At 36.2% G+C, this 115,343-nt stretch carries 90 protein-coding genes, 7 tRNA genes and 3 rRNA genes (1 of these 100 cut by a window edge); 45 read left to right on the forward strand and 55 right to left on the reverse strand.

What is annotated here, in order from left to right; translation table 11 throughout:
- Positions 1-57 precede the first annotated feature (57 nt).
- The 3 genes from obgE (at position 58) to CJF12_RS08945 (ending at position 3,245) form a co-directional block, all read left to right on the forward strand.
- Positions 58-1,041 (forward strand): GTPase ObgE, encoded by a 984-nt coding sequence (gene obgE, locus CJF12_RS08935; protein ID WP_034682320.1) that lies wholly within the window; start codon positions 58-60, stop codon positions 1,039-1,041.
- Between the two features lie 93 nt (positions 1,042-1,134).
- Entirely contained in the window at positions 1,135-1,743 is a 609-nt protein-coding gene (locus tag CJF12_RS08940) for a porin family protein (protein WP_034682321.1), read from the forward strand.
- Positions 1,744-1,976: 233 nt separating this feature from the next.
- A complete protein-coding gene (locus CJF12_RS08945; RefSeq protein ID WP_034682322.1) occupies positions 1,977-3,245 on the forward strand; it encodes a DEAD/DEAH box helicase in 1,269 nt (422 codons plus the stop codon).
- 65 nt (positions 3,246-3,310) lie between these two features.
- Here CJF12_RS08945 and CJF12_RS08950 read toward each other — a convergent pair whose 3' ends face one another.
- From CJF12_RS08950 to CJF12_RS08980, 7 genes are all read right to left on the reverse strand, one after another.
- Positions 3,311-4,072 (reverse strand): TatD family hydrolase, encoded by a 762-nt coding sequence (locus CJF12_RS08950; RefSeq protein WP_034682323.1) that lies wholly within the window; start codon positions 4,070-4,072, stop codon positions 3,311-3,313.
- Positions 4,073-4,076: 4 nt separating this feature from the next.
- Entirely contained in the window at positions 4,077-4,598 is a 522-nt protein-coding gene (locus CJF12_RS08955; RefSeq protein ID WP_034682325.1) for a DUF4269 domain-containing protein, read from the reverse strand.
- A gap of 5 nt (positions 4,599-4,603) precedes the next feature.
- Positions 4,604-5,554, reverse strand: a complete 951-nt coding sequence (locus CJF12_RS08960) for a GSCFA domain-containing protein (protein WP_034682326.1) — start codon at positions 5,552-5,554, stop codon at positions 4,604-4,606.
- A 63-nt stretch (positions 5,555-5,617) separates the two neighbouring features.
- Positions 5,618-6,589: a polyprenyl synthetase family protein gene (locus CJF12_RS08965; protein ID WP_034682327.1), complete on the reverse strand. Its 972-nt coding sequence runs from the start codon at positions 6,587-6,589 to the stop codon at positions 5,618-5,620.
- 103 nt (positions 6,590-6,692) lie between these two features.
- A complete protein-coding gene (locus tag CJF12_RS08970) occupies positions 6,693-7,835 on the reverse strand; it encodes an inorganic phosphate transporter (RefSeq protein WP_034682330.1) in 1,143 nt (380 codons plus the stop codon).
- A 16-nt stretch (positions 7,836-7,851) separates the two neighbouring features.
- On the reverse strand, positions 7,852-8,490 hold the full coding sequence (locus CJF12_RS08975) for a DUF47 domain-containing protein (RefSeq protein WP_034682332.1): 639 nt from the start codon (positions 8,488-8,490) through the stop codon (positions 7,852-7,854).
- A 155-nt stretch (positions 8,491-8,645) separates the two neighbouring features.
- Positions 8,646-10,334 (reverse strand): DEAD/DEAH box helicase, encoded by a 1,689-nt coding sequence (locus CJF12_RS08980; protein WP_034682334.1) that lies wholly within the window; start codon positions 10,332-10,334, stop codon positions 8,646-8,648.
- A 224-nt stretch (positions 10,335-10,558) separates the two neighbouring features.
- Between CJF12_RS08980 and CJF12_RS08985 the strand changes: the two genes are divergently transcribed.
- From CJF12_RS08985 to CJF12_RS09015, 7 genes are all read left to right on the forward strand, one after another.
- Positions 10,559-11,869, forward strand: a complete 1,311-nt coding sequence (locus CJF12_RS08985) for a TolC family protein (protein WP_051887204.1) — start codon at positions 10,559-10,561, stop codon at positions 11,867-11,869.
- A 2-nt stretch (positions 11,870-11,871) separates the two neighbouring features.
- Positions 11,872-13,131, forward strand: coding sequence for an efflux RND transporter periplasmic adaptor subunit (locus CJF12_RS08990; protein WP_034682335.1), 1,260 nt, complete (start codon positions 11,872-11,874; stop codon positions 13,129-13,131).
- Positions 13,132-13,153: 22 nt separating this feature from the next.
- Positions 13,154-13,903, forward strand: a complete 750-nt coding sequence (locus CJF12_RS08995; protein ID WP_034682336.1) for an ABC transporter ATP-binding protein — start codon at positions 13,154-13,156, stop codon at positions 13,901-13,903.
- Positions 13,904-13,926: 23 nt separating this feature from the next.
- The gene (locus CJF12_RS09000; protein ID WP_034682338.1) at positions 13,927-15,156 is read left to right on the forward strand and encodes an ABC transporter permease; all 1,230 of its coding nucleotides are present in this window, start codon (positions 13,927-13,929) and stop codon (positions 15,154-15,156) included.
- Between the two features lie 132 nt (positions 15,157-15,288).
- Entirely contained in the window at positions 15,289-15,954 is a 666-nt protein-coding gene (locus CJF12_RS09005) for a DUF2461 domain-containing protein (RefSeq protein ID WP_034682340.1), read from the forward strand.
- A gap of 223 nt (positions 15,955-16,177) precedes the next feature.
- Positions 16,178-16,972, forward strand: a complete 795-nt coding sequence (locus tag CJF12_RS09010) for an FkbM family methyltransferase (RefSeq protein ID WP_034682342.1) — start codon at positions 16,178-16,180, stop codon at positions 16,970-16,972.
- Positions 16,973-16,981: 9 nt separating this feature from the next.
- Positions 16,982-18,460, forward strand: coding sequence for a lipopolysaccharide biosynthesis protein (locus CJF12_RS09015; RefSeq protein ID WP_034682343.1), 1,479 nt, complete (start codon positions 16,982-16,984; stop codon positions 18,458-18,460).
- Here CJF12_RS09015 and CJF12_RS09020 read toward each other — a convergent pair.
- The 4 genes from CJF12_RS09020 to CJF12_RS09035 form a co-directional block, all read right to left on the reverse strand.
- Entirely contained in the window at positions 18,453-19,499 is a 1,047-nt protein-coding gene (locus CJF12_RS09020; protein ID WP_034682345.1) for a hypothetical protein, read from the reverse strand. The two genes, CJF12_RS09015 and CJF12_RS09020, sit on opposite strands and share 8 nt — an antisense overlap.
- Positions 19,500-19,573: 74 nt before the next feature.
- The gene (locus CJF12_RS09025) at positions 19,574-20,428 is read right to left on the reverse strand and encodes a glycosyltransferase (RefSeq protein WP_034682347.1); all 855 of its coding nucleotides are present in this window, start codon (positions 20,426-20,428) and stop codon (positions 19,574-19,576) included.
- A 77-nt stretch (positions 20,429-20,505) separates the two neighbouring features.
- The gene (gene aspA, locus CJF12_RS09030; protein WP_034682348.1) at positions 20,506-21,906 is read right to left on the reverse strand and encodes an aspartate ammonia-lyase; all 1,401 of its coding nucleotides are present in this window, start codon (positions 21,904-21,906) and stop codon (positions 20,506-20,508) included.
- A 71-nt stretch (positions 21,907-21,977) separates the two neighbouring features.
- A complete protein-coding gene (locus CJF12_RS09035; RefSeq protein WP_034682349.1) occupies positions 21,978-23,003 on the reverse strand; it encodes an N-acetylmuramoyl-L-alanine amidase in 1,026 nt (341 codons plus the stop codon).
- A 136-nt stretch (positions 23,004-23,139) separates the two neighbouring features.
- On the opposite strand from CJF12_RS09035, the gene CJF12_RS09040 reads away from it, so the two are divergent.
- From CJF12_RS09040 to CJF12_RS09055, 4 genes are all read left to right on the forward strand, one after another.
- Positions 23,140-23,224: transfer RNA gene (locus CJF12_RS09040), tRNA-Ser, on the forward strand.
- A 25-nt stretch (positions 23,225-23,249) separates the two neighbouring features.
- Positions 23,250-23,324 (forward strand) — tRNA-Pro (locus tag CJF12_RS09045).
- A gap of 44 nt (positions 23,325-23,368) precedes the next feature.
- Positions 23,369-23,442: transfer RNA gene (locus CJF12_RS09050), tRNA-Arg, on the forward strand.
- 81 nt (positions 23,443-23,523) lie between these two features.
- Positions 23,524-23,763, forward strand: a complete 240-nt coding sequence (locus CJF12_RS09055) for a GIY-YIG nuclease family protein (protein ID WP_262485054.1) — start codon at positions 23,524-23,526, stop codon at positions 23,761-23,763.
- 90 nt (positions 23,764-23,853) lie between these two features.
- Here the strand turns inward: CJF12_RS09055 and CJF12_RS09060 are convergent, their stop codons facing one another.
- Entirely contained in the window at positions 23,854-24,651 is a 798-nt protein-coding gene (locus tag CJF12_RS09060; RefSeq protein ID WP_051887205.1) for an alpha/beta hydrolase, read from the reverse strand.
- Positions 24,652-24,759: 108 nt separating this feature from the next.
- Here CJF12_RS09060 and CJF12_RS09065 point away from each other — a divergent pair, with 108 nt between their 5' ends.
- The 4 genes from CJF12_RS09065 (at position 24,760) to CJF12_RS09080 (ending at position 26,240) form a co-directional block, all read left to right on the forward strand.
- Entirely contained in the window at positions 24,760-25,179 is a 420-nt protein-coding gene (locus tag CJF12_RS09065) for a winged helix-turn-helix transcriptional regulator (protein WP_051887206.1), read from the forward strand.
- Positions 25,180-25,830: 651 nt separating this feature from the next.
- Positions 25,831-25,905, forward strand: a tRNA-Pro gene (locus CJF12_RS09070).
- Positions 25,906-25,924: 19 nt separating this feature from the next.
- Positions 25,925-25,998 (forward strand) — tRNA-Arg (locus CJF12_RS09075).
- Between the two features lie 50 nt (positions 25,999-26,048).
- Positions 26,049-26,240, forward strand: a complete 192-nt coding sequence (locus tag CJF12_RS09080; RefSeq protein ID WP_034682380.1) for a GIY-YIG nuclease family protein — start codon at positions 26,049-26,051, stop codon at positions 26,238-26,240.
- 54 nt (positions 26,241-26,294) lie between these two features.
- On the opposite strand, the gene CJF12_RS09085 is transcribed toward CJF12_RS09080, so the two are convergent.
- The 7 genes from CJF12_RS09085 to CJF12_RS09115 form a co-directional block, all read right to left on the reverse strand.
- Complete coding sequence (locus CJF12_RS09085; RefSeq protein ID WP_034682352.1) at positions 26,295-27,383, reverse strand: fatty acid desaturase family protein; 1,089 nt, start codon at positions 27,381-27,383, stop codon at positions 26,295-26,297.
- A 237-nt stretch (positions 27,384-27,620) separates the two neighbouring features.
- A complete protein-coding gene (locus CJF12_RS09090) occupies positions 27,621-28,253 on the reverse strand; it encodes an MgtC/SapB family protein (RefSeq protein ID WP_034682353.1) in 633 nt (210 codons plus the stop codon).
- 78 nt (positions 28,254-28,331) lie between these two features.
- Positions 28,332-29,174, reverse strand: coding sequence for an SH3 domain-containing protein (locus CJF12_RS09095; RefSeq protein WP_034682381.1), 843 nt, complete (start codon positions 29,172-29,174; stop codon positions 28,332-28,334).
- Positions 29,175-29,188: 14 nt separating this feature from the next.
- Entirely contained in the window at positions 29,189-30,016 is an 828-nt protein-coding gene (prmA, locus tag CJF12_RS09100) for a 50S ribosomal protein L11 methyltransferase (RefSeq protein WP_034682354.1), read from the reverse strand.
- Between the two features lie 250 nt (positions 30,017-30,266).
- Positions 30,267-30,980, reverse strand: coding sequence for a 3-ketoacyl-ACP reductase (locus CJF12_RS09105; protein ID WP_034682355.1), 714 nt, complete (start codon positions 30,978-30,980; stop codon positions 30,267-30,269).
- A 179-nt stretch (positions 30,981-31,159) separates the two neighbouring features.
- Entirely contained in the window at positions 31,160-31,906 is a 747-nt protein-coding gene (locus CJF12_RS09110) for a glycerophosphodiester phosphodiesterase family protein (protein ID WP_034682357.1), read from the reverse strand.
- Positions 31,907-31,970: 64 nt separating this feature from the next.
- On the reverse strand, positions 31,971-35,060 hold the full coding sequence (locus CJF12_RS09115; protein WP_034682360.1) for a TonB-dependent receptor: 3,090 nt from the start codon (positions 35,058-35,060) through the stop codon (positions 31,971-31,973).
- Positions 35,061-35,303: 243 nt separating this feature from the next.
- On the opposite strand from CJF12_RS09115, the gene ligA reads away from it, so the two are divergent.
- Together ligA and CJF12_RS09125 are read left to right on the forward strand one after the other, a co-directional pair.
- Positions 35,304-37,307 (forward strand): NAD-dependent DNA ligase LigA, encoded by a 2,004-nt coding sequence (ligA, locus tag CJF12_RS09120; RefSeq protein WP_034682361.1) that lies wholly within the window; start codon positions 35,304-35,306, stop codon positions 37,305-37,307.
- A 166-nt stretch (positions 37,308-37,473) separates the two neighbouring features.
- A complete protein-coding gene (locus CJF12_RS09125) occupies positions 37,474-38,121 on the forward strand; it encodes an MgtC/SapB family protein (RefSeq protein WP_034682363.1) in 648 nt (215 codons plus the stop codon).
- Between the two features lie 31 nt (positions 38,122-38,152).
- Here CJF12_RS09125 and CJF12_RS09130 read toward each other — a convergent pair whose 3' ends face one another.
- Complete coding sequence (locus tag CJF12_RS09130; RefSeq protein WP_034682364.1) at positions 38,153-38,635, reverse strand: copper resistance protein NlpE; 483 nt, start codon at positions 38,633-38,635, stop codon at positions 38,153-38,155.
- 155 nt (positions 38,636-38,790) lie between these two features.
- On the opposite strand from CJF12_RS09130, the gene CJF12_RS09135 reads away from it, so the two are divergent.
- Together CJF12_RS09135 and CJF12_RS09140 are read left to right on the forward strand one after the other, a co-directional pair.
- Positions 38,791-40,929, forward strand: a complete 2,139-nt coding sequence (locus tag CJF12_RS09135) for a S46 family peptidase (protein ID WP_034682366.1) — start codon at positions 38,791-38,793, stop codon at positions 40,927-40,929.
- A gap of 160 nt (positions 40,930-41,089) precedes the next feature.
- Positions 41,090-41,884, forward strand: a complete 795-nt coding sequence (locus tag CJF12_RS09140; protein ID WP_034682368.1) for an MBL fold metallo-hydrolase — start codon at positions 41,090-41,092, stop codon at positions 41,882-41,884.
- A 266-nt stretch (positions 41,885-42,150) separates the two neighbouring features.
- Here CJF12_RS09140 and rrf read toward each other — a convergent pair.
- From rrf to CJF12_RS09190, 10 genes are all read right to left on the reverse strand, one after another.
- Positions 42,151-42,258: ribosomal RNA gene (rrf, locus tag CJF12_RS09145) — 5S ribosomal RNA — on the reverse strand.
- 147 nt (positions 42,259-42,405) lie between these two features.
- A 23S ribosomal RNA gene (locus tag CJF12_RS09150) occupies positions 42,406-45,169 on the reverse strand.
- A gap of 207 nt (positions 45,170-45,376) precedes the next feature.
- Positions 45,377-45,450: transfer RNA gene (locus CJF12_RS09155), tRNA-Ala, on the reverse strand.
- A 91-nt stretch (positions 45,451-45,541) separates the two neighbouring features.
- A tRNA-Ile gene (locus tag CJF12_RS09160) sits at positions 45,542-45,615 on the reverse strand.
- Between the two features lie 210 nt (positions 45,616-45,825).
- A 16S ribosomal RNA gene (locus CJF12_RS09165) occupies positions 45,826-47,342 on the reverse strand.
- The 16S, 23S and 5S rRNA genes sit together here with 2 tRNA genes alongside, the layout of an rRNA operon.
- 705 nt (positions 47,343-48,047) lie before the next feature.
- Positions 48,048-48,965, reverse strand: a complete 918-nt coding sequence (locus tag CJF12_RS09170) for a metallophosphoesterase family protein (RefSeq protein WP_034688344.1) — start codon at positions 48,963-48,965, stop codon at positions 48,048-48,050.
- Positions 48,966-49,017: 52 nt separating this feature from the next.
- A complete protein-coding gene (locus CJF12_RS09175) occupies positions 49,018-50,790 on the reverse strand; it encodes a RagB/SusD family nutrient uptake outer membrane protein (RefSeq protein ID WP_051887414.1) in 1,773 nt (590 codons plus the stop codon).
- A 15-nt stretch (positions 50,791-50,805) separates the two neighbouring features.
- Positions 50,806-51,564: an IS5 family transposase gene (locus tag CJF12_RS09180; RefSeq protein WP_034681491.1), complete on the reverse strand. Its 759-nt coding sequence runs from the start codon at positions 51,562-51,564 to the stop codon at positions 50,806-50,808.
- Between the two features lie 128 nt (positions 51,565-51,692).
- Entirely contained in the window at positions 51,693-54,686 is a 2,994-nt protein-coding gene (locus CJF12_RS09185; protein WP_034685875.1) for a SusC/RagA family TonB-linked outer membrane protein, read from the reverse strand.
- A gap of 600 nt (positions 54,687-55,286) precedes the next feature.
- Positions 55,287-58,160: a M16 family metallopeptidase gene (locus CJF12_RS09190; protein ID WP_051887331.1), complete on the reverse strand. Its 2,874-nt coding sequence runs from the start codon at positions 58,158-58,160 to the stop codon at positions 55,287-55,289.
- A 485-nt stretch (positions 58,161-58,645) separates the two neighbouring features.
- On the opposite strand from CJF12_RS09190, the gene CJF12_RS09200 reads away from it, so the two are divergent.
- The 10 genes from CJF12_RS09200 to CJF12_RS09255 all read left to right on the forward strand — a co-directional run bounded on the left by CJF12_RS09200 (position 58,646) and on the right by CJF12_RS09255 (position 72,313).
- Positions 58,646-59,971: a sigma-54-dependent transcriptional regulator gene (locus CJF12_RS09200; protein WP_034685870.1), complete on the forward strand. Its 1,326-nt coding sequence runs from the start codon at positions 58,646-58,648 to the stop codon at positions 59,969-59,971.
- A gap of 445 nt (positions 59,972-60,416) precedes the next feature.
- On the forward strand, positions 60,417-62,111 hold the full coding sequence (gene kdpA / locus CJF12_RS09210) for a potassium-transporting ATPase subunit KdpA (RefSeq protein ID WP_034685868.1): 1,695 nt from the start codon (positions 60,417-60,419) through the stop codon (positions 62,109-62,111).
- A 172-nt stretch (positions 62,112-62,283) separates the two neighbouring features.
- Positions 62,284-64,323, forward strand: coding sequence for a potassium-transporting ATPase subunit KdpB (gene kdpB / locus CJF12_RS09215; RefSeq protein WP_034685866.1), 2,040 nt, complete (start codon positions 62,284-62,286; stop codon positions 64,321-64,323).
- Between the two features lie 10 nt (positions 64,324-64,333).
- Positions 64,334-64,891 carry a K(+)-transporting ATPase subunit C gene (gene kdpC / locus CJF12_RS09220; protein WP_034685865.1) on the forward strand — a complete coding sequence of 186 codons (558 nt, stop codon included), beginning with the start codon at positions 64,334-64,336 and terminating at the stop codon, positions 64,889-64,891.
- A 199-nt stretch (positions 64,892-65,090) separates the two neighbouring features.
- Entirely contained in the window at positions 65,091-66,176 is a 1,086-nt protein-coding gene (locus CJF12_RS09225) for a porin (protein ID WP_084675667.1), read from the forward strand.
- 292 nt (positions 66,177-66,468) lie between these two features.
- Positions 66,469-67,578: a histidine kinase gene (locus CJF12_RS09235; protein WP_034685864.1), complete on the forward strand. Its 1,110-nt coding sequence runs from the start codon at positions 66,469-66,471 to the stop codon at positions 67,576-67,578.
- Between the two features lie 5 nt (positions 67,579-67,583).
- A complete protein-coding gene (locus CJF12_RS09240) occupies positions 67,584-69,299 on the forward strand; it encodes a HAMP domain-containing sensor histidine kinase (protein WP_034685863.1) in 1,716 nt (571 codons plus the stop codon).
- Positions 69,300-69,639: 340 nt separating this feature from the next.
- The gene (locus tag CJF12_RS09245; RefSeq protein WP_034685861.1) at positions 69,640-70,953 is read left to right on the forward strand and encodes a DUF389 domain-containing protein; all 1,314 of its coding nucleotides are present in this window, start codon (positions 69,640-69,642) and stop codon (positions 70,951-70,953) included.
- Between the two features lie 94 nt (positions 70,954-71,047).
- A complete protein-coding gene (locus tag CJF12_RS09250) occupies positions 71,048-71,605 on the forward strand; it encodes a YdeI/OmpD-associated family protein (protein WP_034685880.1) in 558 nt (185 codons plus the stop codon).
- A gap of 378 nt (positions 71,606-71,983) precedes the next feature.
- Positions 71,984-72,313 (forward strand): hypothetical protein, encoded by a 330-nt coding sequence (locus CJF12_RS09255; protein WP_034685859.1) that lies wholly within the window; start codon positions 71,984-71,986, stop codon positions 72,311-72,313.
- A 92-nt stretch (positions 72,314-72,405) separates the two neighbouring features.
- Here the strand turns inward: CJF12_RS09255 and CJF12_RS09260 are convergent, their stop codons facing one another.
- The 3 genes from CJF12_RS09260 to CJF12_RS09270 form a co-directional block, all read right to left on the reverse strand.
- Positions 72,406-72,969, reverse strand: a complete 564-nt coding sequence (locus CJF12_RS09260) for a cysteine hydrolase family protein (RefSeq protein WP_034685857.1) — start codon at positions 72,967-72,969, stop codon at positions 72,406-72,408.
- Between the two features lie 10 nt (positions 72,970-72,979).
- Positions 72,980-74,242: an MFS transporter gene (locus tag CJF12_RS09265; protein ID WP_034685855.1), complete on the reverse strand. Its 1,263-nt coding sequence runs from the start codon at positions 74,240-74,242 to the stop codon at positions 72,980-72,982.
- A gap of 86 nt (positions 74,243-74,328) precedes the next feature.
- A complete protein-coding gene (locus CJF12_RS09270; protein ID WP_051887330.1) occupies positions 74,329-74,955 on the reverse strand; it encodes a TetR/AcrR family transcriptional regulator in 627 nt (208 codons plus the stop codon).
- Positions 74,956-75,242: 287 nt separating this feature from the next.
- On the opposite strand from CJF12_RS09270, the gene CJF12_RS09275 reads away from it, so the two are divergent.
- The 4 genes from CJF12_RS09275 (at position 75,243) to CJF12_RS09290 (ending at position 78,137) form a co-directional block, all read left to right on the forward strand.
- Positions 75,243-75,983, forward strand: a complete 741-nt coding sequence (locus tag CJF12_RS09275) for a hypothetical protein (protein WP_131329556.1) — start codon at positions 75,243-75,245, stop codon at positions 75,981-75,983.
- A gap of 479 nt (positions 75,984-76,462) precedes the next feature.
- Positions 76,463-76,885, forward strand: a complete 423-nt coding sequence (locus tag CJF12_RS09280) for a hypothetical protein (protein WP_034685851.1) — start codon at positions 76,463-76,465, stop codon at positions 76,883-76,885.
- Complete coding sequence (locus tag CJF12_RS09285) at positions 76,882-77,667, forward strand: hypothetical protein (RefSeq protein WP_034685849.1); 786 nt, start codon at positions 76,882-76,884, stop codon at positions 77,665-77,667. The genes CJF12_RS09280 and CJF12_RS09285 overlap by 4 nt, the downstream gene beginning before the upstream one ends.
- On the forward strand, positions 77,655-78,137 hold the full coding sequence (locus CJF12_RS09290) for a hypothetical protein (RefSeq protein ID WP_034685848.1): 483 nt from the start codon (positions 77,655-77,657) through the stop codon (positions 78,135-78,137). The genes CJF12_RS09285 and CJF12_RS09290 overlap by 13 nt, the downstream gene beginning before the upstream one ends.
- A gap of 360 nt (positions 78,138-78,497) precedes the next feature.
- On the opposite strand, the gene polA is transcribed toward CJF12_RS09290, so the two are convergent.
- The 18 genes from polA to tssO form a co-directional block, all read right to left on the reverse strand.
- Complete coding sequence (polA, locus tag CJF12_RS09295; protein WP_034685847.1) at positions 78,498-81,323, reverse strand: DNA polymerase I; 2,826 nt, start codon at positions 81,321-81,323, stop codon at positions 78,498-78,500.
- Positions 81,324-81,479: 156 nt separating this feature from the next.
- Positions 81,480-81,926: a hypothetical protein gene (locus CJF12_RS09300; protein WP_034685845.1), complete on the reverse strand. Its 447-nt coding sequence runs from the start codon at positions 81,924-81,926 to the stop codon at positions 81,480-81,482.
- Between the two features lie 4 nt (positions 81,927-81,930).
- A complete protein-coding gene (locus CJF12_RS09305) occupies positions 81,931-83,604 on the reverse strand; it encodes a polymorphic toxin-type HINT domain-containing protein (RefSeq protein WP_228379105.1) in 1,674 nt (557 codons plus the stop codon).
- A 4-nt stretch (positions 83,605-83,608) separates the two neighbouring features.
- Positions 83,609-84,406 (reverse strand): hypothetical protein, encoded by a 798-nt coding sequence (locus tag CJF12_RS09310; protein ID WP_034685842.1) that lies wholly within the window; start codon positions 84,404-84,406, stop codon positions 83,609-83,611.
- A gap of 6 nt (positions 84,407-84,412) precedes the next feature.
- Positions 84,413-86,599 (reverse strand): type VI secretion system Vgr family protein, encoded by a 2,187-nt coding sequence (locus CJF12_RS09315; RefSeq protein ID WP_034685840.1) that lies wholly within the window; start codon positions 86,597-86,599, stop codon positions 84,413-84,415.
- Positions 86,600-86,824: 225 nt separating this feature from the next.
- On the reverse strand, positions 86,825-87,229 hold the full coding sequence (tssD, locus tag CJF12_RS09320) for a type VI secretion system tube protein TssD (protein WP_034685828.1): 405 nt from the start codon (positions 87,227-87,229) through the stop codon (positions 86,825-86,827).
- 288 nt (positions 87,230-87,517) lie between these two features.
- Positions 87,518-88,789, reverse strand: coding sequence for a PAAR-like protein (locus CJF12_RS09325; RefSeq protein ID WP_034685837.1), 1,272 nt, complete (start codon positions 88,787-88,789; stop codon positions 87,518-87,520).
- A complete protein-coding gene (locus CJF12_RS09330; RefSeq protein WP_034685835.1) occupies positions 88,786-89,760 on the reverse strand; it encodes a hypothetical protein in 975 nt (324 codons plus the stop codon). Before CJF12_RS09330 ends, CJF12_RS09325 begins: the two co-directional genes overlap by 4 nt.
- A gap of 23 nt (positions 89,761-89,783) precedes the next feature.
- Complete coding sequence (locus CJF12_RS09340) at positions 89,784-90,839, reverse strand: LysM peptidoglycan-binding domain-containing protein (protein ID WP_034685832.1); 1,056 nt, start codon at positions 90,837-90,839, stop codon at positions 89,784-89,786.
- Between the two features lie 4 nt (positions 90,840-90,843).
- Positions 90,844-93,042, reverse strand: a complete 2,199-nt coding sequence (locus CJF12_RS09345) for a type VI secretion system Vgr family protein (protein ID WP_034685831.1) — start codon at positions 93,040-93,042, stop codon at positions 90,844-90,846.
- Positions 93,043-93,198: 156 nt separating this feature from the next.
- The gene (gene tssD / locus CJF12_RS09350) at positions 93,199-93,603 is read right to left on the reverse strand and encodes a type VI secretion system tube protein TssD (protein ID WP_034685828.1); all 405 of its coding nucleotides are present in this window, start codon (positions 93,601-93,603) and stop codon (positions 93,199-93,201) included.
- A gap of 291 nt (positions 93,604-93,894) precedes the next feature.
- Entirely contained in the window at positions 93,895-94,767 is an 873-nt protein-coding gene (locus CJF12_RS09355; protein ID WP_034685826.1) for a lytic transglycosylase domain-containing protein, read from the reverse strand.
- Positions 94,768-94,831: 64 nt separating this feature from the next.
- Positions 94,832-97,330, reverse strand: a complete 2,499-nt coding sequence (locus CJF12_RS09360) for an ATP-dependent Clp protease ATP-binding subunit (protein ID WP_034685825.1) — start codon at positions 97,328-97,330, stop codon at positions 94,832-94,834.
- A 388-nt stretch (positions 97,331-97,718) separates the two neighbouring features.
- Complete coding sequence (gene tssD, locus CJF12_RS09365) at positions 97,719-98,123, reverse strand: type VI secretion system tube protein TssD (RefSeq protein WP_185097166.1); 405 nt, start codon at positions 98,121-98,123, stop codon at positions 97,719-97,721.
- Between the two features lie 310 nt (positions 98,124-98,433).
- A complete protein-coding gene (gene tssR, locus CJF12_RS09370) occupies positions 98,434-100,833 on the reverse strand; it encodes a type VI secretion system protein TssR domain-containing protein (protein ID WP_034685823.1) in 2,400 nt (799 codons plus the stop codon).
- Between the two features lie 48 nt (positions 100,834-100,881).
- Positions 100,882-101,793, reverse strand: coding sequence for a PKD domain-containing protein (locus tag CJF12_RS09375; RefSeq protein ID WP_034685820.1), 912 nt, complete (start codon positions 101,791-101,793; stop codon positions 100,882-100,884).
- 47 nt (positions 101,794-101,840) lie between these two features.
- Entirely contained in the window at positions 101,841-102,362 is a 522-nt protein-coding gene (locus CJF12_RS09380) for a type VI secretion system transmembrane protein TssO (protein WP_034685818.1), read from the reverse strand.
- Between the two features lie 4 nt (positions 102,363-102,366).
- Positions 102,367-102,897: a type VI secretion system TssO gene (gene tssO / locus CJF12_RS09385; RefSeq protein WP_034685815.1), complete on the reverse strand. Its 531-nt coding sequence runs from the start codon at positions 102,895-102,897 to the stop codon at positions 102,367-102,369.
- Between the two features lie 181 nt (positions 102,898-103,078).
- Here tssO and CJF12_RS09390 point away from each other — a divergent pair, with 181 nt between their 5' ends.
- The 3 genes from CJF12_RS09390 to CJF12_RS09400 all read left to right on the forward strand — a co-directional run bounded on the left by CJF12_RS09390 (position 103,079) and on the right by CJF12_RS09400 (position 106,106).
- A complete protein-coding gene (locus CJF12_RS09390; RefSeq protein ID WP_034685812.1) occupies positions 103,079-103,750 on the forward strand; it encodes a response regulator transcription factor in 672 nt (223 codons plus the stop codon).
- A gap of 139 nt (positions 103,751-103,889) precedes the next feature.
- Entirely contained in the window at positions 103,890-104,180 is a 291-nt protein-coding gene (locus CJF12_RS09395; protein WP_002984212.1) for an HU family DNA-binding protein, read from the forward strand.
- Between the two features lie 366 nt (positions 104,181-104,546).
- Positions 104,547-106,106 (forward strand): Rne/Rng family ribonuclease, encoded by a 1,560-nt coding sequence (locus CJF12_RS09400; RefSeq protein WP_034685810.1) that lies wholly within the window; start codon positions 104,547-104,549, stop codon positions 106,104-106,106.
- Between the two features lie 130 nt (positions 106,107-106,236).
- Here CJF12_RS09400 and CJF12_RS09405 read toward each other — a convergent pair whose 3' ends face one another.
- Positions 106,237-107,574: an IS1182 family transposase gene (locus tag CJF12_RS09405; protein WP_095591034.1), complete on the reverse strand. Its 1,338-nt coding sequence runs from the start codon at positions 107,572-107,574 to the stop codon at positions 106,237-106,239.
- 143 nt (positions 107,575-107,717) lie between these two features.
- On the opposite strand from CJF12_RS09405, the gene CJF12_RS09410 reads away from it, so the two are divergent.
- From CJF12_RS09410 to CJF12_RS09430, 5 genes are all read left to right on the forward strand, one after another.
- Complete coding sequence (locus tag CJF12_RS09410; RefSeq protein WP_034686769.1) at positions 107,718-108,188, forward strand: OsmC family protein; 471 nt, start codon at positions 107,718-107,720, stop codon at positions 108,186-108,188.
- A gap of 129 nt (positions 108,189-108,317) precedes the next feature.
- Positions 108,318-108,947 (forward strand): NUDIX hydrolase, encoded by a 630-nt coding sequence (locus CJF12_RS09415; protein WP_034686768.1) that lies wholly within the window; start codon positions 108,318-108,320, stop codon positions 108,945-108,947.
- Between the two features lie 27 nt (positions 108,948-108,974).
- Positions 108,975-109,781, forward strand: a complete 807-nt coding sequence (locus CJF12_RS09420) for a lysophospholipid acyltransferase family protein (protein WP_034686767.1) — start codon at positions 108,975-108,977, stop codon at positions 109,779-109,781.
- A gap of 17 nt (positions 109,782-109,798) precedes the next feature.
- Complete coding sequence (locus CJF12_RS09425) at positions 109,799-110,236, forward strand: hypothetical protein (protein ID WP_034686765.1); 438 nt, start codon at positions 109,799-109,801, stop codon at positions 110,234-110,236.
- Positions 110,237-110,242: 6 nt separating this feature from the next.
- Positions 110,243-111,580, forward strand: coding sequence for a UDP-N-acetylmuramate--L-alanine ligase (locus CJF12_RS09430; protein WP_034686764.1), 1,338 nt, complete (start codon positions 110,243-110,245; stop codon positions 111,578-111,580).
- A gap of 122 nt (positions 111,581-111,702) precedes the next feature.
- On the opposite strand, the gene CJF12_RS09435 is transcribed toward CJF12_RS09430, so the two are convergent.
- The 3 genes from CJF12_RS09435 to CJF12_RS09445 all read right to left on the reverse strand — a co-directional run bounded on the left by CJF12_RS09435 (position 111,703) and on the right by CJF12_RS09445 (position 114,396).
- Positions 111,703-113,040 carry an IS1182 family transposase gene (locus tag CJF12_RS09435; protein ID WP_095591116.1) on the reverse strand — a complete coding sequence of 446 codons (1,338 nt, stop codon included), beginning with the start codon at positions 113,038-113,040 and terminating at the stop codon, positions 111,703-111,705.
- Positions 113,041-113,136: 96 nt separating this feature from the next.
- Positions 113,137-113,589: a lipocalin-like domain-containing protein gene (locus tag CJF12_RS09440; RefSeq protein WP_034688392.1), complete on the reverse strand. Its 453-nt coding sequence runs from the start codon at positions 113,587-113,589 to the stop codon at positions 113,137-113,139.
- A 48-nt stretch (positions 113,590-113,637) separates the two neighbouring features.
- Entirely contained in the window at positions 113,638-114,396 is a 759-nt protein-coding gene (locus tag CJF12_RS09445; RefSeq protein WP_095591055.1) for an IS5 family transposase, read from the reverse strand.
- A gap of 391 nt (positions 114,397-114,787) precedes the next feature.
- On the opposite strand from CJF12_RS09445, the gene CJF12_RS09450 reads away from it, so the two are divergent.
- Positions 114,788-115,343, forward strand: partial view of a C-type lectin domain-containing protein gene (locus tag CJF12_RS09450; RefSeq protein ID WP_095591117.1) — the 5' portion only. 200 nt of this gene lie beyond the right edge of the window; 556 of the gene's 756 nt are visible here — the first part of the coding sequence; it begins with the start codon at positions 114,788-114,790; its stop codon lies off the right edge, out of view.

Consider the following 115,343-nt stretch of genomic DNA (forward strand, 5'->3'; position numbering starts at 1 on the left):
CGGGGGACGGGATGAGAGTTTCCTATCCCGTAACTCGCAACTCGTAACAAATAATATATGTCTAATTTTGTAGATTACGTTAAGATTCATTGTAAAAGCGGCCATGGTGGAGCAGGTTCTGCGCATCTTCGTCGTGAAAAATATATTCCCAAAGGAGGACCTGATGGTGGAGACGGAGGTCGCGGAGGTCACGTGATCATGAAAGGAAATGCCCAGGAATGGACTCTACTTCCTCTTCGTTATACACGTCATGTAAAAGCTGAACGTGGAGAAAACGGAGGAAAAAACCAGCTGACTGGAGCTTATGGTGCTGATGTTTATATAGAAGTTCCAATCGGAACAATCGCTAAAAATGAAGAAGGAGAGATCATTGGTGAAATCTTAGAAGATGGTCAGGAAATCATTCTGATGGAAGGAGGAAAAGGAGGTATGGGAAATGAGCATTTCAAATCTTCTACTAATCAGACCCCTCGCTATGCACAACCGGGAATGGATGGCCAGGAAGGTTTTGTTGTTTTTGAACTTAAAATCTTGGCTGACGTAGGATTGGTAGGATTCCCCAATGCTGGGAAATCTACTCTTTTAGCATCAGTTTCTGCTGCTAAGCCTAAGATTGCCAACTATGCATTTACAACACTGACTCCCAACTTAGGAATTGTAGACTACAGAAATTACAAATCTTTTGTAATGGCTGATATTCCGGGGATCATAGAAGGAGCAGCAGAAGGAAAAGGTTTAGGCCATAGATTCTTAAGACATATTGAACGAAATTCAATCTTATTATTCCTGATTCCTGCAGATTCTGAAGATCATTTTCAGGAATTTAAAATCCTTGAAAATGAATTGAAGGAATACAATACTGAATTACTGGATAAAGATTTTATTATTTCTATTTCAAAAGCAGACCTTCTGGATGATGAACTTAAAAGAGAAATTGCAGCCGAGTTTCCTGAAAACAGACAACCTTTATTTTTCTCCGGAGTTACAGGAGAAGGGCTTATGGAACTGAAAGATGCGATCTGGAAAAAACTTCACGGTTAGAAATTTCTAATCATTTATAAAAAATTAATAGAGTATGCTTTTGTATACTCTATTATTATATATAAAAACAATAACTATAAAATTTTTAAATTAATGAAAAAATCTCTTTTATTCGTTGTATTATTAAGTATTTCAGCAATCTCAAAAGCACAGGTAAACTTCGGAGTAAAAGCCGGATATAACCTTTCAACTATGAAATTTGCTGACGAAAAACTGGATTCAAAATCCTTTTTCTATCTGGGAGGTCTTGTGGAGCATCCCCTATCTCCGAAAGTTTCTTTACAGGGAGAATTGTTGTATACTCAGATTGGAGGTAAAGTAGGCGTAGATCTGGTTCAGCTGGTAGGCAACGAGGTTGTTAATATGGGAATTACTTACTATAATTACAAATTTTCTCAACTTCAAGTTCCTATTTCTGTAAAATATAGTCTTATTCCTCAATTATCTGCTTCTGTTGGGATGAACTTCGCATTCAATATTTCTTCAAAGGTAAAGACGACATTTCTTGATGAGAACACTCATGATTTTGAAGGTTTGAGAACCCTTAATTTATATCCGTTTTTGGGAGCAGAATACAAAATTAACAAGAATTTCTTTGTGGATGCCAGATACAATTTCAATTTCTTCAGAATGTCCCAAAGTAATGGATGGCCTGTTAAGGCTGGCTTTTTACAAGCCGGTATAGGTTATCAATTTAAATAAGTTCATCAAGAATACGCTATAAAAAAGCACACATTCCAAGCTCTATTTGCATAGGTATAGGTTAAATATTTCACTTAAATTAATTTAACCTATCTTTGCATTATATTTCGCGGCATTCTCAGCCCTTTCGTAATTAAGTTTACTTAAAAATTCTGTTAATCAATTTTAGCAGATTCGCTAAAAATGATGAAGTATACTACTTCGACCGCATTATTTTTAATACGCAATATATTTTGTTATTTACAGACTTAAAAATTATCAAGCCCATTTTAGATGCGCTTCAACAGGAAGGTTATGAAAAACCAACTCCTATACAAGGAAAAGCTATTCCATCTATTCTTGAAAAAAAGGATTTATTAGGAACTGCACAGACCGGAACAGGTAAGACTGCTGCTTTCGCTATTCCTATTCTACAGAATCTGGCAGAGCGCCAGGGCCCAAAAAGCAATCATATCAAAGCTTTAATTCTTACTCCAACGAGAGAATTAGCAATACAGATCGAAGAAAGCTTTAATGCCTACGGAAGAAACCTGCCCTTAAGAAAGCTGGTTATTTTTGGAGGAGTAAAGCAAGGATCACAAGAAGCTGCTCTAAAAAAGGGAGTAGATATTTTAGTGGCAACCCCGGGAAGACTTCTTGATTTTATTGCACAAGGCATTATAAGCCTTAAAAATCTTGAAATTTTTGTTCTTGATGAAGCGGACAGAATGTTGGATATGGGCTTTGTACATGATGTTAAAAGAATTATTAAGCTTTTGCCGCCAAGACGTCAAACTTTATTTTTCTCTGCTACCATGCCGCCTGAAATTCAGAAGCTGGCCAATTCAATATTAAACAACCCTGTACAGGTAGAAGTAACTCCGGTTTCTTCGACAGCAGAAACTATTAAACAATCTGTTTATTTCGTTCAGAAAGAAGATAAATTAGGATTGCTTACCCATATTTTAAAAGATCATATTTCTGAATCGGTTTTAGTTTTTTCCAGAACCAAACACGGTGCGGATAAGATTGCTAGAACATTACAGAAAAGTAATATTTCTGCAGAGGCTATTCACGGAAATAAATCTCAAAATGCACGTCAAAATGCTTTGAATAATTTCAAATCAGGAAAAACGAGAGTTTTGGTTGCAACGGATATCGCAGCAAGAGGAATTGATATTGATGAACTGAAATATGTAATCAACTATGAGCTTTCTGATGTTTCAGAAACTTACGTTCACCGAATCGGAAGAACCGGAAGAGCCGGTGCTGAAGGAACTTCAATCTCTTTTGTCGATAGCCTAGATCTTTTGAATCTGAAAAATACAGAGAAGCTTATCGGATTAAAAATCCCTGTAGTTAAAGATCATCCGTTCCACACTGATAATCTGGTCGCTCAGAAAAGAGATTCCAACAATAAACCGATGACCGGTAATGCTAGCTCAGGCAGACCAAAACCAACTCAAAAGAAAGATGTAGGTTTTAAAAAGCCAAAAAATAAAAGCTTTTTCAGAAAGAAATAATATATAAATAAAAAACCTTCTCAAAATTGAGAAGGTTTTTTATTTATATACCTTTGGAGATCAACCTACTTGAACATTGCTTTTGCATTTTCATTAGTAATTCTGTCAATCTCAGCAAAATCTTTGTTATAAATATTGACCAATTTCCCTACCACAAGGTCCAAATAAGAGCTTTCATTTCTTTTTCCTCGATGTGGAACAGGAGCCAAATATGGAGAATCTGTTTCAAGAACAATTTTATCTAATGGGATTTCCTGTAAAAACTGGTCTATTTTTCCGTTTTTAAAAGTTACTACTCCACCGATTCCCAATATAAAATTTAAATCAATCGCATGTTTCGCCTGTTCCAGGTTTCCGGAAAAGCAATGAAATATCCCTCTAAGCTTAGGGTGTTTTTTACGTTCCAGTACTTCAAATGTTTCATCGAAACTTTCTCTGGTATGGATCACAATTGGCAGATCTTTTTCTATTGCCCAATCAATCTGCTGTTCAAAAGCTTTAACCTGAATATCTAAAGTTGTTTTATCCCAATATAAATCGATCCCAATTTCTCCGATAGCCGGAAATGATCTTTGATCAAGATAATTCTTAACAATTTCGAGCTCTTTCTCCCAACTTTCAGGTTTTACATAGCATGGATGTAATCCCATCATTGAAAAGATCTGTTTTGGATATTCTTTTTCCAGTTGAAGCATCTTCTCATGAGATTCAGAGTCAATAGCAGGTAGATAAAACTCAGTAATTCCCTTATCTATTGCTCTTTGAATAGCTTCCTTTCTATCTTCATCAAATTCTTCTGCGTATAAGTGCGTATGTGTATCAATCATTGTTTTAAAATTTTAATAGATCTTCATAGGGATTTTCCAATTCCATCAACAAACCAAAAGCTGGTTCTGTTTTTATCCCTTTCTTTTTTAATTCTATGATCTGTTGTTTAAATTCGTTTCCTCTTTCCTGTAATATTTTATATTCAGCAATCATATGCCTGTAGGCATTCTGGGCTGTCACCGGCTTATTCTGTCCAAAAATTTCGATAGCAAACTCTTCCAGCATAAAGTTTAATATAATGCATTTTTCACCCCTTATTTCAACATTTTCAATCATAACATCAGTGTCATCAGGAATCAGCTTATTTACAACTATTGTTTCCAGGAAATTTCTCTCATTTGAAACTTCACAGATGATATCCAGATCACTTCCTTCAATATCTAGTTCAATGGGAATCGTTCCGGCAAGGATTGGGGAAAAGGATTTCAACTTTTCAAAAATTTGATATCGGGTAAGCAGCTCAAAAGCTCTTTTCTGTTTTTGATTTCCACTTTCCAAATACTGAATGTCTGTAAAGTCTATCATAACAGCTAGAATATTCTATGTTTTACCTTTTGCTGCTGCTTTTCAATCTTTTGTTTCAGTTTTTCTTTAAAATCCAGGTATTTTGGATCTTTTTCATCCTCTGTCCTATGCTGCAGCGCTTTATTAATTTTAAAATTTTCCTTAATAAACTCTTGGGTATTTTCAGAAAAATAAGCAGATCCAAATTTGTCAAAAATATACTGAACAGCCTGAGAATTGGGATGTATCATATCTTCTTTATAAAAACGATAATCTCTCAGGTCATCCATTAACATTTCATAAACCGGCAGATAATGGCAATTTTCAATAATAGAAACAGCTTCATGAACGGCTGTAATCAATTTAGATTTACTGAGTTGATTTTCTACCATTCCATCTTTTGTATGGCGAACAGGGGAAACTGTAAATAAAATCTGAACGTCTTCTTTACAAATATCTTTAAGACTTAAAACAGTATTATAAATAGAATCTGTTATTTCATGATGTGTTAAAAGCCTTTTCTCAAAATATTTTTGTGGAATCTTATGACAATTAGCCACCAGTTTTTTCTTCGGCTTAAACTCATAGATAAAGGAAGTTCCGTAGGTAATAATGACCCAGTTGGTATCTTGAAGAAACAAATTCCCCTCCTCTATTTTCGTATTGATCTTTTCAAGCGTCTGATGAATATATCTCGTGTCAAAACTCGTGTGATGATCCAGTGAGATAAATTCTTCATTAAACGTTATTAAATCCTCTTCTGTATAAAAATCCGAATCATGTAGCCTTTGTATAGCAGTATTGATCGAAAACGGATTAAAAACTGTTCCAAACGGATTATTAATCGTCTGAAGCTGGCCTTGTCCTAACAAATCGGACATCTCTGAGGCAAAGCAGGAACCTATTGAAAATATTCTATCTTCAATTTCGATCTTTTTTTCTGACGCTTTGAGGTCAACTTCAGTTCTGAATTTCATTTTTTTAAGGGATCAGGGCTTAGGTTTTAGGATAGTCCTAAGCCCTAAACCCTATGATCTTATTTAGCTCTCTCTTCTCAAAAGGTAGTTCGCCAGTTCTATGAAAGGCTTTTTCTTTTCTTCGGGAATGTTTATTTTTTTAAGATAGCTTTGGCCTATTTCGTTATGTTTTTCAATTAAACGCAACGCTTTTTCATCTACTTTGGTTCTTCTGAATATTTTCTCAACTCCATATACTTTATCAATATTATCCGTTTTCTTAGAATACCAGTGGTCAAGTTCTCTTCTTTCTTCATCTGTTGCGTGCTCTCTGGCCATCAAATAAAGAACCGTCTTTTTGTTTTCGTAAATATCTCCGGCATGTTTTTTACCAAACTGAGCCTGGTCACCGAACACATCCAAATAGTCATCCATAATCTGGAATGCTATTCCGATATGTTTTCCAAAATTAAAGATCGATTTAGCGTCTTTAAAGTTGGCTTTTGCAATCAATGCTCCAATTTCAAATGAAGAAGCGCTTAATACTCCGGTTTTATACGTGATCATTCTGATATAATCATCGAAAGTTACATCTTCCTGTGTTTCAAAGTTGATATCATATTGCTGACCTTCACATAGCAAAAGCCCTGTGTGGGTAAAAATCCTGATACATGCTTTGAAAATTTCAGGTTCAAGATCTTCAAAGAATTTATATGCTTTAAGCAGTAATCCATCTCCTGAAAGAATTCCTACATTAATTCCATGTAACGTATGGATGGTTGGTTTATTTCTACGTAAAGGAGCTTCATCCATGATATCATCATGAATCAATGTAAAATTATGGAAGAATTCGATCGCTAACGCAGGTTTGATTGCCTGTTTAAGATCTCCACCGAACAAATCGCAGGCCATCAAAACCATAATAGGGCGCAGGCGTTTTCCACCGTGCGAGATGATGTAGTTCATCGGTTCATAAAGTTCCGCTGGCTTATCTTTAAAAGTATATCTGGTAATGGCATCAGCAACGAGCTGTTGGTATTTGTCTAAAAATTCCATAAAATCCTATAATTTCAACAAAAATACAATTTTTCGAGTCTTTATAAAACAAAAAACTTTGCCCATTTGGACAAAGTTTTAGTATTGTTATTAAATTTCTATTTTAAGAAAAGCATACAACCAAAAGGTAAGTAATTCCTGCCACAATTGCAGAGATCGGAATCGTTAACACCCAAGCCCAAAGTAAGCTTACTGTTATTCCCCATCTCACTGCGGAAACTCTCTTCGTCAAACCAACCCCTATAATAGATCCTGTAATGGTATGAGTAGTAGATACTGGAATACCAAAGTGGTCTGTAATGAATAAGGTAATTGCACCTGCTGTTTCAGCACTTACCCCTTCTAGCGGAGTTACCTTTGTAATTTTAGTTCCCATTGTCTTGATGATCTTCCAACCTCCACTCATGGTACCTAAACCGATCGCTAAGAAAGATACTAAAGGAACCCATAAATAATGTTGTGCAAAATAATCAAAACGACCTGCAGAAGGAATATTAAGATAAACCGGATCACGCAGAACCTCCACATGGTAGTAGATCAATGCTGCACCGATAATACCCATTACTTTTTGTGCATCGTTCAAACCATGTCCTAAACTAAATAAAGCTGAGGATACAAGTTGTAATCTTTTAAAAGATTTATCTGCTTTATGTGGGTTTGATTTTTTATAAAGGTGAACAATAATTAATGTAATGATAATCGAGATCACCATCCCTATAATTGGCGCCATGAAAATAAATAGGAAAATAGGAATCACCTTATCAAATTTCACCACACTTTGTGTCGTAACCTGATGAAAAGCAAGCTTAAAGGTTTCAAACGTTCCTAAGTTAGGCTGTTCTGCGACCACATTATGATAGTCCATCATAAAAGCATGCATCAATGCAGCTCCTAAGAATCCACCAATCAGCGTATGTGATGACGAAGAAGGGATACCAAACCACCAGGTCAAAAGATTCCAGGCGATAGCCGCTATAAGCCCTGAAAATATTACTTCTAATGTAATAAAGTTCTCATTGACCGTTTTAGCTATGGTATTACCAATTTTAAATTCTCCAATAATGTACGCAGCAATAAAAAATGCAGCAAAGTTCCAGAGTGCAGCCCAAAGTACAGCCTGAAACGGAGTTAAAACTTTTGTAGAAACAATTGTTGCAATTGAGTTGGCCGCATCATGAAAACCATTAATATAATCGAAGATTAAAGCTAAAGCAATAATAACCGTAAGTAAAATCGGAAATTCCATTTTTTTGTTATATTGTTTACGCGTATTTAATCATGATGTTCTCAATCGTATTGGCAACATCTTCTGCTTTATCGGTTACTATTTCAAGGTAATTAAGTACGGATGAAACTTTGATAATATTGATTGCATCATTCGTCTCAAACAATTCTACCATAGAATTGGAAAGCAAATCATCAGCAATATTTTCAATTGAGTTCACTTTAATACAAGCTTCTTTTACCTGATCCATGTTTTTAAAACCTTTCAGGTTCTTCATAGCATTCTGAATCTCCAGACATGCTTTGTGGATCAATAGTGAGAAATCTGCATAAGCCTTCATCAAAGGCGATTTGTATAAGAAAATATATTTTGTAGATGCGTAGATATAATCTGCGATATCATCTAATCCTGTAGCTAAAGTGTGGATATCTTCACGATCAAATGGAGTAATGAAGTTTTTTCCAAGTTCTACAAAGATTTCGTGAGTAAGCTCATCATTCTTATGCTCATAATCACTCATTTTCTTCAACATAGTATCATCATTCACATCAAAATCCTTGATTCCGTTGTTGAATTCCTCAGACATTGCAACCAGGTTTTCAGTTACCTTTTCAAAAAGTACGAAGAAAATTTTATCTTTTGGCTGAAAAGCGTGGAAAATATTACCAATTCCCATTTTTAAGTATTTATATAATTTCGTCTGCAAATTTCCTAAAAAAGCACCTTACCTGAAAAGATCTAACGTTAAGTTTTGTTAACATTGGTTTAAGTACTGATTATCAAACAAAAAAACCGGCATTAATGCCGGTTTTATATGATTTGAAATGAGTTTTAATTAGCCTCTTCAGCTCTCATATCTTTTCCTTTAAACTTCATTGAAGAAATATTACTTAAAAGGTCTCCCTTAAATGATTTTTCTACTTCAAAGAATGAAAATTTCTCTAAAATTTCGATATCTCCAATTTCAGCTCTTTTTTTGCTTTTTCCAGCAGTCGCTTTATTGATAATTTCTAAAACATCGAGTTTTTTTAATTGGTCTTTTTTACCCAGGTTGAAGAAGAATCTTACCATATTCTCGTTCTTCTTTCTAGGCTTTCCACCACGCTCTCTTCCTCTGTCTCCTCCTCTATCGCGGTCTCTTCCTCTGTCTCTGTCACGACCTCTGTCTCTTCTGGAATAGTCATCATCTCTGTTGTTGAATTTCTGCTCAACAAGATCATGCTTATCTTTGTAGAATAATGCAAGGTCTTTCAACTGGAACTGTAACAACTTGTGAACTAATTCTTCTTTAGTGAAGTTACTTAGATCAGGAATTAAGCTGTCATCAAATTCAAATAAATCTTCGTGTTCTGTAAATAATTTTTCAAAAACACCACCAACCTGAGCTTTAATGATTTCATCTCCCGTTGGGATTATCTTTTCATTAATTTCAATTTTGGTTGCAGATTTTATTTGTTTTAGTTTTCTGCTTTCTTCAGGCTTGATTAAAGACATTGAGATTCCGTCTTTTCCTGCTCTACCTGTTCTACCACTTCTGTGAACAAATACTTCAGGATCATCAGGTAATGAATAGTGGATAACGTGCGTAAGAGAGTTTACATCTAAACCTCTTGCAGCCACATCCGTCGCTACCAAAATATCGATATTCTTCAATCTGAATTTCTTCATTACAGTATCTCTCTGCGCTTGAGAAAGATCTCCGTGAAGAGCATCAGCCGCATATCCGTTCTGCATTAAGAAATCTGCTACTTCCTGAGTTTCCATTCTCGTTCTACAGAAAATAATGGAATATTGATTAGGGTTAGCATCAATTAGTCTCTTAAGAGCTTCTTTTTTGTTACGGTATCCTACAACATAGTATTCATGTTTAATGTTCTTTTTAACTTCGTTAATAGAACCTACCGAAATACGATGTGGATTGGTAAGATAATTTTTAGAAATTCTTTCCACTTCTTTACTCATCGTTGCCGAGAATAAGAATGTTTGTTTTGTTTCAGGAGTTTCACTTAAAATTGTTTCCAATTCGTCTTTGAAACCCATTGAAAGCATTTCATCGGCTTCGTCTAAAACCAACCAATGAATAGCAGAAAAGTCAAGAGCTTTTCTATTAATTAAATCAATTACTCTTCCCGGAGTTCCCACAATAATCTGTGGTTTGTCCTTTAAAGAACGAATCTGATCCATAATACTGCTACCACCGTAAACTGCTGTAGTTTTGATGTTTTGCATGTATTTAGAGTAATTTTTTATGTCTTTAGAAATCTGAAGACATAATTCTCGTGTCGGACAAAGCACCAATAATTGGATTTTGCGACTCGTATCGTCAATCATATCCAAAATCGGAAGCGAAAACGCTGCAGTTTTGCCTGTCCCAGTCTGCGCAAGTGCGATCAAGTCGCGTATATCTGAAAGAATAAAAGGGATAGTCTGTTTTTGGATTTCTGTCGGGCTTTCATAACCCATTTCGCCAATTGCCTTAAGGATGTCAGGACTTAAATTGGTCTCCGTAAATAAATTCATTAAATATTTTAAAATTTTTGCAAAGATACAATTAATATTTGACTTTATTTTGAATAAAGTATTAAATAACGAATCTTAATTTCAGAATACTTTAATATTTTTTAATTTTAAAAAATTAAACGCAAAAAATCAACCATTAAGTTAAAAAACTATTAAACATTATTTTTTTTATTAAATTGGATTGATTTTTTCTTGAGTATTAATGAATTTTCAAAAATAAAACCATGAAACATAAATTTTTCTTTTTGATATTCTTTTTCAAAACGCTCATTATTTTTGCACAAACATTTACTTACCCCACTAGTTGGACCTTGGAAAATTGTATTGAATATGCAAAAGAAAATAACATTTCTATCAATTCCATGCGACTTTCCAAGACTTCTGCCCAACAGGATTTATTACAGGCAAAAGACGCAAAATATCCCAATCTGAGCGGATCCGTTTCTCAAGGACTTTTTGCAGCCAATGGTTTGAATGGTCTTCATTTTAATAGTACTCCTTCTCAAAATATTAGCGCCAATTCTTCTATGATATTGTATCACGCCAACTACATTAAAAACAACGAGGTTTCGAAAGATTTTCTGGTACAAATGGCAGACCTTTCCGTAAAAGAAGCTGAAAATAACATTACCCTAAATATCACGCAGGCTTATCTGAACATTTTAATGTCACAGGAAAACATTATTTCTTTCCAAAATGTCTTAAAAACTACCCAAACACAACTAAAGCAAGGAAGCCAATTCTATACAGCCGGAAATATTTCCAAATTGAATTATTTACAGATCCAGGCTCAGGTGGCCCAGGATGAATACAATCTGGTTTCTGCTCAGAATAATCTCAGAACCAATATTGTTAATTTAAAACAACTCCTGCAGCTCCCATCAGCCTACGACTTCCAAATTGTAAAACCGGACAGTATTGTGGTTGATGAGAATTTAAAACCTTTACAGGATGTTCAGAGTTCGGCACAAAATCATCGACCTGAAGTGAAATATGGCGAACTCAATCTGGAAAACTCCAATACTAATTTAAAAATGACCCGCGCTTCCATACAACCTACCTTAAGCCTCGTTGGAAGTGTTTCTACCAATTATTCTAATGGAAACGGTAATTATTTTAATCAGCTGGGAAATAATTTTTACCTGCCTATAGGATTAAGCCTGGGAATTCCCATCTACAATAACAGAATTTATAAAACTGAAATAGAAAAGTCAAAAATCGCTATTCAGCAGGCCGACCTGGATTTACAAAATACAAAAACAATACTCAATCAGCAGATCGAACAGTCTTACATTAATTTACAAAACTCGATTGCTCAATATGAATCTGCGTTAAAGCAAATGAATATCAGTAAAGAAAGCTATGATATTGTAAATGCCCAGATGAAAATAGGAAGTATCGATTATGTACAGCTTCAGCAACAGAGATTATTATATATTCAAGCAATTCAAAATTATCTGCAGGCGAAATATTCTGCGGTACTCAATAAACACATTTATGAATTTTACGAAGGCAACCCTATAACTATGAAATAACTATGAAAGCAAAAAATAAAAAATGGCTCATATGGCTTATCGGTGGTATTATTGTTGTCGGAGGGATCTGGTATTTCTTTCTCAAAGAAGAGGAAGTTAAAATACGACTGGAAACCGTAAAGCCTGAAATGGGTGAAATTTCAAATTCCATCACTGCTACCGGAACGATTCAACCCGTAGATACTGTAGCAGTAGGAACACAGGTTTCCGGAATTATTAAAAACCTTTATGTTGATTTTAACTCACAGGTAAAGAAAGGGCAGCTTCTGGCTACTCTAGACCCAGAGTTACTCCATGACCAGGTATTACAGATTAATGCTAATTTACAAAATGCTAAAAGCAATTTAGCGTATAATGCCACCAACTTCCACAGACAATCCCAACTTTATGAAGTTGGAGCTATAAGCAAAGCTGATTACGACAACTTTCTGAATCAATATGATGCTGCAAAAGCACAGGTAAATTCTGTTAATGCCCAGCTTGCTGCAGCCAATAAGAATCTTTCACTGACGAATATTTATTCTCCAATCGACGGAACCGTCCTCAACAGAAATGTAAGTGAAGGGCAAACTGTTGCTTCCAGCTTCAGCACGCCTACTCTTTTCAGTATTGCCAAAGACCTTACGAAAATGCAGGTTCGCGCTTCTGTTGATGAAGCCGATATAGGAAACGTGAAAGTCGGACAAAAAGCAACCTTTACAGTGGATGCCTTTCCCGATGAGATTTTCAATGGTCAGGTTTCAGATGTACGTCTGCATCCTACTGTTTCTTCGAATGTGGTTAACTACACTACCATAATCAATGCTGATAACTCGAGCTTGAAATTAAAGCCCGGAATGACAGCCAATATTACGATCTATACGAATGTTTTGGAAAATGTAATGAAAATCCCGGTAGCAGCAACCAGTTTCTGGCCTGACAGTCTCGTCATGAAAAACTACAAAATCAACTCTCCTTTTGCAAATGGCAAAAAAGGAGGAAACAGAAAAAGGAAAAGCCCACTTCCAAACGCAAATAAAAATGAAGCCGGGGTCTGGATTATCGGAAAAGACAGCATCATTTCCCGAAAAAAGATTAAAACAGGAATGGATAATGATACTGAAATGCAAGTTGTCTCAGGATTAAGCCTTAATGACAATATCATTACAGGATATAAAAGCCTGAGCAAAAAAGCCTCAGGAAGCACCGCAAAAAGCCCATTCTTACCTCAAAGATCAAGAGGTGGCAACAGCGGTAAAGGTGGAGGTAGCGGACCAAGATAAATTTTTAATAAAAAGCAATACCATGGCTGAAAAAATTCTGGAGATCATCGATCTGAAACGAGATTTTAAAATGGGCGAAGAAACCGTACACGCTTTAAAAGGAGTCACTTTTTCTGTAGAACGGGGTGAATTCGTAACCATTATGGGAAGCAGTGGATCAGGAAAGTCAACACTGCTCAATATTCTAGGATGTCTTGATAAACCCACCAGTGGTGATTATATCCTCGATGGTGTTAATATCAAAAATTTGAGCCGGGACGAACTCGCTGTATTAAGAAATCAGAAAATCGGATTTGTTTTTCAGTCTTATAACCTTTTACCGCGCACCACTGCTAAAGAAAATGTAGAATTACCTCTTCTCTATAATTCAAAGGTTTCTACAGAAGAACGTCATAACCGAGCTATTAAAGCACTTGCTGCCGTAAAACTGGAAAGCAGAATTGACCACCTTCCTAATCAGATGTCTGGAGGTCAGCAACAGAGGGTTGCTATTGCCAGAGCGCTTGTCAATGAACCGGTCATGGTCTTAGCCGACGAAGCAACAGGAAACCTCGATACACGGACTTCGTATGAAATTATGGCGCTAATGCAGGACTTACATCAACAAGGAAGAACTATCGTTTTTGTTACCCATGAACCAGACATCGCCACTTTCAGTAGCAGAACCGTGACCCTGAGGGATGGCAAAGTAATTAAAGATGTTAATAACGAACATATAAAATCTGCTAAAGAAGCTTTGGAATTTCTTCCGGTCAATGATGATTATAAATAATATGAACCTCAAAAAGAAATGAAATGAATGTCTCCAATCTTTTCCGAATTGCCTGGCGAGCACTTTTAAGAAACAAGCTTCGTGCATTCCTTACTATGCTTGGAATAATCATAGGAGTGGCCTCTGTTATCGCTATGACTGCCATAGGTGAAGGTTCAAAGAAAAGCATCAGTGATCAGCTTTCATCCATGGGCTCCAATATGATTACAATTCGCCCGTCCAGTAATATCAATGTTTCCGGAGGAGCCAGAATCGGTGCTTCAGGATTGCAGACTTTAAAGCCCCAGGATGCCGAGGCAATCTCAAAAGGTGCTCCTGATGTTTCTTATGTTTCCCCTGCCGTTCAAACCAACGGACAATCTATCAATGGACCCAACAACTGGCCTACTCAGCTTCAGGGTGTCAATGTAGATTATTTCAGTATCCGGGACTGGGCTGTTACGGACGGAAGCCTGTTTACTACAAAAGATGTCACTTCTTCCAATAAAGTATGTCTCCTCGGCCAGACTGTTATCACCAATTTATTTCCCAACGGAGAAGAGCCTGTTGGCAGCATCATCCGCTTCAACAAAGTACCCATGAAGGTAATTGGTGTTTTAGCTCCCAAGGGATCTAATGCTTTTGGACAAGATCAGGATGATGTTATTATCGCTCCTTTTAACACCGTTCAAAGAAGGTTTTTAGGTATTACCTATGTACAGACGATTTACGCTTCATCCACTAATGAAAATACTTCACAAAAAGCGACAGATGAAGTTTCCGAAATATTAAGAAAACAGCATAAACTCTCTGCTGACGGAAATAATGACGATTTTTCCGTTAGAACTCAGGCTGAACTGATCTCTACAATGAGTTCTACAAGCCAACTGCTTACGGTATTATTATCAGCTATTGCAGGAATTTCATTAGTAGTTGGAGGAATCGGCATCATGAATATCATGTACGTTTCAGTTACAGAGAGAACAAAGGAAATCGGCTTAAGAATGTCTATTGGGGCGAGAGGGAAAGATATTTTATATCAGTTTCTCATTGAAGCTATCCTTATCAGTATTACAGGAGGAATCATAGGTGTAATTTTAGGCGTACTGACTTCTAAGCTGGTTACTCAGTTTTTATCATGGCCTACTTACATTACCGAATCCTCAATCATTATTTCATTTATTGTCTGTGCTATAACAGGGGTGTTTTTCGGGTATTATCCTGCCCTTAAGGCTTCAAAACTTGATCCTATTGAAGCTTTGAGATACGAATAGTCTTCGTTTATCTGTCATTAATACTTATATCTTCAATCTAAAATAAGGAATGTCTTTTTGATTCATGATCCAAAAGCTTATGTGTGATGAATATGTGAATAGATTTAATTAAATTTGATTAAAAATAAAAAAATGTCGGCTACCATCTCTACAAAAACATTTGATTTTCTAAAGAAATTATCCAAAAATAACAACCGCGACTGGTTTAACGAAAATAAAAATCTTTATACAGAATCACAGGAAAATGTTATTGAGTTTCTGGAAGATTTAATTGAAGAAATGGCAGATTTCGATAATGACATTGCCAAAATCGATGCTAAAAAAGCCCTATTTCGCATTTATAGAGATACCCGGTTTTCAAAAGATAAAATTCCTTACAAAACTAATTTCGGAGCTTCCCTGGGAATAGGCAAAGGAAGCCAGAAGGGAGGTTATTATCTTCATATGGAGCCTGGAAAATCATTTTTAGCCGGCGGAATCTATATGCCTGAATCTTCCACTTTAAAAGAAGTACGTAAAGAAATTTCATTATACGGAGATGAGTTCATTAAAATCTTGAACAATAAAGAATTTAAAAAACACTTTCCAGAATTGGTACAAAATGATAAATTGAAAAAAATCCCGCAGGGCTTTGAGAAAGAGGACCCAATGGGAGAATATTTAAAGTTGAAAAGCTTTATTGTCATGTACCAGATGAAGGATGAAGCTGTACTTGACAAAAATGCAATAAAAGAATTTACAAAGATTTTCAAACTCATGAAACCATTGAATGACTTTTTGAATACTCCTTTTCAATAAGAAAAGCTCTATAAAATTTCTAGACCTATATCTTTCTTCACTATCCCCCCGTTTCTGAAATGTAAACACAGGATGACAAAAAGAGGTAAAAAGCTTTGTAAAGTTGAGTTTGTAATAATGCTATACAGTAAGCATCTACTGACAATCAAGTGATTCCATTGAAACAAAATTAACATGAGTTTAACATTTTTGTTTATCTTTGCTCCCTGTCAAATAATCAAGGATGTCTTTATACCAAAGAATTGCAGAAAACCTACAATACATAAGTCCGAGTTTTTATAAAAGTAGATATTTTAAAAGTTTAAATAACCTTTCAAAGGATAATTTTTCGGCGCGTAATGTAGAGCCGGAATTAGTCTGGATTAAAGAATATTTACCGGAACATGCTGTAATTCTTGATATTGGCGCTAACGTAGGAACTTTTTTATACCAGTTGGAAAGAAAGCTAAGTCATGATCATATTTACGCTTTCGAACCCAACAAAAAACTGTATGCTCGTTTAAAAAGACTGTTCCCATCTATGAAGGTCCTTTCTATGGCACTTTCTGATGAAAATACAACAGCGGAATTTAAAGTTCCTGTTATTAACGGAAAGATGGTAGCTTCAAGAGGCACCCTAAATACTTCTTATAAAGAAAAAGGGGAAGAAAAAAGCTATACAGAAAAAGTAACCGTTGTTAAACTGGATGACTGGGCGGCCCAAGAGCAGATTTCAGCCCTCGACTTTATTAAAATAGATGTCGAAGGAAATGAAATGAAAACGCTTTTAGGAGGCAAAAAAACGATTACAAATTTCCGGCCTACTCTTATGGTGGAAATGGAACAGAGACATCATGAGAAACCGATTTGGGATGAAATTTCAGAGGTTGAAAGCTGGGGATATGAAGCACAGTATTTAAACCGCTCCCACTTTAAGCTTGAAAAGTTGACTGAAAAGATTTTAGTCAAAAATACAAGTGACGAAAAAAACAAAACCGAATACATCAACAATATTATTTTTATACCAAAAACCCTTTAAAATAAATTTATGAGTGTAGTAGCAAGACAAGGATTCAAATATTCCATTATCGGTTATATTGGCTTCTTGTTGGGTACCATTTCGGCTATCTTTATCTTTCCGAATGATTTTGAATTTTACGGAAAGCTACGCTACATTCTGCCCACGGCAGAAATGCTTGTTCCTTTCGTGGTTTTGGGAATTTCATACTCCAATGTTAAATTCTTTCACAGGGTAGAAAAAGACGGAAAAAAACAGAATATGCTTTCGCTTTCTCTGTTAACTATTCTGATCAATTTTGCGATATTCAGCATTGTTTTCTTTATTTTACCTTTTGTATATCCAAAATTCACTAAGCTGGAGGCATGGAAAACAAAAGAAATCATTCTCCCTCTTGTTTTAATCTTATCATTCTGTACGGTTTTCAATAAATACACCTCCAACTATAAAAGAATTGTCGTATCCAATATATTTGACAATCTATTCCCTAAAATAGCTAATCTCGGAGCTTTCTGTCTGTTTTTCTATTTTGCTTTATCCCAAAAAATTGCATTTGCTTTTTTCTTCGGAATGTTTTCTTTAATGCTTTTCGGATATATTTACTACACTAATAAGCTGGAAAAAATACAGTTCGACTTCAGTACAGAATACTTTAAGAAAAATAATTTCTGGAAAGAATTTGCCAACTATAGCTTCTTCGGCTTCCTGGGAACGTTTGGCAATTATTTGGCGATTAACAGCTTTATGATCGGCGAATTTATGGGGATGGAGGAAAACGGGATTTACGCTGTTCTTTATGCGCTTATTTCACTTATTTCTATACCTCAGCTAGGACTATTCAATATTTCAGCACCCATCATCAGCAAGACACTTGCAGAAGGTGATATGGAAGAGCTTGACAGATTCCACAAGAAGACTTCATTGTCGCTATATTTTTTAGGAGCCGTTTTATTCTCATGTATTATGGTTGGGTTTCCATTTTTAACCCAATTTATGCCTAAAAACGGAACAATGCTAAGAGAATACGAACCTGTAGTCTGGATCTGGGGATCTGCGGTCCTTATTGACCTGGCCACAGGATTCAATGGAAACATTATTTCTCTTTCGAAATATTACAGGTTCAATATCCTGGTAATGCTTTTACTGGCTGGACTAACTATCGGCCTGAATTACTATTTTATTAAGAATACTGATCTGAAACTGATCGGGATTGCATTATCGACCGCTATTTCATTAACAACTTACAATGTTATAAAAATTGTCTTCAATTACCTGATGTTTAAAGTATCACCCTTGACTATAGAAATGATTTTCGTTTCTATTATCTGTACTTTAGCCATCACTGTAGCTATTGTATTGCCAACTTTCAATAATAATTTCATTAATCTACTTTACAAACCGGCTGTCGTCCTGATATTAATTTATATTGGAAATTATTTCACCAAGATATTCCCGGTAGAAGACTACCTGAATATGAAATTCATTAAAAGTATTTTTAAATTTAAATAGTGATAAGACTGTTTAATACCTTTTCTAAGTTTTCCCGTATCATCTCTCTGCTATAGAATTTTTGGAAATCAAATTCATGGTTTTGAAGCTGCTGAAACTGCTCAATGACATTTTCTTTCTCTGAGAGAATAAAGCTTAATTGTGAAGGATAATTTTCAGGAAAAACAGCAATCTTTCCATATTTAATCGCATCTCCTACGTTTCCCGTCATTTTAGTTTTCCCGTACACTTCCTTCTGACTGAAGAATGTTGTTATATCTTGAATCGGACACCATAGTATGTTTGCCTTTTGCATCCAGACTTCATAATCATCAGCAGAAACTCTCTCTTTAAAGTATTTCAGTCTGATGTTTTCAGGTACTTGTCCGGATAGCGCTTCAAGTGTTCTAAGTTCTTTTCCTTCTGCCTTTCCTAAAAATACAAAAGTATACGGTTCAGGACTTTTCAGATTTTCAATGGTTTTAAAAATATGCTTATAATTTCTCCTTTTCTGTGAAACTCCTCCTGGAATAACCACTACCATCTCTTTATTATCCGGCTTAACGAAGTTTTCGGTATAAAAAAGAGGCAGAAACTTATACTTTTCTGAAGACAATTCAACATCCAGTACTAAAAGATTTTTAGTATGTCTATATACTTTTGGAGAATAAAACAATCCTTCTTTCAACCATAATTTAAGCCTGTAAATCAGATCTTCTTTAAAAATACTTTTGATCAGATTCAATTTTGATGATTGAGGAAAATTGAGGTTATGAGTAATAACGGCCGTGTTATACTTCTGAACAATGCTTAGAAAGGTATTAAAATAGCGATGAACCGTTCCGATAATGACGACCTCATATGGTTTAGTTTTCAACTGGTCAGAAATCATCGAACTATCGGATAAAAAAACAGCTTCTCCATCTACTTTAACCTGGTCTTTTATTTTTTTTGAAAAATAATAATCTACTTCAAATTCATGCGAGCCTTTCATAACATTCATGAAAGCTTGCGCAATTTCAGCATGAGTATCTATTTCTATGTAAGCTATTTTTTTCAAAATGTCCTGAGCTGTGAGTATAATTTCTTGTTTTTACTGACTTTAAGTACTTCAGACCGATTAGGCTAAATTATTTATATTTTCAGCCATTTATTTTTTAGTGTTTTCCAACGCTGATTATTAATTACTTTCTGTTCTTCTTTGGTCAGTTTGAGTTCTAATTTTTCAGATCTGCAGTTTTCGTATGTTTTAATAATCCGGAAGAAAAACGTAATGGATTTGCTTTTCATGGCTTCTTTACATGATGCTATATATGCGAGAAACCTGTTTAATCCTAAAAAATAAAAATATCTACCATAATAGTCTGATTCTTTTACTGTGTAATCAGCTCCTTTTACTTTAATTAATTTTACTTTAAGTTCCGGTAAAACAATTTCTTCCCAGCCTAAATTCTGAAGCAGTATGGAATCAATATTATCCCAGCCCAATGTTTCCCGAAGTCCTCCCATCTCCAGAAAACATGCTTTTCTGTAAGCCTTCATCGGACCTCTGACGTGTTTCTTATTTGAGTTACCTTCGTACACCCAAACCCCATCTTTTTCCACATACAACAAACCTCCTACTAAACCATATTCCGGGTTTTCGCTAAAAGCAGTTTGTATTGTTTCAAGGTAATTAGGGGATAATATAATATCAGCATCAAATTTACAGATAATATCAAAATCATCCAGTTTCTGAGTCTGCAATCCTTTTTTAAAAGCATTAACCACTTTAGAGCCCGGTTGATGAGCAGATTTTTGAAGAGCTATGGTCTCAAATCTGGAATCCAGATCAGTATATCTTTTGATCACATCAGCTGTCCCATCTACAGAGCCATCATTGGCTACCACTACTTTAAAATCCTTATAACTTTGCTGCTGTAAAGAATCTAAAGTAAACGGAAGGTTATTTTCTTCGTTATGAGCCGGTATTACAATTAAAAATTTCACGAACGTAATTTATAATGATAAGTGATGATGCTTGAAATCTGAAATGAATACCATCATCACTTATCATTGATATTATATTATTTATTATGCGGTTTCAGCATATTTTTAGGATCCAGAATTTCGTCTAATTTTTCCTGAGAAAGGATGCCTTTTTCAAGTACTAAATTATAAACACTCTGTCCTGTTTCTAAAGCCTCTTTGGCAATCTGAGTTGATTGTTTGTATCCGATATAAGGATTAAGAGCAGTGACAATACCAATACTGTGCTTCACCATATTTAAGCACATCTCTTTATTCGCAGTAATTCCCACAACACATTTATCACGAAGCGTATCTAATGCATTACAAAGGAAATTGATATTTTCCATAATCGCATGGGAAAGAACAGGCTCCATTACATTAAGCTGCAATTGACCTGCCTCTGCAGCAAAAGTTACAGTAAGGTCATTTCCTATGATTTTAAAGCAAACCTGATTAACCACTTCCGGAATTACAGGATTCACTTTTCCCGGCATAATAGATGATCCCGGCTGCATAGGTGGAAGATTGATTTCAAAAAGACCGGCTCTTGGACCGGAAGAAAGCAACCTTAAATCATTACAAATTTTCGACAACTTTACTGCAAGACGCTTCATTGCTGAAGAATAAATAACGTAAGAACCCGTATCCGGAGTTGCTTCTACTAAATCAGGTGCAGAAACAATAGGAAAACCGGTAATCTGAGCAAGATTTTTAGCGCAAAGTGTAGCATAGCCTACAGGAGCATTCAAACCAGTTCCGATTGCTGTCGCTCCCATATTAACCTCAACAAAAAGGTCAGCATTATTATTTAATTTAGAAATATCTTCTTCGAGATTAGCTGCAAAAGCTTCGAACTCCTGCCCTAAAGTCATAGGAACCGCATCCTGAAGCTGAGTTCGTCCCATTTTGATGACATCCTGAAACTCCTTCCCTTTTGCACGGAAAGCAGCCACTATTTTCTTAAGTCTTTCAACCAATCCGATATTCATTTGTAACAGCCCCATCTTAATAGCTGTAGGATACGCATCATTCGTCGATTGAGAAAGGTTGATATGGTCATTCGGTGAGCAGAATTCATACTCCCCTTTCTTTTTACCTAATTTTTCCAGCACCCTGTTAGCGATAACTTCATTCGCATTCATATTAATCGAAGTTCCGGCTCCTCCCTGTATCATATCGACAGGGAACTGATCATGAAGCTGACCATCGATAATTTCATCACAAGTTTCTGTAATTTTGAAATATAGATTTTCATCCAGTAGTCCTAATTCATAATTAGTTTTTGCTGCTGCTTTTTTTACAAAAGCCAATCCCTTGATAAAGTCAGGATAAGAAGAAAGAAGTTGTCCCGAAATTTTGAAGTTGTTGATCGCTCTTTGAGTCTGAACTCCATAATAAGCATCTGCCGGCACATTGAGTTCTCCCAGCAAATCGCTTTCTTGTCTGAAATTTTCCATTACAGATTTTTTAGTTTTTTTATCGTTTAAATATAGCAAAAAACGCATCGTTAACAGATGCGCTTTAAATTTTATTTTGCAGAGTATTTCTGATTCAAAGCTTGCAATATGGCCCATGTTTCCGCATCCATAATTCCATCATAATTTTGCGGACGGAAATGATACTGAAAAGCTTCAATAGTTTTTTTCGTTGCATCATCCCATTTTCCGCTAGCCTCTATTCCATACCCAAATTTTTGGAGTGCCGTCTGAACTAAATAGATAAATGATGGTTCACTATACCTGTTCATCAGATCCGTTTGCGCCAGTTCAAAGATACTTTGTTTTGCCGCTTCATCATACCACATTCCTATCTGATATTCGTCATATAATCTTTTCCATGGAAACATAGGTCCCGGATCCTGTTTTCTCGTAGGAGCAATGTCAGCATGAGCCAAAACATTCGTTGGCTGAATCTGATACCTTGTAATGATATCTTTAGCTAAAGCTGCTACCTTTCTTACCTGATCATTATCAAAAGAAGCGAACGTTCTTTTTCCTGTAGCATCCGTTGTATAACCTGTATTTACAATTTCAATCCCGATTGAAGTATCGTTTAGGTTCTTATCGTTTCTCCAAGAGCTTATTCCTGCATGATAGGCACGTTTATTTTCATCTACCAATTGATAAATTTCATTATCTCCCGTATTATTAACAAGGTAATGGGCACTCACCGCCTGCTGCGTAAGAACAGTAATTGATTTATCATCCTGTAATGCTGTATAATGAAGTATTAAATATTTCTGTCTGAAGTTTTGTGCTACCGCCGGAAAAAAGGTTTTTACCACTTTATATCCTGCTGGTTTTGCAGAGACAATAGAACCATAGCTGGCTGTATTATCATTCTTCGTAACATCAGCAATATTGGTTGTAAAAAATTCTACTCCATGATCATTTGTAATTTGTGGTTTTGGCCTCTCTGTAACCGGAGTTTTAACTACAGTTTTTGGCTGTGTCACGGGAGTTTTCGGCTTATATACTGTTTTCTTAATATTCTTCTGAGGAGCACAAGAAAAAACAAAAGCGCTTAATCCGATGATATATAATGTTTTACGCATTAGTCTAATTTTTTAATCATTTATTAGGTCAAAAATACGTAAAATTTTCTTGAAATTTATTTGGTAAATAAAGAAATCTATTCTATATTTGCACTCGCAATAACGGAATAACGATCATTAAAAAATAAAGATAAAAGGAGGGTTGCCAGAGTGGTTAATGGAGCAGTTTGCTAAACTGTCGACGCGAAAGTGTCGCAAGGGTTCGAATCCCTTACCCTCCGCATTTCTTTTTCTTAAAAACATACTCGGGGCGTAGCGTAGTCCGGTCATCGCGCCTGGTTTGGGACCAGGAGGTCGCAGGTTCGAATCCTGCCGCCCCGACTTTTTTAATGCGCTTATTAACTAAGCGAGAATCAACTTTTAATGGGTGCGTAGCTCAGCTGGATAGAGCATCTGCCTTCTAAGCAGACGGTCAAAGGTTCGAATCCTTTCGCGCTCACAGAAAACTCACAATTTATTGTGAGTTTTTTTGTTTTATATTAAACCTATGTGTTATTGTTACATTCTTTTTTCTAAATCTTTGAACAAATATTATATTGGTCATTCTTGTGAAGAGCTACAGGAAAGATTAAGAAAGCATTTATCAAATCATAAAGGTTTTACAGCAAAGGTAAAAGATTGGAATATTGTCTATTATGAAATTTTTAATTCTAAGTCTGAAGCATACAAAAGAGAGCGAGAATTAAAAGCATGGAAAAGTAGATCTAAAATCCAAAAACTTATTAATGAATCACAAAGGATAGAGCATCCCGATTTTTAATCGGGACGGTCAAAGGTTCGAATCCTTTCGCGCTCACAAAAAACTCACAATTTTTATTGTGAGTTTTTTTGTTTTATATAGCCTCGTCTATTAGTTACTATCAACCAGACCTTTTAGCATTTCAGATAATTTAGCGGGTTCAGTGAGCATCGCATCGTGTCCTGTAGCAATTTCTAAATATTTCCAATTTAGCGATTTATCCACTTTCACTTTATCAGCCATTTCTTTCATAATCGGCAATTGTGGGTCGGTACAAGCAATATAAACCAATGGCAAACCGTTGCCATAAACATTTTTCAATCGTAATGTTTGAGCGAAAGTACCAAAAGGTTGCGGCGTTACTCGAGCTTCCACCCATTGCACTTGTTTCGCATTGGTTACACCAAATAAAGACACTGCAAGAGGTTCAAAATTTTCTTTTTTGCGGATATTTTCCATTTGAACTTTTCGCACCGGATCAGGCTGCATCGAGATCGGACTTTGACCATTTTCTACCAACATCGCATCTAAGAAAATCAATTTATGTAAACGCTCAGGAATTCGATCTGCCACACCTGCTATCACAGCTCCGGCATAGCTATGTCCCACCAAATACACATCGTGCAAGTCTTCCATTTCTATCAAATTTACAATATCTTTAATATGGGTATCGATATTCACCTTTTCATTGATCAGATGCTTTCTTTCACCTAATCCCGTTAAGGTTGGGCTGTAGACTTTATAATCTTTCTTTTCTAAATTATTTTCCACATCTTGCCAGCACCATCCGCCGTGCCAAGCACCATGAACGAGTACGAAAGTAGATTTGTGATGTACGTTTTGAGCATGAACGATAACGAAACTGCTCATCATGAAAAGCAGCAGAAATAAGCTTTTTAATTGTTTCATTTTTTATAATTTTACTATGTTTTTATTTACAGTACAAAAATAAAATCATCAGAAAGGGTAAACAATAACTCATCCTAAAATGAGTCGTTCAACAAGATAAACGCAAAAATGGCAACACCTAGAAAAGAACTTTCCACCAATACCGAAAACTTGCAAACGCTTGCAGAAGCGTGTGATGTGAATGATGTACTCACACAAATATCGCTCCGTTGGAAAATGCAAATCCTCTACTGCATTGCTGAAGATATATCACAATTTAGCACCCTCAAAAAAGCTTTCCCTACCCTATCAGACCAAGTTTTGAGTAAAAGATTGAAAGAGTTGAAAGAAGAATTTCTAGTCGTAGCGGAACCGATTGAAGATACAGTACCGCCACAAATAAGATACATTCCCACTGAAAAAGCAACACAGTTGCTAAAGATCATCCTCGACCTCCATCATTGGGGACTGAACTGGAAAATGACGGGAAATAATTACTGCACTATGAATTTAGAAGAATTGGCACAATCGGAAAATGACAGAAAATAAATCGCTCTGGAACGTTCCCAGTTTTCATTGAGTTTTTTCTTTTTATCGCTATCTTCCAGACTTCTCCCTCCGCCCATTTCTCTGTAATATCTTGGGTACGTTCACCCAATTTCCGGAAGGTAAGTCCAAATGCACTTACCAGCCTCACGGCCTCGTGTCCTCGTGTCCTTCATTGCCTAAAAGGCCATTTAACATAAGATAGCCCTCTCTAAGCTCATCCTCAAGCCCCTTTAGATGATCAATGATTATTTTTTTGGTCCCGCAATGAAAATCTTCCAAATTTCCTTTTAAGATCATTGATATCCAGGATTTCTTGCGGTAGAATAGAAATTCTAAGTCTGAAGCATACGAACGAGAGCGAGAAATAGATGTACTTTATTCTAAATTCTTATTGACTATTCCCTACTAAAAATGATTGAAAAACATTAATACAGATCATTTAAAATTTTTAATTTTCAATCTCAATAATTTAATTTCTCCTGAGCTCAATAAATATTCTCCATAATTTAACATAATGATTAAAAGCCAGATAGCCAATAACTTCTTCAATTGGATAATATTTTATCTGATTTTATTTTTATAATTCAAAAAAACATTCTATATTTGCACCCACAAAAAACGAGGTAAAATTCGTTTCAGATGACCTTTAATCGGGGCGTAGCGTAGTCCGGTCATCGCGCCTGGTTTGGGACCAGGAGGTCGCAGGTTCGAATCCTGCCGCCCCGACTTTTTAAAGACCTTTTAAGGGTGCGTAGCTCAGCTGGATAGAGCATCTGCCTTCTAAGCAGACGGTCAAAGGTTCGAATCCTTTCGCGCTCACAAAAAACTCACAATTTTTATTGTGAGTTTTTTTGTTTTATATTAGACCTATGTGTTATTGCTACATCCTTTTTTCTAAATCTTTAAACAAATATTATATTGGTCATTCTTATGAAGAGCTACAGGAAAGATTAAGAAAACATTTATCAAATCATAAAGGTTTTACGGCAAAGGTAAAAGATTGGAATATTGTCTATTATGAAATTTTTAATTATAAGTCTGAAGCATACGAACGAGAGTGAGAAATAAAAACTTCAATACTTGCTTCCACTTGCACGAAAAGCTACAAGGCACAGTTAATTGGTTATAGCTTCTTTACCAAATTTTTTCAGCGTTAAAAAATGCGAGTGTAGCGCTGATAAAAAGCTCTTATTTTCATTGTAAGGCAAATTGAACTCCATCGCTGTCTTCTTCACAATGGCGGAGATCGCTCCATAATGTATGTGGCAAACTTTAGGAAATAAGTGATGCTCGATCTGCCTGTTAAGTCCACCAAGAAAAAAGGCAGCGAGTTTATTGTGTGTTGCAAAATTTGCTGTTGTACGCATCTGGTGCTCAGCCCAGGCTTCTTCCATCTGTCCGGCTTCGTTAGGCATCGGAAAATTGGTATTCTCAACAACATGAGCCAGCTGAAATACCAGTCCCATCGTTAAGCCTTCAGCAATATGTAAAAATAGAAAGCCAATCAGAAACTGCCACCAGCTTACATCCAGGACCCATAACGGCAGTCCAATAAAAAGGAAATAATAGAGTGCTTTATAGAAAAATAAATTGAAATACTCCAGTTTAGGATGTCTGTTCTGATGCGCACCAATTTTTTTTTGGAAAAACTTCACAAAATCCTTACGGAATACCCATGATAGGGAGGCCAGACTGTAAAGCGGAAAAGCATACCAATGCTGGTATCGTTGGATACTATTCACTTCATCTTCTTCAGCAATCCGGATTAACCCCGGCGCTACCTCAATGTCCTCGTCGTGCCCAGGGATATTGGTATATGTATGGTGAACCACATTGTGGGTGATACTCCAAACGTATGGATTAGCGCCGATCAGATTAAAAATAAACCCGAACAACTTATTTATTTTTTTATTACCCGAGAGGGCACCATGTATAGCGTCGTGACATATATTAAAACCGACAAAGGCACTAAACATACCCAAAACCACTGCAAGTGGCAAGAGCATCCAGATAGGCAACAGAGCCGAAATGATTACAAGGTAGATTCCAATGAACCCCACAAGGAAAAACACAGTTTTACCCCACATATGGGCATTGGCATGTTGACTTAATTCATTCTGACTAAAAAATTGATCTACTCTACTCCTGAGAGTTGCATAAAAAAGAGAACCAGAAGCTGATGAGAATTTTACTTTTTGTGACATAAGATATCTTGTTTGATCTACCTGACGCGAACAAACAGATGTATTAAAATCGGGTGTTGGAATAAGGAGGATATTCGGTCTTCCGGCACATTACCGGATTATATACACATATAACGTATTAATTGTTAATTTATTATAGTTTCATTAAATGCACATCTATAAGATTGTGATTCTATTAGAATTAATTGTCCTTTTTTATAATAAATATTATCTAAAAAGACAGACAGAACATTATATCTAATATTTAAACTCTTCAATGACCTTATCATTAAATAGAGCTTTCATACACTTTTTATGATTTTTTGCTGCACCCTGTACACTCCATATGATAGTATACCTTTCACCACTCCTCATTTCTTTCCATCTGCATGGTTTTAAATGATATTCTTTAATCAGACTTTCATACTCATCAATCACATTACTTCCATAAGGAAGAGTAATCTGATACATATAGCGAATACTTATCTTATCAATAATACTCTGGATATTATTAAATAAAATAAGCAGTAAAAACACAGCAATTGAGCCTACAACAGCTTCTTTATAATATCCTGCACCTATGGTCATCCCCAAAGCGGCACAAATCCAAATAGTCACCGCTGTAGTAAGCCCCGACACTCTGCTTTCTTCTTTAAAGATAACACCCGCTCCCACAAATCCGATTCCGGTAATAATGTTGGCCGCAATACGATCAGGACTTCCTTCTCCTCCAATGCTTAGAGAAAGCATAGTAAATATACAAGATCCCAGAGTAACTAAGATCATCGTTCGCAGTCCTGCTGATTTTAGCTGATACTCACGTTCAATTCCAACTATCCCACCCACGAAAATGGAGAATAGGATGGGAAATATATCATCGATAAAATTCATCTGTGTACTTTTTTTCTAACGTAAAAATAAAAAAACCACTGCAATATATACAGTGGTCTTATTTATTATTTTAAAAACTTATTTCAGCTTATATGAGCTTCCATCCCAAAGATAAGTTTTGGAAGAGTATTTCTTCTTTTCTCTATCGTTATCATCTTTTTGCATCTCTTCTGTTTTAAAAACAATGGTATTGGAAGTACCTCCTTTATCATTTGGAAATACAAAGCTTTCGCTATGGTAATAAATATCTGCATCCCCTACATTCATTAGCTGAGGCAATGCAATTAATTTTTTATCCTTAAACAACACATATTGATCATAACTGGCAATTCCACAAGCTTCTCCTGAAACCATTGCTTTTAGGGTTAATTCAACATTCTTCAGTTGATGATTGCTTTCTACGGCAAATGTTCCATAACTTAGTTCTTCTCCCGATCCTGTATTGAAAAAAACCTCATCAATTAAAGTATTGCCTTCTACAGCTTTTATACTTGCAATATTCTGGTTTATATTATCTCCAAGTTGTTTATCTTTCTTTTTTTCAGTTTTTGAAAGCCCAAAAAGAAAATCATAGCCATTTTTATTTCTGTAGCCTACACAAAGATTTCCACCCCAAATATATCCTTCAGAGTTTTGACCCCCTTTTTGATACGATATTTTATACCAATTTGATCTTCTTTCTCCTAATTTTAAAATCGTTTCATCTTTTTGAAGAATGAGAATCTGCTGATTGGTTGGCAAAGAATCCAATACCTGGGCATTTACATGAGGCTCCTTTCGTACTCTTGTCCAATCTGTAAAAATTTTCTGTGATTTATTTTCTTCAAATTGAAAAATTCCATTAGCATAGACCATTTCATCTTCCTGTGCAGAAAACAATTGTAATACAAACAAAGAAAAACATGTAAATAGAAATTTCATAGGCTTTCTATTAATTATTTTTCTAATAATAAGCTCACCCATTCTTCACGCTGCAGCTGCTTTTTCAGCTCAAGATTATTTTCCCTACACACTTCCAGTATATCTTCCACATCGAAAAAGCAAAGCCCTGACAGCAATAGCTTTCCTCCTTTATTTAAAACGGACACATAAGTAGGAATATCCGAAATAAGAATATTACGATTGATATTGGCTAAAATAATATCAAAATTCTCTTTCCCTAAATTCTCAGCGGTGCCTTGTTCAATATCTAAAGTAACTCCATTTCTCTCTGCATTTTCTTTAGAATTTTCAACGGACCATTCATCAATATCAATTGCTTTCACGTCACCGGCACCCTGCTGCTTCGCATAAATTGCCAATACAGAAGTCCCACATCCCATATCCAGAACTTTCTTACCTTGTAAATCCATATCCATCATTTGCTGAATCATCAAATGTGTCGTAGGGTGATGTCCTGTCCCGAAAGACATTTTAGGTTGAATGATAATTTCATGCATTCCCGGCACAGATTCATGGAATTCAGCTCTGATCAATACTTTATCATCAATATTGATCGGTGAAAAGTTCTTCTCCCATTCTTCATTCCAGTTGATATTCGGCATTTCCTGGAAAGAATATTCTATTTTTACATTTTCATTTTCAAAAAGCGGAAGCGCTTTAAGGTCATTTTCATTGAATGCATCTTTCTGAATATATCCTAAAATACCGTGAATTTCTTCAGTGAAACTATCAAAACCTATTTCAATAAGCTCTGCCATTAATATTTCGTTCCACGGTTGGAGCGGAGAAATTTTAAAGTTGAATTCTAAATAATTTTGCATGTGATCAATTTGATGCAAAAATAAAACTACTTTTTTGAATTCATGTTTTTTTAAGCATAAAGTCTGCAAAGATTTTTGAATGATTAATCATTTGAAAAATCATTCAAAATATTAAGTTTTGGCTAAAGCCGAAAATATGATACATAGAAAAAGCGGGCTAAAGCCCGCTTTTATTGATTTTTATAAAATAGATCTAGGGCTTTCATTCTAGAAGTCATCAACTCTAGACATCGAACTTCGATCCGATTTGTTAAGGGTTTGTAGAAAAGATAGAACCGTTCGCAATTAAAGCTCTTCTGTTCATTTTTAGGATATCTCTTACCCATTCTGCAAAATCTTCCGGCTGTAATACTTTTTCCGGATTTCCGTCTGTCAGTCCTCCCTGAATACTCATATCAGAAGCAATAGTACTTGGTGTAAGGGTAATAACACGGATATTTTGCTTTCTCCATTCTGCCATCATTGATTGTGACAAAGAAATAACAGCTGCCTTAGAAGCTGCATAAGCGGACATATTTCCGCCACCTTTTAGCCCTGCAGTTGAAGCAACGTTAACAATATCTCCCTCTCCTTTTTCTTTCAGAAACGGATAAACAGCTTTCGCAGCATAATAAACCCCGAAAAGATTGGTTTTAATTACCTGCTCCCAGGTTTCGGATGGCATTTCTTCGATAGAACCAAAGTCTCCTATCCCTGCATTATTAACCAAAATATCTACCCCTCCCAATTGTTCAGCCAAAGATTCTATGCCTTTTTTTACCGCTGCTTCATCATCTACACTAAAAGTTGCATATGCTGAATTAACTCCTATATTTTTAATTTCTTCAACAGTATCTTTTAGATTCTTTTCATTTCTCCCTGTAATGGCAACATTTACTCCCTCATTTGCCAGAGCTAAAGCTACTGCTTTTCCTAAGCCTCTTCCACCACCTGTAACAATGGCATTTTTTCCTTTAATGTTCATAATAATACTTTTTGTCAGACAAATTTACGAAACAACATTTTCACAAAGCCTCCGAATTCAGAATTTAATAAACATTTAACCACAAAAATGGGTTTAACCTTCTCTTTTTGAAGTAACAAAATAAAACCGGCTTATATATTATATTAAGCCGGCTTCTTTGAAAGTATAGTAAAAATAATTTATTTATTTTTTAGCTGATCAGGAATATTAGTCGTAATAAAACCTATCCCCTGCCCTTTTAATTTTTCATAAACAGTGACATCATTTACCGTCCATGAATTAGTAATCAGGCCTAGTGCTTTAGCTTCGGAAATCCATGTTGGATTTTTTTCAAAAACACTGTAGTGATAATCTAAACCATCCAGTCCTTCTTTTTTAATTTCCTGAGGAGATAATTCCCCATTCAGATACTGAACTTTAAATTTAGGGTCTGCTTTTTTTAGTTCTTTACAGATGTTTAAGCTGAAAGAAATAAATTCGCTTTGCCCATCCAGCTTCATATCTTTTATCATTTTAACGGTCTTTTGAACCAATTCGTCTTCTTTTTCTTTTGTCTTATCCGGCTTAATTTCAACAATCAGCTGAAGTGCAGGGTCTTTCTTTCCTTGCTTCAGGTAATCTTTTAGGGTCGGAAAGTTTTCCCCGTTTGATAACTTCTCTTTTTCCAGTTCCTTGAAATTGGTTTCGGAAATCTCCATTTTCCCATGATGCTCATCATGGTTGACTACAAGAACTCCATCTTTAGTCATTCGTACATCGAATTCAGCACCATAAATTTTTAATTTCTGTGCATTTTCCAATGATTTCAGGGAATTTTCCGTGGTAGGAGGTTGTGTCTGCCAATAACCTCTGTGTGCGATAATCTGGGTTTGTGCCTTCATTGCAACTGTACTTAAAACTGCTAACCCTAAGATAAAATTTTTCATAATATAATTAGATAATTAAAAAATTTCAAAGTATAAGACTTTGACATAAAGGTAGTATTAAATTTTAGAAAGTATATTTTGCACCGATCTGAATTTGATAAGGATTTCCTGACAATGGCTCTAAACCACTCGTATTTCTTATATATTCAAATTGTTTCGTATCAGGATTAAACTTTGTAATTCTATACAGAGAGGTATTTCCATAAGATTTATTCACTCCCCATTCTTTGTTAAGTAAATTCGCTACGTTAAAAATATCAATTGAAAGTTCAAAAGCACCGATTTTTTCAAATTTTATTTTTTTAGCAACACGAACATCCCAAACCCCGAAGAACCCATTTTTTCCTCCGTTACGTTCTGCAATCTTATTATTATAATCCGTGATATAATTTTTTAAGGCTTTTCCTACCTCAGGATCATCAATCAGAGATTGAGTCAGGTTCGGGAAAATATATGCCAGGTCATTAGAATCTACAAAATCCCCATTTACGTTACCTCCGGCAGTCATGGAGAAACGAGTTCCTCCGATCCCTGAATATCGAAGACCTACGGTAAACCCTGCAATAGTAGGTGAGTTTCCATATAATACTATTTTGTTACGGAACTGGTTATCTGAATAAGTCATTCTTAAATTTCGCGGATCACTTTCAACCATGGTTGATAATGTTGCAGAATTTGCTACATTTCCATTGTAAGACGTATTATCCTTGATATCAGACCAGGTATAACTTGCCGTAATTTCTCCATCTTTCCAATAACGGTAACTTGTATCAACTACAAATGAAAACTGATTTACTTTTCCATCACTCACCAGCTCTAATACTCTACCAAAATTAGGGTTTATCCTTCCTGCTTTCCAATCTATCGATACACTATTATTAGGATTGTTTACGATACCACTGGTAGGAACAAATACACCTCTTCCTCCTTCATTATTCAGTGTAAAGTAAGGATTGGCAACCATGTTTCTATCATAGTAGAAATAATTGTTTCTTCCTAAAGCCATATACCCTGCTATTCCTGCCCTGAATCTTTCATTAAAGAAGTGAGTATATGAAATATTCGCTTTATAAACGATTGGAATTCTGGCATCTTTTCCTGTATAATTGATGGTTGGAACCTGATACTGTGCTAATGAAGGTACTGTTCCATAATCATTTCTGTAATCCGCAAAGTTTGGAACAAGTCCTATAGCTGTAGGATTCACATCCACTGTTGCCAGATGCCTGCCGTCAAACACCAGATTATTAATCACCATATAATTGTTGATATCAGATGAGAAAATTCCCGCTCCGAATTTCAGGAAATCTCTATTTCCCTCATTCATATTCCATTCGAACTGAAATCTTGGCTGAATCACAAATGATTTGATCCGATTATCTGTTCTGATTCCCATTTCATCATACAACTTCTGATTAAGCCCTGCCTTTGGATAGCCTCCATAATCAAGTCTTAATCCGGCCATTAAATCAAGACCTCTTGCAATTTTAGTCTGAATCTGACCATAAACACCTATATTCCAGATATTGGATTTTACAGAAGGATCATCCATTAAAGGAACTTCTCTGTAGAACCTATAGGGCGTAAGATTGTTGAAATTCCCCATTCCCTGGAACTGAAACCTTCCGTTAACCTCACTTCCATACACTGATTTTGCTCCGGTATACATTAAATCTGCCCCGAAAGTGTATTTTATCTTATCGGTATTATAGTATAAATTGTCAACGATCTGGAAAACATTGTTTCTAAAACTTTCCTGTCCAAAACGATGTCCGCCGATCTGGATATTAGTCGTACGGTCTTTACCATCAATATTAGAAACTACCCCTTCTACAATAGCCCTTGGAACGGCATGTCCTAATTCATTATTCTGGTAACTATCCTGAAAAGTATATAAATATTGTGCTTTTAATTCATTAGTCAGATTCGATTTCAGATTGGATCTCAAGGTCAACAATAAGCTGTTATCCATATTCTTATCATTTCCATAAGATTCAAAGAAGTTGATGGCTGTATTATCCACCAATCCATTTTTATTTAAATCATAAGTAAAGTTATTCCTCAGTGTCAGTAAGTTCTTCTCATTAATCTGCCAATCTAAACGTAAGAATGCAGCATCTGAGTTTCTCACCTTATCAAAGCTTCCGAATTGCGGTGTATTCCCCACTCCGTATTTTGCTCTGGCAACATCTAAAAACTGATTTAATGTCTGATTGGTAACATTTAATCTCAGCTCATCTTCTTTTGACCGTACATCTGCAATAATCAATGGTCTTGAGTCTAGCTGGTGATCCCAGGCTACAAAAAAGTGTAATTTATTTTTAATGATAGGCCCACCCAATGAGAATCCAAATTGTGAGGTAGAGAAATCATTTTGTCTTTTATTCCCTCTGATATCGTATGGACTTGAAAGCCAGTTTGTCCTTAGGTATTCCCAGGCACTTCCTGTAAATTTATTGGTTCCGGATTTCGTAACCGCACTCACGGTTCCACCACCACTTCTTCCTAAAGTAACATCGTATTGATTTGTTGTAATTTTAAATTCCCGAACCGCTTCAATTGAAATGGAAAACGGGGCTCCACTCCGGCTCGTTGTAGAACCTGCAGAAGTTGGGTTTTTAGCAGTCATCCCATCAATCGTAAAATTGGTAGAAGAACCCAGCTGTCCAGATAAATTTCCTCCTTTTCCACTTAAAGGAGAAAGCTCAGTAAGATTGGTGAAATTCCTTCCGTTAACCGGTAAAATCCCCATATTCTTTGCAGAGATAGCAGTCGCAGCACCTAAGTTTCCAATTTTGTTTTTCAGGTTTCCTGTTACCACTACTGCTTCTATCACTTTTTCACTCCCCAGATCCATATTGACTGTAACCTGATCTCCAAAGTTCACATTATATCCTTCTCTTTTTTCATCATTTACGATAACCGTATAAGGTCCGCCAAGAGGAATTTCCTTAAAAATATATTCCCCTTTTGAGTTGGTCTCGGTCTCAGTTTTGAAACCTGTGGACTCATTAACAATAGTTACTTTTACTTTTCCTTCAGTGGTACCCGCATTCGTTATCTTCCCTGTAATAGAAGCCTGTGTAGTTTGCGCGTAAGCCAGTGTCCCAAAGCTTAAAAACAACAATCCCAATACAATCTTTACTTTTCTCATCTTTTCAAATTAGCTAGCCGCAAAGGTATAAGGTCTTATAAGGCATCCTGTTTACGGGAGTTTTAACATTTTTTTAATTAAATTAAAACGTTATGTTAAATAATTACCAACAAAACACTTATCCAGTATATAATCAGCCACTTATGTCATATTACATAATTTTAATTTTCCTTCATTATTTAATTATCTTATTTTCTAAATGATATTTGTTTTAGCTATTTTTGCTCAAAAGAAAGAATAGCAATGTCCGAAAACATTCAATTAAAGATAGAGCAGCTTCGAAAGGAGCTTCATCAGCATAATGAAAATTACTATTTACTGGATGAACCTACCATTTCAGATTTTGAATTTGACCTGTTACTGAAAGAGCTTCAGGATCTTGAAGTAAAATATCCTGAATTTTATGATGTCAACTCTCCTACCATGCGGGTTGGAGGTGGAATTACTAAGGTTTTCCCAACCATCCAGCATAAATTCAGAATGTATTCCCTGGACAATTCTTATGATTTTGATGATCTTGAAGATTGGGAAAAACGGATTATTAAAACCATTAATGATCCTGTAGAATTTGTTGCCGAATTAAAATATGACGGTGCCTCTATTTCCATTCTTTACGAAAACGGAAAACTAGTTCAGGCCGTAACCCGGGGAGATGGTTTTCAGGGAGATGAAATCACATCCAATGTCCGTACAATTTCCGATATTCCTTTGACATTAAAAGGTGACTTTCCCAATCATTTTTTTATGCGCGGGGAAATTTTTCTCACGAGAAAAAACTTTGATAAAATCAATAAGCTCCGTGAAGAAGAAGGTCTGGATCCATTTATGAATCCAAGAAATACAGCCAGCGGAAGTTTAAAAATGCAGGATAGCGGTGAAGTAAGAAAACGCGGACTTTCGTCTGTTCTATATCAATATGTTTCAGAAGAAGTTCCTACTAATACTCATTGGGAACTGCTTCAGAAAGCACAAAGCTGGGGTTTTAAAACCTCTCAGCAGGCTAAGCTTTGTCGGACATTAGATGAGGTAAAGGATTTTATCACTTTCTGGGATGTAGAACGCCATAACCTACCATTTGAAATTGACGGAATTGTATTGAAAGTTAATTCATTACAACAGCAACGACAGCTTGGATACACTGCAAAATCTCCGCGTTGGGCAATGGCTTATAAATTTAAAGCGGAAAAAGTAGAAACACAGCTGCAAAGTGTTTCATATCAGGTAGGGAGAACCGGAGCCATCACTCCTGTTGCTAATTTAAAACCAGTATTACTGGCAGGAACCATTGTAAAAAGAGCATCACTTCATAATGAAGATATTATTAAAAAACTTGATCTTCATGATCATGATTTTGTCTATGTAGAAAAAGGGGGTGAGATCATTCCTAAAATCATTGCGGTAAATACAGAAAAAAGAGCTCCGGAAAGCACAGAAATTCAATATATCAAGCACTGTCCGGAATGTGGGACAGAACTGGTAAAAGTGGAGGATCAGGCCATTCATTTCTGCCCTAATGAACTTCATTGCCCACCACAGGTCGTTGGAAGAATGATCCATTATGTTTCCAGAAAAGCTTTAAACATTGAAAATTTAGGAAGCGAAACGATCGAACAACTGTATCGTGAAAAGCTGATTGAAAATCCGGCAGACTTCTATACTTTGACAAAAGAGCAACTACTTCCATTAGAAAGAATGGCAGAGAAGTCTGCCCAGAATATCATTTCAGGGATTGAGAAATCAAAAGAGATTCCTTTCGAAAAAGTGTTGTACGGAATAGGAATCAAACATGTTGGTGAAACTGTTGCCAAAAAACTGGTCAAAAACTTCCCAACCATTGATGATTTAAAAAATGCAACAGCTGAAGAGCTTTGCCAGGTAGAAGATATAGGATCTAAAATTGCTTACAGTATTGAAGCCTTTTTCAATAATTCTGAAAACATCCTTATGCTGGAACGTTTGAAATCATATGGCGTTCAGCTTGAAAAGGGAGAAAGTACCAATGAGGTTATTTCTAACGTTTTAGATGGAAAAACATTCCTTTTTACAGGTAAATTATCATTGTTCACCAGGGAGCAGGCAGAAGAAATGGTAGAAAAACATGGCGGGAAAAATATTTCAGCCGTTTCAAAAAATCTTAATTTCCTCGTTGTAGGAGAAAAAGCCGGCAGTAAATTGAAAAAAGCCCAGGATATCGGAACCATAGAAGTTTTGGACGAACAGCAATTTCTTGACCTGATCGAAAAGTGATCAAACTATTTACAAAAGATCAGGTTACGGTTCAAAAATTCATCAAGAATTAAAATCATCTAATGATAATAAAAAGACTGTCTTCTTAAGGCAGTCTTTTTTTATAAGCTTTAATCATTACATAAGAATTTATTGTATTTTTATTCAAGGTTTTAATTTTATAAAAATGGATTTTCTACAAGATCATTACTCCGTCCAAAATGAACTGTTACTGATATTCATTTCAGTAATTCTTGGTCTTTTAATAGGTGCTGAAAGGGAATATAGAAATAAATCTGCAGGACTCCGTACCTTCATTCTGGTTTGCTTCGGATCTTGTCTGTTTACTATTTTATCGATTAAAATAGGTGTTCAGAACCCTGATCGTATAGCGGCAAATATTATTACCGGCATTGGCTTTTTAGGAGCTGGTGTTATTTTCAAAGGAGATAGTAAAATAGATGGAATCACAACTGCTACCACTATCTGGGCAACGGCTTCCATTGGAATGGCGGTTGGCTCAGGATATGTATATTTTTCTTTGCTAGGGACAGCATTAGTACTTTTGGTTTTGAATTCATTGAGCTATCTTCAAAACTTTATTGATAATAATCATAAAATCAGGGAATATAAAATATCCATTTCAGCTTCAGATCATATCAACCATTGTGAAGAACTGTTTCGGAATAATCATTTAAAGTTTCTGATCATAAGACAGCAATATTCACATGATAGTTTGACGACAACCTGGAGACTTACCGGAAATTACAAACAACATGAACTGCTAATCAGACAAATGATGAATGATCCTAAGATCATGTCCTACCAGTTTTAGGGCAAAAAAATAAAGGCTTAAAGCCTTTATTTTATTTTTTCTTGAAAACATAGAGATCTTTGTTCGGTCCGTCAATTTCTTTTCCATCAAGATCAAGCTGAATAAGCATGTTTTCTCCCACCTTATATTTATAATTAGCGGTTTTTCCTTTTAAGGTAATAATACTCCCTGTGGCATCCCACTCAAAGGTTCCTTTATCTTCATTTTTTGATTTTCTATCAATATACTCTTCTGTGATACTGAACGTCTTATCTTGATTCAATGTCAAGGAGGTCTTGATTCCCGGGCAATCTGCGCATGGAACTACAGCATCATAAGTCCCGTCCCAATCTAAAGAATTCTGGGAATTATGAGTGTCTATTGCGTTCGCTATAGATGCAGAATCTGCAGAAGTATGAATAGCTGCTGAATCAACATTTGAGTTAGAGGATATTTCCTGTGTTTTCTCTTTTGGGGAACATGAAGTTAAGAGTATAGCCAATAAGCTACCTGTTAAAAAAAAATTGTTTTTCATAAATTGAATTTTAGTTCTACTAAGGCACAAATTACGCAATAATATTTCACAATCCAAGGGATTAGTGAGGGTTTCAACATAATTTAAATCAGTTTTAAGTATATTTTCTACCCTATACTTTTAATTTTCTTCGTAAATTAGGCAAAATTTTGATTATGATAAAAAAGATACTTTTATCTGCATTTCTTCTACCTGCAGCAATGGCATTTGCACAACAATATGGAGGAATGTGGATTCCTACGGAGTTGAATGAAAAGGAAATGAAAGATCTGGGAATGAAAATCTCTGCAAAAGACATCTTCAATCCTCAAAAAGCAAGTATAAAAGATGCTGTAGTACAGTTTAATGGAGGATGTACTGCAGAAATAATTTCACCAAAAGGATTATTATTAACCAATCATCATTGCGGATATAGCCAGATTCAGGCTCATTCTACTGTTCAAAATGATCTTTTATCCAATGGATTCTGGGCTAAAAACATGAATACAGAGCTTCCCAATCCAGGCTTAGTAGTAGATTTTATCGTAGATATCAAAGAAGTAACCAATCAGATTCTGGAAGGAACTGAACCTCTTACAGAGCCGGAGCTTTCAAAAAAAATCAACAAAAATATTGAGATTTATAAAAACTCTCAAAAAACAGAAGCCTACCAATCTATCACAGTAAAGCCTATGTATTATGGGAATAAATATTATGCCTATACCATAGAAACATACAAAGATATCCGTTTAGTAGGAGCTCCGCCACAAAGTATTGGTAAATTCGGAAGTGATACGGACAACTGGGTTTGGCCAAGACATACGGGAGACTTCTCTATGTTCAGAATTTATGCTGACAAAAATAATAAGCCGGCGGAATATTCTAAAGATAATGTTCCTTATGTACCTAAACATTATCTGCCTGTCTCTATTAAAGATAAAAACGAAAATGATTTTACATTTGTATTCGGTTTCCCGGGAAAAACAACAGAATACCTTCCTGCAATCGCAGTTGAAAAAATCATGACGGAAATTGATCCTGCCAGGATTGCCGTACGAGACGTAGCATTAAAAACTTTAGACGAAAAAATGCGTGTTGATAATGCAACCCGTATTAAATATGCTTCAAAATATGCTTCAGTAGCTAATTACTGGAAAAAATGGATTGGTGAAGTAGAAGGGCTTAAAAAATCAAATGCAGTCGAAAAGAAAGTAATGTATGAAGGTTCTTTAATAGCCAAAAATCATGAAATTAAAACAACCCTGGATCAGCTAGGTAAATTATATAATGAGCAGTCTACTTATGCTTTAAATAATGCCTACTATACTGAAGTCATTAAAAATGCCGAAACTTTAAAGGTTGCCGGCGACTATTATAATTATATTACTTCTGTAGAAGCAGGAAGAATGGATGAAAAAGAGCTTACTACATTAAAGAACAAGCTTACTTCATTCTATAAAGACTACAGTCCGGAACTGGATGCAAAGGTCACTGCAAAATTATTGGCTCTGTATGCTAATAAGACCATGCCTCAATTTTTACCATCAGGATTTGATAAGTTCAAAAATGAAGCTCAAAATATTCAGACCATAGAAGAAATTTCCAAAAATTCGGTGATTACCGGTAGAACCAATGTCAACGGTGCAAGCCTTAGTACTGATGTTGAAAAGGCATTTTCTAACCAGGATAAATTAATCAAAACCATTAAAAAAGATCCGGCTTACCAGCTATATCTTTCCATTAGAGATACCTATATGAAGGTTGCAGATCCTCAATACTCTTCTCTTCAGGCAAAAATTGATGCATTACAGAAGAAGTTTATGGATCAGCAGATGACAACGGATAAAGACAGAAAATTCTTTCCTGATGCCAACTCTACTCTTCGGGTAACGTACGGTAAAGTTAGAGGCTCCAATCCAAGAGATGCTGTTTCCTATGGTTACCAGACCCATTTAGCCGGAGTTATAGAAAAATATATTCCTGGAGACTATGAGTTTGATGTACCAAAAAGATTGATCGATCTTTATAATAAAAAAGATTATGGAAATTATAGAGATAAAAGTGGTGATGTTCCTGTAGGGTTCACTGCTACGAATCATACAACAGGAGGAAATTCAGGAAGTCCTGCATTGGATGCTTATGGAAATTTAGTTGGATTAAACTTTGACAGACAGTGGGAAGGAACTATGAGTGATATCAATTATGATCCGCGTTTCAGTAGAAACATTATGGTTGACACTAAATACATTCTTTTCATCATTGATAAGTTTGCCGATTCCAAATGGCTAATCGATGAGATGAAGATTATAAAATAGTTTTTATATTTATAAAATTCAAAAACCCTATTTAATAATTATTAAATAGGGTTTTTTATTGTTTTAAAAAGGAAATTTAAAATTTTTAGCAATAGAGATATTCTATAGAAAATGATTTATCATTACTCTATATCTATGTAATTTTAAATAAAACTTTTTTATGAACCATAATCATCTTAAAGTGTGCACGGCATGCGGTACACAATATCCCGAGGACCATACTGAAAACAAATGTATTATTTGTGAAGACGAAAGACAAGCAGTACCTCAAAATGGACAATCCTGGACAACCCACGAAAAGTTGTTGGAAAAACACAGTGTGAAAATCAAAAAGATCAATGACAAACTCTATGAATTTCTGGTTAACCCAACGTTTTCTATCGGCCAACGAGCCTTCCTTATTATTTCAGAAAACGGAAATGTATTATGGGACTGTATTCCTTTACTGGATGAAGGTGCAATAGAATTTATTAAATCCAAAGGAGGATTAAAAGCCATTGCTTTTTCACATCCGCATTATTATTCCAATATGAGAATGTGGGCTGAAGCTTTTAATTGTAAAATTTATATCCATCAAAAGGATCAGGAATGGGTGGTGAATAGAGGAAATTATATAGAGTATTGGAATGGTGATTATATTGAGTTATGGGATCAGTTAAAGCTTCATCATATTGGTGGACATTTTGAAGGAAGTTCTATCATAGAAATCCCCTGGATCAGTGAAAATGGGACTCTTTTGATCGGAGATACCATGTACCTTTCCCCATCAATGAAACATTTTGCTACCATGAGAAGCTATCCGAACAGAATTCCTCTCCCGCTAAATGAAATCAGAAGAATTGAAAAGCGTTTTGATGAGATTACCTTTGATACCATTTACGGTTTTTATTCTTATCAAAATGTAGAAAACAATGCTAAAGAAATTGTGAGGAGCTCATTTGAGAAATATCAGTAGTTGGTAAGAGTTGAGTGTTTCTAGTTGCTTATTTTTAGTTGTCGGGCCAGTTACTAGTTACTTTCCTTCTACTTAATCCCTAATCCCTCCTGCCACCTATTACCTATTACCTATTACCTATTACCTATTACCTATTACCTATCATCTGCAACCTTGTATGTATGTATGTATGTATGTATGTATGTATGTATGTAGTAGTAGTAGTTTGTATCTGTCTATAACAAAAAAAGTCTCATACAAATAAATGTATGAGACTTTTTAATAAAAACTGGCGGCGACCTACTCTCCCGCTTTCGCAGTACCATCGGCGCTGGTGGGCTTAACTTCTGTGTTCGGAATGGGAACAGGTGAGCCCCACCGCTAAAACCACCCTAAAGGCTTTATATAAGAGGTTAGACTTTAGTCATTAGAGGTTAGATCATTCTCTAACTTCTAAATTCTATTTGCTAACTTCTGGTTTTAATCGATAAAAACGTTCACAAAGACAAAACCTTTACTGCGCAACTAAGTGCTGCCAATTAGGCTATAAATCTACGGGTAATTAGTACTACTCGGCTATGCTGTTACCAACTTTACACCTATAGCCTATCAACGTGGTCATCTCCCACGACCCTTAAAAGATGTCTCATCTTGAGGCGAGTTTCGCACTTATATGCTTTCAGTGCTTATCTCTTCCAAACGTAGCTACTCAGCGGTGCACCTGGCGGTACAACTGATACACCAGAGGTTTGTTCAATTCGGTCCTCTCGTACTAGAATCAAGCCCTCTCAAACATCTAACGCCCGCAATAGATAGAGACCGAACTGTCTCACGACGTTCTGAACCCAGCTCGCGTGCCACTTTAATGGGCGAACAGCCCAACCCTTGGGACCTTCTCCAGCCCCAGGATGTGACGAGCCGACATCGAGGTGCCGAACCTCCCCGTCGATGTGAGCTCTTGGGGGAGACTAGCCTGTTATCCCCGGAGTACCTTTTATCCTATGAGCGATGGCCCTTCCATACGGAACCACCGGATCACTATGTCCTGCTTTCGCACCTGATCGACTTGTAGGTCTCACAGTCAAGCACCCTTATGCCATTACACTCTACGCACGGTTACCAAGCGTGCTGAGGGTACCTTTGAAAGCCTCCGTTACTCTTTTGGAGGCGACCACCCCAGTCAAACTACCCACCACGCAATGTCCTTCTAAAAGAAGTTAGGCTCCAAGTAAGTAAAGGGTGGTATTTCAACGTCGACTCCACCAACACTAGCGTGCCAGCTTCATAGTCTCCCACCTATCCTACACATTACTTACTCAAAGTCAATACGAAGTTATAGTAAAGGTTCACAGGGTCTTTTCGTCCCATTGCGGGTAATCGGCATCTTCACCGATACTACAATTTCACAGAGCTCATGGTTGAGACAGTGCCCAGATCGTTACACCATTCGTGCAGGTCGGAACTTACCCGACAAGGAATTTCGCTACCTTAGGACCGTTATAGTTACGGCCGCCGTTTACTGGGGCTTCAGTCAAACGCTTCGCTTACGCTAACGCCCTTCCTTAACCTTCCAGCACCGGGCAGGTGTCAGACCCTATACAGCATCTTTCGATTTAGCAGAGTCCTGTGTTTTTGATAAACAGTCGCCTGGGCCTCTTCACTGCGGCCACCATTGCTGATGGCGTCTCTTCTTCCGAAGTTACGAGACTATTTTGCCTAGTTCCTTAACCATGATTCACTCTAGCACCTTAGGATTCTCTCCTCGACTACCTGTGTCGGTTTTGGTACGGGTTGCTTCACTTCGGCTTTTCTTGGAAGCACTTTCCCTGCAGCAGCTTCGCCCGAAGGCTAGGCCTTGACTATTCCGTCAGTCTCCAGCAAGTACGGCACTCCGTCCCCTTTTTAGTGTGAGCAAGTATGGGAATATTAACCCATTGTCCATCCACTACCCCTTTCGGGTTCGCGTTAGGTCCCGACTAACCCTCAGCTGATTAGCATGGCTGAGGAAACCTTAGTCTTTCGGTGAGGGGGTTTCTCGCCCCCTTTATCGTTACTTATGCCTACATTTTCTTTTCTATCCGCTCCACAATACCTCACGATACTGCTTCGGCGCAAATAGAATGCTCCCCTACCAGATATAATTCTAAATTATAAATCCATAGCTTCGGTAATATGTTTATGCCCGATTATTATCCATGCCGGACCGCTCGACTAGTGAGCTGTTACGCACTCTTTAAATGAATGGCTGCTTCCAAGCCAACATCCTAGCTGTCAATGCAGTCCAACCGCGTTGCTTCAACTTAACATATATTTGGGGACCTTAGCTGTTGGTCTGGGTTCTTTCCCTCTCGGACATGGACCTTAGCACCCATGCCCTCACTGCCGTAGAACATTTATTAGCATTCGGAGTTTGTCAGGAATTGGTAGGTGGTGAAACCCCCGCATCCAATCAGTAGCTCTACCTCTAATAAACTTATATACGACGCTGCACCTAAATGCATTTCGGGGAGTACGAGCTATCTCCCAGTTTGATTGGCCTTTCACCCCTACCCACAGGTCATCCGAAGACTTTTCAACGTCAACCGGTTCGGTCCTCCACTCTGTGTTACCAGAGCTTCAACCTGCCCATGGGTAGATCACAAGGTTTCGCGTCTAATCCTACTAACTATGCGCCCTATTCAGACTCGCTTTCGCTCCGGCTCCGGACCTGAAGTCCTTAACCTCGCTAGTAAAATTAACTCGTAGGCTCATTATGCAAAAGGCACGCCGTCACCCAACATGTGGGCTCCGACCGCTTGTAGGCGTACGGTTTCAGGTTCTATTTCACCCTTCTATTCGAAGTGCTTTTCACCTTTCCTTCACAGTACTTGTTCACTATCGGTCTTTCAGGAGTATTTAGCCTTGGAGGATGGTCCCCCCATATTCAGACAGGATTTCACGTGTCCCGCCCTACTCATTTATCATCAAAATATGCCTTTCAAATACGGGGCTATCACCCTCTATGGCTGTTCTTTCCAGAACATTCTTTTAAACATATAATGACTTTTGGGCTAATCCGCTTTCGCTCGCCACTACTTACGGAATCTCTTCGATTTCTTTTCCTCCGGGTACTTAGATGTTTCAGTTCTCCGGGTTTGCTCTCTAAATAAATTTAGAGTGACATGTCTTCAACATGCCGGGTTGCCCCATTCGGACATCTGCGGATCAATTCGTGTGTGCCAATCCCCGCAGCTTTTCGCAGCTTACCACGTCCTTCTTCGCCTCTGAAAGCCTAGGCATCCGCCATACGCCCTTAACGATTTCTTTCCTAATTATTAATTAGTTTAGTTTTTTTATGACATATTACTATGTCAAAGTATTTTTGTAAACTCAAACGCTTAGTTGCGCTCGGTTTTCTCTTTGTGATATTTTTACCGTTAATGTCAATGATCTTAATGTCTTTCTGCTTGTATGATAAATGGATATTTGTTTTGGCTCTATCCATTATACTTTTAAATCAAACGCGCAAAACTGTGGAGAATAAGGGAGTCGAACCCTTGACCTCCTGCGTGCAAGGCAGGCGCTCTAGCCAGCTGAGCTAATTCCCCCTCTAGTTGAGTTGGTGAATGATTGTGTTAGAAAGTCCCGAGCGTTAACTCATTCTCTCTAATACTCTCAAACTCCTATACTCAAAATTAGTAGTCTCGGGCAGGCTCGAACTGCCGACCTCTACATTATCAGTGTAGCGCTCTAACCAGCTGAGCTACGAGACTCTTTATGAGTGATGGGTAATGAGTAATTTAGTAATCTATATACTGCCTTATCATTGTTCTCTCTATCGCTCCCTTCCCGTTTACTAATTTCTAGTGGGTTTGTATTTTTTTATATATAATCAACCAAATAAAAAACTAAAGCTTCTCTTTAAGTAAGTACATGGTACATTGAAGTACCTTAATTTTGTTTATCGTCTTTAAGACGCTCTAAAATGAGATGTTCCAGCCGCACCTTCCGGTACGGCTACCTTGTTACGACTTAGCCCTAGTTACCTGTTTTACCCTAGGCAGCTCCTGTTACGGTCACCGACTTCAGGTACCCCAGACTTCCATGGCTTGACGGGCGGTGTGTACAAGGCCCGGGAACGTATTCACCGCGCCATGGCTGATGCGCGATTACTAGCGATTCCAGCTTCATAGAGTCGAGTTGCAGACTCCAATCCGAACTGAGACCAGCTTTCGAGATTAGCATCCAGTCACCTGGTAGCAGCCCTCTGTACTGGCCATTGTATTACGTGTGTGGCCCAAGGCGTAAGGGCCGTGATGATTTGACGTCATCCCCACCTTCCTCTCTACTTGCGTAGGCAGTCTCACTAGAGTCCTCAACTTAATGGTAGCAACTAGTGACAGGGGTTGCGCTCGTTGCAGGACTTAACCTAACACCTCACGGCACGAGCTGACGACAACCATGCAGCACCTTGAAAATTGTCCGAAGAAAAGCCTATTTCTAAGCCTGTCAATTCCCATTTAAGCCTTGGTAAGGTTCCTCGCGTATCATCGAATTAAACCACATAATCCACCGCTTGTGCGGGCCCCCGTCAATTCCTTTGAGTTTCAAACTTGCGTTCGTACTCCCCAGGTGGCTAACTTATCACTTTCGCTTAGTCTCTGAAGCCGAAGCCCCAAAAACGAGTTAGCATCGTTTACGGCGTGGACTACCAGGGTATCTAATCCTGTTCGCTCCCCACGCTTTCGTCCATCAGCGTCAGTTAAGACATGGTAACCTGCCTTCGCAATTGGTGTTCTAAGTAATATCTATGCATTTCACCGCTACACTACTTATTCCAGCTACCTCTACCTTACTCAAGACCCGCAGTATCAATGGCAGTTTCATAGTTGAGCTATGAGATTTCACCACTGACTTACGAGTCCGCCTACGGACCCTTTAAACCCAATAAATCCGGATAACGCTTGCACCCTCCGTATTACCGCGGCTGCTGGCACGGAGTTAGCCGGTGCTTATTCGTATAGTACCTTCAGCTTCCCACACGTGGAAAGGTTTATCCCTATACAAAAGAAGTTTACAACCCATAGGGCCGTCGTCCTTCACGCGGGATGGCTGGATCAGGCTCTCACCCATTGTCCAATATTCCTCACTGCTGCCTCCCGTAGGAGTCTGGTCCGTGTCTCAGTACCAGTGTGGGGGATCACCCTCTCAGGCCCCCTAAAGATCATAGACTTGGTGAGCCGTTACCTCACCAACTATCTAATCTTGCGCGTGCCCATCTCTATCCACCGGAGTTTTCAATATCAAATGATGCCATCTGATATATTATGGAGTATTAATCTTCCTTTCGAAAGGCTATCCTCCTGATAAAGGCAGGTTGCACACGTGTTCCGCACCCGTACGCCGCTCTCAATTGTCCGAAGACAATCTACCGCTCGGCTTGCATGTGTTAGGCCTCCCGCTAGCGTTCATCCTGAGCCAGGATCAAACTCTCCATTGTATGTTTGTCTGACTCACTCAAAGTTTTGACGCTTTAGTTTTTCCTTACTTGGTTGTTATATTGTATGTCAATGATCTTTATATCTTCCGCTTTTTAATGAAGCAATCTATCTGTCAGTGTCGCTCCATATTTGCGAGTGCAAAAGTAATTAATTATTTTCAAATGACCAAATGTTTTTTAAAGAAATTTTAAAGTCTTTTTTTCTAACCCTAAACTCTTCCAAAACCTTAACCACTCTTCTTCTGCGCTCCCTTAATTGGGATTGCAAAGATACAAACTTTTTCTTATTATCAAAATAAATTCTCATTTATTTTTTAAGCCTGCTTCCTAATGTTTACCGTTCTCTGCGCTACCTACTATCTCTCGTTTTCAGTGGTGCAAAAGTACCACTATTTACCCCACCCCTCCAAATATATTTAACATAAAGTTTACTTTTAATTCATATTTATTCTTAACTATCTGAAATACAGTTTTAAAAATTTAAACATTTATTTAAGAGAATCAAGGGAAACAGAATGGCACAAGGAAGAAAGGCTTAGGAACTAGGGAATGAAGAGGGAAGAGAAAAGGTTTTGGGAGATAGAGAAAGCGTGGAAAAAGCAGGAGCTTGGGTAATTTACCTGCTATATAGTGTATATAAATACAAGTAAACCGGCATAAAGCCGGCTTACTTGTGTGACACTACTATTATATATATATGATAACTTAATAGTGGTGTACTATATATTCATTCTCAAATGAGCCGTCATCATAAAATTTCAATATGGCATATCCTGGAGGGGTTTCCTGATAATAGAAAGGTTTCGCAGAACGTTTATCTCCTTCTCCCCACCAAAATCCAGACATCGCACCGTTACAAAAATAGTATACATCATTGTACCAGGCTCTGTCCAGCAAATGCTGATGTCCGCTAAGACATCCTTTTACCTTATCTTTATGCTTATAAAAAAGATCCTTTAGTGCTATATGATCCTTATGTTGTCCCCCTTCCCAGCTTCCGGTGACAGTAAGTATCGGATAATGCGACATGATGAGTACATACTCTCCCTTAGGAATACGGTCAAGCTCCTGTGTTAACCAGTTCATTTGTTCAGGATCCAAGCTAACACCCGAATTGTTACCATCCAACATTATAAAATGCCATTTTCCTTTTTTAGTACTATAGTAACGTTTAGGCATTTTAAGTCTTTTAGCTGCATAGGGTACCCCATACATTTCATCAGACTTTCCACCGGCCCACCAAATATCATGATTCCCCACACAGCTATACATATCATAGTCTGCAATTTCTTTAATACAATTATCCCAGGCACTCCACTGATCATAGACTTCCTGACGTGTAGAGTTGTCCCGATCTACAGCCATAATAGAGTCGCCGGTATTCAGAAAGAAATCCACCTTTTGGGTTTTAATTTCTTTAAGGCATTTTAAAAACCTCTCCATCACTTTAGGGTCCGCCGGTAAATGTACATCAGTAATATGCGCTGCTGTCAGCAGAAGTTTCTTTTTAGAATTTACATTTTGACCTTTCTGGGTCGCAGCTAAAAGCTCAGTCGCTGTTCCACTAAGCATTAATGCAGAGACTGCAAGCGGGACCTTTGTCAAAAACTTTCTTCTTTTCATAGTTTATCGTTATATTTCTTTGTAATTAATAAATAATAGAATTAGTTCTTTCTTACCAGCCCGGAGGTTGTTTAAGCTTAGGGTTTAAAATTAGCTGATTTGCCGGTATTGGAAGATAGTAGTATTTCGGATTGATAAAAGTTCTCGGAAGTACTTTATCTTTTACGAACATAATATGACCGGAAGTTCCATCCGAAAGATAGAATATACCATCTGAAATATAGTATTTAGTTAGATTAGCTCTAATATTTGCAGGAAGGCCATTCAGAGGATCTTCTTTTCCGGGAGCTTCAAGAATAGCAATATCGGGTTTTCCGTCACCGGTTACATCAACAGCTCCTAGCCCCGGAACATAGAACCCTTTGGAAGATTGTCCTAATAAAGCACCGGATTTCCAGCGAAATAAGTCATCAAGCCGTTTATTTTCACAAGCCAACTCTACTCTGCGCTCACGTCTGATCTCCAGAATAACTCCTTTGTTACTTCCGCTAACGTTTGGATATTGTTGTGCCAGATAGTTATCCGGTGTAGTATTAGCTGCTACCATAGAAAGATCAGGCATTTTAACCCTTCTTCGTAAAAAGTTTACGGTATTATCAAGATCACCTTGTGTTAAAGTTCCCAGCTCTGCTTTGGCTTCTGCATTAATTAATACTACCTCAGCATATCTAAATATAGGAAGATCAGTATAATTTAGCTCCCACCCTCCCCTAAGCGACGGATCTCTTGGATAAAACTTAATTTGTAAATATCCCCCAAAAGCCGGCTGAACCAAATAAGGGGCACCACCAGGGATTGTTGCAAACCCCGGAGGCATGATCGTTTCCGCCATACGAGGGTCTCGATTGGCAAATACTTCTGTAAAGCCTTTTTTGTCATAATCGGCAATTGAAGTGAAAGCTGAACCGTCTTTCATTAGAAATTCATCTGCCAGACTACCATTCAACGCCCATTGCCATCCTAAAACAGTATGTGTATTATTGCTTATCCCTTGATCTTTATTATTTTTTTGAAGAAAAATAACTTCTTTATTCCCATCAAGCATATTACTGGCAAATAGAGCACGAAAGTCTTCAGCTCCTTTTCCAGTATTGTAAATACTGAAACCACCATTGCTTATAATGTCCTGAGAAGCTGTTATGGCACGATTAAGAAACTTTCCCGAAGTGCTTTGCAATCCAAGTTCATCATGGTATTTTCTGAAAGAGCCTTCATATAAAGCAACACGGGCAAGCAAAGTAAGAGCAGCCCATTTCGTGATCATTGTATTATTTGTTTTAGCAGGCAATACATGAGCTGAGGCATACTCCAAATCACTCATTACAGAATCCATGACCAATGTCCTTGGATCTTTAGCCTTATAGAGCATTGCATCATCACTGCTCCCGATCGTATTGGAATACCAGGGTACATCTCCATATTTTTTAACCATATTGAAATAGAAGTTGGCTCTGAAAAATCTGGCAACTCCTTTATAATGCTTGATCAGAGACTGATCACCGGTTGCCTTTCCTGAGTTTTCTATCATGTAATTAATAGAACGCAGTTCTTTCCAGTCCCATCCGTCTACATTGGCGGGTGTAAGGGAACCTCTTACCATATTATCGATATTATGGGCTCCTGTGTATATGGATATATTATCTGAAAACACATCGGTATACGGTGCTGAAATGTATTTATAAAAACCATTGGTATAGGTTTCTAAATCCTGGGGATTATTGAAGAAGTTATCTTTTGTAATATCCGTAATAGGATCTCTCTGAAGAAAATCGCTTTCGCAGGATATTAAAAACAATCCTGTCAACAAAAGAAAAATTCTTTTCAATAAGTAAGAGTCTGTTTAAATTTTATTCAGTAATAATTTTATGGCGGATAATTTGACCATGTTTTCAGAGGATTCCATTAAGAGTTCATAATTTCTGCATAATCTTCTATCGTTATCAAACCAAGCAAATGTACGCTCTATAATCCATCGTTTATGAATTGGCTCAAACCCTTTTACTTTTTTGTCACTCCGCATTACGATCTGAATGATATAATTAAACTTAATTCTTATTTCCTCAATAATCTCTCCTCTATAACCTCCGTCCGCCAGGATTACCTGAAGCGGAATTAGTAAATATCGCAGTGTTTTGATCAGTAACAATGCAGCCTTACTCTCATGAACATTGGCTACACTTACCATTACGGCTAACAAAAAACCATTTTTGTCTACCACAACGTGTCTCTTGATTCCTTTTATTTTTTTACCTCCGTCAAAGCCATTGAGTGAACGGTTATTTCCCCAACGAACACTTTGACTGTCAATAATTCCTAAACTTGCCTGCGCTTTCTGACCCCTGTTTCGTCGTACTTCCTCTCTCAATTTTGATAATAATAAATCGAAAATCTCCAGATTTGACCATTTTGAATAATAGTAATAAACCAATTGCCATTTGGGAAAATCATGAGGTAAAAGTCTCCATTGACAGCCTGTTTTTACTAAATAACTGATAGCATTCCAAATGACAACCAAATCATATTTTCGTTTTCTGTCATCAAAATCTAATGCTTTTTTTATAAATTGCCACTGAGTTTGGGTTAAGTCCGTTGGATACATTGATGTTTTTTTCTTTTGCAACTCTAAAATGACAATTTTTATGCAACTTTTAACCCTTACTATTTTTTATTATTACTTTTTTAAACAGGCTCTAAGTATTTAGTTTCATTATTATAAGTTTTGAGGCATTAAAAGTTTAGATTCATACCAAAAGAATAGGTACGCTGGAAGGGATAGGCAGCTTGTCCAAGAGTTTCAGGATCCAGTTTTACTTTGAGGTGTGACAGTTCAAAAATGTTCTCAGCACTGAAATAAAAACGGATCTTATTAAAATGTACTTTGGATGTCTCTTTCAATGGCAAGGAATAGCCAATAGTAATGTTCTTTACACGGACATAAGAAGCGTCCTGCATGTATCTTTTATTAGGAATACCTAATTGTTGCATATCATCTTCTGCAGTATATGCCCTTACTGCAGGGAAATATGCATTGGGATTTTCCGGTGTCCAGTGATCCAAGTTCTGCTGAGTAACATTAGTCCATGGCTGAGCATAAACACCCCAGAAATAAATAGTGCTTGCACCAGGATACCAGTCTCTTTTGCCCACTCCCTGCAGGAAGATACGGAGATCTATTCCCTTCCAGTCTCCTGAAAGATCCAGGCTGAATGGAAAACGGGCTGAAGTATTTCCCACAACATATAAATCTCCAGGATTATTCACGGTTTTGTCACCCACATCTACTTTTCCATCCCCGTTACGATCTCTGAATTTGGGATCACCAGGATAGAATTTATAGGATTGGTCATCAGTTCCCATTGCCGTTTGATTAGGATGATTTTTAATATCAGCTTCATCTTTAAAGAAACCTTCTATATCCGCTCCCCAAATCTCTCCGATTTCCTGACCTTCATAGTATCCCGACAGCAATTTCCCGGGATTATCAAACTTGGTAATAAATGATCGGCTGTCTGCAAGTACAAAAGTGACATTATAGTGGAAGGGAGAGCCACCCATGTTGAATTGATCATTCCAGCCCAATCTGAACTCCCAGCCTTTAGTTTTAAGATCTCCTGCATTTACTTTAGGTTCTGTCGTCCCAAACACATTGGGAAGAATCTTCCCCGGAACCAGCATATCTTTAGTATAGCGGGTATATTTATCGAAATTTAATTGTAACCTATTATTAAAAAGGGAAAGGTCTACACCAAAGTTAATGGTAGAAACATTTTCCCAGGTAAAATTATCGGAAACAGCTCCCGGCGCATAAACACCAATAGGACGTGTATTTCCTAATATTTGCCCTACGGTTCCCGTGGTCATTGTCGGAATATATGGATATGCAATGGTATTCTTATTTCTATCCAGAAGATCCTGGTTTCCTAGAGATCCATATGATCCTCTGAATTTTAATAAATTAAAGCCTAAAGCGTTCTTTATACCGGAGAAGAAGCTCTCATCCGACAGTACCCAACCGGCAGATGCCGATGGGAAGAATCCCCAGCGTTTTCCTTTAGGAAACCGGGAAGAACCATCATAACGACCGTTTAATTCTACCAGGTATTTATTCTTAAAATTATATGCTGCCCTGTAATATACGCCCTGCAAAGCCCATTCTATAATATTTTCTGTTTCCTCCATGGTTCCGGTACTCAGTCCTATGGAAGGCAGGGAAGTAGATAAAATATTATTTTTTTTGGCTGAAAAATAGCTGTACTTAGTATATTCCTGGTTAAAGCCTCCTAATAACTGGAGGTAGTGGCCTCCAAAGTTCTTATGAAAATCAGTATACAAATTATATACATAATACCTTCCGGACATATTTTCATTCTTTGCCCACGAGGTTGTAGCTCCGGTGTAAGAGATGGGTTTGTCAGGTCCTGTTTCATAAGCTACCGGAATATCATAAGAACGGATAAGTGACGATGTATTTCTAAACGTTGCTTCAGCTTTTAAATCCCATATTTTTTTGATAAGTGAAGCATTGGCCACAAAAGAGATCTGCGTCTGCCTGTATTCATTCTTTGACCGTCCTCCATCCTGTAATCTTCCCAAAATATTTGCTCCATCATTTGTCCAGCTACCATCGGGGTTCCTGAGTACACTTAACGACGGTGTCCGATTAACGTTCCAGAAAAAATTGTTATCAATGAAAACAGGAGAATCATAATCTGAAAATGTAAATGCTGTATTGGTAGATAAATCCAGCCATGGATTAATATTAAGATCTACTTTTCCTCTCATATTATATCTATTATAGATATCATTTCCGTATCGAAGCATTCCATCCTGGCGGTAATATTCTCCTGAAAGCAGATAACCCACTTTCTCCATCTTCCTGGAAATACTCATATTAGTAGTGTAGGTAGGTGCTATTGAATTATAAGCTTCTTTTAACCAATTGGTAGATCCGTAATAAGCCCACGAGGTTGGATCTGAAGGATTCAGAATAACACGTGGAAGATTAGGATTGTTTGCAATCTGCCTGGCATATTCTCTTTCATTTTCAGGATATAAATTATACAATGGAGTTGCAGCATCGTGCTTATATTGCATAACGGTTAAAGGGTCAGTTACCAGCTCCGGTAATTTGCCGATTGTTCTGTAAGCTGTATTGGTATTGACAGATACGTTAAGCTGTCCTCCTTTTGCACTTTTTGTGGTGATCAATACCACACCAAATGCTGCTCTTGCTCCATATATTGCAGCGGAAGATGCATCTTTCAAAACAGATACATTTTCTATATCTGCGGGATTCAATCTTGTCAGCTCCTCTCCACTATAAGGTACGTTATCTACTAGTATCAGTGGATTGCCTCCATTTACACTCGTAAAACCTCTTATATTAAAGTTGGTTCCTGATGTTGCTCTTCCGTTATCAATAGTGATATTCAGGTTGGGAATAAGCCCTTGGAGTCCCGCACCAATATTGGTTATAGGTCTGTTTTCCAGTTTTTTCCCCGAAACCATATCCACCGCACCGGTAAGATTAATTTTCTTTTGCTTTCCAAAACCTACAACTACCACCTCATCTATATCTTTAGATTTTTCCAGTGTGTCATTTTTTTTAGAATTTTCTTTCTTTAAAAGCGTTTGCTGAGCTATTGCTGTGTAGGAGGTACAGGTGAAAAATACAATAGCTGCCCTCAAAGAGCCTGCTGCAATTAACGAGCTTCTTCTCATGGTTTAATTTTATTATTAGAATTTATTTTTAACAGATGAGCATCATTCACAACAAATAGAAAAGAAAGATCAATGGCTCTATTTTATACCTCCGTAATAATAACCATGAGAAATTAGAAATGAAATTATCACCACTAATATATTCGAGATTTGGAACATTAATTTTATAAGAGGAGTTATCAAATTTCATGTTTACTATTTGTAAATTTCAACAAACAAATTTGATTAAATATTTACAAATAAGCATTTTATAGATGTTATAAAATTGTTAATCTCATATTAATTTTTACTATTAAAAACATTAATTTTTTTACAGAAAAATAACATCAATAAAGAGCTTTGGCATCATAAAATTTGTCATCAGACAATTTATAGCAAAAGAGTAAAAGTTTGTTTATAATCGATTGAATTATCAAAAAGCGATTAGTAAGGAAAGAAATAAGTATAAGTAGAGTAACTTTTTCAGAATAATAGGATAAAACAAAGAAGCAACCCCAGTGTGAGGCTGCTTCTTTGGCATTTTAGTCATGAATTCATTTATTCGTTCATTCGTAACTAAAAAATAATGTATTGTAAAGTTTTTGGCTTTTGAAATGGTATCTAGTGTCCAAAAATATCTTTTAAACTAACTTCTTTAAATGTTCCCATTTCATTGACCGCATTCATATCGAGGTTTTCTTTTTTACCAATAATAGCCGTATTGAAATGCAGAGGCTTAATCTCAGTATGATAAAAAGACTTAAGATCATTGAATGTAAGATTCTGGATCTGTTCGTAAATATTTTTCCTGAAATCATGAGCAAGTCCCAGCTTCTTTAATCGCAATGTATTGAAAAAGATATTTGTTCTGGTAATTCTTGTTGAAGCAATTTGTTTCAATGCCGTATTTTTAGCATTATCAAACTGAATAGCCACATCAGGAAGCTCATTCATTAAATCCGTCATGGTATCTACTGCGATCTGTAATTTGTCCGGTTGTGTTCCGATGTAGGTAGTTACGTAATCATGGTGTCCGGATTCGGCATTAGCCGCGTAAGAAACATAAGCAGAATATGCTAAGCTTTTACTTTCCCGGATTTCCTGGAACACAATAGACGAAAGTCCTCTTCCGAAGTATTCATTGAAAACATTAATCTTTCCAAAGTTATTGATATTGACGTTATGACCTCTTCCGACTTTGCTCATCTCCATCTGCACCATATCATATCCTATAAAGTAAACCTGACCTTTAGTTTCAGGCTCCGGATATTGTTTAGGTTCAGGAATCTCTAAGGTTGCCGGCTCGATAAACTGGCCAATATATTCTTTGAAATGGTTATAGTCTTTTCCGTAAAAAAACAATTGATAAGGGAATTTAAAGAGTTTTTTCATCCGATCGGTAAACTCCTCTACTCTGCTGCTCTCTAACTGTTCTTTAGAAATAACATCTGTATATCTTGAAAACTTCCCGAACTTGGTATAATTCGTTAAAGCTGTCATGATCCGGTTTTTATCCTTTTTCGTTGCTTCTCTGTTTTCCAGAACAGTTTCTACAAACTGATTATAAACTTCCTGATCAGGTTTTATCTGGTACATCCAATGTTGAAGCAGTTCAATCCCTTTTTGGATATTTTCCTCTAATCCACTTAATGAAATCAAAAGCTGATCACTGGTTGTTTTAAAGTCATTGCTTACTCCTATTTTAAAGAATTCTTTTTTCAGATCTTCCGGAGAAAATTTTTCAGTACCTAAATACTGAAGAACCTGGGTTGAAATTCCCAAATCTCTGTCGTTATCACTTCCAAAAGGAAAAATAAAATAAGCCTGAGCAATCTCGTTGTATTTATTTTTAACGAAACTTACCTTTTTATCTTTAATCGTATCCGTTAAAATCTCTTTATTGTAGTCGATAAACTCAGGTTGAATATCTCCGGTTTTTTCAGCAAGCATTTGCTTTAAAAACTCTGATTGGGTATCCCTGTTAATCTTAATAGGTGTAATTCCAGGATTTTCTACTCTGACCAACTTATCGTTGACTCCTTTTTCTTTATCAATAATTACATAATTATCTAGAAAGAAGGATTTCGCAAAGTCTACAACTTCTTCTTTTGTAAAGCTGGCATATTCATCCATTTCATTCAGCTCCTGTTCCCATGTTCTTCCTTTAATATAAGTATCATAGAGATTGGTAGCAAGTCCCTCTGCTGTTTCCAGCCCTTTCATCCTCTGCAATTTAAAATCATTGATAATGGCTGGCAGCATCCAATCAGGAAATTCACCTTTTTTCACCAGTTCAATCTGCTCAAGAACCATATTTCTTGCTTCATCCAACGTCTGGTTTTCTTTAGGAACAGCTACAATGGAAAAGTAACCATATTGTTTTAATCCTACAGAAAAAGCCTGTGCCCAAAGCATTCTTTGTGTCTGATTAATATTTAAATCCAGTAGTCCTGCCTCTCCTCTATTACTCAGAATATTGACAACAATATCTGCCAGCATCGCTTCTCTGCTTCCATAACTCTGAGTTCTCCATGCCAGCTGAACTCTTGGCGTCGTCGGACTTTTCACGGTTCTTTTAACAATTTCCGTAAGAGCCTGCTCAACAACCGGAGTTTTCTTTGGTAATTCTCTATAGGGAAGTACTCCAAAATATTGATCAATAAGCTGAATGGTTTTTTCAAAATCCAAATCACCTACCAAAACCATGGCATAGTTATTAGGCACATAATATTCATCAAAATACTTATGAATGGCCTTCATCGAAGGGTTTTTCAAATGCTCCGGTTTCCCTAATGTCGTTTGTTGCCCATTCGGATGGGTTGGAAAAAGAGCATCCATCAATTCATAATTGACTAATCTCGAATCATTATCCTGAGCCCTGTTGAATTCTTCATACACCGACTCAAGCTCCGTATGAAAAAGACGCAAAACAATTTCTGAAAATCTTTCCTTTTCAGTTCTTAACCATTTCTCAATTTCATTATTCGGAATATTATTTTTATAAACCGTTTCATCAAACCATGTATGGGCATTAGTTCCACTGGCTCCTAATGATGAAATCACCTTATCATATTCATTGGCAATAGCATACTGACTGGCCTCCTGAGATACCTCATCTATTTTTTTATAAATCTCTTTCTTTTTTTCAGGATCCTGTTCTGCTTTATGTTCTTCATATAATTCAGAGATCTGATCCAGTAAAACTTTTTCTTTATTCCAATCTGTGGTTCCGATTTTTGAGGTTCCCTTAAACATCATATGTTCAAGGTAATGTGCTAAGCCTGTATTGTCAGAAGGATCATTATTACTCCCCGTTCTCACCGGAATAAAAGTCTGTATTCTCGGTGCATCAAAATTTTGAGCAAGAAAAACTTTCAACCCATTATTCAGGGTATACATTCTTACTTTATTTTCGTCATGGGTAATCGTAATATATTCGTAATTGTTTTTATCTGTATGAATCGTCTCTTTATATCGTTTTTCAGTGTCAATCATAGGTAAAATCATTTTGATTCCTTTAAATTCAGAATACTATACAAATGTAAGGAATACTAAAAGAACGCTTATCAATTTTATTACTATTCAATCTATGATGATCATTTATTCTTTAGAATGGAGGAAGGACGAAAAGGGAAAATTGAGGAATTGTAAAATCGTTCAACTGCAGAATCGTTCAATTGTAAAGCATCTCAGTTCTGTTATTGGCTACATCTAATTTTCGATTTCAGTAATACAGACGATAAGTCTGCGAAAGTAGTTCAGAAAGCGAAGTGAAGGAATCTAAATAAAGTAAGCCATACACATATACATAATAAACATTATTAAGAGATTTCTCCTATCGTCAAAATGACAAGTAAATTAATCTGTAGTTATTACCCTATGTTTTGAATAAAAAATTGCCTTCAAATAACATCTTTAATATTCTGTTTGTATATCTAAGTTTGTTTAAGTTTGCATAGGTTTTTCCTAAAATAAATACCATGTCCGGAAATATTCTGATCATCGATGATGAAATAAAACTCCTGAAACTATTGGGAATGATTCTCTCCCAGGAGGATTTTAATGTAAAAGAAGCTTCAACAGCCCGTTCTGCAATGACAATGCTGGAACAATATGAATTTGATGTTGTATTGAGTGACGTCCGTCTACCCGATGCCTTCGGAGTAGAACTTATAAAATCCATTAAAACCAAATATCCCCATCTGGAAATTATCCTGATGACCGCTTTTGGAAATATTACCGATGCCGTTCAGGCAATGAAAAACGGAGCCTATGATTATCTGGTAAAAGGGGATGATAATGATAAGATTATTCCCCTGGTATATAAAGCTTTGGAAAAAGTAAAGGACAACAAATCTAAAACTGCTCAGAAAAGTAGTACTCCCAAAGGATTTGTGCAGGTCATAGGAACCTCACCTTTAATTTTACAGGCCAGAAAATTAGCCGAAAAGGTAGCCTTAACCGATGCTACTGTTCTTTTAACAGGAGAAACAGGAACCGGAAAAGAAGTCTTTGCCAATGCTATTCATGAAGCCAGTGACCGAAAGAAAAATAATTTCGTGGCCATCAACTGCTCTGCATTCAGTAAAGAAATTCTGGAAAGTGAGCTTTTCGGACATAAACAAGGATCTTTTACAGGAGCCATAAAAGACAAAAAGGGTCTTGTAGAAGAAGCTAACGGAGGGACTCTATTCTTAGATGAAATTGGTGAGATGCCTATTGAACTACAGGCAAAACTACTTCGTGTACTGGAAACTCATGAATTCATTAAAATGGGGGAAACAAAAGTTTCAAAATCAGATTTCAGATTAATTGCTGCAACCAACAGAAACCTGGAAGATGAAATAAAACAAGGGAATTTCCGTGAAGATCTTTACTTCCGACTCAATGTTTTTGAAATTACCCTACCTCCCCTTCGTGAAAGAAAAGAAGATTTAAAAGTATTAACTAAAAGCTTTATTGATACTTTCTCCCATAAACTTCACCTAACCTCGGTTCAGGTTTCCCCGGATTATTATAAAACCCTGGAAAAAAATGACTGGAAAGGTAACATCCGCGAGCTAAGAAATACGATAGAAAGAAGCTTAATCCTGATGAATGATAACGTTCTGGATGCTGAAAGTCTTCCTCATTATTCTGAAAAGACAGCTTCGGATAAGGATTCTTTAAGCATAAGATCTCTGGAGAAAGAACATATTCAAAAAGTGTTACAATACACAAAAGGAAATAAAGCGGAAGCCGCAAGGCTGCTGGAAATCGGTATTGCTACTCTGTACCGCAAACTGGAAGAATACCAGCTTAGATAAAATCAAACCTATCATTTTAATAACGAGCCTATCATTTTGATAGGCTTTTCTGTTTTTCAAAAGATTTCAAATCCTGCATAACCAACTCATTTAAAACATATTAAACTTCATCTGCTCAAAACGGATCTTTTTTTGGCATTAGAGATACAGAATAAAATATTTCAAAATGACAACTTTAAAAAAAACGTTTAAAAAACGGGAGCATTCCACTTTTAGTCTGCTGATTGTATCGTATGTATTATTTACCCTATTAACCCTAATCTTTATAAAGATATGATGCTTATTAGTTTACTCCTGCTTGCTGCAGTGATGTTTTGGCTTTTGTATAAATCAGTTGAATTTTTTGATAAAATATAATATTATGTGGAGTTTATTTTTCCTTTCCATACTAGCCTTTGTGTATATCTGCTATGTCCTTATAAAACCTGAAAAATTTTAATCTATCATGAATACAGAAATTTTGGGCATCATAGCGATGTTTGTTATTACATTAGTTATAGGAATATTTTTAGGCAAATATATCGCTAATGTCTACGGCTATAAAAAGACTTTTTTAGATCCCGTTTTTCACCCTGTTGAAAAACTCATTTATAAAATTTCAGGGATTAACCCTAACCGCCAGATGAACTGGAAGCAAAACATCTTTGCCATGCTTACCATCAATTTAGTCTGGTTTATTATCGGCTTCTTTATTTTATTAAACCAGTCATGGCTGCCTCTGAATCCTGACGGAAATCCAGACATGTCTCCTGATCTGGCTTTTAATACAACTATTTCTTTTTTAGTCAACTGTAATCTACAGCATTATTCCGGAGAAACCGGACTCAGTTATTTAGGACAGCTGTATCTGATGTTTTTACAGTTTGTCACTGCCGCAACAGGAATGGCAGCTATGGCGGTTCTTTTTAAAGCATTTAAAGAAAAAACGACCACTGAACTTGGAAATTTTTATGATTTTTTTACTAAATCTGTGATCAGAATATTAGTTCCTATCAGCATTGTAGTTGCTTTTATTCTTTCTGCTAACGGAAGTCCGATGACTTTTGAAGGTAAGGATCATATCACAACTTTAGAAGGACAAAAAATAGAAGTTTCCCGAGGCCCTGTTGCCGCATTTGTGGCTATTAAACATTTAGGAACCAACGGAGGAGGTTTTTTTGGAGCCAACTCTGCCCACCCTCTTGAGAACCCTAATTATCTGACTAATATGACCGAAATGGTTACTCAGATGATTATTCCGTTTGCTTTAGTCTTTGCATTAGGTTTTTATTTGAAGAAAAGAAAATTATCCTGGACCATTTTTACTGTAATGACTATAGGCTTCCTGGCCCTTGCAATTCCTAATATTATCAATGAATCGAATGGGAACCCACTGATTACACAAATGGGTGCAAATAGTCACCTGGGCGCTATGGAAGGAAAAGAAATTCGTTTCGGAAGTGCAGCTTCGGGATACTGGAGTATTGCTACTACGGTAATATCTACAGGTTCTGTAAATTCCATGCACGACAGTACAATGCCCCTTTCAGGAATGAATGAGCTTCTTGCTATGATGATCAATTGTTTTTACGGAGGTTGCGGTGTGGGAATTCTCAATTATTTTATCTTCATCATTCTTGCCGTATTCATCAGTGGACTCATGGTAGGAAGAACTCCTGAGTTTCTGGGTAAAAAGATTGAAGCCAAAGAGATGAAAATCGCTATGATTGTAGCATTATTTCACCCGTTTTTAATTCTTGTGGGAACTGCTTTAACTGCTTATCTCCCGGAATTCGGAGCTAAAACATTAAATAATCCCGGGTTTCATGGATTCAGTGAAATGTTGTATGAATTTACTTCTTCTTCGGCTAATAACGGTTCCGGATTTGAAGGTTTGGGAGATAATACACCATGGTGGAATATTTCCACAGGAATCGTATTGCTGCTTTCAAGATTTATCCCCATTATAGGTCCTGTTGCCATCGCAGGTTTACTGGCTCAGAAAAAATACATTCCGGAAAGTTCAGGAACATTGAAAACAGACACTGCTACATTTGGCTTCATGACTTTAGCCGTGATCCTGCTTATTGCAGCGTTGTCTTTCTTCCCTGCACTGACACTAGGTCCTATTGCCGAGCAGATTCAATATTTTGCTAAATAAACGAAAACATTATCCATTAAAATCAATATCACCCATTAAGGAAGTAAAGTATTGAAGGACATTCAAACTAGTCTGAAACATTCACTTGACTTATATTATCCATTACACTCCTTAGTATTTTAACCGACCTTAATGGTTACCATTGATTACACTTATATAACTCTTTCTAAAAATGAAAAATCAATCACAAACATTGTTTCAAAAAGATTTGGTCAACGAAGCTATTAAACAATCTTTAGTTAAGCTAAATCCGAAAATTATATTTAAAAATCCAGTTATGTTTCTGGTAGAAATCGGAACTGTGGTCATGCTAATCGTGAGTATATTCAGTTTAACAGGTGATCAAACACAGGGAAGCTTCACTTATAATTTCCTAGTATTTATTATTTTATTTTTCACCGTTTTGTTTGCCAATTTTGCTGAGGCGATTGCTGAAGCAAGAGGAAAGGCACAGGCGGATACTCTTAGAAAAACCCGTGAAGAAACTCCTGCCAAAATGGTTATTGAAAACAAGGCAGGCTTTCAGGTGGAAACCGCATTAAAAATGTCCGCTGAAATGAAACTGGGAGACATCTTTCTTTGTGAAGCTGGCGATCAGATACCCATGGACGGGGAAATCATTGAAGGTTTAGCAACCATCGATGAATCTGCCATCACCGGAGAAAGTGCTCCTGTAATCCGCGAAGCAGGTGGTGACAAAAGTTCTGTAACGGGTGGTACCAAAGTACTTTCTGACAGAATCAAAGTAAAGGTGACGACCAAACCGGGAGAGTCTTTTTTAGATAAGATGATTGCCCTTGTAGAAGGAGCATCAAGACAGAAAACACCTAACGAAATTGCATTAACTATACTTTTGGCAGGATTCACCCTGACTTTTATAATTGTTACTTTAACCTTAAAACCTTTTGCAGATTATGCGCAAACCCCAATCACTATTGCCGCATTTATATCACTTTTCGTTTGTTTGATTCCGACAACGATTGGCGGTTTGCTTTCTGCAATCGGTATTGCAGGAATGGACAGAGCGTTACGCGCTAATGTGATTACTAAAAGTGGGAAAGCTGTAGAAACAGCAGGTGATATTGATGTTCTATTGCTGGATAAAACAGGAACCATTACCATTGGAAACCGTAAGGCAACTCAATTTCATCCCGCTGCTGCAGTAGAAATGAATCATTTCATCAAAGCCTCTGCATTGAGTTCTGTGGCTGATGAAACACCGGAAGGAAAATCTATCATTGAATTAAGTCAGCTAAAATCTGAAGATTTACTGGTTCCCAATCCTACATACATCGACTTTACAGCAGAAACCAGAACCTCCGGGATCGATTTTGAAGATACCCGAATCCGAAAAGGGGCTTATGATACGATAAAAAAACTAACAGAGAAAGCAGGCAACCCTTTTCCAAAAGAAACTGAAGATGCTGTGAAAACCATTGCAGAAAATGGAGGAACCCCTTTGGTTGTTTCGTTAAATGAAAAAGTTCTGGGCGTTATTGAACTTCAGGACATCATTAAAACAGGCATCCAGGAACGCTTTCAACGCCTGAGAAAAATGGGAGTAAAAACAGTTATGGTCACAGGAGACAACCCTTTAACAGCCAAGTTTATTGCTGAAAAGGCCGGTGTTGATGACTTCATTGCTGAAGCAAAACCTGAGGATAAAATGAATTACATTAAAAAGGAACAGCAGGAAGGAAAGCTAGTAGCTATGATGGGTGACGGAACCAATGATGCACCTGCCCTTGCGCAAGCCGATGTAGGAGTAGCCATGAACAGCGGAACACAGGCAGCTAAAGAAGCAGGAAATATGGTGGATCTGGATAATGACCCAACCAAACTGATTGAAATTGTAGAAATCGGGAAGCAATTGCTAATGACGCGGGGAACTTTAACCACATTCAGTATTGCCAATGATGTAGCTAAATATTTTGCCATTATCCCGGCATTATTTATCACATTTATTCCGGCTCTTCAGAAACTGAACATTATGAATCTTCACAGTCCGGAATCAGCTATTTTATCGGCTATTATTTTCAATGCGGTGATCATTCCTTTCCTTATCCCACTGGCATTAAAAGGGGTTGCTTATAAACCGATAGGAGCAAGTGCCTTATTGCGCAGAAACCTTTTGATCTATGGCTTAGGAGGCGTTATTGTTCCATTTATTGGAATAAAAATCATCGACTTATTTATCAGTTTATTCTATTAAAATTTAAAAAATGAAAAATCATATTATTCCGGCATTCAGACTCACTATGGTAATGCTGGCTATTGTAAGTCTTTATTTACTTTTTGTTTACGGAGGTTCAAAAGTATTGCCTACCCAAGGAGATGCAGAAATTATTACCCATAACGGGCAAAAGTTTTATGCCAATATAGGCCAGAACTTTACCTCTGAAAAATATTTCCATGGTCGTCCTTCTGCTGTCGATTATAATGCTGCAGGAAGTGCGGGAAGCAACAAAGGGCCAAGCAATGCCGAGTACCTAGAGATGGTACAAAAGAGAATAGATACCCTGAAAATGCAGAATCCGGAAATGACCAATACCCCGGTTCCTGTAGAGCTTGTTACTGCCAGCGGAAGTGGTCTTGATCCGGCGATCTCTCCTGAAGGAGCTTTATATCAGGTAAAAAGAATAGCCAAAGTAAGGAGCCTTTCGAAAGAAAAAATTGAAGAATTGATCAAAGGAAACACCAACCCTCCTTTACTTGGACTTTTCGGACCTTCAAATGTCAACGTTTTAAAACTCAATATTGCGCTGGATGGATTAGAATAGACGGGATACGGGTACGAGGTTCAAGTTGAGAGTTGCTAGTTGCTAGTTGAGGGCAAGGAAATTTCTCCTTCGTCGAGATGACAAACATCTGTTGGATTGACGATTTTACGGTTTTACAATTCAGCGATTCAGCCTTTTAGCCTCTTTGCCCTTACCAACATAAGTTTAAACAGATTCAATTTTAAAATTTATAATAAACATGAAAAAATATATCATAACGGGGATGCTGCTAGGGCTGTTTTTTGCAAAAGCACAGTCTTTGGATTCAATTGCTACAAAATCTAAAATCACTTTTTCTGCTTATGCAGAACTTTTTTACACCTATGATTTTAATGAGCCCGGTAACCATCTCCGTCAAAACTTTCTCTATTCTTACAACAGACACAATGAGGTGAATCTTAACCTTGGACTCGTAAAAGCAACCTATCAAAGTGAAAAATTAAGAGCTAATTTAGCTTTAATGGCTGGTACTTATGCTCAGGATAATATGGCTGCAGAACAGAATGCTTTACGCTATGTCAATGAGGCCAATATAGGAATCAAAATATCTAAGAATAAAAACTTATGGATTGATGCGGGAATAATGCCATCTCATATTGGCTGGGAAAGTGCTATCGGAAAAGATAACATTAACCTGACCAGAAGTTTTGCCGCTGAAAACTCTCCTTATTTTGAGACCGGGGCCAAAATTTCTTATACTTCAGACAACGGAAAATGGTTTCTAAGCGGATTAGTATTGAACGGATGGCAGCGTATTGCCAAACCCGAAGGAAATCAAAGCATCTCTTTCGGACACCAGGTTACCTATAAACCCAATGATAAAGTTACTTTGAACAGCAGTTCATTCATAGGAAATGACAAGACTAAAGAAGATAAGAAAATGCGTTATTTTCATGACTTGTACGGAGCTTTTCAAATATCAGAGCAATTCTCTACTGTATTAGGATTCGACATCGGTGCAGAGCAGAAATCAAAAGGAAGTGATCAGTACAATATCTGGTATAGTCCTAATCTCCTGATGAAATACCAGATTGATAACCAATGGGCTATAGGCGGAAGAGTAGAATATTATAATGACAAAAATGGGGTTATTATCAATACGGAAACCCCTAATGGTTTTCAAACATTTGGATACTCTCTCAATGTCGACTATGCTGTTTTAAAGAACGTTGTCTTTAGGACAGAAGCAAGAAGTTTCACTTCAAAAGATGCTATTTTTGCAAAGAATGATCAGTTTAAACAGGGTAATTTTTTCATTACGACAAGCCTTGCAGCTTGGTTCTAATAAAATAAAAATATCAAGTCCTTTCTATCAACCACAAAAATTACAAAAGATTAAGCCGCTTTGGTCATTTTAAGTTTAATGTATCGAGTAATAGTAAATTTTAAAAAGTTTTGTTTTTTTAGTGTAAGAATAGAAATTGTAGAACCAACGTCAGTTCGAGTGAAGTGAATCGCAATGTAATGGAGAATCATTATATATAACAGTTCTAATATTTTTGGAAATAGGATAGAAAAAATGTGTGCCAGGAACCTTTTAAAACGACAATAGTCATAAAACAGAAAAAATAAAATCAATGTCATCAGCAAAACAATTTTTAGAACTGATCCAAAAATCCAAAAAAGGAAAATTCAAGATCTATATTGGAATGAGTGCAGGTGTAGGAAAAACCTTCCGAATGCTTCAGGAAGCCCATTCCCTTGTGCGAAATGGCATTGATGTCAAAATTGGATACATAGAAACTCATGGGCGTGAAGAAACTGAGGCTCTAGTAGAAGGAATCCCTGAAATTACAAGAAGATCTGTTTTCTATAAAGGTAAAAATCTTGAAGAAATGGATCTTCAGGCTATTATTAATGAACACCCTGAGGTTGTACTCGTTGATGAGCTTGCCCACACCAATGTCGAGGGATCAAAAAACAAAAAACGGTGGCAGGATGTCCTCGAGATTCTGGACAATGGAATCAATGTGATCAGTGCTATGAACATTCAGCATATTGAAAGCCTGAACGAAGAAGTCAAAAAAATCACAGGTGTAGAGGTTTCTGAACGTGTACCGGATAAAATCCTTGCCCTTGCTGATGAAGTAGTGAATATCGATCTGACGGCTGATGAGCTTTTAACCAGATTGAAAGAAGGAAAAATATATAAAAAAGATAAAATCCAGACAGCCCTCAATAACTTTTTTCAAAGCGGACATATCCTTCAGCTTAGGGAGCTTGCCTTAAAAGAAGTTGCTACCCATGTCGAACGAAAGGTGGAAACTGAAATCAAAACCGAAAATTTCAAACCGATTAAGTTTCTTGCCTGTATCAGCAGTAATGAAAAAATAGCCAAAAACATTATCAGAAAAACAGCACGTCTGGCCAGTTATTATAACAGTCCATGGACCGTTTTATATGTCCAAAAACCCTCTGAAAATCCTGAAAAAATAGCGTTGAATAAGCAGCGTTATTTAATTAATAATTTTAATTTAGCACAGGAAATGGGTGCTAAAGTAATCCGGGTTAAGGAAAGCAGCGTTCATAAAGGAATTCTGGACTACGTAATTCAGCATAATATTACCACCGTATGTATCGGAAAACCTCATTCCAAACTCTGGCAGAGAATTTCCGGCTACAGCTGGATTTACACACTGATGAACCGGTTGAATGAAAGACAGATTGACATTATTATTTTATCTTAAAAGTAATGAAACTTAAAACGAAACTCACATTAGGCGTAGGTCTTTTATTCTTACTGATCGTTTTACTATCAGTGATTGGTTCTGTATATATCAATAAACTGAAATCGGACACCGAGAAAATTCTTACGGCCAATTACAATAGCCTGGAGTATTCGAAAAATATGCTGGTCGCCCTGGACAGAATGAGCACAGACAGTGTTGTTTCGGTCAGAGATTTTGAGAAAAATAATGCACTGCAGGAAAACAACCTTTCAGAAATCGGGGAAAAAGAAATCACTCAGAATCTCAAGATCCATTTCAGTAACTATCTGAGACAACCGGATTATAGAAAAGAACAGCTCATTCGTGAAGATTTGGTAAAGATCATGTCTCTGAACATGAAAGGAATTGAGCGAAAAAGTGATACCGCAATCATTACGGCAGAGAATGCCACATTCTGGATCGTCAGTTTAGGAACGGTATGTTTCCTCATTGCATTTACACTCTTATTTAATTTACCACAAACCATTGCAGAGCCCATTAATCAGCTGACTTTTAGTATCAAGCAGATTGCCAATAAAAATTATAGCGAAAGAGTTCATTTCAAAGGAAGTGAAGAGTTCAATGACCTTGCGAACTCTTTTAATATTATGGCTGAAAAATTACAGGAATATGAAAGCAGTACCCTTTCTATACAGCTTATGGATAAAAAGCGGATCGAAACCCTTGTAAATAATATGCATGATGCCGTTATCGGTTTGGATGAAAACAATTTCATCTATATGATCAATGATGAAGCTTTAAAAATCACTAATCTCCGAAAAGAAGAGATCATCGGAAAAACAGCACATGAAGTTGCTGTCAATAACGATCTGATTAGAGAACTTCTTAAAAATATGGATCATCCGGTAAAGGATCCTATTAAGATTGTTACAGATAATAAAGAAAACTATTTTGAACAGGAAATCGTTCCTATCAACATTAATAAAACAGGTGAAAAAGAGAAGAAATACATCGGAAAAGTAATTTTACTTCGAAATATCACTCCTTTTAAAGAACTCGATTTTGCAAAAACCAACTTTATTGCAACCATTTCCCATGAATTAAAAACGCCTATTGCCGCAATAAAAATGGGTGTCCAATTGCTCGGAAATCAAAAGTTCGGGGAGCTTAATGACCAGCAGAAAGAACTGCTAAAAAGTATTAATGAAGACGGTCAGCGGCTTCTGGACATTACAGGAGAACTTCTTAACCTTTCTCAAGTAGAAAGTGGAAATATCCGGTTGAATATCAAAAGCTGTTCTCCAAAAGAAATCGTTATTACAGCAATTAAAAATGTAGAAAAACTTGCAGAGCAGAAAAATATAACCATTACGACAGACTATTTATTATCCGATGACGATTCGGTTTCAGCAGACTTTGATAAAACAGTCTGGGTCATGAACAACTTTTTGAGTAATGCAATCAAGCATTCTTTTCAAGATGAACATATTCATATCCTTGTGGATAAAACTGAAGCCTTTATTCAATTTAGTATTACCGATACCGGAAGTGGAATTGATGAAAAGTATCATCGTCAGATTTTCGACCGCTATTTCCAGGTTCCGGGAGAGCATCAGAATGGAACAGGTCTCGGATTAGCCATATCAAAAAATTTCATTGAAAAACAAGAGGGCAAAATTGGGGTAAAAAGTGCACCTAACCAAGGAAGTACTTTTTATTTTAGATTACCTTTGGTATAATAAGGGCAAAAAGGCAGAATCGCAAATTTGCTGATTTGTTAAATCGTAAAATTGTCAATCCAATGAATACCTTGTCATTTCTACGAAGGAAAAATCTCTTAGTAAGATAAAATTATTAATTTGTTAAATTGCTAAATCGCAGATTTAATCAATGGTTATCATTTCGACAAAACAAAATCTCTTAATAACATTTTAACCGTTGAATCTCAGCATGAACCTGAATATCAATGGTTGAAAAAATAAAAAAGTATTTTGTAATTACTCCTAAACATGTATATTTGACGCGACGGGTTGAAGGCTATTCATCCCGTCGCTTTTTACCTTTATTAAACACATATTTATGAGAAAGACGATTTATAACTTCTTAAATCTTCATACCGGAGAAGAAGATCCTGCCCTTGTTCTTGAGAATGTGACAAGCAATGTATCTTTCAGAGGAGCTAATCTCTGGATTTTGGCGTGTGCTATATTAATTGCATCTGTCGGATTGAATGTCAACTCAACCGCAGTAATTATCGGTGCCATGCTTATTTCCCCATTAATGGGCCCTATTGTAGGAGCCGGCTTTGCATTGGCCACTTTTAATTTTAGTTTGCTTAAAAAATCTATCAAAAACCTTATCATCGCTACGGTTGTAAGTTTAATGGTTTCCAGCCTATATTTTTACCTGAGCCCGTTCAAAGATGTTCAGTCTGAATTGCTGGCAAGGACTTCACCTAACATTTATGATGTACTGATTGCCTTTTTTGGAGGAATTGTAGGGGCTGTATCCATCACCAGGATAGAAAAAGGGAATCCTATCCCTGGTGTAGCCATTGCTACGGCTTTAATGCCACCGCTGTGTACGGCAGGCTTTGGTATTGCAACGGGTAACTGGTCTTTTGTTGCCGGTGCCTTCTACCTCTATACTATCAATTGCTTTTTTATCTGTATTTCTACTTTTCTTATTATCAAATTCCTGAAGTACCGGGCTGTAGAAAATACCAACAAAGCTTTAGAGAAAAGAATCCGATATGCGCTTTCACTGCTAATTATCGTAATGATCGTTCCCAGCTGTTACCTCGCTTATAACTTACTGAATCAGAAAAAATACAACCAAAATGTAGAGAATTTCATCAATACGGAATTTTCTAAAAAGGGATATACCGTTATTTATAAAAAGGTCGATTATAATTCAAATCCGAGATCAATCGAATTGGTATTTTTATCTACTAAATTTGACAGTACGCAGATCAAACAATTCAATGCTTCTTTACAAGATTTTGGGATAAGTAATACTAATCTGACTATTAAACAAAATTCTGCCGATTTGAAATCTGAAATTCTAAGCGAAATTAACCTTCAAAAAAATAATATCACTGAAAAGGATTTACAGGTTAACGAGTTAAAGAATGAACTGAATATTTATAAAATGGATAATCCTGAACTCGTGAAAGAAGTAAAGATTCTTTTTCCTGAAGTTCAGAAAATAGCGATTGGGAAACTTCAAAATTACTATACTCCGGATTCAACGGGCTTAGAAACAGCTTTTGTGTATGAATCTGAAACAAAAATAGATGAAGAAAAACTAAAAGCTTGGTTAACCAATCGTCTCAAAACAAATAATATCATCGTATTTAATACTGATAGAAGCCCTGAAAAGAAGAAAAAATAATGACGATATCTATAAAAGTGAATGAAAAACTCATTCACTTTGTTTTTTTATAATTTGAGTAAATTAGGTATTCACTTCAATGAAATCAAATGCTATGGAAGCACACTTTTTCAAATCACCACAAGAGTTCCGGGAATGGTTAGAGAACAATCATTCAACAGAGAAAGAACTGATTGTCGGATTCTATAAAGTAGGAAGCAAAAAGCCTTCGATGACCTGGCCAGAGTCAGTGGATCAGGCTTTATGTTTTGGCTGGATCGACGGTGTAAGAAGATCGATTGATGAAGAAAGCTACAGCAACCGTTTTACCCCCAGAAAGTCAACAAGCATATGGAGTACCATCAATATCAAGAAAGTAGAAGAATTAACCAAAGCTGGGCTAATGAAGCCAGCCGGCCTTAAAGCATTTGAATTAAGAAAAGAAGAAAAATCGGCAATATATTCTCATGAAAAAGAACCTGCCAAGCTGGATCCTGTTTATGAAAAACAGTTTAAAGCCAATAAAAAGGCATGGGAATTTTTTAATAGTCAGGCTCCTTCTTATCAGAAAGTGATGCTTCATTGGATTATGAGTGCAAAACAGGAAAAAACCAGACAATCAAGATTGGAAAAAACCATCAGAGAAAGCGAGCTTCTAAAACGAGTAATGTAGAAAGTATAGCCATTATTTCACGCTATTTCATCTGTTTCTTTTTTAACGAAGAGCTTCTCCGTTGCAATTTTTCAAATTAATTATTCTCGTACATAATTTCTATAAATAGATAAAAGACTGAGGTTCAATATTAATTTTTCGTTCTGAATATTCCTGATTATTTTTTTACAGTCGGAATATTTTTTAATCAGCACACTCATAATAAAAATATAATATCAATAAAAAACAAAACAAATAAAAAATTCATTTTAATCTAATACATTCTTATATTTCTTTAAGTTTTAAGCATTGAACCATCATTACCAACTTGGCAATTTTTCTCTATTTTAGCTTAAGCTAATAGAAAAACACAAAGTTAATCTTTAAAACACACATTTGATGAAACCAGCTATTTTTGATGATAATCTATATAGAATTCATATTCCTTATAGAAATTATCTTGAATTTGAAAACAAACTTCTCCATGAAGATATTGAGTATTGGGTAGATTTTGAAATGAAATACCCTGGCTCAGATACTCTGAGATTTTATTTTAAAAAAAACGACGCACCAGCTGTTGATACACTTCTTAAAAAACATTCTATTCATGCAACAGATAACTTTAAGGCACCTTTTGATTACAGACAGGACCAAAAGTTCTTCTTATTGTATATTGTATCATTCATTATACTTCTGATTGCAGGACTTTTTATACTCAGCTTTTTGTAGACTTAAGAATGAGAAAAAAAATCATCGTAGTGGGTAGATCAATAAAAAATAAAAGATCCGGATTATGCTAGCATCTCCGGGGTTCATTTTTTTCAACTCATCCAGCTGTTAAGAGCTATAACTTTGGCCTGGGTTGGAAATACTTTGGTTGTTAAAACCTGATGAACTTCAGCATCCCGATCTGCACAGCAATCTTCGATTACCGTCAATTGATAATCTTTATCAGCTGCTTCCCGCAACGTAGACAATACTACTCCGGAAGTACTGATCCCGGTAAGAACCAGATGCTGGATTCCCTGCCCCCGCAAAACTACTTCGAGATCACTGCCTGTGAAAGCACTGAACCGGCGTTTGGTTATCACGATTTCTCCTTCTTCAGGTACTACATCCGGGTGAATCTCTTCCCATTGCTTTAAAAACTCAGTAGTCCACATTTCTTTGTTATTGAATCTTGAAAAACTTTTATTAGACTCACTGATCTCCGGAGCTCCCGGTCTGAAGGAAACAATAACATAGATCACCGGAATTTTTTCTGTTCTTGCTTTCGCAATGGCCTGAGCTACATTATTTACCAAGCTTGTAGAGTCTTCCAGATTCTGCAATATGGAACTTTGTAAATCCATTACCAACAAAGCTGTTTCGTTTGAATTTTGCATTTTTAAATATTTATATTTTATTACTGATTGCTTCCTCCGGTTTGGATGAAGTAGCCTTTTTCTTATAAGCATTAAATATCCTGTAAAAAGCTATTCCTATAAGAATAGCCAGTATCCCTTGAATTAAAAGGGTATTACTGCTTCCGATATGTTCAGATGCATAACCCGTAAGTAAACTTCCTAGCGGTAGCATCCCAAAAATAGCAGTCAACAAAATACTGATTGCTCGTCCTTTCATATGAGCTGCAGCCTCAGACTGAACGATAATATTACAAGTAGTAAACTGCATAACACTCCCAAATCCTGTAAACATTACAAACAGCATTGCCCAATAGAAATTACTGGTCTGTGAAAAAAAGATCAGCCCAATTCCTAATATGATGGTACTCATAATCAAATAGAAACGAAGGTTATCATTTCTTTTCAGGGATGCCAGCAATATAGTCCCCGATACTGCACCCAGCCCTATAAATCCCGATATATATCCAAAAGTTGCTGCACCTCCTTTAAATGTCATTTTTGCAACTTCCGGAATTAATGTATCATAAGGCAAAACAAATAAACCGATTAAGCATAGCATTAGAATAACCAACCCTATTCTGGGCTCATTTTTAAGATAAACAATCCCCTCTTTAAATTCTAAAGCTACCTTTTTGTCTGTTACCCGCTTTTCATAAGGAGGAAGCTTCATCATGGCAAAGCAACCAATTACTGCCATAAATCCAATCGCATTAAGTACAAAACAAAATCCTACATTCCAGTGTTCCAATACAAAACCAGCTACTGCCGGTCCCAGAACTTTACTAACACTCGACATTGCGGCACTTAATGAAAGAGCACTTGGAACATCTCCTTCTTCCATCACCACTTGTCCCACCATAGTTTGTCTCGCTGGAACGTCAAACGCATTGATAATTCCTAATACCACACTTAGGCCCAGTATCTGCCAAATGACAATATGATTGGTTAAGAATAAAACGGCTAATAATGATGTTTGTACCACCGCAGCAATCTGGGTCCAACGGATAATCGTACTCCGATTATACCGGTCTGCTGCAATCCCTCCAATGAATGAAAATAAAAAGGCCGGAAATTGCTCAGCAAAAACTGTAACTCCCAGCATAAAGGAGGAATGGGTAAGTGAATACACCAACCACACAATAGCAGTTCTCTGCATCCAGGTTCCAAATTGCGATATAGACCGTCCTGCAAAATAATATTTGAAATTATCACTTCTGAAAGCTCTGAATGTACTTACGTTACTTATACTCATTATATCTTCTTCAATTATATACCTTTTTTGACCTATCCGTCTATTTGACAAAAACTATCAAAACGTCAAATCATGATCAAAAAAATTTAACTTTTAATTTTTTCCAGAACCATTTCCGTCAGCATTACAGCACCTTTTTCCCATTGATTGCTATAAGTTTCAATAACCGACTCTCGTCGAATCCCCCGAATACTACTTAATAGTACAAATAATAAAGTATCTACGGTATTGGGATCCGTCTCTGAAATTTTTCCTGTAATCACAGAGTCACGAATAACCTTTTTTAGCAAGGTGGTTTCCGAATGCATCATTCTTTGATGAATATTCCACATGATATCAGAATATTTAGAACGTTCTTCACTATCCATCCTCGCTTCAATGGCCGTAATAAAGCTTCTGGTTTTTTCAGAACCTTTGATCTTTGCAAAACAAAAAGCCTGAATCCTCTTCTCTAAGTCTTCTTCTTGATAAATAATCTCTTGTAATTCATTAATCACTTCATCTACAAGGGAAATCATTACCGCTTCAAAAAGTTCGTCTCTGTTTTTAAAATAATAATATAAAGCGCTTCTGGTTTTCCCCACTGCTTTGGCAACATCATCCATCGTCACTTTTTTAATTCCGTAACGTTGATACAATTCCTGTGCAGTCAGCAAAATCTGGCTTTTTAAGATTTCTTCCTGTGAAAGGGATGGGCTTATATTACTAATCATAGTTATCCTCCTTTCAATATGTCTTTTGAAAAGATTTGACAAATTTACGAATTTTGTCGAAATGAAAATTATTATTTTTAAAATTATTAATCAGCTATCAATTCCAAGATTAAAGAAGCTGATTTGAGCCAATTATTATTTTTTATCACATGACCTAAATGTCCTGCTGGCTTATATTCTATTGAATTTCAAAACCTGGTCTCAGGTTTTTTTCCCAATTTGGGTCTGTATTTTGCTATAGGTTACAGAGAAACAAAACCACATTCATAAACACACAATTTAGAATTTTGAAAAAAATTATTCCCATATTGTTTTCGTTTCTATTGGTATTATATTCCTGTAACGAAAACGAAAGAACAGATGTACGGCAGATAAATAATGATGTCGGTACTGCTCACGCCAATATGGTAAACAAAGAAAATGATGACACCGATCGTCTTTTGTTTCCAGGTACAGGGAATAAGGTATCTGACTTTGTTCCGGAAAATTTTGAAATACAATACGAAGCAGAAGGTGATCTTAATGAGGATGGTTTCCCGGATCATGCTATTGTTGTAAGAAAAAAGGCAGATACGCTATCCAGTCGTAATGTTTTGGTCCTTTTACAAAATCCCGATAAGACGTACCGTCTTGATGCTATTTCTAAAAAAGTTTTACCCGCTCAATACAATGAAGCAGGTCATAAAACATATAATCCCGAACAAATCAATATCGGAAAAAGCGAGCTTAATATCCAGTTGTATGATATGATTACCAATGGAAATCTCTTTAGTAAATTCAAATACCTAAACAACAACCTCGTTCTGACCTATGTCGAAACCTACTCCATGGCAGCAGGCGGAAATACGGCTCTTTATTATGAAGTGATCAAAGGAAAACTTACAGAAGAAGTTCTGCATATAATCAAAGAAGAGCCTTTTCTAAACTCTCAGACTTACGATCTAGCTGCTCAAAAACTATTATTCGAAAATGCTTCTCCACAAGAAGTTATCAGCAAAGCATACCAATCAGTTGCTGTAAGGGACTAGATAGTAATATTTAGATTCATTTCCCACCTTTTTTAATTTCATATACAAAAATTCACTAACTTAGAAATAGCTAACCAACAATGAATTAAGACTCAGACAGCTTAGCTAAAAACAACTCAACCACCATGAAAACAGGACTGCTGAAAACTGAACAATAGAGTAAGCACAATAACCACAAAAACTAAAAACATGAAAACTACAAAAAACAACTGTACCAAAGTTCCATTTGGTATTATTCCTTATTAAGTAAAATTTCTTTGTCAAAAAATACTTGAATTCAATTGCCTTCTGTAGCATTTGAATGAATCGCCATTTCCCTTACTCTGATTGAGTAGGTGTATCTCAAAATTATAATGTATCTGTGCACTGAATTTTATTAAAATTGTGTGAGTAAGTTCCATAAGAAGTCCACGATTATTTTATTTTTTGAAATAGTAGAATTAACAAATTAATACCGTTCAAACACAAAATTAAGCGCTATGTCTAACTCAAATCCAATAAAAACAAAAGATAATGGAGAATATCCGGAATTTATTATTCCTAATAAATTTAAAACAAAAAGCTTGTATATAACGACTAAGACAGAATTAATTAAGGATGGTTGGGAGCTTGATCTTATTCATGCTTTTAATATCGATGGAAAGACACAAGATTTCACGCCCACCCCTGATATAGAAAGATATAAAATTGGAAAGGGTGAGGATTTAAATAATAAAAAATTTGCCTTAGTCTCTATAGCTTCCAGAATTAGAAATGGAGGCGAAAATGGCCCTTCAAAAGTGAAATATACTTTAAAATTTGAAGCAGGTAATGAATTAATAGATGAAGAATTTATTATTACCAGTACTGAAATAAATCCAGCTACTTTTTATACCAAAATAACTTTGAAACTAGAACAATGAAACAATTACTATTACCTTTTATCATATTTTGTTCTACTATAATCGTTAGTGCTCAAAATATCAATGATCAAGTACAATCATTACAGCTTAATACCTCTCCTGCGTATGTGGTGCTAGGAGTAGAGCCTGAAAATATTCAGCGTCCTAATTCACCAACAGATTTTATTGCTGGTGTTCAATCGGCAATAGTTAATGATAAAATACAACCTAATTTTGCAATGGAAACTTCTCCTTATTACTGGAGCAAAAATAAACGCAACTCAAAAAAATTTAACGCTACGGAGTATTTATTTAGTAATAATTATGGTGAAAATTTACTTAAAAGTATAACATTCTCTTTTGCAACTTCCTCAAGCGATTCGCTCGTCTTTAGCAAATTAAAATCAGGAATGGCTCTAGGGATTGGAATGCATGTACAACTAGTTCAGGGAGCTCCTAGTAAAAACACTAAAAAGAAATTATACGATTGGTATCAGACCAATTATTTAAGATTGGTGTTGGAAAACTTAATAATAAAGCTTGAAAATGATGAGGAAGTAGATAACATAGAAGAGTGGTTTTCAGAAATTAAAGAAGCAGGTAGTTTTAAAGAGGTTAACGAGTCTGAAAAAAATATAATAATCAGCCTCTTAAAAGAAAAACTTAAAAAAAATGAATTTATTAAGTCCGATTTAAGCTCTATCAGAACGATGAGAGATAAGCTGATTGCAAAATCAGAAAAAGATTTAGAGGCAATAAATATAAATTTCCTCTTACAAGAGAAGGTTTTATGCTTGAGTTAGCAGTTGCTAACGCAAGTATGGCTCAAGATAGCAGGTGGGATAAATTAACTAGTGCTAAAACTGCAGTATGGCTCACCCCGTCTTACCGATTCAATATAAACAAGGATCCTGAGGTTATAGACTTTATTGATGTAATGGCCGTTGCAAGACTTACTTCTAACTCTGAAAATGTTGATCTTTCCGATTATTTAGATATTGGTGGAAAATTACAGTGGATTCATAATAAAATAAGTTTGTCTGGCGAAGTCATTTATAGGTATCTCACTAAAAAGCCTGAAGCGGTTTTAAAGAATCATACCTTTAGAACAGCTTTTAATTTTGGATACAAAATAAATGATATCATAACCTTTCAAGCTACATTTGGAAGTAATTTTGACGGAAACTCCACCACCTATACTGATCCTTCCAAAATATTTGCTGTAGGAGGCTTTAATTTTGGATTTGGTAATATGTTTAAAAAGAATAATTAAAATATTATGATATATTTTTCCTTCATCAATAAACACAATTATATACAGATAAAAAACCATTAGGTTTGTACAATCTTCAACATAAGATCCACATCATTTTAAATGAATCAGGATTAAAAAAGAAAAATGCTGAATAAGCTTTCAGCATTTTTTATATTATTGAATTAAGACATATGTGAGTTCCAGCTAAGGATAATTAAATGTTACTACCACCATTTCGAGTAGGTTTTGTAAAAACCATATCGAGAAATCTGTTATTGAGTCGATCTTGATACATTTTTCTCCTGAACTACGTTCGCAGACTTTCAGTCTGTATTACGAAAAACATTCAACCCTCCCCAATTCAGACTAAGACGCATATTAATGCGCCTCCAGCCAATTATTTCCAACGCCAACCTCAACCAGTAAAGGAACCTGTGTTTCAATGGCACTTTCCATTTCGGTTTTAATTAATTTAGAAGCCGCTTCAATTTCTTCAATCGGAGCTTCAAATACCAATTCGTCATGTACTTGCAGCAACATTTTAGTCTGAAGATTTTGCTCTTCTAATTGTTGGTCAATTTTAATCATAGCCATTTTCACAACATCAGCAGCACTCCCTTGAACCGGTGCATTCACCGCATTTCTTTCAGCATGTCCCCGTACAACAAAATTATTGGAATTGATATCTTTTAAATGACGTTTTCTCCCCAAAATCGTTTCTACATAACCTAATTCACGTGCTTTACTTACCTGTTCCGCCATATATTCTTTCAACTTTGGATAAGTCTCAAAATAAGCTTCAATCATTTGTTTAGCTTCTGTTCTTGATAAACCGGTTTGCTCTGCCAAAGCAAAAGCACCCTGCCCATAGATGATACCAAAATTAACGGTCTTAGCCTGGCCTCTCTGGGTTTTGGAAACTTCCTCTAAAGGAATTTTAAACAGTTTAGCGGCAGTAGAAGCGTGAATATCTTCTCCGTTCTGGAATGCCTTGATCATGTTTTCTTCTCCTGAAATTTCCGCAATTAAACGAAGTTCAATCTGTGAATAATCGGCAGAAATAATCTTCTTCCCTTCTCCTGAAACAAATGCTCCACGAATCTGTTGCCCTCTCAATGTTCTGATCGGAATATTCTGTAAGTTCGGGTTTACACTTGTTAAACGACCGGTTGCTGCCGTTGTCTGAGAGAAATTGGTATGCACACGTTCATCTTTATCAATCTGAGACGGTAAAGCATCTACATAGGTTGATTTTAATTTCTGATACGTTCTGTATTCAAGGATATGTTTAATAATCTCATGTTTCGAGGACAGTTTCTGCAATACGTCTTCTGAAGTTGCATATTGTCCTGTTTTTGTCTTTTTAGCCTTAGGATCAAGTTGCATTTTTTCGAACAGGATTTCTCCCAACTGTTTCGGAGAATTCATATTGAATTCCTCTCCTGAAAGTTCAAAGATCTTGGATTCTAATTGTCTCAAATCATTTTCCAGATCAATGCTTTCCTGAGCCAGCCATTTTTCATCCAGAGAAATTCCCGACAGTTCCATTTTTGCTAAAACGACCATCAAAGGCATTTCTATGTTAAAGAACAGGTCTTCTAATTTTTCTTTCTTTAGTTGTGGAGCAAACAGCTCATATAACTGAAACGTTACATCAGCATCTTCGGCAGCATAGTCTGTCTGCGTTCTCAGATCCGCATCCCTGAAAGTTCCCTGATTTTTTCCTTTTTTGCCAATGATAGTTTCAATAGAAACCGGTTTATAATTCAGATAAACTTCTGAAAGATAATCCATCCCATGTCTTCCATCAGGATTCAGAAGATAGTGGGCAATCATGGTATCAAACATCGCTCCTTTTACGGTGATGTCATATTGCTTTAAAATTTTATAATCGAATTTAAGGTTGTGGGCAATTTTCAACAGGTCTTCTTTTTCAAAAAACGGTCTGAAAATTTCAAGGGTCTGCAATACCTCACCCTGATCTTCGGATAAAGGAACATAATATGCCAGCCCTTTTTTATAAGAAAAGCTCATTCCTACCAATTCTGCTTCCAGCTCATTCAAAGAGGTAGTCTCTGTATCAAAGCATACAGCCCTTTGTTTCAGCAAGTTATTAACCAGCATTTTCTGAGCCTTCGGGTTATCTACAAATTGGTACAGATGTTCATTATGTTCAATCGTAGATTTGGTAGAGGTGGCTTGATCCAGCTCTTCATAGGTTGAAAATAAATCCAACTGGGTTACTTGTCCTTTTACTTCTGTTCCTTTTGAAGTCTTGGTTACCTCCACTTCACTTACGACAATAGTTTCTTTAGGTGCAAAGGCACGATACAGATTTTCGTATAGTCTTCTGAACTCTATTTCGTCAAAAACTTCTTTTACTTTTTCAAAATCCGGAGTTTCCAGATCATATTGTTCCTGGTGGAATTCGATAGGAGCATCACAAATAATAGTCGCCAGCTTTTTAGATAAAATACCTCTTTCTGCCGAAGCTTCTACTTTTTCTTTCAGTTTTCCTTTTAGCTGATGGGTATTGGCCAGAAGGTTTTCAATACTTCCATATTCTTTAAGGAATTTCATGGCCGTTTTTTCTCCAACTCCTTCCAGTCCGGGGATATTATCTACAGCGTCTCCCATCATAGCCAGGAAATCAATTACCTGCTTAGGATCTTCAATTTCATATTTTGCCTTTACTTCATCCACGCCCAGAATTTCTATATCTCCACCTTTCAATCCCGGCTTATAAATTTTAATTTTATCAGTAACCAGCTGGGCAAAATCTTTATCAGGGGTCACCATAAAAGTCATATAGCCTTCTTTTTCAGCTTTACACGCAATTGTTCCGATTACATCATCTGCCTCGTACCCTTCTACTCCTAAACAAGGAACATGCATTGCCTTTAAAATCCTGTGAATATATGGAATCGCTACTTTAATCGCTTCGGGTGTTTCGCTTCTGTTCGCTTTATAATCTGCAAAATCATCTGTTCTCACACTTGCTTGCCCCACATCAAAAACTACGGCTAAATGCGTCGGTCTTTCTCTCCTGATCAATTCGATCAATGAGTTTGTAAAACCAAAAATAGCAGAAGTGTCTAATCCTTTACTGGTAAGCCTCGGATTTCTGATCAATGCGTAATATCCTCTGAAAATCATCGCATAAGCATCGATGAGAAATAACCTTTTATCTTGAGTTGCGTCCATATTTTCTATAATGAACAAATATAAGAAAATAGGAATATTTATGGTCTACAAATTGGGCTTAGATTTTTATAAGGTTTACTAATTATATAAAAAATACCCATCTTTGAGATAGGTATTTACATTCTTATATAAACGCTTTTATACGTTTTATTATCTTTATGATTCTTTTATAGGAATAGACATGTCATTCATATTATTCTTTAGGATAGTACTGATGTAATTTCCTTGTTGTCTATCAATACTTGCCGTAGCGTAAGTCATTGGGGATTTATATTTAACTCCTTTAAAATCCGGGCTGGTAAGTACCGGCATCATATAGAAGGCATTGTCCTCATTCTCCGTATCCATAGCCCATTTTCCTCCGATATGTTTACGGAGGGTTTCACCAATATAAATGGTCAATAAATCCAATATTTTATGATCTTCTATGAGCTCATCTTCATCTTTATACTTTTTTATAATCCACTTCTCGATATCATCTAATGATTGTATACTATAATCTAAGATCAAATTATTTTCATGGGCAAAATCTTCGGTGAAAGAATCCATCTTATCACCGATATAAAATATCCATTCCTGAAAGTTTTCTTGTGTATATGACATTTAATTAAGGTTTTATATGTGATACGGTTATACCTGCATTTTTCAATTCGTCCAATAAAGGCTGGCTAGCCCCTCCTTCAATTCTCCATTCTATTTTCCATCCATCTTTTACCAGCTGCTTATCTCTTTCTATCTCATACATAATATCTTCAGTTCTTGAGAAATAATTACCGGATTTTACCTCTACTCCTTTTTGTTTTTTCACATCTGCAATATCCAATCTTCTGTTAACTGTATTTCCATCCAGCTCTACTTCAACGGTTACTTCACGTTTACCCCAGCCAATATTCTCATGATAAGCATCTGCTGCAGCATTTCCTTTCTTAGCATTAAGTATATTGGATTCATAAGTATTGCTCCATCTGTTATAATCCCATTCTCCGCCTCTTTCCTGATAGTCTTCCCAGGCCTGGTCTTTATGTTGTGGTGTACCTGCTTCCGGTTTACACCCATTATGGACCAATATTCCATCTTCGGTTACATAATAGTTTTCATTGCTTTCGATATCAAAATTATAAACTTTTTCATAATGGGGCAAAGTTTCTTTGCTGATTACCGTAGTATAATCGCCTCCTTTTAAATGAAGCATATCTCCCGGCTGTAGCTCTCTTGCCTCAATCCATTCATCATTACAGAAAAACCGGTGCTCTGGTGTTACCTGTATAAATTCTCCTGTTGGCAATTCAATGGAGAGCATTTGTAATGTAAATCTTTCATGCTTTTTCAGAATCGGTTTATATTCCTGTTCTTTCGTGAGCTCATTATAAGTAAGTACAAAATCACCTTCAAACAGATCTTCTATGTTGGCTAATCCATCCTGAGTATGCACTTTTGTTCCTGCAGGAAAGCAAACCAAGCTAGCTCCTTTAGCTGCAAAAACACTAAGGATTAACGCAACACTACTTTCCTTTAGTTTATCCAAAGTATCCTGATCACTACTCCAAATATTATATTGTTCATAATAGGCTCCTCCAATTCCCAATCCACGCATAATTTTACAGAACGTAGAAGCTCTCATAAATCCTTTGAATGTAAACTGTTCTATCATCTCTTTTCTCGCAGTATTGAGAAACTGACGGCCAAATTCTTTTCCGAAAGCAGCGGCTCCTTGTCTTGTTGCCATTGCGGTCATTCCTCCGGCAGCAGAAGTTGCCCCTATCGTCATTCCTCCTAATCCTCTTCCGGCGAGAAACCCGAAGGCAAAATTAGCAACGTGTCCTAAATTGGTTAAGGCAGCACTTCCCCATGCTTCCCAAACCGTTTCTTTTGGAGTAATAGTTCCACCTTCTACAGGACACATCATTATGGAAGATAAAGTAATTGCCTTATGCCCATTAATTTCCAAAGCTTCTGCCTGTTTTGTCCAGATTCTTTGGGTAGCTGCAGATTTACATTTGATATACCCTATCGCAATGGCTGCCAGAATAACAGCTGCAATCAACGCAGCAACAAGCCACCCTGGTCCAGGAATACAACAGCAAATCCCTGCTGCAGCTCCTGCAATAAACGCTACACTTCCCAGACAAAGAAAGTTATTATTTTTTAATGTATCTTTCTCAGTAGCGGCTAAATTACCACTCATATAAGTAAAGTTCTGACTCGTTACTTTCATTTGCTTAGGAGCCATTCCTTTACTGCATACTAAGTAATGTTTTTCGGTAAGATACTGTTCTTCCATGATCTTATTCTTCCAGGGTTAATCGAAGATAGGAATGGTTATAATAAAACTCTCCCAGTTCTTCGGTAATGGTAAAATCAGACTCTAATAATGTAATATTATCATAGATATATTTTCCTGTCATTTTATATTCGGGATGCATATATTGATCTTTGGTAAAAGCCCGCAATCGTTCAATGACTTTGTTATCCCGAACCATTTTCCCTTCATAACTACGCTCTGTAGTTCCGTCTTCCAAATCCTGTTCTCTTAGATTGATATTAACAGGAATTACAACGCCTCCTCCAAACCGATCCATCTCGTTTTTTTTAATGTATCTTACATTTCCTTTATCTGCGCTTTGTTTGAAAATAAAAAAATACTGATGTAAAAAATGGATAAAGCGGATATTTTTAATTTCCATTTCTTCATTGCTAAGCTCATATTCTTTTGCGCGAATAATTTCGTAAGATTCGAGTGGATGAGCATTGGTAAGCCATTCTTTCACCTTTTGCCACTTTTTGTAGATTTCATCCCTGTTATATACTTTTTCTATAACTCCTTCCGCATTGATTCCTATTTCGATTTCTTTATAAATACTGCAAATTCTGTTGGTCATTTCAGCAATCTGAGTCATTATAGGATCTTCATATTCTGCTAATTCATATAATGTTTCTACAATATTAAAGCGATATAAGCCGTCATCAACTCCCTTATACGTTACTTCGTTCTTGATCCTGATTTTATAATCACTTTTGATACTGTGAACTTTTGTTGTTCCTACAACCTCTGTATTATATTTAAAGGCTTTATCCTTTTCCATCCTTTTTTAAGTATTGATTTTTACTTTTGGACCTCCTATTTTTACTTCTGTCTTCCCTGCAATATTCGTTGTTTTACTTCCTATATTAAATTCATTACTGCCAGAAGCTGTAATTTTATCGGTAGCATCCATAACGATTTCTTTACCATTGATTGTGATTTTTCCATCTTTATTGATGACAACGGTACTGGCTCCTACTACGATTTTAAATTCTGTATTGGCTGTAAGTGAAACGTTTCCTGATTTATCCATTTGTAAAATAGAAGCATCCCCTACGTTAATCATATTGGTATTTCCAGCCTTTACCGTATTATTATTTCCTACGTTTACTGTTTTATCATTATTCGCATTGGTTGATGCATTTCCTGCCCCATCAAATTTCATATTCGCACCTCCCTGGTCTGTAAGAAAAACAGAACCTTCTCCATCATTCAGCTCCAACTTATTTCCACTTCTGCTGCTTAAACTTTTAACATTATTCCCGGATCCGCCACCGCCACCTACTCCTCCATGGAACATTCCACCCATAACGAAAGGACGGTCGGGATGCTGATGGGCAAAATTAACGACCACCTGATCTCCTACTTCAGGAATCGCCATAAATCCTCTGTTTTTACTTACCTTATCACTGCCTCCCGCATCCGGTGTCATTACTCTGATAAATTCTGTTGTGGAAGCTCCGTTTTGCCAATCGAACTGTACCTGTATCCTTCCTTGATTCAATGGATCGGTATTGGAAATTACTTTAGCAAACTGAGCGTCTGCTTTAGGCTGCTGAAACTCCGGACGGGGAATAAAACCTGTATCTGAGGCAATAGCATCAAATGTTCCTGTATAGTAACCTCTTGCATCCACTTCATGGCTTACCTCAATAATCATTAATTTGGTAAAATAAGAGGTCTCGTTGCTATTCGTTTTACGCATCTCGATATCCGAAACGCATCCCGGATATAAAAATGGGACCGTAGTGGTTCCCGAGGTAATAAACACGTCGGAAGCTTTACTTCCAGCGGTTCCTTTCTGAGAAGCATCAATATCCATAAATGAAACAGCTTTTATCGGAGCGACTCTTAAAGAGGGGGTAGTAAATATCTTTTCTGAAATTTCGTACGCTCTTTTAGCGATATCCGAAGTATGATTAATTTTTGAGCTCCCGGTGGTCAGCTTTTCATTTTTACTGCTGTTGTAGCCATAAAAAGTAGGGTTGACATGCTGAGCTTTCATTTTTATTTTTATGTCGCTTACACTGCTTCCATAAGTTAGCTTAACGGGTTTTTCCTGAGGGGGAAGTTTTCCAAAATGTAATACTTCACCATCATAATAAAACTGCTCTCCATAAGCCTCAGCGATCCTTGCCAGATAGTTATAATGGGTTTCTTCATATTGAGAACTGTAAGAAACATTCCCGTGTTGTGAATCTACTCTGAAATCAAATTTATTCTGTCCCAAACCTTCTTTAATCACCTGATCAGCAATACTGTTCAGGCTTATTTCCTGTCCGCCTCCAAAACTTTGGATATGAGGAGCAGCATCCAGAAGAACGGTAGGACTATATCCGGTAAGTACTATATTTCCCAAACTTCCTTTTTCCTGGCTGAATCCTACTTCTGTAATGACTCCTATAAAGCTCCTTTCAGGACCATCTTCAACATCTTTGTATTTGAAAACTACGGTAATCCGTTTTCCCAAAAAGTTCTGAGCTTCTTCTAAATTATGGTTTTCAGCACTCCCCAAGGTATCATGGGCTAATGTTAAATCGAATTCATGGTGCTTAACCGCGCTTTGTGTGAGCTTAAAGTGTTTGAAATGCTTAACGATTTTCCCTTCAATAACAATTTGAAGTTTAACCACCCGGTTAATACCTAAAATTTGATTTTCAGGAATAGCTTTGGCATTATGTATTTTGGAAGTAGGTTGTTTCGACCATACTTTATTATCTACAACAGCAGGAGCATTAGGCTGTACAACCTGATTCATAAAGAGATTGGATGAGTTTTGAACCACTCCGGTATAAGCCTGCGCCTGGGCAAGTTTCTGAGTAGCTTTTTTAACTTTTTCGCCGCTCTGTTCCTGTAACTTATCTGTAGCTTTCTGTACTGCTTTTGTTTTGGCTGCTTCTCCTATTTTTTCGGTCATGGGGCTTTTTACAGCTTTTGAACCGGGCAATTTTACCGATTGATCATCTTTAAACATAGCCTTCGATTTTAAATGAAAATATGAACTGTTGTTACAAACCAATTCAATTGATTACGGATCAATTGAATTTCAAATCTAAAATAACTTATAACAATTTAATTATCAATGATATAAATATAAATTTCAGATGAATATATCTTAAAACCAAAAAACAGAATAGTATACTCTAAAAGGAGTGCACTATTCTGTACCAATTTATTTTTTTACTAAGATGATTTAAGGTTAGTTCCCTGGCCATACACCTTCATAAGCAGCATTACCATAGTTGATTTTTTCTGCGCTTACTACAAAGCTGATCAACATACTGTTTTCGTCTACTGCGTCGAAGTCTACTTCGTGCTGAATTACATAACCGTTTTCCCAGTTCAAAGTAATCAATGTCCCTTCTTCATGAGATTTATTGAATGTAATTTCGCCACTTGTCGGTTTATATTTTCCATTTAATAAGCTTTCCAGAATATCAGATTTTTCTGTAGCTTCTATAGTGAGTTTAATGATAGCATTAGATGGATCTGATGCTACTCGTCCTGAAACGTCAGTAGATCTTGAAACGCTGTAATTTAGCTTTAAAAGTTTCTGACCTTCGCTTCCGTTGAATTTTAAGATTCCTCTTGAATTTGCTGCCATGATTGGTAAATTTTAATCGTTAATATTTTGTGATGCGGTGTTCAATTATATAGCAAATATATACCCGTTATTTTGAACCTCAAAGCTTTCAAACAGGAATCTGAATTTTTGTAGTAGTTCTACTATTTCATGTAGTAATTCTACGATTCAAGAAATAAATAAACACAAAAACATTTAGTAATCAAATAGTTAAAAACTAAAACTAATAATTAAATTAACAATAATTTAACACTAACAAGAGAAATAACCGCTTGTCTCACTTCAAAATAATGTTAAAAAACAAGCATTTTAATTTTGTACAGAATGTATCGTCATTCCACCTCCGGATTGATTTTCAAATGAGTCTGCCAATACACTGAAAGTCCATTCATTTAACGGAGAGACAAGCAATGGCAATACCAACCCTGCAACGTTAATTCCCCCTCCAAAACCTTTTGCAACTTCTGCCTTCATTCCCTTTGTCGTCTCCGCTTTATGCTGGCTAATGACTTTATTACCTTTATTAGATGTTTTTACTCTCGGCAGAATTTTCCCGCTTTTCTGCCTTTTCATAGCTTCCACTGTCTGGGCTCCGGACCTTGTTTTTTTCATTTCCGTAACGATTTCTGCAATTCTGGCTTCACGTTCAGCGCGGGTCCCTTTAAGGTTCATTATTTCTTTAATGTATTTCTCATTCTGATTTTGTCTGTATCTATCATAGGAATGATAAAGAATATTTTCAGCAGCACTCGTTTGAGATGTTCCAATATAAGGGTCATCCGGAGTATCAATTGTAAAAGAGCCTTCTAATTCTTTACGCGAGACCAGCATTTGATCATAGGCAGTATCTCCACTATCGCTACTGTACATGCCCTGCATCCCCTGAGCTTCTAAATAAGCAACAGGCTGGAAGATAAGATATGCTCCTACTACACCAACCAAAGCTTCTTTCCCTCCCGCAAAGAATGCAGCACCTATACCACCTCCGCCTGCTAATGCGGTTCCGCCTGAAAGACCTATTCCAAATCCAAACAGTCCGCTAATAGCTGCTGTAAGACTCACTTCTCCCCAGTTTCTGAATGCTACATTTTTTGCAGCAGCATTGGCTTCACTTTCATCTAAAAAAGGAGTGAGTACTCCCGGTCCGGCAGAGCAGGTTAAAAACGATTTTTGTGTTAGTGCTTTGTGTCCTTCAAAATTCACATTTGAATGGGGGTTAACCCATTCTACAAGATTAGGATTACATTTGGTACTATTTGAGGCTATAGCAACAGTTGCCGCAATAGCAATGGCACCCAGGATTACAGCTCCAACTCCGAAAGTACATATAGAGAAAGCAACTGCCAATCCTAAAGCAAGACCAGCCACTAAAAATGACCATGCTGCTACTTTCCCCCAGTTACTTTTGCACTCGAAATCATCTTTTAATACCATATCAACTTCTGTTAATAAGGGTTTCTTTTGCGATTTATAAATAACAGTAAGGTTCCACATTTTGGGATCAGCAAGCAGAACTCCCGGTGCAGGATCCATCTGATGGCTGCAAACAATAAATGTTTCTTGAGGAAGATAGTTACTCATAGCTTAAAAATTTTTTTTACTTCTTCTTTTTTTGTACCCGCCGTTATTTCCGAAGAAAACTGTTCCAGCTTAAAATATTTCTTGATATGATCAACAATATCAGGGGTTATAAAATTCAGAGAATAAAGATTTTTATCATGGGTATAAAACAATATTCTTATGGCTCTGTTATAGACAGAATTTTCTATAATATGAATCTCTTGAATCGATTTTTTCGGTAAGGGGATTATTTTATTCCCTTCAAACTTCAATGTTTCGGCTGTAAATGCAATCTTTTTTATTTTAGCCGTATAGGAAAAATAGGTATACACTAAAAAAAGATATAAAAACAAAAAAGGCAAAGTCACTATAATTTCTAAAAATGCATTTCTTGTACGGGTAATCAAACCAATCTCAGCCTTATAAGGCTCAATCAAAATTCTAAAAAGAAACATTACCGCAAAACCTAAAACTGCAAAAACCAAGAACTGAAGCTTGGGATTTTTAATGAAAAAGGAATTAACAAACAGATCACCGGATGTGTTAACCACACCAGTATTCTCTTTTAGCCTATTCAGCAGAATATTATACTCCTGCGTATTGCTTTTCAATAAGGATCTGGAAATTGTAAAATGTTCACCCTCAAGGTTTAGTTTAATTGTATTTTGATCCATCTCAAGTGCACTTCCGGAAACCACATGATTCCTCTTTTTATAGGTAACCTCAACGGAATCATTATTAATATGATTGATAGAAACTTTTTCAGAAAAAATGTATAACAAAACCTGATAAAGAATAATGACGTGAAAAAAATAAAAAATAAAAAGAACAAGAAGTATAAAACCTATGCCTGATCTATCCACAAGCTCTCCCCATATTGAACCCAGGTAATCCCACCCCGGAACAAGATAAGAATATAGGAAAACGATAAATGTTGCTATAACAGCCAATCCTATCTTCCTGCTATTATTAAGAGTTTTTATAAAAATCATTATTTGAAAATCAATTTTACTGTTTAAATTCTCCTTAGATTAAAAATACATTCGGATTTTATATTATTCTCAATGTTTTCAATTATTGACAGTTCTGCTTTTTCCAATAGTTTAGTTTTCAAATTATAGGTAAATAGATTTCGCATGTCCAGCTTATAATTTGAAAATTTATATTTAATCAATGGACGGTGGTACTTTTCATACCCCTGGCTTACTTTTTCTAACAAATCTTCAGATTCTATAGTTTCCCATACCTTTCTAACGGTTACAGAATCTCCTTCTTTTTGAAGTATATCATATCTTACTTCCATTGGAACAACTACATCGGGAAATAACTGAGACTGGTAGTTGTACTGCTCTCTTTCCAGCTTATCGTCACTGTAATATAAATATTTATCTAAAACTGTTAGATAAAATAAATCTCTGTTGTAGTCCTTTTCATCATCATAGGCATCGGAAAATTGAAAATCACCTTCACTGATCAGCTTATGATACTCCTGTGGTTTGGTTTGTTTAATAATTTTAATAAATTCAATATCATTGAGCTTATCGCTCTTAAATCTCTCCCATTTCTCTTTCAGTTTATCTTTATTGATAATTTTAGAAAAACGGCCTAATTCATTCATCTTTACTACACAACTATTTCTTATATAATCAACTTCTGAAACAAAGTCAAAAACACGAGACAATGCAGGAGGATTAAATTCATAAAAAAAATCACAAAGCTCAACATCAATTAAGCGCTTTGGTAAATTATATTTTACCTTATACTCTTTTTTTAGCTGAGAATAGCTTTTAACATCTTCTTCAATTCTGGTTACATTTAGCTGTTCACATCTGTAAGTTGCCCTTTGGTCATAATCTATTATAATACCTGAATTATTTTTCTGCTCTTCCTTTGTGGTAAAAGGTAAAATAATAGTCTTGATATGAAGGGGTAGCTGATTTCCATAAAACTGTTGGGTAACTGATGAGTGAGAATTATGAAAATCCACTAATGTTTTAATGGTTATATGGTGTTTTTCTGCTATTAACTCTAAAGTATCTCCTTGTTTTACCTCATATTTAATTATTTCCATACGATTAATTTATATCCACCTGGCTTCCTGTGATAAATGTATTCCCAGTTGCATTGATGGATGTATCAGATTTACTGTGCAAACTCAATTTATTTTGAGTAACAAGTAGTGCATTGTCTTTAGAATTCATATCCAGCATTCCATTTCCAACAGAAATAGTAATTGAATCCTGCTTTATAGTGATTTTATTTTCTCCTACTTTTAGTTCAATCTTTTCTTTACCTTCAATAGAAATATTTCCACTACTATCCATTTTTAAAACAGAATTTATTCCACCTCCATCTTTACTTCCTACATTAATAGTATGGGTACTTCCTGTATTAACAGTATGATCTACTCCCACTTTTTCTGTACTATTATTACTCACTGTGGTAGTAATATCTCCCGAACCACTCAAGACAACAGAATTTTGGTTTCTATCTCTTACAGTAATTCCTCCGCCGTCATTTAATTCTATGATATGCCCGCTTTTGCTGCTTAGGCTTTTGACATTATTTCCAGCTCCGCCTCCACCGCCAATTCCACCATGGAACATTCCGCCCATTACAAAAGGACGATCGGGATGCTGATGAACAAAGTTGACGATAACCTGATCTCCAACTTCTGGAATTGCCATAAATCCACGGTTTTTTTCCACTTTTTCACTACTTCCCGCGTCAGGAGTCATGACTCTGATAAATTCTGTAGTGGTAGACCCATTTTGCCAGTCAAACTGAACCTGTACTCTTCCCTGGTTCATCGGATCTGTATTGGAAATCACCTTAGCAAACTGCGATTCAGCTTTCGGCTGTTGAAATTCCGGACGAGGAATAAAGCCCGTATCTGCTGCAATGGCTTCAAATGTTCCTGTGTAATATCCCCGTGCATCCACTTCATGATTCACCTCAATGATCATTAATTTTGTGAAATAGGCTGTTTGGTTGGTGTCTGTCTTACGCATTTCAATATCCGCAACACAACCGGGATATAAAAATGGAACGCTTGTGGTGGCCAATGTAACAAATACATCAGCAGCCTTACTTCCTGCGGTTCCTTTTTGAGATGCATCAATATCCATAAATGAGGTAGCTTTAATCGGTGCTATTCTCAAAGAAGGGGTAGTGAATGTTTTTTCAGAAATTTCATACGCCCGTTTTGCAATATTGGACGTATGGTTTATTTTAGAAGCTCCCGTAGTCAGTTTCTCATTTTTACTGCTGTTATAGCCATAAAAAGTAGGATTGACATGTTGGGCTTTCATTTTAATCTTAACATCATTAATACTGCTACCATAGGTAAGCTTCACCGGCTTTTCCTGCGGGGGAAGCTTACCGAAATGAAGAACTTCTCCATCATAATAGAATTGTTCGCCATATGCTTCAGCCATCCTTGCGAGATAGTTGTAATGGGTTTCTTCATACTGAGAGCTATAAGGAACATTACCATGTTGGCAATCTACCCTGAAATCAAATTTATTTTGCCCTATCCCTTCTTTAATCACCTGATCGGCAATACTGTTTAAGCTGATTTCCTGATTCCCACCAAAACTCTGGATATGAGGAGCCGCGTCCAGAAGAACTGTTGGGCTAAAACCGGTCAAAACAATATTTCCCAGACTCCCTTTTTCCTGACTGAATCCAACTTCTGTAATGACTCCTACAAAGTTTCTTTCAGGACCATTTTCTACATCTTTATATTTAAATATGACTGTAATTCTTTTTCCCAGAAAATTTTGTGCTTCTTCAAGATTATGGTTTTCAGAACTTCCCAAAGTATCATGAGCCAACATTAAGTCAAACTCATGATGTCTGCTTGTACTTTGTTTGAGTTTGAAGTGTTTGAAATGCTTTACCATCTTTCCTTCAATCACAATTTCAAGCTTAACCACTCTGTTAATGCCAAAAATCTGGCTTTCAGGTATAGCTTTCGCATTATGTATTTTGGAAGTTGGCTGTTTAGACCAAACTTTGCCTTGACTGATTGCAGGGTTGTTTGGAGTGACCATTTGATTCATAAACATTCCTGGAGCATTTTGTTTTACCCCTGAATATGCTTTTTGAATTTTTCCAGCTTTCTGGGTTGTTTTCTGAACTGCAGCATCAGCCTTTTGCATTTTTTCATCAACCTGTTTTCTTACTTCTTTTTGACCCACTTCCTGTATAGGCTTCGTAGAATCCTTTACATTTTTAGGGCTTTGTATTTTGGGTTTGTTATCCTGAAACATAGTACTTTGTGTTTAGTTAATGTAATATTAAATGCACTCTCCACTATTCTTAAATATATATTTTTTGATCATTATAGCAGAAACAGGAAAACAGAATAGTATACTCCAAAAAGAGTGCACTATTCTGTACTAATATTTTTATTAAGAAATTTAGGATTAGTTACCTGGCCATACACCCTCATAAGCAGCATTACCATAGTTGATTTTTTCTGCGCTTACTACAAAGCTGATCAACATACTGTTTTCGTCTACTGCGTCGAAGTCTACTTCGTGCTGAATTACATAACCGTTTTCCCAGTTTAAAGTGATCAATGTCCCTTCTTCATGAGATTTATTGAATGTAATTTCGCCGCTTGTTGGTTTATATTTTCCGTTTAATAAGCTTTCCAGAATATCAGATTTCTCTGTAGCTTCTATAGTGAGTTTAATGATAGCATTAGATGGATCTGATGCTACTCGTCCTGAAACGTCAGTAGATCTTGAAACGCTGTAATTCAGCTTTAAAAGTTTCTGACCTTCGCTTCCGTTGAATTTTAAGATTCCTCTTGAATTGGCTGCCATGATGGTAAATTTTAATCGTTAATATTTTGTGATGTGGTGTTCAATTATATAACAAATATATACCCCTTATTTATAACGTCAAAGTTTTCAAACATGAATCTCATTTTTTGTAGTAGTTCTACTACATTAGAAATAAAAGCACTATTATTCAATTAAAAACGCCTGATAAAGCAACTTAAAACAGAAATCACCTAATTAAAATTCACGATTTGGAGAATAAATACAAAGCTACGATCGCTCTGTTTTTACTATGAACCGCCTTCTAATTAGTTTCACTTTAGCACTCTTAGCCTAGTTATTGGTAATCGTCTTATTTCCTTCTTTAATGGATCGGCTCAGTATTTTATTTTTTCTGAGCAAAAAATCAGGCATCAGATCTACCGGTAGATAAAATGCACTTTCGCCCTTATTCTGAAGTATATCTACAATTCCAGGATTCCAGGTCAGTATTTTGTCAATTTCCACATTAAGTTCATCTGCGACTATACTCAAATTAAACCCCGCATTGATTTCTGTTTCTGCTAAAGAAGAATCAGGCTCACTTTGTCCTGTTCTCGATTCAAAAATCATATTCATACGGGCGTTATTGTAATTGCTAAGTACGTTTGGTAACTCACCTGTAGCATAACAGGCATTTAAATATTTTTTAACATGATTAATGGTTTCTGCGGGTAAGTATTTGCTGAAAACATGATATTGTGAAGACCCTGCTGTCTCCATAGCTCTGGAAATATTTCCTTCTCCACAATTATAAGCTGCTACTACCGTGACCCAGTTGTTATATTTCTTATACAAATGAGCTAATGAAACCACCGCGGTTTTGGTACTTCTATATAAATCTGTACGACTTTGCTCAGACAAACCATATTGGTTGGCATGGGAAGTCATAAACTGCCATACCCCTACTGCTCCAGCTCCAGAAACCTGTCTTCGATCGAACCCTGATTCAATAAGTGCCAGGTTTCTTAAATGCTTAGGCAAGCCTTTTTGAGATAATGAATATTCAATAAATTCAACCACCTCCTTGTTGGCGTTGATGATATTTTTATACCTTCTCACACTAGTTTCAGAAGTATCAGAAGCTGAGAGAAATTGTCCACTTACAAAATGAGTAGAGATCAGCAATAATAAACTGGTAACACTATTTTTGAAATCTATTTTCATTTCAATATTTTTAAGGGTAAAATTAAAAAATAAAAAGATGTATTAAATAATCTTATTTTTTAATCTATGATACCACTTTCCAAATTAATTTTTCTTCCTCGGCATTCCAGTCTACATTGATGATCTCTCCTGATTTTACCTCTTCTCTTACGATCATTTTTGAAATAGGTCTTGCCAGTTGTGCCCGGATAACTCCCGAAATCTGCCTTGCTCCATATTTGCTACTAAATCCTCCCAATGCAAGATTTTTCACAGCCTCATCGCTTATGGTAAGAGTAATTCCTAATCTCGTTAATGAAGTATGAAGAGATTTCAACTGAATATTAAAGATTCTTTCTGCAATAGATTCCGTGATTGGTGCGAAAGGAATAATCTCGGTAATCCTGGCTAAGAACTCAGGTCTGAATCTCCCTGAATTAGACATAATCTGCATTAACGATGAAGATGCAGGAACCTTTCCTTCTTCAAATTGTCTGACTATTTCTTCACTTCCAATATTAGAGGTAAACAATATCAATGCATTACTAAAATCACCTTCTTTTCCAAGCTTATCATGTACTTTCCCTTCGTCCATGATCTGAAGAAATACATCAAAAACGGAATGGTGTGCTTTTTCGATTTCATCAAACAAAACCACCGTATAAGGCTGTTGCCTGATTTTATTAACCAGCATTCCTCCTTCTTCATATCCCACATATCCCGGAGGCGCTCCATATAATAATGCTGCTGAATGCTCTTCTTTAAATTCGGACATATCAAAACGAACCATTGCTTTTTCATCATTGAAAAGTAATTCAGCCATTGATTTCGCTAATTCCGTTTTTCCGGTTCCGGTTGGCCCAAGCAAAAAGAAGGATCCTATAGGTTGGCCCGGCTTATTTAATCCGCTTCGGTTTTCAACAATCGCATCCGAAAGTATTTTCAAAGCATGATCCTGACCTACTACCCTGTTTAATAAAAGGGATTCCATATTCAGAAGCTTTTCTTTTTCCTGAGCCTGGATTTTACCGATCGGAATATTCGTTTTAGCAGCCATTACCGCTGCTAATTCGAGACGGTCTACTTTTTCTCTTTTTTTAGATGCATGCTCAAGCAGTTCAGTAAAAGTATCGTCGATGATTTTCTTGATCTGGTCTACCGGCATCGAATTATCTATAGCCGGCTGCTCACTCAAAGATCCCCATAAAATAGGGCTTATTTTATCTCTGAGCAGGTTATAATTCCAGATCAGTTCATCTGCCTGATCCTTGTTATCTGTATATTCTTCTTTTAAAATATTTTCATAGCTTGCTTTCCAGCTTTCTAACTCTTTTTCTGAAAGCTCATCAAGCATTTTTATAGCAGCCATTGTTCTGTCCAACAGATCAATAGCTGCATCAGGCAGCTTTTTCCCTTTTGCATATCGCTTGGCTAAGCGTACACATTCCGGTAAAGCCGTTTTTTCAACTTCTATATTATGATGTTTTTTATACCCGTCTAAAAGTACATCAATCATTTTTACACAAGTCTTTTCGTCCGGTTCGTTAACGGTAAGTACCTCAAAACGACGGTTGAAGGCTTGTTCCGGCTCAATAATTTTTCGATATTCTTCCTGAGTAGTCGCCCCAATAACCGTGATCTCACCTCTTGCCAATTCCGGCTTCAGCAGATTGGCTACATTTCCGATGCTTCCTTTAGGATCCAGTAGCGTGTGAATTTCATCAATAAATAAAATTGCTTTTTCAATCTTTTTGCATTCATTAATGACTTTCTTAAGACGATCTTCAATCTCTCCTTTATAAGAAGTTCCAGCCAGTAATGCTCCCGTATCCAATTCCAGAAGCGTCGCATTTTTAAGCATTTCAGGAACATTCCCTTTAGTAATCTCAATAGCGAAGCCTTCCACTAAGGCAGTTTTCCCCACTCCCGGTTCTCCGATAATAATAACATTCGGCTTACTTCTCCGGCAAAGAATTTCGACCAGCATTCTTAACTCTTTGTCTCTACCAATAATATTTTCCAATGTCCCTTGTCTGGCCTCCGCCGTTCTGTCTACACAATAACTTTTAAGTGCAGGGAAAGAGGAATCTGAAAAGTCAGATGTACTGGAAAAAATTGATGAAAAATCGCCATTTTCAGAAGCCGAGAACGGAGTATCTTTTCTGTATAAATTGAATATTTCGTGTTCTCTGAGAGGCAGTGATTTAAGCTGTTGCAATGAGAAGGCAACCTGTGGTTTTACAATAGCTGTAAGCAGACATATCGGAGTAATTTCATCAAGTCCTAATTTTAACCTGATATCATCCGCCTCTTCTATAATCAGATCTACATGCTCGTCTTGTCCTACTTCATCAGGGAGATGAGTTGTTTTAGGATAATCCTCAATGCGCACATCCGCCCATTCGTAAAAATAACCCGGATCTTTATCGATGCTTTTCAGAAATTCATTCAGTCCGATATCTTTATGCATCAATGCCTGTAAGATGTGTGGCCCTCCATAAGTGCCGTTATAATTCTCTCTTGCTATCGACTGTGCAATATGAAAAAGCTGTTTTACTGTTTCGTTGGTTACTAGTACTCCCATTGATAATTTTCTTATATTAATATAAAATATGTGTCTTTGTTTCTAATATTTTTTATGTTGATTAAGCAACGAACAATATGAGATTCCACAAGAGATACCTTCACCAGACTTTAAATCCGTTACGATCTTTTTGTACTTTCCGAATACTGGATGTACCAAAAGAAAAACCTCGCATTTTTTCAGGTGTGGTTAACATATTTTCGTGATTATGATGTGGTTTAAAGGTAAAAAAAAATATTCAATCAGTCGCTTTTTCATTAAAGTATTACACAATAGAACCTTGAGTTTACTATATTTTACCTACAAAATTTGTTTTGAAGCAAAAAGACTGCCTTTTTGAAGGACAGTCTCTCTCTTTATGAATGTGGATTACTGTGTGTTGTATTAATTAGCTGGTTGGCCATAAACCTTCGTATGCTGCTTTACCATAATCAATTTTCTCTGCACTTACGACAAAGCTGATCAACATGCTGTTGTCGTCTACGGCGTCGAAATCTACTTCATGTTGAATAACATAGCCATTCTCCCACTTTAAGGTAATTAATGTACCTTCCTCGTGAGACTTATTGAATGTAACTTCTCCGGTTGTTGGCTTGTATTTTCCATTTAAAAGACTTTCAAGAATATCAGACTTATCTGTGGCCTCAACAGTCAGTTTAACAATTGCGTTTGATGGGTCTGATGCCACCCTTCCAGATACATCCGTTGATCTGGAAACACTGTAATTAAGTTTTAATAATTTTTGACCCTCGCCTCCGTTGAATTTTAAAATCCCTCTTGAATTGTTTGCCATGATTGTGAAATTTTAATCGTTAATACTATTTTGTGATGCGGTGATTGTAAAACAAATATAATATCATTACCAATATCGCAAAAGCTTTTAAATCTATTTCTGATTTTTTGTAGTAGTTCTACGATCTGATGTAGTAATTCTACGATAGAAGATATAGAAAAACCGGTAACTAATTTGCTGCTATACATTTACAGAGATTCAAATATGAATCTCCATTTATTTATTGTATACGGAAAAGAGAAATATTTTAAATTGACAGACACAAAAAAAGCGGAATTAAAATTCCGCTTTCAGATATCATTATAGATAATTAATGCTTTGTATATTCAGGTTCCTCTACAGGAAGCATGGTTGGCATAAAATACTCATTAAGCCAATAGAATGTTTGCCCGTTTTGCTGGATCTTTACAGCAGGATCATTTCTATGGTTAAGTAATCTGTCTGCTAAATCTTTATAGTGACGGAAATAACTTCTAACCGTTTCATTAGTAACAATCTTAGACTTTCTCCAGCCCTTCAACTTGTACTTAGACATCAGTTCTTCTTCCGAATTATCAAAACCGGTAGCCATCCCTACTGCATAAGACATAGGCTGCTCATATAAATCACCTTTATCAATGAACTTCGTTGTAGGATTATACTTTTTAAGAATTTGTACAAATTCTTTAATAGCTCTGGATTGACTAAAATCAGCCCTGGCAGCACCTGTCTTATCGTAAACTTCAGTGTAGAAAGCTTTAAGGTTATCGTATTCTGTTTCAGAAATCAGAATTCCTTTTTCAAGACCCGGCTTAAACTCTTTTAATTCTTTCGGGATATATCCTTTTACCAGGAACGGACTTCCATAATTGATAAGCTGCGCTGCAATTCCGGCCGGAACAGGATTAGTAAGTCCTGGATATATATATTTATATTTTAAGTCTACATCTGTTCTTCCTGCTCCTACTGAAGAATGGAAGTAATCATTGAGAGAGTTATCGATCGTTGTGTTATCCAGCGTAACCTGAGATATTAAACTATCAACAGATTTTTTTAAATATCCCGGAGTTGTAATATCTCCCTTCTTAGGAAAAATAACAAATCCCTGTGACATACTTTGCTTTGGATAGTCTAACGAAAAGAAACCCGAATCCCCTTCCACAAGGCTAAAGTTATTCTTCGTTAAAACATCATTTTGATTAATGATCTTTTGCTTTTTAAGCTCAGCGATATTCTTAGCAGTGTTTGTAACAACATTTTCAGAAAGTAGTACAAAATCATTATACGTATCAGATGCTCTCGCACTGGTCTGGAACATAATCAATCTGGCCTGTGCCTGAGTAAGAGAATTGATCACTCCATACATATTTCCGCTCTGATTTGCAGATGTTCCTACTGTAATCACAATATTCGTCTCATCCGGAACCGTAGAAAGCAGGTTTCCGGCAGCCATAAGACCTTCATTTACCGGCTGATATCCACTATTATTGGGGCAATTCATTTCATTAGCCTTCTGGTCGATGAATGTTGTTATTTTACTGTAATCCTGGCTAAGGTTAGATACAGCTACATTATCACCACACGCATTGTTTTTATAGAGCACCACTCCATACTTCACAGAATTGAAATAGGAAGGCTTCTCAAACCTAAGCTGTAAATCTTGTAATAAAGATTTTACAATAGGTGCATAAGGAGCGTTCGGTCCACTGATATCCAATGCAAAAACAATATTTATTTTTTTATTTTTCTCAGTAATTTCCCGGTAACGGTCAAAGTAAATAGGTTCCCCCAATACATTGAATACATAGTTTTTACTATAATCTAGAATATTAGTAAAGTATTTCGTTTTTGAATCTGGAGTCTGCGCTTCTTTTAATCCTAAATTAACAGGGAAAATATTCTCAAGAGGTGTTCTTTTATTAACGTCGGTAAGAAGAACTGCAGTTCTGTTTTCCGTATTGCTTCCTCCTGGCGCCCCTTCATGTATACCCAGTGTACTTTCTGTAACACCGGTTGTATTTTTCATTTTTACAGCAGAACGCTGTCCCCATGCCGAAATAACATTCGAGCTCACCCAGCCATACAAGCTATTATCGATACTGTCCATATCTACGCTTGGCTTTTTCCCTACCAGAAACCTTTTATTGTTTTCAGCCTGCTTGTAGACATATACAATCTGTCCGTTAGGAATCTTTACATTAGCTGTCTCGATTAAACTTGGAGAATTGAAAACCATGATGGAATCATTCTTATAGTACCTTTCCGCGCTTCTGATAACATCACTGTTACTTGGAACCACCGCTACTCTTACAGGATAGCCTGTTTTTTCATCTTTTAAAGAATTGCTCCAAAGAAGAAGATCCGATTCAGGAATCCATCCATAGGTTTTAATAGCTTTTGACGACACTTTTTTCATTAGTGCATCCGGAATATATTCCGCTACCTTCACCATTCCGTCTCTATGTTTTAAAACCATTAAAGGTTCCAGGAATTTAACTTCTTTAAATGATTTCTCATCACTTTTATCCAGATAAGCTGTATTTCTGGAGCGATCTGAAATAGCGATCCATGGAACTGATTTCTTTGAATATCCATTAATAACCGAGGCATTATCAATTTGCCCATATTGCGACGGCTCAGGAGTCTTTTTGGACGGCAGCTTTACCTGACAGCTCGTCAGTACTATCGAAACGCCTATATAATATGCTGCTAGAGGAAATTTATTTTTCATCCTATTTTATTCTTTTATGATTGGGGTGCCCAATAACTGGGTAATAATTTATTTACTTTGATTGATATCCACTTTGGTTACACAGTTTTGAGCATCATCAAAATTTACTTTTACGGTTTGAATAATCGTATTTTTATCAAACTGTAATCCCGCACAGTACATATAGAAATTATTCACTTTACTGTCGGTTACTTTTACTACAGTATTTTCGTTATTACACAGGTATTTTTGAAGCAGATAATTATAATGAGAATTAAAATTATTTCCATTAGCGATCTGTTGTAAATGGTATTTAAAATCATTATCAATCTTTGCATAGGCATCCTCTACACTTACTTCATCATCTTCCAGTGCATCATAATAAGGAAGGATTTTGATACGGTGCAGCACGGGTTCCACATTTTCATTCGTGTACAATGTCACGATATAATCTCCCGGCTCTTTATAAGAGTAGATAGCCAACTTATCTTTAGAATCCGTACTTCCGCTTTCCCCAAACTTCCAGCTGAACTGAGTAGCATTAGAGATCGCACGAAACTGCACATTTTCATGCTGCATTGCCTGCGCAGGAGCTTCTATGGTGGTTCTTACTTTAGCGGTATCTACCGGTTTTGAAAGAGGTCTTGCAGACACCAGTACAGGAAAGGATTTTGAGTATTTATTATCAATCATAAGGGTTACCGAATAGTACCCCGGTCTGCTATAAAAGTGAAAGCCATTGCTTTTATCAGAAGTTGCTCCGTCTCCGAAATTCCATTTCTTGGTTTTTGCAAATTGAGTTTTATCTTCAAATAAAAGAGTATCGCCTACTGACAAGGTGGACGGATATACATCCCCTATAATGTCATCGGCAGAATGAATGATTTTTTTCTGCAGCCATAATGCAACAAGAGCAGCAATCAGCAATGTTGCAATAACACCGATAATAATGTTCTTTTTGTTCTTTTGAAAATAATTCATAGTTATAATTGTGAAGTGATTGTGTTGGGTAATAGTTGTTCCTGCATTTACTGAGTTCTGTCTTTTAATGCATTTGCGCGTTGGCTTACACGGTCTCTTTTTTCTTTAAGGCCTATCATACATTCCTGATACTTCTTTTCAAAAAGTTTGATGTCTTCTGTTGTGCTGGAGATAATCTGTTTATCTTCAAAATACATTTTATAGAAATGAGCGATCTGCGGATAAGCATCCTTACGGATATCAATGATATCAACACCAAAAGAACCGTTAATATCATTAATTCCGGTTTGAATTGTATTTTCCACAAAAGGTTCCGTCGTTTCGTTGGTCAATTTTTGAATCTGAACAAATGTAGAATCTACTAAACGCTGTGTAAGTTTTTGCTGCTGATCAAATTTTGCTTTTTCTTCAAGTTTCTGAATAGAAAGAATATCTTCATCTGAAAAAGGAGATTTAAATCTTTTAAGAAAGATAATTCCAAGAAAGATAATCGCAGCTAAAAGCATTAAAATCAAGTAGAAAAATTGATACTGCTTTTCTTTTTTAGATAATGTAACTTGTCCTTGCATAATGTTATCTTTTTCTTCTGCTTCCCGAAAACTTTCTTGTAGGATCCTTGGCCAGAACACTTTCCACACCGGCAACTTTGCCTGTACACAAATTCAAATCCCTGATTGCAATCTTTTTCTTATTAGAAACTTCCACAATCTGGTTCTTTAAATTCAACATCGGCCTGATTTGTTTCATTAAACTGGAATAATGCTTAAAATTATCCACACTATCCTTGCCCATGATATTCTTAGCATTGTTCACATTGTCTATAATATCATTTCTAAGGAAGATATCATTTTCTACCCTGTTCAATCTGCTCATTCTGCTAAAAATAGTATCGACCTGTACTCGTAGTATATCACTTCGGCCCAGCAGCTGTCTGTAATTTTCAGCTTCTCGGCTGATCCCATCTGTCTGTGTATCATAGCTTTTAAAAAAGAAAAATACACTGGTAAAAGAAACAGCGGCTAAAACAACAAAGGACAAAACAAACTTCCAAATGCCCGTCCTGACGTCTGATTTATTTAATTTTCTTTCCCTATTTGAAGACATATTTTTGTGATTTGTTTGGGTCTGTGAAAATATAAAAAAAAAAATTCCTGCACAATATCTAACTTTTCAGTGAAATACTAACATAATTTTCATTTAAATTAAGATTAATTTTAAATTTAATAAGTTTTTCTTAATTTAGGCCTCTAAATTTTAATTATCACAAGCCAAATCGATATTAAAAGTGAATAAATTGTTATCCAATACTGTGCGATTTTCAATAGCCGACAGTGATTTTTATTTTAAAAAAATCCTGATCAAAACGCTTTTGGAGAGCCCGTTTTACATGCTCCTTAACGACTGTAACAATGGGCACGAGCTGGTGAACCGAATCTACAGGAGACAGGAGGATGTCTTTATTATTGAGCTCTTTATGCCGGTGCTCAGTGGTATTGAGGCTATCAAGTACATCAGACAAAGCAATACAGAAACCCCTATCATTACTTACTCCGGAACCTATCAGGAAGATATGGCGGAAATTCTTTCTAAAATTCCTAATCTTTATTATTGCCAGAAAAAGAGCAATATCATCCGAGATATTATTAAAGGTCAGATCGTTTCAAATACCTTCAATTATGAAGCGTATTCCAAAGAATGGGAACAACAGCCACTTGCTGTTATGGAGTATATGGACAGACAGAAAAAGAGTCAGGAAGAACTTTCTCCTACCGAGATACAACTGATGAAATTCTGCTATGAAGGCTTCAGTAATAAGGAGATCGGAGAAAAACTAAACCTAAGCACAAGGACCATCGACACCTATATTAACAGGCTTACAGAAAAGCTGGGATTAAAGACCAAACTACACCTTATCCGCTTTTGTGTAGAAAATGGATATTATAATTCGAGCATGTAATAAGCACTTCACGTAATATTAATATAGAGTAAATATAAAAACGTCAACCCTTTACCGAAAATTTTTTTGCCACTAATTTGCTAGTATTCAATTTTTTTAACTAAATTTGCACACCTAAAATTTAAAATTAAAAAAGGAAATGACAAAGGCAGAATTGGTAAACACCATCTCAAATAAGTTGGGAACAGAAAAGAATGAAACACAGAAAGTTGTAGAAGCTTTTATGCAGGAGATCAGGACTTCTATGTATAATGGAGATAACGTTTATCTAAGAGGTTTTGGTTCTTTTATAATTAAAACAAGGGCTGCTAAAACAGGAAGAAACATTTCTAAGAATACTGCAATTGAGATTCCTGCTCATAACATTCCAGCTTTCAAACCATCAAAATCTTTTGTTGAGAAAGTAAAAACTAAAGTTGCAGTAAAATAAAAATTAACTGAATATTAACTAGTTACTAAAAAATTTAAAATTATGCCAAGCGGAAAGAAAAGAAAAAGACACAAGGTTGCAACTCACAAAAGAAAGAAAAGAAGAAGAGCAAACAGACATAAGAAAAAATAATCTCCTTTTTCGAGATTTATAATATATTAATATAGTTGGTGTTTTTAATTTTTTAATTTACACCGACTATATTTTTATTTGTAACTATAAGATTCCGAAGGAATCAGGATTGGTTTTATTTATTGAAATAAATAACATAACTTTAATTACTAATTCTTAAATTTAAAAATGTATTTATTTACAGAAAACCATGCAAAATTCCTATCATCTTAAACAATTTTATCTTATAACAAAATGAAGAAAGAACTAATAGTTTCGCATGAGGATGACCTTACAAAAATTGCATTACTGGAAGACGGAAGACTATGTGAACTTCATGAGGAAGAGGACAAAAGTGATTTTATAGTTGGAGATTTGTTTATAGGAAAAGTAAAAAAACTGGCCCCTAACCTGAACGCCGCATTTGTTAATATCGGCTATGACAAAGATGCTTTTTTGCATTATCAGGATCTGGGACCACAATATCTTACCTATAAAAAGTTTTTAAAAGATACCATTTCTAAAAAACAAAGCTCTTCGAGCTTAAAGAATTTCGAGATACAACCCGAAATTGACAAAAACGGAACTGTAGAAAAGGTCATCGCAAAAGATGATCTGGTTTTGCTACAAATTACCAAAGAACCTATTTCTACAAAGGGACCAAGGATCTCAACACAGATTTCCTTAACCGGTCGTTTTTTGGTTTTAATACCTTTTGATAATAAAGTTTCTATTTCCAAAAAGATCAGAAGTTCTGAGGAAAAAGAAAGATTGCGCACACTTATTGAGAGCATCAAGCCTGAAGGGTTTGGAGTTATTATAAGAACTGTGGCAGAAGGAAAAAAAGTAGCAGACCTGCACAACGATATGAATCAGCTGATTCAGAAATGGGAAGGTACTTTTAAAAACATACAGAAAAACAAAGTTCCATCTAAAGTTTTAAGCGAAGAGGACAAAGCTTCAGCTATTTTGAGGGACAATTTTAATCAGGATTTCGTAAGTATCATTTGTGATGATGAACAAATGGTGGAAGAAATGAAAAACTATGTGGAAGTTATCGCCCCTGAAAGAAAGAATATTGTCCAGTTTTATGACTCCCACATTCCTCTTCTGGAATATTACAATGTTGAAAAACAGCTTAAACAAAGCTTTGGAAAACATGTCAACATTCCAAGTTCCAAGGGAGCTTACCTCGTTATTGAACATACGGAGGCACTACACGTAGTCGACGTAAATTCCGGAAATAATATTACTACCGGAAATGCAGCCAACAAAGAACACGCTCTTAACGTGAACAAAATGGCAGCCACAGAAATTGCAAGACAATTACGTCTTCGTGATATGGGCGGAATTATCGTCATCGATTTCATCGATATGCCGAACCCTGATCACAGAAGAGATTTGTATGAACATCTGAAAGAAGAAATGAAGCGCGATAAAGCTCGCCACAAAATTTTGCCCCCAAGTAAATTTGGACTGATACAGATTACCAGACAACGCAACCGTCAGGAAAAACAAATCGAAACAAAAGAAGAAAACCCTAACAAAGACGGAGAAATTGTAGCTCCGGTTGTTATCGTGGAAAGAATGGGAGAAACCATCCGAACCATCATGCAAAAGGAAAAAGGAAAACTTTACCTGCATGTACATCCTTTCGTGGAAGCCTACCTTACCAAAGGAATCAAAAGCATCCAGATGAAATGGTTTATGAAATATAAAAAATGGGTAACCATTATCCCAAGGGATTCTTTTAAATACTTAGAATACAAAATTTACAATTCTAAAAAAGAAGAATTGATCGGATATTCTAATTAATACAAAATTTTAAGAGGCTGTCTCAAAAGGACAGTCTCTTTTTAGTATTTCATTGAAAAAAGATTTCGATATTTTGAATAAAAAAAATATCTTGGAAAAAAGAAGATATAAGTCAAAAAAGCAGTCTGTTTTAGGCTGCTTTTGACATTTTCTTTAGATTGTGGGCAATTGCGAGTATGCCGATTTCTACCTCGACTTTATTTTTTCCCCGAAGCATGAATCGTTTAAAATTTTTGTTGTGTTTGAGCTCTGCAAAAACAGGTTCAACATCATGGCATCTTTGTTTTCTGAGTTTGATGCCCTTGCTGGTATTAAGAAGTTTGAAAACCTTTTCTCTGATTTTTGCCAATTTAGGATTGTTTTGTGAAGTGGTTATTTGTCCCGATTTCTGATCTTTTCTGAAGTAATTATATTTAACATAAGCTTTTATTTTCTTAGATTTTAACAAGTTGTAATTTTCTTCTGAGCCATAACCAGCATCAGCAACAAGCTCTTTGGGAGCTTTATGATAGCTTTCTTCAAAACCCAGTAAATGAGTCGCTAATGTTTTGGTGTCTGTTGGGTTGGGATGAATTGAATAATGTAAAATGAATTGTCTATGGGTAGAAATTTGTAGATTGTAAGCGGGTTTTAGTTGTCCGTTTCGCATATGATCCTCCTTCATTCGCATAAAAGTAGCGTCTGTATCGGTTTTGGAATAGGAATTTCTATCTTCTAATAATTCTTGCTGTTTTTTATATTTCTCTAAATTATCTGCCCAGTTTTTCTTAGCATAATTCAGTTTCTGACGAACTTTTGAAGCTACTTTTTTATCTTTCAAAACTTCATTGATCTTTTCGATGGTTTGAGTTACTTTTTCAGAATCTACTTCTTTAAAATCAATACTTTCTGTATTTTCAAGCTCGTCTTTGGCAACTGTTTCTGCATAGTTCCAAAGCTCTTCTAATTGCTCTGCAATCCTTTCTTTGTGTTTTTTGACAGCTCTTCCCCAAACAAAAGTATAGCGATTGGCATTGGCTTCTATCTTGGTGCCATCTACAAAAGTGGTTTTCAGACTTACCAAACCTTCCTTTTCCAAAAGAAGAACAATTTGTGTGAAAATAGCTTTAATCTCACCTTTCAATCGTTCACTACGGAACCTGTTTAAGGTGTTATGATCGGGACGGCTCATTGCAGAGAGCCACATAAAATGGATGTTTTCTTTCAAGGCCTGCTCCATTTTGCGGCTTGAATAGATATTGCTTAAATAGCCATAAATCAAAACTTTCAAAAGCATTTTCGGGTGGTAGCAAGATGTTCCGCCAGGTTTGTAGGTTTTAATTAAGCTTTTGATATCCAAGCCATCAATAATGTTTGAAACAATTTTCACAGGATGTCGCTCATCAATCAACTCCGATAAATTGGGAGGAAAAAGCAGATTTTCTTTGGGGGTGTAATCTTTAAAGACTACTTTTGACGTACTTAACACAATGCAAATTAATCAATTTGCAACTATTAGGAAAGCGAAAGCTTTCCTTTTTGCATAAAAAAGGCTATCTCTTTTGAGACAGCCTCTTTTTTATTTAAATTAGCTTTTCAAAATAGTTAATGACAACCACTTAAAAATAGAAAATGAGTAAAGAACATCATTACAAAATCACTATCCAATGGACTGGTAATCAAGGAACCGGTACAAGCGGTTATAAGGATTATGAAAGAAGCCACTCCATTTCCGTAGACAACAAAGCTGCAATTGAAGGCTCTTCTGACCCTGCTTTTCGTGGAGATAAAACCAAACATAATCCGGAAGAACTTTTTTTATCTTCACTATCTTCCTGTCACATGCTGTGGTACCTCCATTTCTGCTCAGAAGCAGGTATTATTGTTACCGATTATACTGATCAAGCAACCGGAATTATGGCAGAAACAGCTACCGGTAGTGGCCACTTTACAGAAGCAACATTACATCCAAGAGTAATCGTTACAGAAGAATCGATGGTTCAAAAAGCAAAAGAACTTCACAAAAAAGCCAGTGAATTTTGTTTTATTGCCAATTCAGTTAATTTTCCGGTAAAGCATATCCCGACTGTAGAGGCTAAATAAAAAATAAGATCAATAGTCTACTGGTTTCTGGTTTCTTTACATTTTTTAATCCTTTCATTTACCAATCCAGATGGTTAATTAATGTTAATGGCTATCCATTTCTTCAAGATATATTACTAAATTTGAGCTATGGGAAATTTTGGAAAAGATTTATTAAGAAAAATTAAAAGTGTAGAATTACCCGGTGAAAATGCACATGGGGTCTTTTCTCCACCTTATCGTCCTGTTTTTAATTATGATGAAATTTTAGAAAAAAATCCAAAATTCGCAGCGGTCAATATTGTTCTATATCTTAAAAATAACGAATGGTATTTTCCATTAATCCAACGAAGTGAAAACGAGCATGACAGGCATAGCGGGCAGATATCTTTGCCTGGCGGAAAGCGTGAGGAAATGGATCGGGATTTTGCTGACACTGCTATCCGCGAAACTTCGGAAGAAATAGGAATCGACAAACATTATGTAAGAATCATAAGAGAAATGTCGCCTATTTATATTCCACCCAGCAATTTTTATGTATACACCTATATTTCTTACACGAAGAAAAATCCGGTATTCGTTTTACAGCAAAGTGAAGCAGTAGAAACGATAGAATTTCCGATTACTTCGTTTCTAAATTTGCCTGATCAGCCTGAAATTATGGCCTTACCCAGTGCCGGAGGGCATGAAGTTCCTGTGATCAATTTCAACGGATACATTATCTGGGGCGCCACAGCAATGATATTAAGTGAATTCAGTCAGTTACTGAAAAAAATGTAACTTTGTAGCACCGCGTTTAATAGAGAGATGGCGAAGAAAAATATTTTCACCGATGCATTCGGAACACCTTACTTTTTGAAAAGGTTAATTATTTTTATTTTAGGATTTGTGTCTTACAGAAGATTCAATGGCTTTAATAAATTAAAAATAACCGGTACTGAACACCTTGTGGATCTTCCCGATTCAAATGTGCTTTTCGTATCCAATCATCAGACCTATTTTGCGGATGTTGCAGCAATGTATCATGCATTTTGTGCTGTAAACAATGGCTATTTAAATACGATTAAAAATCCGATCTATCTGCTTAACCCGAAGATCGATTTTTATTATGTTGCAGCAGAAGAAACCATGAACAAAGGTATCCTCCCTAAAATTTTTAAAATTGCAGGTGCTGTAACGGTAAAAAGAACCTGGAGAGCTGAAGGCAAAAATGTCAACCGAATGGTAGACATGAGCGAGGTGGATAATATAATGAAAGCCTTAGACAATGGCTGGGTAGCGACTTTCCCTCAAGGAACTACAGCAGCTTTTGCACAAGGACGAAGAGGTACGGCAAAACTGGTTAAAAATCAGCGTCCTATTGTAATCCCTATAAAAATCAATGGATTCAGACGGGCATTCGATAAAAAAGGACTCCGTGTAAAAGTAACAGGAGTAAAGCCGACCATGGAGTTTAAAGCACCTCTTGACATCGATTATGACAAGGAGAATGCTCACCAGATTCTATTGAAAATTATGACTGCTATTGAGCAGACTGAAGATTTCAATTTACTACACCAATATGATGAAGAATTAAAAGCTAAAAAATTAGAACAAAAGGATTCAGATAATTAAAAAAAGGTAAATTAAATATGAAAAGGATAATAGGAATCTTATTCGCAATCATAGTATTAGTTTCATGTAACAGTCAAAAGGTATATTCAAATTTTGACATAAGCTATTCCAGAAGCGGAGGGTATGCCCCGGTTTACGAAAACCTGCTTATCAAAGACAACAATGCACACTATTCTTTTGAAGGTCAGGGACAAAAGTTCAAACAGGATTTTAAAATCACCAACGAAGATTTAAAAAAGCTGAATACAGTTCTTTCCCAGAATAATTTCAGAAGGATACAGGAAGATCGCAAAAAATTATATGACAACATTACGACATCTATTAATGTAAAAAAGGGGCCTAATGAAGGAAATAAAACAGATGCCAGTATGGTCATGCCTAATTATAAGACAAACTGGACTAACATTCAGGATGCGTTCCAGGAAATCATTAATAACAATGTTAAAAAACAATAAATAAAATTGAAGACCCATTTCATTGCTATTGGCGGAAGTGCCATGCATAATCTTGCTATTGCGTTAAAAGATAAAGGATATCAGGTGACAGGTTCTGATGATGCTATTTTTGAACCTTCAAAATCCCGACTGGAAAAGAAAGGAATTCTTCCTCCGGAAATGGGCTGGTTTCCTGAAAAAATCACCTCTGATATCGATGCTGTAATTCTTGGCATGCATGCGCATCAGGATAACCCTGAATTGGCAAGAGCAAAAGAATTGGGCCTAAAAATATATTCATATCCTGAATTTCTATACGAGCAATCTAAAAATAAGACTCGTGTTGTTATTGCCGGATCTCATGGAAAGACAACCATTACCTCCATGGTTCTTCATGTTCTGAATTTCCATCAGAAGGATGTAGACTTTATGGTAGGAGCTCAGCTGGAAGGCTTTGACTGTATGGTAAAACTGACTCCGGATAATGATTTCATGGTATTGGAAGGTGATGAATACCTGTCCTCTCCTATTGATCTTCGTTCCAAGTTTTTATTATACCAACCCAACATTGCTCTATTGAGTGGAATTGCCTGGGATCACATTAATGTTTTTAAAACATTTGATGATTATATCGAGCAATTCAGAAAGTTTGTAGCCAGTATTACTCCTGGTGGCGTTTTAGTATATAATGAAGAAGATCCGGAGGTCGTAAAAGTTGTAGACAACGCTGAGAATTATTTCAGAAAGCTTCCTTATAAAACCCCTGAATACGAAATCAGCAATGGTAGAGTTTTACTGAAAACTGAGATCGGAGACATTCCGCTTTCAATTTTTGGAGCACATAACCTACTGAATCTTGAAGGGGCAAGACATATATGCCAGCAATTAGGTATTATGGATGAAGATTTCTACGAAGCCATTATGAGCTTCAAAGGAGCTTCAAAACGATTGGAAAAAGTGGAAAGAGAAGATAAAGGAACTCTCTATAAAGATTTCGCCCATGCTCCAAGTAAGGTAAAAGCGGCTGTTAAAGCTTTTAACGAACAGTTTAAAAAAGAAAAGAAACATGGTTTTCTTGAACTTCATACCTATTCGAGCCTAAATCCTGCTTTTCTGGAGCAATATGACCATGCTATGGACGGTTTGGACGAGGCAGTGGTCTTCTATTCTGAAGATGCTTTAAAAATCAAAAGAATGGAGCCTATTTCTCCTGAACTGATTAAAGAAAAATTTAAAAATGATCATTTAAAGGTATTTACCAATGCTGAAGAGCTGCATGCATACTGGAATGTTCTGGATAAGACCCAGGGCGTATTCCTAATGATGAGTTCCGGTAATTTTGGTGGATTAGACCTCACAAAATAATAAAAAGAGGCTGTCTCAAAAGGACAGTCTCTTTTTAGTATTTCATTGAAAAAAGATTTCGATATTTTGAATAAAAAAATATCTTGGAAAAAAGAAGATATAAGTCAAAAAAGCAGTCTGTTTTAGGCTGCTTTTGACATTTTGTTCAGATTGTGGGCAATTGCGAGTATGCCGATTTCTACCTCGACTTTATTTTTTCCCCGAAGCATGAATCGTTTAAAATTTTTGTTGTGTTTGAGCTCTGCAAAAACAGGTTCAATATCATGGCATCTTTGTTTTCTGAGTTTGATGCCCTTGCTGGTATTAAGAAGTTTGAAAACCTTTTCTCTGATTTTTGCCAATTTAGGATTGTTTTGTGAAGTGGTTATTTGTCCCGATTTCTGATCTTTTCTGAAGTAATTATATTTAACATAAGCTTTTATTTTCTTAGATTTTAACAAGTTGTAATTTTCTTCTGAGCCATAACCAGCATCAGCAACAAGCTCTTTGGGAGCTTTATGATAGCTTTCTTCAAAACCCAGTAAATGAGTCGCTAATGTTTTGGTGTCTGTTGGGTTGGGATGAATTGAATAATGTAAAATGAATTGTCTATGGGTAGAAATTTGTAGATTGTAAGCGGGTTTTAGTTGTCCGTTTCGCATATGATCCTCCTTCATTCGCATAAAAGTAGCGTCTGTATCGGTTTTGGAATAGGAATTTCTATCTTCTAATAATTCTTGCTGTTTTTTATATTTCTCTAAATTATCTGCCCAGTTTTTCTTAGCATAATTCAGTTTCTGACGAACTTTTGAAGCTACTTTTTTATCTTTCAAAACTTCATTGATCTTTTCGATGGTTTGAGTTACTTTTTCAGAATCTACTTCTTTAAAATCAATACTTTCTGTATTTTCAAGCTCGTCTTTGGCAACTGTTTCTGCATAGTTCCAAAGCTCTTCTAATTGCTCTGCAATCCTTTCTTTGTGTTTTTTGACAGCTCTTCCCCAAACAAAAGTATAGCGATTGGCATTGGCTTCTATCTTGGTGCCATCTACAAAAGTGGTTTTCAGACTTACCAAACCTTCCTTTTCCAAAAGAAGAACAATTTGTGTGAAAATAGCTTTAATCTCACCTTTCAATCGTTCACTACGGAACCTGTTTAAGGTGTTATGATCGGGACGGCTCATTGCAGAGAGCCACATAAAATGGATGTTTTCTTTCAAGGCCTGCTCCATTTTGCGGCTTGAATAGATATTGCTTAAATAGCCATAAATCAAAACTTTCAAAAGCATTTTCGGGTGGTAGCAAGATGTTCCGCCAGGTTTGTAGGTTTTAATTAAGCTTTTGATATCCAAGCCATCAATAATGTTTGAAACAATTTTCACAGGATGTCGCTCATCAATCAACTCCGATAAATTGGGAGGAAAAAGCAGATTTTCTTTGGGGGTGTAATCTTTAAAGACTACTTTTGACGTACTTAACACAATGCAAATTAATCAATTTGCAACTATTAGGAAAGCGAAAGCTTTCCTTTTTGCATAAAAAAGGCTATCTCTTTTGAGACAGCCTCTTTTTTATTTCTAATGGGTTTTGTTGAAAAACCTTCTTATAATATCTTTAGTTCCGTCACCATCCACATCCTGCGTTCTATCCTCCATGACCATATTAGACTGGGTCAGCTGAGTGATAAAATATGGGTAATCCTGCTCTTCTTCATACCAAAACTTCATATTAGCCTTATCAAAGGTATAGTTTCTTGTAACTACATCTGTTTGAACACAATTATTTCCCTCAGGAGCAAAAGTAATGGACGTCATATTGGTAGTCTTAAATTCGTGTGTCCTCTTCTTCTCACATTCAGATGAAAAACTGGTTTGTGTCTGCTGACTTCCAGATCTATACACCTCAGCTTTTTCAATATACCATTTTCCAATAATAGAAGCCTCATTTGGATCAATAATATCCAATGTTTCACTATCACTTCCACAGGCTGCCATTGAAACTAAAGCCAACGATAAAAATATCTTTTTCATACGTAATATATTCTTTAACCGCGCAAAAATAAAACATTTAGAGTCTGTTTAAATTTTATTCAGTAATAATTTTATGGCGGATAATTTGACCATGTTTTCAGAGGATTCCATTAAGAGTTCATAATTTCTGCATAATCTTCTATCGTTATCAAACCAAGCAAATGTACGCTCTATAATCCATCGTTTATGAATTGGCTCAAACCCTTTTACTTTTTTGTCACTCCGCATTACGATCTGAATGATATAATTAAACTTAATTCTTATTTCCTCAATAATCTCTCCTCTATAACCTCCGTCCGCCAGGATTACCTGAAGCGGAATTAGTAAATATCGCAGTGTTTTGATCAGTAACAATGCAGCCTTACTGTCATGAACATTGGCTACACTTACCATTACGGCTAACAAAAAACCATTTTTGTCTACCACAACGTGTCTCTTGATTCCTTTTATTTTTTTACCTCCGTCAAAGCCATTGAGTGAACGGTTATTTCCCCAACGAACACTTTGACTGTCAATAATTCCTAAACTTGCCTGCGCTTTCTGACCCCTGTTTCGTCGTACTTCCTCTCTCAATTTTGATAATAATAAATCGAAAATCTCCAGATTTGACCATTTTGAATAATAGTAATAAACCAATTGCCATTTGGGAAAATCATGAGGTAAAAGTCTCCATTGACAGCCTGTTTTTACTAAATAACTGATAGCATTCCAAATGACAACCAAATCATATTTTCGTTTTCTGTCATCAAAATCTAATGCTTTTTTTATAAATTGCCACTGAGTTTGGGTTAAGTCCGTTGGATACATTGATGTTTTTTTCTTTTGCAACTCTAAAATGACAATTTTTATGCAACTTTTAACCCTTACTATTTTTTATTATTACTTTTTTAAACAGGCTCTTACAATCATATTCCTCAAACTTCAGAAGAAAGATTCTCCAATAGACTATTTGTAAGTTTAATATTTATAATTTTTTAAATATATCCAATATTTATGATTTAATTATTAAATAATACACGTATTAATAAAATATATTTTTAAATCAACGTAGTATATATTTATTTTATTAATTAAAAACAAACATAAAACCCTGAAAACGTAAATGTTAAAGTTCATCTTATTATATTTTCATATTCCTATTTTTATTAATTTCATATTCTTAAAAAACAGACCAAATGACTAAAAAATTTTACTTTTTATGGTATTACCGTTGGCAATATCCGCACAGGTAGGTATTAATACTTTAGAACCTACAAAGACATTTGACATCAATGGGGAGTTAAGAGTGCGCACTTTAAATCAGGGAGAACCGACTGATGAAATACTATCAGTAGACTCTGATGGAAATGTTAGAAGAATCTCCAGAGATGAATTTGGTGGTGGAACTTCCGGGTTTAATTCTACCATTTTAGGATATGATCCACAACCCTCTGCTAACAGGCCACAACCTCCTGGAGCTGTTCCTGGTGGAGGAACAGCTACTGAATTAGGCTGTAAACAAAGGCCTGAAAATAATCATATCTATTGTGCTTATCAGCTTACCCAACCCATTAATTGGTTTAATGCATTTGATTTTGCCAAACAAATGGGCGGCTATCTGGTAACAATGCCAGGGGATGCCGAAAGAATATGGGTCAACACCAATATTGTAGCTTCGGGAACAGGTTATGACCTGAACAATAGTATTTGGATAGGTTTCAATAAAATCAGAAGACCAGGAAATCCTGATCAATTACAATGGATTACCGGAGAAG

The organism is Chryseobacterium piperi, assembly GCF_002285635.2.
GTDB classification, from domain to species: Bacteria; Bacteroidota; Bacteroidia; order Flavobacteriales; family Weeksellaceae; genus Chryseobacterium; species Chryseobacterium piperi.

Excerpts from the sequence above, each read along its gene's own strand:
- obgE (WP_034682320.1), top strand. The coding sequence starts at position 58 with ATGTCTAATTTTGTAGATTACGTTAAGATTCATTGTAAAAGCGGCCAT.
- CJF12_RS08940 (WP_034682321.1), top strand. The coding sequence starts at position 1,135 with ATGAAAAAATCTCTTTTATTCGTTGTATTATTAAGTATTTCAGCAATC.
- CJF12_RS08950 (WP_034682323.1), bottom strand. The coding sequence starts at position 4,072 with ATGATTGATACACATACGCACTTATACGCAGAAGAATTTGATGAAGAT.
- CJF12_RS08955 (WP_034682325.1), bottom strand. The coding sequence starts at position 4,598 with ATGATAGACTTTACAGACATTCAGTATTTGGAAAGTGGAAATCAAAAA.
- CJF12_RS08960 (WP_034682326.1), bottom strand. The coding sequence starts at position 5,554 with ATGAAATTCAGAACTGAAGTTGACCTCAAAGCGTCAGAAAAAAAGATC.
- CJF12_RS08965 (WP_034682327.1), bottom strand. The coding sequence starts at position 6,589 with ATGGAATTTTTAGACAAATACCAACAGCTCGTTGCTGATGCCATTACC.
- CJF12_RS08970 (WP_034682330.1), bottom strand. The coding sequence starts at position 7,835 with ATGGAATTTCCGATTTTACTTACGGTTATTATTGCTTTAGCTTTAATC.
- CJF12_RS08975 (WP_034682332.1), bottom strand. The coding sequence starts at position 8,490 with ATGGGAATTGGTAATATTTTCCACGCTTTTCAGCCAAAAGATAAAATT.
- CJF12_RS08980 (WP_034682334.1), bottom strand. The coding sequence starts at position 10,334 with ATGAATTTATTTACGGAGACCAATTTAAGTCCTGACATCCTTAAGGCA.
- CJF12_RS08985 (WP_051887204.1), top strand. The coding sequence starts at position 10,559 with ATGAAACATAAATTTTTCTTTTTGATATTCTTTTTCAAAACGCTCATT.
- CJF12_RS08990 (WP_034682335.1), top strand. The coding sequence starts at position 11,872 with ATGAAAGCAAAAAATAAAAAATGGCTCATATGGCTTATCGGTGGTATT.
- CJF12_RS08995 (WP_034682336.1), top strand. The coding sequence starts at position 13,154 with ATGGCTGAAAAAATTCTGGAGATCATCGATCTGAAACGAGATTTTAAA.
- CJF12_RS09000 (WP_034682338.1), top strand. The coding sequence starts at position 13,927 with ATGAATGTCTCCAATCTTTTCCGAATTGCCTGGCGAGCACTTTTAAGA.
- CJF12_RS09005 (WP_034682340.1), top strand. The coding sequence starts at position 15,289 with ATGTCGGCTACCATCTCTACAAAAACATTTGATTTTCTAAAGAAATTA.
- CJF12_RS09010 (WP_034682342.1), top strand. The coding sequence starts at position 16,178 with ATGTCTTTATACCAAAGAATTGCAGAAAACCTACAATACATAAGTCCG.
- CJF12_RS09015 (WP_034682343.1), top strand. The coding sequence starts at position 16,982 with ATGAGTGTAGTAGCAAGACAAGGATTCAAATATTCCATTATCGGTTAT.
- aspA (WP_034682348.1), bottom strand. The coding sequence starts at position 21,906 with ATGGAAAATTTCAGACAAGAAAGCGATTTGCTGGGAGAACTCAATGTG.
- CJF12_RS09035 (WP_034682349.1), bottom strand. The coding sequence starts at position 23,003 with ATGCGTAAAACATTATATATCATCGGATTAAGCGCTTTTGTTTTTTCT.
- CJF12_RS09060 (WP_051887205.1), bottom strand. The coding sequence starts at position 24,651 with ATGAAACAATTAAAAAGCTTATTTCTGCTGCTTTTCATGATGAGCAGT.
- CJF12_RS09065 (WP_051887206.1), top strand. The coding sequence starts at position 24,760 with ATGGCAACACCTAGAAAAGAACTTTCCACCAATACCGAAAACTTGCAA.
- CJF12_RS09080 (WP_034682380.1), top strand. The coding sequence starts at position 26,049 with ATGTGTTATTGCTACATCCTTTTTTCTAAATCTTTAAACAAATATTAT.
- CJF12_RS09085 (WP_034682352.1), bottom strand. The coding sequence starts at position 27,383 with ATGTCACAAAAAGTAAAATTCTCATCAGCTTCTGGTTCTCTTTTTTAT.
- CJF12_RS09090 (WP_034682353.1), bottom strand. The coding sequence starts at position 28,253 with ATGAATTTTATCGATGATATATTTCCCATCCTATTCTCCATTTTCGTG.
- CJF12_RS09095 (WP_034682381.1), bottom strand. The coding sequence starts at position 29,174 with ATGAAATTTCTATTTACATGTTTTTCTTTGTTTGTATTACAATTGTTT.
- prmA (WP_034682354.1), bottom strand. The coding sequence starts at position 30,016 with ATGCAAAATTATTTAGAATTCAACTTTAAAATTTCTCCGCTCCAACCG.
- CJF12_RS09105 (WP_034682355.1), bottom strand. The coding sequence starts at position 30,980 with ATGAACATTAAAGGAAAAAATGCCATTGTTACAGGTGGTGGAAGAGGC.
- CJF12_RS09110 (WP_034682357.1), bottom strand. The coding sequence starts at position 31,906 with ATGAAAAATTTTATCTTAGGGTTAGCAGTTTTAAGTACAGTTGCAATG.
- CJF12_RS09115 (WP_034682360.1), bottom strand. The coding sequence starts at position 35,060 with ATGAGAAAAGTAAAGATTGTATTGGGATTGTTGTTTTTAAGCTTTGGG.
- ligA (WP_034682361.1), top strand. The coding sequence starts at position 35,304 with ATGTCCGAAAACATTCAATTAAAGATAGAGCAGCTTCGAAAGGAGCTT.
- CJF12_RS09125 (WP_034682363.1), top strand. The coding sequence starts at position 37,474 with ATGGATTTTCTACAAGATCATTACTCCGTCCAAAATGAACTGTTACTG.
- CJF12_RS09130 (WP_034682364.1), bottom strand. The coding sequence starts at position 38,635 with ATGAAAAACAATTTTTTTTTAACAGGTAGCTTATTGGCTATACTCTTA.
- CJF12_RS09135 (WP_034682366.1), top strand. The coding sequence starts at position 38,791 with ATGATAAAAAAGATACTTTTATCTGCATTTCTTCTACCTGCAGCAATG.
- CJF12_RS09140 (WP_034682368.1), top strand. The coding sequence starts at position 41,090 with ATGAACCATAATCATCTTAAAGTGTGCACGGCATGCGGTACACAATAT.
- CJF12_RS09170 (WP_034688344.1), bottom strand. The coding sequence starts at position 48,965 with ATGAAAAGAAGAAAGTTTTTGACAAAGGTCCCGCTTGCAGTCTCTGCA.
- CJF12_RS09180 (WP_034681491.1), bottom strand. The coding sequence starts at position 51,564 with ATGTATCCAACGGACTTAACCCAAACTCAGTGGCAATTTATAAAAAAA.
- CJF12_RS09185 (WP_034685875.1), bottom strand. The coding sequence starts at position 54,686 with ATGAGAAGAAGCTCGTTAATTGCAGCAGGCTCTTTGAGGGCAGCTATT.
- CJF12_RS09190 (WP_051887331.1), bottom strand. The coding sequence starts at position 58,160 with ATGATTGACACTGAAAAACGATATAAAGAGACGATTCATACAGATAAA.
- CJF12_RS09200 (WP_034685870.1), top strand. The coding sequence starts at position 58,646 with ATGTCCGGAAATATTCTGATCATCGATGATGAAATAAAACTCCTGAAA.
- kdpA (WP_034685868.1), top strand. The coding sequence starts at position 60,417 with ATGAATACAGAAATTTTGGGCATCATAGCGATGTTTGTTATTACATTA.
- kdpB (WP_034685866.1), top strand. The coding sequence starts at position 62,284 with ATGAAAAATCAATCACAAACATTGTTTCAAAAAGATTTGGTCAACGAA.
- kdpC (WP_034685865.1), top strand. The coding sequence starts at position 64,334 with ATGAAAAATCATATTATTCCGGCATTCAGACTCACTATGGTAATGCTG.
- CJF12_RS09225 (WP_084675667.1), top strand. The coding sequence starts at position 65,091 with ATGAAAAAATATATCATAACGGGGATGCTGCTAGGGCTGTTTTTTGCA.
- CJF12_RS09235 (WP_034685864.1), top strand. The coding sequence starts at position 66,469 with ATGTCATCAGCAAAACAATTTTTAGAACTGATCCAAAAATCCAAAAAA.
- CJF12_RS09240 (WP_034685863.1), top strand. The coding sequence starts at position 67,584 with ATGAAACTTAAAACGAAACTCACATTAGGCGTAGGTCTTTTATTCTTA.
- CJF12_RS09245 (WP_034685861.1), top strand. The coding sequence starts at position 69,640 with ATGAGAAAGACGATTTATAACTTCTTAAATCTTCATACCGGAGAAGAA.
- CJF12_RS09250 (WP_034685880.1), top strand. The coding sequence starts at position 71,048 with ATGGAAGCACACTTTTTCAAATCACCACAAGAGTTCCGGGAATGGTTA.
- CJF12_RS09255 (WP_034685859.1), top strand. The coding sequence starts at position 71,984 with ATGAAACCAGCTATTTTTGATGATAATCTATATAGAATTCATATTCCT.
- CJF12_RS09260 (WP_034685857.1), bottom strand. The coding sequence starts at position 72,969 with ATGCAAAATTCAAACGAAACAGCTTTGTTGGTAATGGATTTACAAAGT.
- CJF12_RS09265 (WP_034685855.1), bottom strand. The coding sequence starts at position 74,242 with ATGAGTATAAGTAACGTAAGTACATTCAGAGCTTTCAGAAGTGATAAT.
- CJF12_RS09270 (WP_051887330.1), bottom strand. The coding sequence starts at position 74,955 with ATGATTAGTAATATAAGCCCATCCCTTTCACAGGAAGAAATCTTAAAA.
- CJF12_RS09280 (WP_034685851.1), top strand. The coding sequence starts at position 76,463 with ATGTCTAACTCAAATCCAATAAAAACAAAAGATAATGGAGAATATCCG.
- CJF12_RS09285 (WP_034685849.1), top strand. The coding sequence starts at position 76,882 with ATGAAACAATTACTATTACCTTTTATCATATTTTGTTCTACTATAATC.
- CJF12_RS09290 (WP_034685848.1), top strand. The coding sequence starts at position 77,655 with ATGCTTGAGTTAGCAGTTGCTAACGCAAGTATGGCTCAAGATAGCAGG.
- polA (WP_034685847.1), bottom strand. The coding sequence starts at position 81,323 with ATGGACGCAACTCAAGATAAAAGGTTATTTCTCATCGATGCTTATGCG.
- CJF12_RS09300 (WP_034685845.1), bottom strand. The coding sequence starts at position 81,926 with ATGTCATATACACAAGAAAACTTTCAGGAATGGATATTTTATATCGGT.
- CJF12_RS09305 (WP_228379105.1), bottom strand. The coding sequence starts at position 83,604 with ATGGAAGAACAGTATCTTACCGAAAAACATTACTTAGTATGCAGTAAA.
- CJF12_RS09310 (WP_034685842.1), bottom strand. The coding sequence starts at position 84,406 with ATGGAAAAGGATAAAGCCTTTAAATATAATACAGAGGTTGTAGGAACA.
- CJF12_RS09315 (WP_034685840.1), bottom strand. The coding sequence starts at position 86,599 with ATGTTTAAAGATGATCAATCGGTAAAATTGCCCGGTTCAAAAGCTGTA.
- tssD (WP_034685828.1), bottom strand. The coding sequence starts at position 87,229 with ATGGCAGCAAATTCAAGAGGAATCTTAAAATTCAACGGAAGCGAAGGT.
- CJF12_RS09325 (WP_034685837.1), bottom strand. The coding sequence starts at position 88,789 with ATGAGTAACTATCTTCCTCAAGAAACATTTATTGTTTGCAGCCATCAG.
- CJF12_RS09330 (WP_034685835.1), bottom strand. The coding sequence starts at position 89,760 with ATGATTTTTATAAAAACTCTTAATAATAGCAGGAAGATAGGATTGGCT.
- CJF12_RS09340 (WP_034685832.1), bottom strand. The coding sequence starts at position 90,839 with ATGGAAATAATTAAATATGAGGTAAAACAAGGAGATACTTTAGAGTTA.
- CJF12_RS09345 (WP_034685831.1), bottom strand. The coding sequence starts at position 93,042 with ATGTTTCAGGATAACAAACCCAAAATACAAAGCCCTAAAAATGTAAAG.
- tssD (WP_034685828.1), bottom strand. The coding sequence starts at position 93,603 with ATGGCAGCCAATTCAAGAGGAATCTTAAAATTCAACGGAAGCGAAGGT.
- CJF12_RS09355 (WP_034685826.1), bottom strand. The coding sequence starts at position 94,767 with ATGAAAATAGATTTCAAAAATAGTGTTACCAGTTTATTATTGCTGATC.
- CJF12_RS09360 (WP_034685825.1), bottom strand. The coding sequence starts at position 97,330 with ATGGGAGTACTAGTAACCAACGAAACAGTAAAACAGCTTTTTCATATT.
- tssD (WP_185097166.1), bottom strand. The coding sequence starts at position 98,123 with ATGGCAAACAATTCAAGAGGGATTTTAAAATTCAACGGAGGCGAGGGT.
- tssR (WP_034685823.1), bottom strand. The coding sequence starts at position 100,833 with ATGAAAAATAAATTTCCTCTAGCAGCATATTATATAGGCGTTTCGATA.
- CJF12_RS09375 (WP_034685820.1), bottom strand. The coding sequence starts at position 101,793 with ATGAATTATTTTCAAAAGAACAAAAAGAACATTATTATCGGTGTTATT.
- CJF12_RS09380 (WP_034685818.1), bottom strand. The coding sequence starts at position 102,362 with ATGCAAGGACAAGTTACATTATCTAAAAAAGAAAAGCAGTATCAATTT.
- tssO (WP_034685815.1), bottom strand. The coding sequence starts at position 102,897 with ATGTCTTCAAATAGGGAAAGAAAATTAAATAAATCAGACGTCAGGACG.
- CJF12_RS09395 (WP_002984212.1), top strand. The coding sequence starts at position 103,890 with ATGACAAAGGCAGAATTGGTAAACACCATCTCAAATAAGTTGGGAACA.
- CJF12_RS09400 (WP_034685810.1), top strand. The coding sequence starts at position 104,547 with ATGAAGAAAGAACTAATAGTTTCGCATGAGGATGACCTTACAAAAATT.
- CJF12_RS09410 (WP_034686769.1), top strand. The coding sequence starts at position 107,718 with ATGAGTAAAGAACATCATTACAAAATCACTATCCAATGGACTGGTAAT.
- CJF12_RS09415 (WP_034686768.1), top strand. The coding sequence starts at position 108,318 with ATGGGAAATTTTGGAAAAGATTTATTAAGAAAAATTAAAAGTGTAGAA.
- CJF12_RS09420 (WP_034686767.1), top strand. The coding sequence starts at position 108,975 with ATGGCGAAGAAAAATATTTTCACCGATGCATTCGGAACACCTTACTTT.
- CJF12_RS09425 (WP_034686765.1), top strand. The coding sequence starts at position 109,799 with ATGAAAAGGATAATAGGAATCTTATTCGCAATCATAGTATTAGTTTCA.
- CJF12_RS09440 (WP_034688392.1), bottom strand. The coding sequence starts at position 113,589 with ATGAAAAAGATATTTTTATCGTTGGCTTTAGTTTCAATGGCAGCCTGT.
- CJF12_RS09445 (WP_095591055.1), bottom strand. The coding sequence starts at position 114,396 with ATGTATCCAACGGACTTAACCCAAACTCAGTGGCAATTTATAAAAAAA.